This window comes from Sphingomonas montana (assembly GCF_001956315.1).
Classification (GTDB): Bacteria; Pseudomonadota; Alphaproteobacteria; order Sphingomonadales; family Sphingomonadaceae; genus Sphingomonas_R; species Sphingomonas_R montana.
In genome coordinates this window covers 229001-342829 of record NZ_MOLY01000045.1, presented here as the reverse complement: position 1 = coordinate 342829, position 113829 = coordinate 229001, and the positions used below count along the sequence as shown (strand labels likewise).

The following is a 113829-nucleotide window of genomic DNA, read 5'->3' as shown; positions in this document are numbered from 1 at the left end:
CAGGTGGCGGCCGAAGCTTTCGAACCCGGCCGCGATCTGCGACACCAGTTCGCGTGTGGGCGCGAGGACCAGGATGCGGGCACCGCCGCCGGGTGCCGGGCGGGGATCGGCCGCGAGGCGGTGGAGGAGGGGCAGCGCGAAGGCGGCGGTCTTGCCGGTGCCGGTCTGCGCCATGCCGAGCATGTCGCGACCCTGCAGCAGCAGCGGGATCGACTGCGTCTGGATCGGCGTGGGGGTAACATAGCCCTGTTCGGTCAATGCGCGCAGCAGGGGGGGCGCCAGAGCGAGATCGGCGAAAGTCATGGTCATCGTCACGCGGCGCCTCCAGCGCTGAGCAAAGCTGCGCCTGATCGGGCTTAGCGTATTGAGACCGCGCCTTTAGGTTTCATGCTGCACTGCGTCAAACGAGAAGCCGCTATATGGCGGTGGGCAGCGCGATGGTGAAGCGGGTGTGACCTTGCTGTTCGCCGAGCGTGATGCTGCCGCCATGCGCGTGGAGGAGGGATCGGGTGATCGACAGGCCGAGGCCGGTGCCGCCGGCGGTGCGGCGGGTGGTGAAGAACGGTTCGAAGATGCGGTCGCGGTTCCCGGCGGGGATGCCCGGGCCGTCGTCCTGGACGGTCAGTACGACATGGTCCGCGGCGGGACGGGCCGCCACGCCGACGGTCGTGGCACCTGCCTGGCGGCTGTTGTCGAACAGGCTGGCCAGGACAGCTTCCACCATACCTCCCGGCACGCCGACCCGGGGGGAGGGAACGGGCAAATCGACCGTCACCGCGAAGGTCGGGCCGCGATGGGCGTCGGCCACGCGGCGAACAACATCGGCCAGATCGGTCGCGACCCCGGCGCCGGCGCGGGTCATGTCGGCGCGGGCAAGATCGAGCAGGCGGGTGACGAGCAGCGTGAGGCGTTCGGCATCGCAGCCCATGTTGGACAGGAAGCGTTCGCGATCGGCCGGGGCCATGTCCGGATGGTCGTGCAGCAGTTCGATCGCGCCGGCGATACCCGCCAGCGGCGTCTTGAATTCGTGGCTGACGGCATGGGCGAAGTCGCGCAGGTAGCGCGAGCGGCGTTCGATCGCGTCTGCCATGACCGCAAAGTCGCGGTACAGATCCTGGATCTCGATCGCCGCCGTCGTGGGTGACAGGGGGACCGTGCCGCCGCCGGACGCGACCGCGCGCGTTGCGCGGCGCAGTGCCTCGACCGGGCGGACGATGCCGCGCGACAGGAGGCCGCTGAGGATGACGAGCGTCGCGAAGATCGCCGCGACGCCGAACGCGATCTTGCCGCGGTCGGCGTCGATCCCGACGAACAGCGAGCGTGGCGCGCGCGACAGCAGCAGGACGCCGACCACCCGGCCGTCCGCGACGATGGGGCGTGCGTGGTGGATCAGGAGATTTGCGGCGCGGCTCAACCCTTCGAGCGGATAGCCAGGCCGGTAGGCCGCGTTGCGGCGAAGCGTGGTGGCCGGCGATCCGGCCAGCGCCGTCCGGACCTCGGGCAGTGCGGCGTAGCTGCGGCCGTAATGCCGGCCGGCAAGGACGCGACCCTGTCGGTCGATCAGCAGGATCGTGGCCAGCGTGGTGAATGAGGTCAGGTTCAGGACCGGGGCAAGCCGCCGGCCCCAGGCGCGCGATCCGCCGTCGGCCGGACCGCGCGGGACGCCGGGGGCGGGGCGGGGCGGCAGGACGGGGGTCAGGCGCAGGTCGATCGTCGGCGGTTCGGGGACGATGCCGGGCGGCACGGGCAGGATCCCCGCGCCGGGCCAGTCCGCGGCGGCGGCCGCCGCGAGCGCCGCCCCTTGTGCGATCAGTTCGGCCTCGGTCTGACGGACGAGGGTGTTCTCGTACACGCGCAGGAACAGTGCACCGACGCCGGGTAGGGCGGCGACGAAGACGAAGGTGAGCAGCAGGATCGTGCGCAGCCGCAGGCGCGGCCAGTGGCGGCGGACGACCCGTTTGACGGCTTCGATCATCCGCCGCCGCAGGTCCCGAGGCGGTAGCCGATGCCGGCCCGCGTCTCGATCACGTCGTCGGCCCCCACGCCGGCGAACTTGGCGCGCAGGTTGCGGACATGGCTGTCGATCGTGCGGTCGGTAACCGCGAAGCCGGGGCCGTGCAGCCGATCGATGATCGCATCGCGGCTGAACACGCGCGACGGCATCGTCGCCAGGGTGCGCAGGATGCCGAATTCGGTGGCGGTGAGCGGGACCGGCGTGCCCGCCCAGTCGGCCTGCCAGCCATCGGGATCGAGCGTCAGCCGGCCGTGCGACAGGGTGGGAGCGACACTGGCCACGTCGGGCGGGCGGCCCGCGGTGCGGCGCAGGATCGCCATGACGCGCGCCACGACCTCCCGCGGGGAGAAGGGCTTGGTGACATAGTCGTCGGCGCCCAGTTCGATGCCGAGGATGCGGTCGATCTCGTCGTCGCGGCTCGACAGGAACAGGATCGGCACGTCGCCGGTGGCGCGCAGCCGCCGGCAGGTCTCGATCCCGTCCATGCGCGGCATGTTGATGTCAAGCACGGCGAGGTCCGGCGCTTGGGTGTCCGCGAGTATCAGTGCCGCCTCGCCATCCTCCGCCTCGATCGTGTCGAGCCCGGCCTTGGCGAGCGCGAACACCAGCAGCTGGCGGATATGGGGGTCGTCGTCGACGACCAGGATGGTGCGCGGCATGGGGCAGAGGATCGGCGGTACGGGCAGCAGGGTCAAGGCGTGCCGGCCCGGTCGGTGACTTCGATGATGCCGCCGCAGTTGCGCCAGCGGCCGGGCGGCACTGGACGCGGGCGCGGGGGGGTGGGGCCGATTCGGGCACAGGCCAGCGCGAGCCGGCGGGCACCGTGCAGGGTCCAGTTCGTCCAGTCCGACTGCTGTTCCGTCAGATTGGTCATGAGGGTGCCGCGGACGAGCCGGACGACGTCGCGCGTCGCCGGGTCCATCGGGCGGTGTTCGAGCGCGATCAGCGGCAGGAGTGCGCCGTCGCCGACCCGCTCGAGATAGCAGAGGTCGACCCTGTCGGGCCGCCCGGCGCGCACGTTCCAGGCGGCGGCGACCGCGCCGAGATCGACGAAGGCGCAGGTGCCGAGCATGATGGTCGCGGCCAGCGCGTTCCGGTTGATGAGCCAGCGGGCGCTGCGCCCGGTCAGGATGCGCCAGCTGATCAGGACCAGCCCGAGGGCCACCAGCGCCATCCAGGCAAGCGCCGCGATCCGCCATTCGGTGAGCATCGAGGTGCGGACATAGTCGATCGTGCGCAGCACGCTGGAAGCGACGAGGATGAGGTTCTGGGCGACCCAGAGCGTCACCAGCCGGCGGGCGAGCGGATGTGCCGCGCTCGCGCTGCCGGGGCGGAGCATGGCGAGCGCCATGACGCCGGCGATGAGCGCGGTAGCGATCAGCGGATAGGCGCCGCGGTGGACATAGTCGGTCTGCGACATGCCCGCCGGCAATGCGCCGCCAACCCAGAGGAAGGCGATGTCGAGGATGTTCTGGACTGCGAAGATCGCGTTGAAGAGCGCGAGCGCGATCAGCACCGAGGGCAGCGACGTGCCGGGCAGCCGCGGTTCCGGATCGGGCAGCCGGGCGGCCAGTCGCAGCGTGGCGGCATGGGGGCGCAGGCTGGGCCAGACACAGGCGGCGATGAACACCCAGAGCAGGATCCGCCAGAGCGCGGGGAGGCGGATCGCGGACAGGGCCTGCGCGATCAGCGGGTTGGCGCTGGCGAACAGGATGACGAAGAGCAGGCCGCCGATCAGCGGCAGTGCCAGCATGGCTGCGATGGCGCGCGGACCGGTGCGCGCGGTGTGGCGCGTCCCGAGGAGCAGGCGGAGATCGCGGAGCGGCGCCAGGATGCTGGTCGGGGCATGAAACAGGAGGCGTGCGGCCCAGTGCCAGGCGTCGTCGAACCGCGCGACCTTCGGCAGCAGCGCGGCCATCGACACTGCACACCAGAAGAAGGCCCAGGGCAGCGGCCCCGGATCGTAGGCGAGGGCCGCGGCGAACAGCATCGCGGCGGCGATCGCTGTCCGGGCCGTTCGGTTTCGGCGGACGTCGGGGCGGCCGATCAGTACGCCGGCGATCCAGGCGGCGGCGAAAGCGCCGACGACCGCGCCGGAAAATTCACGGGGGAAGAGCCCGTCGAACAGGGCGACCAACAGGACGACGATCGCGCCCTTGCACAGAAAACCGAACCGCATGCCGCTTCACCTCCATCGGGAGCGGCTTGCCTAGAGGGCTGGCGTCGAGGGCGGATGCGGCGGCGATCTTCTTACCGTGCAGGCATCGTGCAGTTTTGGTGCAGGTGCCGGCGGGGCCAACCGTCAGAACAGCCGGTTGAGCAGTTTCGGCTCGCTGCCCTTCAGGCGGTCGAGCATCGCGTTGACGTAGAACATGTCCGGGCTGGCGACCGCGGGCAGGACGACGACGTTGTAGTCCGGCAGGTCCATGTCGAGCGTGAAGACGACCAGGCCGACGCCGTGGATGCTGCACAGCGATTGCAGGCGGTTCATGTCGTCGCTGGTCGTGGTGCGGGGCACGACGATGTAGCTCTTGTGCGAAAACAGGCGGTAGGCGACGGCCTGGCCGAACGCGACGACGGGCTGGTCGGGGGTCGCCTTGATCTCCGCGGTCACGATCTGCGGTTCGAACTTGAAGATGTCCTGCGCGCGCGGTTTCAGCACGCCGATGACGTCGGGCGTGCCCCACTTGCCGCCCAGGCTGCCGCCGCCGAGCGCGCCGGCGACGGTGACCTCGTCATTCTCCATCAGCCAACGGGCGAAGCTGGCGTAGAAATCCTGTTCGGATACCGATCCGGCGTAGAGATCGTCGGTGTCGATCGCCACGGGCGTCGCGGCGACCGCGTCGTCCTGCGCCACGGCGTCGGCGGCGTCGGCCTCCGCATATTTGGCGAGCTGATAGGTGCCGCGGGCGATCTTGACAATGTCGTCGGCCCCCTGGAACAACAGATGCGTGGCACCCCGGATGCTGTTCGACGGCGTTTCCGGGTGGGCGGCGATGACCGGCCGGAGCACGTCGGCCCAGCGCAGGCCGCCGGGGTGCTGGTCGAGAAGGGCGCGGACCTCGTCGTGGATCTGCCTGCGGTTCAGTTTTGCCAAGGTCGGGGCCTTCGGGTCAGGGGGTATGCGTGCCGTTGGCGATGCCTGATCCGACAGGGCGGGGGAAGTGCCGGCGCAGGGCGAAAGCCATGGCGGCGAACAGGATGAAGGCGGCTTCGGCCGGATTGCGGAGGCGGCCCTGCGCCTCGTTCACGATCTGCGCGCTGACGAACACGTTGATGAGCCAGGCGGACGCGACGATGGTGAGGAACGTGCATTCGGGCGAGAGCGCCACGGTTCCGCGGACGAGCGCCACGCCGATCCGGGCCGCCTGCCACGCGCAGAAGGCGAAGAACAGCGCGGTCAGGAGCGAGGCCAGCCCCTCGATCACATAGACCGGGTTCAGCGTGTTGGACCCGCGGCTCGCCTTCGCGTCGCGAGCGTAGAGCAGTTTCTGGCGCCAGCCGGTCGGATCGCGATCGATGCCGAGATAGTCGACGCTGATCTTGGTCGAGTTGCCGCGCCCGAACACCGTCACCGCATCGAGCAGGAACGCCCTGGCGAAGGCCGGCTTGTGCAGCGCCACCTCCTGGAAGAAGCGGCCGGCGGAGATGCCGCCATCGTCCGGCAGCAGGTCGGCCGGTGGCGCGATGCCGTTCGCGCGTTCGGTAATGAGCGCCTTGCTGCGCAGGTTCCAGCCGAAATTGGCGCTGCCCTTGTTATAGCCGAACTGCCCGGTCTGGGCGGTGAAGATCGCGGTCCACAGCAACAGCGGCGCAAGCCCGATCGTGGCCATGACATAGAGGCCCGGCCCGCGGAGCTGCGCACGCGCGGCAGGCACGAGCAGGGTGAGCACGTACGCGATGGGCAGCATGGCGACGATCACCGGCCGGATCAGGATCGCGATGCCGATGCACAGTCCCGCCGCGGCGAACGCGAGGATCCGCCCGCTGCGCACGGGACCACTCACGGCGGCCAGCAGCAGCGCCAGCCAGGCGACGCAGAAGGGCGTCGCGATCGCCTCGGTCACCAGCTGATGCGGGAAGGCGATATTCTGCGGCAGCAGCGCATAGACGAGGCCGCAGCCGAGCGCCGCGCGGGGCCACGGCACGACCCGCCCCGCGATGCGCGCGACCAGCCAGGCCGCGATGGTCGCCAGCAAAATCTGGACCAGGATGACGCCGATCGGCCCGGCCAGCGCCCATGGCCCCCACGCGAACAGGTATTCGCCCGGCACGACCGGCGCGTCGGTCATCCAGGCCACCGCCGACCCGCGCGCGTGCGCGAAGCCATCGACCATGCGCAGCCGTTCGATGCCGCGGTCGCCCCAGGTGAAGGCGCGAAAACCGGTGGCGATATCGTAGGGCAGGATCGACAGGTGGAGCAGCAGCGTGGCGAGCGCGACGAGCCGCGCCTGCGCCGCCGCACCGGGCGATCCATGTCCGTTCGCCGTGCCGATGATCGCGTTCATGCCCACCCCCTGGCCGGACCGCATGGCCGCCGATTCATTCGCTATCCAGCCTGCGCGTAGATAAATGCTTAAACCCTGACGGGCAAAGCGGGCCTGCGACGACGGAGCATGCGATGCGAGCCAATTCCCTGCTGCTGATCCTGCTCAGCGTATCGATGTCCGCGGTGGCGCAGCTGCTGCTGAAGCTGGGCGTGCAGGGCGTGCGCGCGACCGGTGCGTTCGATGCGGGGCGGGCGTTCGTCACGTCGCCGCTCGTGATCGCGGGGTTCGCGCTGTACGGGCTTGGGGCGTTCGTCTGGCTGTTCGTGCTGTCGCGCCTGCCGCTGAGCATGGCGTATCCGTTCGTCGGCATCGGGTTCGTCCTGACGATGCTGTTCGGGGTGCTGGCGCTGGGCGAGCAGCTAAATGTCGCGCGGGTGTTCGGGACGCTGCTGATCGCGGTGGGGTGCGTCTGCGTCGCGCGGAGTGCGGCATGATTTCCAGCGCGGACGGCGTGCCGCTGGTCGTCGACCTGGACAATACGCTGATCCGCGGGGACGTGGCGGTCGAGGCCCTGGTGAAGGCGGTGCGGCAGGGCGCGCCGGGCGGGCTTGTCCGCTGCCTGGCACGCGGGGCCGCGGCGACCAAGACCTGGCTGGCCCGCCGCGTGCCGCCGGATGCGTCCACGCTCGCCTATCGCGACGAGGTGATCGCACTGATCGCGGACGCGCGGGCGGCGGGGCGGCCGGTGATCCTGGCGACCGCCGCGCACTGGCGCACGGCGCGGCGCGTGGCGGCGGCGGTGGGGTCGTTCGACGCGGTGCTGGCGAGCAGCCGGCGACGCAACCTGAAGGGCGGCGCGAAGCTGGCCGCGATCCGGGCGCATCTGGGCGGGGCGCCGTTCGACTATGTCGGCGATGCGCCGGCCGACCGTCCGCTGTGGCAGGCGGCACGCGTCGCCTATACCGTCGGGGTCGACACCGGCGTGGCGGGGGAGGTGCGGCTCGCGACGCCGGCCGGGCGGTGGCGCGCGTTGGCCAAGGCGGCGCGGCCGCACCAGTGGGCGAAGAACGCGCTGGTGTTCGTGCCGCTCGTCACGTCCGGCCGGCTGACGCAGGTGGCGGAGATCGCGAACGCGCTGATCGCCTTTGCCTGTCTGTCGCTGATCGCGTCGAGCATCTACCTGGTCAACGACGTGCTCGATATCGATGCGGACCGCGCCCACGCGCGCAAGCGGCACCGGCCGATCGCGGCGGGGACGCTGACCGTGCCGGCGGCACTGGTCGCGGCGGTGATCGGCACGGTGGCCGGGCTGGGCGCCGGCGCGGCGCTGCTGGGTCCGGCGGGGTTCGCGGCGCTGGCCGGCTATTGCGGGCTGACGCTGGCCTATAGTTTCCGGTTGAAGGCGGCGATGATCGCCGACGTGCTGACGCTGGCGTGCCTCTACACGATCCGGATCATCGCGGGGGCCGCGGCGATCGCGGTGCCGGTATCGGTCTGGCTGCTGCTGTTCTCTATCTTCCTGTTCCTGAGTCTCGGGTATCTGAAGCGCTATGTCGAGCTCCGCGGCAGTACGCGCGACAGCCACGAACTGTTGAGCGGGCGCGGCTATGTGCCCGGGGACGAGGGGATCGTGGCGATGAACGGGGTGGGGGCGGGGATGGTGTCCGTCCTGGTCCTGGCGCTGTTCGCGGAAGCGATGGGGCGCGGGCACAGCTATGCCAGCCCGGTCCTGCTCTGGCTGCTGCCGTTGCCGCTGCTGTACTGGCTCAACCGGATCTGGATGATGGGGCGGCGCGGCGAGGTGGACAGCGATCCGGTCGCCTTCGCGCTGACCGACCGCAAGAGCCTGGTCGTGGCCGGGCTGGTGGCGGCGATCCTGCTGGCGGCGAAGTTCCTGCCGATCCTGGCGGATGCCCTGCCGCTGGCCTGACATCCGTCCGCCATTTCGCGGATTGAGCCGGCGTTCGACCTGTCATACGATCGTCATCTGACCGCAACGACGGGAGGATGAGGATGTCGAACCGAAACGAACCGCGGACCGGGCGTGGCCCCTGTCCGGCGTGCGACAATATGGGCATGGTCTGTTCGCCCGGGTCGCACGACATGATGTACATGCAGGCCTGCCGCTGCGGATGTCCGGTCCGGAACGATCCGTTCCTCGCGATGCTGGCGACCGGGATCGTGCTGGGCGCGGTTGCGGTGGCGGGCTTGCTGACGCTGGTGCCCTGATCAGGACGTGATGTGCGCGGGCGGGCGGCGTCAGCGCAGGTGGCGCAGCGTGTGCAGATCGGCATGCGCATAATCGACCGTCCGGCGCGCGAACCGGACGACCAGGTTGACGAGCGGCGCGGTGCCGATGCCGCCGACCAGATCGGTGACGATCCCGGCCGTGCCGCGCGGGATGCGGGTGGCGTGATCGTCGTCGACGGTTTCGATCACGTCGCCGAGCGCCGGCGCACGTTCGGACAGCAGCGGGCGGTGCAGCAGGCGGGCGGCGACGAGCGCGCGGATGGCGTCGTGGTTGCGCGCCACGGTCGTGTTGCTGTCGCCGGGATCGACCTGCACCGCGATATCGTCGAACAGCATGATCGCCGCTTCGCCGGTCTCGTCCGCCACGGTGACCGCCAGCGCGATGGCGGTTTCGAAGCTGCGGGCGGTGACGGCGCGGGTGGTGGGGATCATGATGCCGCGATAGCGCGGACGGGGCAGGTCTGACCAGCCCGGCCGGCGCGGTGGATCAATCGCCGGTCCTGCCGTCGAGGAACCGGATCATGGAGGAAAAGTCCCGCCCGCCGTCGCCGGCGTTGGCGAGCGCCTGGTACAGCGCGCCGGCGGTGGCGGCCATCGGCACGCTGGCGTCGGCGGCCTGTGCGGCCTCCAGCGCCAGTTTCAGGTCCTTCAGCATCAGCGCGCTGGCGAAACCGCCCTGATAGTCGCGGTCGGCGGGGGTTTCCGGGCCGACGCCGGGGACCGGACAATAGGTGGTCATGGACCAGCTCTGCCCCGATGCCTTGGACGAAATGGCGTAGAAGGTGGCGAGGTCGAGACCGAGCTTTTCGGCAAGCAGGAACGCCTCGCACGTCGCGACCATCGTGGCGCCGAGCAGCATGTTGTTGCAGATCTTGGCCGCCTGGCCCGCACCGGCGGCACCGGCGTGGATCACCGTCTTGCCCATCGCGGACAAAATAGGTTCGGCGGCGGCAAAGGCGGCCGGATCGCCGCCGACCATGAAGGTGAGCGTGCCGGCGCCGGCCGCCGCGATCCCGCCCGACACGGGCGCGTCGACCATGCGGTAGCCCCGTTCCGCGGCCAGCGTGGCGACCGCGACCGCAGTCGCGCCGTCGATGGTGGAACAGTCGATCAGCAACGCGCCGGCCGGCACCGCGCCGAACACGTCGTCTTCATACACGGCGCGGACATGGCGACCGGCGGGCAGCATGGTGACGACCACGTCCGCATCGGCAACCGCCGCGCGGGCGGAGGCAGCGGGCAGGCAACCGGCGTCCCGCGCCCGTGCCAGCGCCGCGCCGGACAGGTCGAACGCGTGGACGGCGTGGCCCGTGTTCACCAGGTTCGCGGCCATGCCGCCGCCCATATTGCCAAGGCCGATGAAGCCGATCGTCGCCATGTCGCTCTCCTGTTTATCGTTGCCGCCGATGTCGGCCCGCGCGGGGAGCATGGCAAGGGCATCGCGTCGTCGGGGCGACAGGTTGGTTGCAAAAGCGCGGAACAGATCGGTCCGCGGCATGTCGGATACTACGGCTGACGACAGTCGCGCACCGCGAGCCGCCGTACGTTCCGGGACAAATTCTGCCGAAGGTTCCCACCTGGCCGCGTTTGCCGGTCGATATTGCCTGGAATGGATTGACGGCGCTGAACCGCCAACGCGAACGCCCTCGGGACATTCCGAATCTGTATCGACGTTCTCGACCAAGGTTCGCTCGGCGGGCGGAAGCAGTCGATCGCAGCGCACGGCAAGCATCATCCTTGGCGCGGATCGCTCCGTTGACTATTTCTCTATATAGGTAGATATAAAGTTCATGTCGCGTGAAAGAGCCCTTTCCCCGTCTGCCCGAACGCTGTTGGCCCTCATGGCGGAAGCCGGCAGCCGGTGGTGTCACGGATATGATTTGTGTCGGCAGACCGGCATCAAATCGGGGACTCTCTATCCCTTACTGATCCGGCTCGAGAGGCAAGGCTATCTCGAAGCCGAGTGGCAGGCGCCGGTAGAGCCCGGACGGCCGCTTCGCCATGCCTACAGGCTGACCGACAGCGGTATGCATCTGGCTCGTAGCAATCCGCCATTCTGCAGCAGCAGCCCAAACCCTCGCTCAACGCTGGGGCTGGCATGAAGACTATGCGTAGCCTCGTAGCAACCGGCCTGATGAACTGCGCAGGCGCGATCCTGCCTTCTGCGATGCGGGGGTGGGGTTATGCGATGCAGTGTGAGGCGCTGGGGGTGAGCGGAGTTGCTGATTGCGACCGCACTGACCTTCTGGACAATCTTCGCGCGGTTCACGGGCCGATTCTACGGTTTTGCGCAGATCGGCCGTCCTGCTTAAACGGGGCCTGTAGCACCAGTGAGCGCGACCGGATGACAACGATTGCGTGCCTTCAGGCGGAGCGCAGTCCGTTTACGGCGTCTCGCGGACGCCGAAGAGGCGGGCGAGGGCCAGGTTGGGGTGGTCGGTGCCGCAGCCGGGCAGGGCGCGGACGGTGCCCGCGGCCGCACGTTCGCTGAGATACTCGGAGCCGTCGGGGCAGGGGGTCGCGGGGCCGCCGGTGGTGATCGCGGTCGCGATGCGGCCGGACATATAGTCGAAGGTTTCCGGGGCCAGTCGCTTCGCCTCGCGCGTGTCGACGGACCATGCCCCGTCGCGGAACGACAGGGTCACGATCGTGCGCTGCGACGCCGCCCCGGTGCGGCGGGCGTCGAAGATGGTGGCGACCGTACCGCCGGGCGCAATGTCGGTGAAGCGGAACGCATCGCCGTCGAGCGCGGGCAGACCGGAGGCGGCGACGATGCGTGTCAGGTCGCGCGTGGCGGCCGTGGCGGCGGAGAAGGCCGGGGCGTCGGGTGCCGGCGTCGACGAGGGTGGCGCGGCGACCGGTTGCAGCAGGAGCATGAAACCGGTCACCGCTGCGAACATCAGAAAGCCTCCACCGGCAACGCCATGATCGCGTCCGCGCCGCCTTCGATCTTGCGCCGCAGGCTCCCCGTATCAGGCAGGACGCGCTCCGCATAGAAGCGGGCGGTGACGAGCTTGGCCTCATGGAAGGTCCGATCCCCGTCGCCCGCCGCGATCGCCGCAGTGGAGGCGCGCACCATCTTCAGCCACATCCAGCCGAGCGTCACGACGCCCATCATGGTCATGTAGGGGTAGGCGGCGGCCCCGGCGTTGTTGGGGTTCGCCATGCCGTTCTGCATCAGCCACATCGACGCGGTCTGCAGGTCGCCCGCCGCCTTTTCCAGCCGGCCGGCATAGTCGGCGGTGGCGGGATCGGCCTTGGCCGCCGCGATGTCGGCACCGATGGCCTGGGCCAGCGCCATCAGCGCACGACCGCCATTCTGGCCGATCTTGCGGCCGACGAGGTCCATCGCCTGCACCCCGTTGGTGCCTTCGTAGATCTGCGCGATGCGGGCGTCGCGGACATATTGCTCCATCCCCCATTCGCGGATGTAGCCGTGGCCGCCGTAAACCTGCTGCGCGTTCGTCGCGATCTCATAGCCCAGGTCGGTCACATAGCCCTTGATGACCGGGGTGAGCAGGGAGATCAGGTCGTTGGCGGCGGTGCGGTCCTCCTCGGTCGCGGCGCGGTGCGCCAGATCGACCTGGAGCGCGCCCCAGAGGCAGAGCGCGCGCGCGCCCTCGAGCTTGGACTTGGCGTCCATCAGCATGCGGCGCACGTCCGGGTGGACGAACAGCGTGTCGGCCTTCTGGTCGAGGTCGGCGGGGCCGGTGAGCGCGCGGCCCTGGCGGCGGTCCTTGGCGTAGGCGACGGCGTTCTGATATGCGACCTCGCCGATCGACAGACCCTGGAGGCCGACACCGAGCCGTGCGGCGTTCATCATGATGAACATCGCGGCGAGGCCCTTATTCTCGTCGCCCACCAGATAGCCGGTCGCCCCGTCATAGTTCATGACGCAGGTCGAGTTGCCGTGGATGCCCATCTTCTCCTCGATCGAGCCGCAGACGACGCCGTTGCGGGCGCCGGCGTTGCCGTCCGCATCGAGCAGGAACTTGGGCACGATGAAGAGCGAGATGCCCTTCACATTGTCCGGCGCACCCTCGATCTTGGCGAGGACGAGGTGGATGATGTTCGACGTCAGGTCATGTTCGCCCGACGAGATGAAGATTTTCGTACCGGTCAACGAGAAGCTGCCGTCCGCGTTGCGCGCGGCCTTGGTGCGGATGAGGCCAAGGTCGGTGCCGCAATGCGGTTCGGTCAGGTTCATGGTGCCGCCCCATTCGCCCGAGATCATCTTGGGCGCATAGGTGGCCTGCTGCTCGTCCGAACCCTTGGCCAGGATGGCGGCGGTGGCGCCCATGGTGAGCCCGTTATACATGCCGAATGCCATGTTGGCGGAGATCAGATATTCCTCGAACGCGGTCGACACGACGTGGGGCAGGCCCTGTCCGCCGAACCGTTCGATGCCGCCCAGCGTCGCCCAGCCGCCTTCGACGAACTTGGCATAGGCTTCCTTGAAGCCCTTGGGCGTGGTCACGCTGCCGTCGGCGTGGCGGGTGCACCCTTCATGGTCGCCGGACTGGTTGAGCGGGAACAGGACTTCCTCGCAGAACCGCGCGCCTTCGGTCAGGACAGCTTCGACCATGTCGGGGGTGGCATTTTCGAACCCCGGCAGGTTGCCGTAATGTTCGAGACCGAGGATCGCATCGAGGACGTAGCGGGTGTCGCGCACCGGCGCGGTATAGGTCGGCATCGGTCTCTCCCAAGACGTTATTTGTGGGCGGCTTCGTCCGCAGCGGTCACCACGGCGACGAAATTTTCGAGTTCGAGAATGGCCGCGTCGATATCCTCGCGCTGGCGGTGCAGCAGCGTCATCCGCGCGGTGCATTTCTCGATCGTGACGTGGCGCTGCGTCTCGCGTCCGTCGCCGATATCGTAGAGGTCGATCATCTCGCGAATGTCGGACAGGCTGAACCCGACGCGCTTGCCGCGCAGGATCCAGGCGAGCCGGGCGCGGTCGCGCTTCGAATAGACGCGGGTCAGGCCGATCCGCTGCGGCGCGATCAGGCCTTCGTCCTCGTAGAACCGCAGTGCGCGGGCGGTGACGCCGAATTCGTCCGACAGGTCGGAGATGGTGAAGCTGTCCCGGTCGTGGACGTCGGGCGTGTGGATTGCGGCATGCAGGGGCATGCGCGGCCTTTATGACAGGGTGACGTTCACGTCAACGTCAAAGGGTTCCGTAAGGGGAGGGCCTTTTTTGCTCCCTCTCCTTTCCGGGGAGAGGGTTGGGGAGAGAGGCTTTGCTTGGGGTGAGTTGGTTGCGGGTGGGGCCCGGTGGCTGGGCGTTTCGCGAACCTTGCTGTTGTTGTTGCGGCTTGGTTGTCGCAAGCCACTCCCCCTCTCCCAACCCTCTCCCCGTTGGGGAGAGGGCTTTTTGGTCACTCTTGGACTGCGACTAACCGCTCGCCTTCGACCCGGCGGTAGAAGCAGGTCCTGGCCCCCATGTGGCACGCCGGCCCGGCCGGCTCGCAGCGGAGCCAGAGGGCGTCCTGGTCGCAGTCGATGCGGATTTCGACGACCTTGAGGACGTTCCCCGACTCCTCGCCCTTGCGCCACAGGCGCGCGCGGGAACGGGACCAGAAGACGGCTTCGCCACCGGCGATGGTGGCGGCCAGCGCATCGGCGTTCATGTGGGCCAGCATCAGCGGTTCGCCGGTCGCGGCATCGGTGACGAAGGCGGTGACGAGGCCGTTCGCGTCGTAGCGTGGTGCCAAGCGGTCGGTGGTTTCGATAGTCATGCGCAGTGCGGTAGCGTGCGCCGCGACCAAGTTCGATGACAAACAGGCGACAAAGCCGACAAGCCGGACTATGGGACCGGCATCCGCCGCCACCACGGATCGCCCCATGATCATCACGAACCCATTCGACTCCGACCTGAACGGAGACAAGCTCCGTGAGGAATGCGGCATCTTCGGCATATGGGGGGCCGACGGGACCGCCGCCGCGATGGTCGCGCTCGGCCTGCACGCGTTGCAGCACCGCGGCCAGGAAGCCGCCGGCATCACCAGCTGGGACGGCGCCATGTTCCACACGCATCGCGCGATGGGCCATGTCGCCGGGAATTTCGACCGCGACGACGTGATCCGCGCGCTGCCGGGCGACGCCGCCTGCGGGCATGTGCGTTATTCCACGACGGGTGAGACCGCGCTGCGCAACGTCCAGCCGCTGTTCGCCGAACTGTACAGCGGCGGGTTCGCGGTCAGCCACAACGGCAATATCTCCAACGCCGCCAAGCTGCGCCACGACCTCGTTCGGCGCGGGTCGATCTTCCAGTCGACCAGCGATACCGAGACGATCATCCACCTCGTCGCGATGTCGTCGTACCGGACGCTGCTCGACCGGTTCATCGATGCGCTGAAGCAGCTGGAAGGTGCCTATTCGCTGGTGTGCATGACGCCGGAGGGGATGCTGATCTGTCGCGATCCGCTCGGCATCCGGCCGCTGGTGATGGGGCGGCTGGGCGAAAGCTATATCTTCGCGTCGGAGACCGTGGCGCTCGACGTGTGCGGCGCGGAGTTCATCCGCCACATCGATCCGGGCGAGCTGGTGATCGTGTCCGACAAGGGGCTGCGGTCGATCCGGCCGTTCGCCGACGTGGCGCCGCGGCCCTGCGTGTTCGAGCATGTGTATTTCTCGCGCCCCGATTCGATCGTGGACGGATCTTCGGTCTATTCGGTGCGCAAGGCGATCGGCGCGCAGCTGGCGATCGAGGACCCGGTCGAGGCCGACATCGTGATCCCGGTGCCCGATTCGGGCGTGCCGGCGGCGATCGGCTACGCGCAGCAGTCCGGCATTCCTTTCGAGCTGGGGATCATCCGGTCGCATTATGTCGGCCGGACGTTCATCCAGCCGGGCGACAAGGTGCGGCACCTTGGCGTAAAGCTGAAGCACAATGCCAACCGCGCGCTGATCAAGGGCAAGCGGATCATCCTGATCGACGATTCGATCGTGCGCGGGACCACGTCGGTCAAGATCGTGCAGATGATGCGCGATGCGGGCGCGACCGAGGTGCATATGCGGATCGCATCGCCGCCGACCCGGCACAGCTGCTACTACGGAGTCGATACGCCGGAGCGTGCCAAGCTGCTCGCCGCACAAATGACGGTGGCCGAGATGGCGCGCCATATCGACGCGGACAGCCTGGCGTTCGTATCGGTCGACGGCATGTACAAGGCGCTGGGCGAGAGCGGGCGCAAGGAAAGCTGCCCGCAATATTGCGACGCGTGCTTCACCGGGGACTATCCGACGCGGTTGACCGACCAGGAGGATGTGGCGCCGGCGGACCAGCTGTCGCTGCTGGCGGAGCGGGTTCCGGCGTAACCGACGGACATCGGTACGAACCCACGCCATCGTCATCCCAGCGGACGCTGGGATCCATAATTACTCCGGTTGTGAGTGACCCTGACCGTAGTGATAATGGATCCTGACGTCGGTCAGGATGACGGTGAACGAGGCTGTGTTTAATTTTCTTGAACCGGATGGACCCAGCATGACCGACCTTCCCCTTCACGACCGGCTCGCCCTCGTCACCGGTGCGTCGCGCGGGATCGGCGCGGCGACAGCGGAGGCGCTGGCGGCGGCGGGGGCGCATGTGATCCTGACCGCGCGGACCGCGGGCGGGCTGGAAGAGGTGGAGGAGCGGATCTTCGCGGCGGGCGGGAATGCGACGATCGCGCCGCTCGACATCGGCGAGAGCGGCGGCGTGGCGAAGCTGGCGTCGGCGATCGGCGGGCGCTGGGGTGCGCTCGATATCCTCGTGTTGAACGCCGCCACGCTGGGCACGCTGACGCCGGTGTCGGCGATCGACCCAAAGGAACTGGCGAACCTGCTGACGCTCAACATCTCCGCGCAACAGGCGCTGATCGCGGCGTTCGACCCGATGCTGCGGATGAGCGCGCAGGCGCGGCTGGTGATGCTGACATCGTCGGTGGCGACGCGGCCGCGCGCCTATTGGGGGGGCTATGCCGCCACCAAGGCGGCGCTGGAGACGCTGGTGCTGACCTATGCCGACGAAATGACGGGAATCAGCTCGCTGCGCTGCGCGATCGTTGATCCGGGTGCCACCGCGACGAAGATGCGCGCGCGGGCTTTTCCGGGCGAGGATCCCGCAACGCTGAAGCCGCCCGCGGTAGTGGGAGCGGCAATCGCGCGGCTCCTGGTGGATGATTTCGAGAATGGGGCTCGGGTTCGGGTTGGGGGTTAGGGTTCGCTCGTATTGCGATCGGGCCATCGGTGGTTCGTCGCCCCGGACTTGATCCGGGGCCCCGCTTCCTTCCGGCCGTACTGAAGAAGCGGGATCCCGAAGCAAGTCCGGGATGACGGTTTGGGGTGGGTGAGTGGCTTAGTAGACAAAGAAACTAGCGCCCCGTCCATTCCGCTGCGCGCTTTGCGACGAAGGCGGCCATGCCTTCCTTCTGGTCCTGCGTGCCGAACAGGGCATGGAAGAGGCGGCGTTCGAAGGCGATGCCCTGTCCGAGCGGCAGGTCGAACGCGGCGTTCACCATTTCCTTGTTCGCGATCGCGGCGAGCGGGGCCATGGCGGCGATGGCGGCGGCGGTCTTTAGCGCTTCGGCGATCAGGTCCGTCATCGGTACGACGCGGGCGACGAGGCCGGCGCGTTCGGCTTCGTCGGCGCCCATCATGCGGCCGGTGAGGCACATCTCCATCGCCTTCGCCTTGCCGATCGCGTGGGCGAGGCGTTGCGACCCGCCCATGCCGGGGGTGACGCCGAGCTTGATTTCGGGCTGACCGAATTTCGCGCTGTCGGCGGCGATGATGAAGTCGGCCATCATCGCGACCTCGCATCCGCCGCCGAGCGCGAAGCCGGAGACGGCGGCGATCCAGGGCTTGCGCGTGCGGGTGACCTGTTCCCAGCCGGCGAAGAAGTTGGCGACGTACATTTCGGCAAAGCCCTGCGCCTCCATCTCCTTGATGTCCGCGCCGGCCGCGAACGCCTTGTCGCTGCCGGTCAGGACCAGACAGCGCTGGTCGGGATCGGCGTCGTAGGCGGCGAACGCGGCGATCAGGTCGGTCAGGGTCTGCGTGTTGAGCGCGTTCAGCGCCTGCGGACGGTTGAGCCGGACCAGGGTCACCGCGTCGTGGCGTTCGATCAGAAGCGTTTCGTAGTCGGACATGGGGGTTCCTTCTGGACAGGCTTCCAGTTCCGTTTGGTTCGAACCTGTCGAGAACCCTGCGCAGAGTTCTCGACAGGCTCGAACCAAACGGAACCGGGCGAGGGGCTGGTGGATGTTACAGCCGGACCGGTTCCCATTCCTCTGCCGCAGGTAGCGGGGCGAAGATGGTGTCGAGCATGTGGTCGGTTACGCCCTCGGGCGTTGCCGGGTCCCAGCGGGGTGCGTTGTCCTTGTCGATCAGCAAAGCGCGGACGCCTTCGGCGAAGTCGGGACGCTGGCAGATGTGGACGGCGACGGCATATTCCATGCGCATCTCGTCGGCGAAGCTCTGCATGCCGGCGCCGTCGGCGAGCAGGCGGAGCGAGACCTTGCAGCTGAGCGGGGACTTGGTGGCGAGCAGCGCACGTTGTGCGGCGGCCCATTCGCCGGGGTCGGCTTCGAGCGCGGTCAGGACCTCCTCATAATCATCCGAGGCGAACAGCCGGTCGATCTCGGGCTGGCGGTCGAGAATCGCGGCGGGCGGGGGCGGCACGGTGGCGGCGTCGAGGATCGTTTCGATCGCCTGCGGATCTTGCGCGATGGCGGCCTTCACGCCGTCCAGCGCATCGAACGGGATGTAGTGGGTGGCAAGGCCGAGCGTGCAGGCCTCCGCGCCGTCGATCCGCGCGCCGGTGAGGGCCAGATAGTGGCCGATGCGGCCGGGCAGGCGGGACAGATACCAGCCGCCGCCAACGTCGGGGAACAGGCCGATCGTGGTCTCCGGCATGGCCAGCACGGTGCGTTCGGTCGCGATCCGGTAGCGGGTGGGCAGCGCGATGCCGACGCCGCCGCCCATCACGATGCCGTCCATGAACGCGACGGTGGGCTTGGCGTAGGTGAACAGCAGGTGGTTGAGCTGATATTCGGTGCGGAAGAAGTCGCGTGCCGCTTGCCCGTCACCGGCCGCGCTCGATGCGATGCCGCGCACGTCGCCACCGGCGCAGAAACCGCGGCCCTCGGCATGGTCGATCAGCACCGCCTCGATCTCCGGGTGCTCGCGCCAGTCCGTGAGCGCTGCGATCATCGCGGTGCACATCATCTGGTCGAGCGCGTGGATCGGTTTGGGGCGGTTGAGCCGGAGGCGGGCGATGCGGCCTTCGGCGGCGGCGATAATGGTTTCGGTCATGATGTTCCTTTTATGCGATCGGAACGAATGCAATGGTCGGGCGGATATCAGCCCCTCCTTTGAAGGGGAGGGGCTTAGAGGGGGTGCTAAGCCCGCAGCAGCTCGCGCGCGACGATGCTGCGCATGATCTCGTTGGTGCCTTCGAGGATGCGGTGGACGCGCAGATCGCGCCAGAAGCGTTCGATGGGATAGTCCTGGAGATAGCCGTAGCCGCCGAACATCTGGAGCGCGCGGTCCACGACGGACGACCCCGTGTCGGTGGACAGGCGTTTGGCCATGGCGGCGAACTTGGTGGCGTCGGGCGACTTGGCGGAGACCTTGCCGGCGGCGGCGTAGAGTAGCATGCGCGCGGCCTGGAGGTCGGTTTCCATATCGGCCAGCACGAACTGGGTGTTCTGGAATTCGACGATCGCCTTGCCGAACTGGCGGCGGTCGCGCGTGTAGCCGATCGCTTCGTCGAGGCAGCGTTGCGCGCCGCCGAGCGAACAGGCGCCGATGTTGAGCCGGCCGCCGTCGAGGCCGGACATCGCGATGCGGAAGCCCTGGCCCTCGACGCCGACAAGGTTGGCGGCGGGTACGCGGACGCCGTCGAAATTGACCTGCGCGGTGGGTTGCGAATGCCAGCCGAGCTTCTTTTCGTTCGCGCCGAAGCTGACGCCCGGCATGTCACGTTCGATCACGAGCGCGGAGATGCCCTTGGCGCCGTCCTCGCCGGTGCGGACCATGGTAACGTAGATCTCGTTCTGACCGCCGCCGGAGATGAACGCCTTCGACCCGGTGACGACATAATGGTCGCCGTCGCGGACCGCACGGGTCTTGAGCGCGGCCGCGTCCGAGCCGGAGCCGGGCTCGGTCAGGCAGTAGCTGCCGATCCGGTCGCAGGTCACCATCGAGGGCAGATAGCGTGCCTTCAGTTCGGGCGAGCCGTAGCTGTCGATCATCCACGCGGCCATGTTGTGGATCGAGATAAATGCGGAGGTGGAGGGGCAGCCGTAAGCCATTGCCTCCATGATGAGCGCCGCCTCCATCCGGCCGAGGCCGATGCCGCCCGATTCCTCCGACACGTAGATCGCGCCGAAACCGAGATCGGCGGCGGCTTTGATCGTGTCGCGCGGAAAGATGTGGTGTTCGTCCCATTCCGCCGCGTGCGGCGTGATCGCATCGGCGGTGAAGCGGCGCGCAAGCTCCTGGATCTCGCGCTGGTCGTCGGTGAGGTCGAACTGGGTCATAAAGGTACCTTCCGTCATGCCGGACTTGATCCGGCATCCAGGGTCGCGAATGCTGCGGCTTGCGAGTCTGGATGCCGGGTTCGGCAAAATATCTGTGGGAATGGGTATGGAACGGCAGCCAGCGGTCTACATCCTGGCAAGCGGTCGCAACGGGACATTATATGTCGGCGTGACATCGGACCTGATGCGTCGGGTGTATGAACATCGGGCGAAGGTACGGGATGGGTTCGCCGCCCGTCATGCGGTTTCGACGCTGGTCTGGTTCGAAATGCATGACGGGATGGACGGGGCGATCGATCGCGAGAAGAAGCTGAAAAACTGGCGGCGTTCGTGGAAGCTGGCGTTGATCGAAGCGGCCAACCCGCTTTGGCATGATCTCGCCGTGGATCTCGGGTTCGAACCGCAGGCCGATCCAACCGTGCCCAACGAACGGCAGCGCGGTGGCCCTGGATCCTGACTTTCGTCAGGATGACGGCAGCGTGAGGCGCGTTTTGCGATACCGGTTGGTCGTTCCGCACCGATCACCCCATCGTCGGGATGACGAAGGCGTTGGTCCCATCGGCCGAACCATCGGGCCAGCGTTGGGTGATGGTCTTGACCTTGGTCCAGAACTTCACCCCTTCTATGCCGTGCTGGTTGGTGTCGCCGAATGCGGAGCGTTTCCAGCCGCCGAAGCTGTGATAGGCGACGGGGACCGGGATGGGCACGTTGATGCCCACCATGCCGACGTTGACGCGCGACGCGAATTCGCGGGCGGCGTGGCCGTTGCGGGTGAAGATGGCGACGCCGTTGCCATACTGATGCGCTGAGGGGAGAGCGACGGCCTCCTCGAAATCCTTCGCACGGACGATCTGGAGAACGGGGCCGAAGATTTCCTCCTTGTAGGTCACCATGTCTGTCGTCACGCGGTCGAACAGGGTCGGTCCGACGAAGAAGCCGCCTTCGTGGCCCTGGAGCGTGAAGCCGCGGCCGTCGACGACCAGTTCGGCGCCCTCGTCGACGCCCTGCTGGATGTAGCCTTCGATCTTGGCCTTGTGCGCGGCGGTGACGACGGGGCCGTAATGCGCGTCCGCATCGGTCGACACGCCGATGCGCAGCGCGGCGATGGCGGGGATCAGCTTGGCGCGGAGCCGCTCGGCGGTGTCCTCGCCCACCGGCACGACGACCGGCAGCGCCATGCAGCGTTCGCCCGCGGAACCGAAGGCCGCGCCGGTCAGGTCGTTCACGACCTGATCGAGATCGGCGTCGGGCATGACGATGCCGTGGTTCTTCGCGCCGCCCATCGCCTGCACGCGCTTGCCCGCCGCGACGCCGCGGGAATAGACATAATGCGCGATGTCGGACGATCCGACGAAGCTGACCGCGGCGATATCCGGATGGTCGAGGATCGCGTCGACCATTTCCTTGTCGCCGTGGACGACGTTCAGGATGCCGGCGGGAGCGCCCGCCTCCAGCATCAGTTCCGCCAGGCGCACGGGGAGCGAGGGATCACGTTCCGACGGTTTCAGGATGAACGCGTTGCCGGTCGCGATCGCGACGCCGAACATCCACATCGGGATCATGCCGGGGAAATTGAACGGCGTGATGCCCGCGCCGATGCCGAGCGGCTGGCGCATCGAATAGACGTCGATGCCGGGGCCGGCGCCCTGGGTATATTCGCCCTTCAGGATGTGCGGGATGCCGCAGCAGAATTCGATCACTTCGAGGCCGCGCTGGATGTCGCCCTTCGAATCCGCGATCACCTTGCCATGTTCGGACGACAGGAGGCGGGCAAGCTCCTCCATGTTCGCTTCGACCAACGCCTTGAACGCGAACATCACGCGGGCGCGGCGTTGTGGGTTGGTGGCGGCCCAGCCGGGCTGCGCGGCCTTTGCGGCGGCGACCGCGGCGTCGAGTTCGGCCTGCCCGCCGAGCCGGACCCGGGCCTGTACCTGGCCAGAATTGGGGTCGAACACGTCGGCAGTGCGGGCGCCGCCGGACGTGCTGCCGCCGCCGATGACATGGTCGATGGTTCGCATGGCTCTCTCCGCTTGTCGTTTTGCGGCGTAATCGGCCTTTGCAGTAAGGCTTGCAAGGGGGGGCTGAGGCTGGGGCGGCGGGTGTCGGGTCGTGGAGGGATGACTCACCGACCGTCATTCCAGCGGACGCTGGGATGACGGGGGAGGGGTTGGGTAGTCGCCTTACTGGCCGGGTTCATGCGGCGAGCGTTCGGCCAGGATGCGTTCCGCCAGTGCGTGATCCGCGGGTTTGTCGACGTCGATCGCGGCTTCCGCTTGCGGCAGGGCGACGAGGCGGGCGTCGAGGCCGAGGCGGCGGCCGGCGGTGCGCAGGGCGGACGGGCCGGATATGGTGCGGGTGATCGCACGCAGGGCGAGCAGCGGCCCAAAATGCCAGAACAGCTTCAGCGCGCGCTTGCGGTCCTGTTCGGCCTGGGCCCAGAGCGCGAGTGCGGGCTGCGCGCGGGGAGTGCGGAGTGCGAACAGGTTGGCGCCGCTATAGGCACCGCCGCGGAAGCGCAGCCAGGTCCGTTTCGTGCCGGGGTAGGCGGCCAGCATCGTGCGGCGTTCGACCATGCCCACCGCGACGTCGGCATCGCTCGCGCCGTGGAGGAAGGTCGCGACCATGGCGGGCGTCAGCAGCGGATGGTCCGCGGTGGTGACCAGCACCGGCCACGGCGCGGTGGGGGTGCCCGCGACCGCGGCGATGCTGCGCGAGATGCCGCCCTGGCTCTGCGTGAAGGACAGCCGCGGTTCCGCCGCGCGCCAGCCCTGCGCCAGCACGTCGGGGGCCTGCCCCGCGACGACGATGCGGCCGATCTGCGGGCAGGCGAGCAGCGTGCGCAGGACGCGGTCCACCATGGGCACGCCGCCGACCGGGATCAGCGCCTTCCATTCCACGCCGAACGCGTCGGCCAGCGGGTCGATTCCGGGACGTTGCCCGGCCAGGACAAGTGCCGTCCACCGCACCGTGGAATCATCCCCGCCGCTCGTCCCGCCTGTCGCCACATCGTCTCCCTCTGCCACTCGTTTCCGATAGCGGCCTGCGGATGGCCCAGATGTTTGTCGAAAATGCGGTGATGTCCAGCGCGGTGGGCGGCCGCGCTGCGGATTAACCCGTTCCGGGCGGTGTCGTCGCCGTTCCACGTATCCAGTCTTAGCGCCTGTGGCACTGTCCTTTCGGACCGTCTCCGCGCGCGACCTTCTCCCGGCGGGAAGAGAGCTTCAGGACCTAGCCGTCGAGCCAGGATCGGATCGGCCGGCCACGCAGCCTGGATATCGCGGCCTGCGCCATCTGCGAAAGGTGGACGACCAGCGAGATCGCGGTCCACCAGGCGACCGCGACGATGCTGAGGTCGGGGCGGCCGACGGCCAGGAAGCCCGCCAGAATGACGACGTTCGGGTTGCGTCGCGCGGTGACGAGCCGGAAATCGCTGTCGATCTTGCGCCAGACATGGATGTGCATGCCGAACAGCGCGATGAACGCGCCTTCGATCAGGCGCTGCGCGATGTAGCCGCCGATGATGACCGCCATCGTGGCGGTGAAGACGGGCGGGCTCAGTTCCAGCCCCCAGGCGTAGAGGCCGAGGGCCCAGGCGACATACCAGAAGGGCGGGTGGATCAGGTCGACCCCGTGATCGAGCAGGTGGCCCCATTTGGACGCGGTGATCGTGCAGCGCGCCAGTTTGCCGTCGACGGTGTCGAGCACCATGAACAGCAGCCCGAGCGCGAGGCCGAGCCAATATTGGCCGTAGGCGAACAGGATGGTCGTGGCGACGCACAGCAGCGCGCCGACCGTGGATACCATGTTCGGGGAAATGCCCGACGCGGCACAGCGCCGCGTCAGGAACAGCGCCCATTCGGGCCATAGATATTTGGTCAGCACGTCGGTGACGCCCTTGTACGCACCGACATAGCTGGCGCGTTCGACGGCCGCGACGGTGGCCGGGGTCAGCGGCGTCGCGAACGGCACTTCGCGCTTGCGCAGTTCGTCGTTCACCATCGCGCCGCCCCGTTCGTGCGGCATGACGGTCAGGCCGGCGGGGATGCGGCCCGATGCGATATCGGCGGCGGCATGGGCATGGGCGGCGTCGGCGTCGGCGTCGGCGACATGCGCGATCACCGGCTTTCCCGCGACGGTCAGGACATGGCCGGGACGTGCGGCCAGCGTGCGCAGCCAGGCGGGATCGAACGCGTAGCCGGCATCGACCAGCAGGCGCGGCCCGCCGTCCGCCGCTTCCGATGGCGCGAAGGCAAGCCCCGCCGCAGCAGCGATGCGCCGGGTGCGCTCGGCCGTGTCCATGCCCCACAGCAGGACGGGGTTGTGGCCGACCATCTGGACGGTCGGGCGGTCGGGCGCGCGTGTGTCGGACATGCCGCTTTCCATAGGATATGCGGCGCGATGCGCAACATCTTGCGGCGGCGCCCGCCCATTGGACCGGACCATACCGGTTTTGCTCAACATTGCGCTGAGCCCGCTTCAATAGGCGCGGCGCGTCGCCGGGCGTTGGGCCTCTGTCAGGAGATCATCATGAAAATCACCCGCAACGCATCCGTCCCGTCCATGACGGGGAAGGTACCCGACAATTTCACGGGTCTCGTCCGCGTCGACACCATGGCGACGCCCAACGCACCGGGGCGAGCCTCCGCCGCGCTGGTGACGTTCGCGCCGGGCGCCCGTACCGTGTGGCACACGCATCCGGCCGGCCAGACGATCATCGTCACCACGGGCAAGGGCTGGGTCCAGCGCGCGGGCGGACCGCGCGAAGAGGTCGGCCCCGGCGATACGGTGTTTTTCGACGCGGGCGAACGCCACTGGCACGGTGCCACCGCGACGACCGGAATGAGTCACATCGCGATCACCGAAACGGTCGGCGACACGAGTGTCGACTGGCTCGATCCGGTCAGCGACGCGGACTATGCCGGCTGAACCGTGCGTGCCGATCGGCGCTGAATGATGCCGGCGGCGTTGGCCGGATGTTTCGTCGGTGGCGGCAAAGCGCGGTCCGGACGCCTGCCTCGCCGGCCGGGTTGCGACCGGCAGGACCAGCGAAGTGGCGGGCGGCCAGGACGTGAACCGCCCGGCACCTGCCACCGATGCGCAATTCGGAAGACCGCCGCGCCGAACCGGATATAGGATGCCCGACGACCGGGCGGGGGACCGAGCCATGATGCCGAGCAGAGCGGATCTCGCGGACTTCGCCTATTTCCTCGCCATCGCGCGGCATCGCAATTTCCGGATCGCCGGGCTGGAGATGGGGGTGAGCGCATCGGCGCTCAGCCATGCGCTGAAGGCGCTCGAAAAGCGGCTGGGCGTGCGGTTGTTCAATCGCACGAACCGGTCGGTAACGCTGACCGCGGCGGGCGACGAGCTGCTGTCCGCGATCAACGGGCCGTACGCGGCGATCGGGCAGGCGGTGGCGCAGCTCGACCGGTTTCGCGACGCGCCGGCCGGGCATATCCGGCTGAACGTGGTGGCGGACGCCGCCACGCTGATTCTGGGGCCGGTCATGCCGGTCTTCACCGATCGCTATCCCGACATCGCGGTGGATATCGTGGCGAGCAACCGGATGGTCGACGTCGTCGGCGAGGGGTTCGACGCAGGGATCCGCTATGGCGGTACGGTGCCGGAGGACATGATCGCGCAGCGACTGTCCCCCGACCTGCGCTGGGTGGTGGCGGCGTCGCCCGCCTATCTCGAACGCTTCGGCACGCCGGCCCGGCCGCAGGACCTGCTGCAGCATCGCTGCGTGGGTATCCGGCTGGGCGACGCGCGCCTCTATCGATGGGAATTCGAAGGGCCGGACGGCGAGTTCGCCATCGCCGTGCCAGGCCAGGTGACCGTCGACGATGGCCTCACGATGCAGGCGATCGCGATCAACGGGGGCGGTCTGACATATGGGATCGAGCCGGCCTTCGCGCATGCCGTCGCGCAGGGCACCCTGCGGCTGGTGCTGGAGGACTGGGCGACGACCGGACCGGGTTTCCACCTCTATTATTCGAGCCGGCATCAGGTGCCGACCCCGCTTCGCCTGCTCATCGACCTGATCCGGGAGCTGCGACCGTTTTCGCCGGCCTAGCCGGCGGGGGTCGGACGGCGCCGCGCGGGCTGGCCCGGAAGCCTGGCTTCAGACTGCGGATGATCGCATCCAACCCCGGTCAGGCGTCCGATCGACATCGCGACGGTGAGGTGTCGATCTTTTACGCGACGGTATCCAGTTCGGCCAGGAACATGTCGTGCGTCATCGGTCGGGAAAACATCGGGAAATTCTTCGTAACCGCCGCATCCTGTTCGGCCGGGCTGAGCGTCGCGGTGCAATCAGTTAGAGTGACGACGCCGAACCCGCGTTCATAGGCGGAACGCATGGTCGATTCGACGCAGCAATTGGTCAGGAAGCCGGCGATGGCTAGATCCGTGATGCCGCGCTGGCGCAGGATGAAGTCGATATTGGTACTGGCGAAGCAGTCCAGGCCGCGCTTGCCCTCAATCACGATATCGTCTTCGGCCGGCGTCATGGAATCGGCGAACGCGACGCCCCAGCTGCCCTTGCGGAAGGCCTGCGCCTGCCTGATGCCGGCGAGGATGCCGTACGCATCGACCGGGATCTCGGGATATCCGTCGGCAAAACTGATGGCGGCATGCATCACGGTCACGCCGCGGGCACGCGCCTGTTCCACCAGGGTGCGGCTGTGCGCCAGCATGTCGGTGTCGGCCATGACCGCCTTCACCGCATCATGCTGGACGCCGCCTTCGCTCACAAAGTCGTTCTGATACTCGATCAGCAACAGGGCGGTTTTGTCGGCAATCATCGTGCAGTCTCCCATTCGCCCCGTTCCGGCGTGGCTCACGCCACCGCTGGCAACCGGTCGAGATATTTGTCGAGGGTCAACGGATAGTCCCGGATGCGAACGCCGGTAGCGTTATAGACCGCGTTCGCGACCGCGCCGCCGACGCCGCACAGGCCGAGTTCGCCGACGCCCTTCGCCTTCATCGGATTGGCCTTGTCGTCGGCCTCGTCAAGGAAGATCACGTCCTGATGCGGAATGTCGGCGTGAACCGGCACTTCGTAACTGGCCAGATCGTGATTGACGAAGAAGCCGAAGCGCTTGTCGACGGCCAGTTCCTCCATCAGCGCGCTGCCGACGCCCATCGTCATCGCGCCGATCACCTGGCTGCGCGCCGTCGTCGGGTTGATGATCCGCCCGGCGGCGCAGACCGCCAGCATCCGGCGCAGTCGGATCGCACCGGTATAGGCATTGACGCCGACTTCGACGAAATGCGCGCCGAAGGTCGAAAGCTGCCACGTCTTGTCGAGGTCGCCGAACTCGACCTTGTCCTCGGCCACCAGTTCGCCGGCCGATGCCGCCTGGCGCAGCGTGGCGGAACGGTTGCCGCTGGTGACCTTGCCACCGTCGAATACCGCGTCGGCCGAATTGTAGCCAAGGCGCTGGGCGACGGCGTCGCGCAGTTTGACGCAGGCCGCATAGACGCCGGCGGTCGCGTTGGCCGCACCGAACTGACCACCTGAACCGGCCGAAACCGGATAGCTGGAATCGCCGAGCTTCACGACGACCGTTTCGAGTGGGACGCCCATCATTTCGGCCGCGGTCTGCGCGATGATCGTGTAGCTGCCGGTGCCGATGTCGGTCATGTCGGTTTCGACCGTCACGACGCCGTCGCGGCCCAGCCGCACGCGTGCGCCCGACGGCATGTTCATGTGGTTGCGGAAGGCGGACGCCACGCCCATGCCGACCAGCCAGCGTCCGTCGCGGACCTGACCCGGCGTGGCGTTGCGCCGCGACCAGCCGAACTGCTGTGCGCCTTCGGTAAGGCAGCGGACCAGCTGGCGCTGCGAAAATTTCCGCTTGGGGTCCTTCGGATCGACCTGCGTATCGTTCTTCACGCGAAAGGCGATCGGATCCATGCGGAGCTTTTCGGCCATCTCGTCCATGGCAACCTCCAGCGCCATCAGGCCCGGTGCCTCGCCCGGCGCGCGCATCGCATTGCCTTCCGGCAGGTCGAGCACGGCCAGCCGCATCGACGTCAGGCGGTTGGCGCCGGCATAGAGCAGGTTGGTCTGGAGAACCGCGGCCTCCGGACCGCCGTCGGGCTGGTCGCCCGAACCGCTTTCATGCGCGATCGCGGTGATCGTACCGTCCTGCGTCGCGCCGATCCGGATGCGCTGGCGCGTGGCGGGGCGGTGCGTGGCGTTGTTGGCCATGAACGGCCGGCTCATCGCGACCTTGACCGGGCGGCCGGCCGCGCGCGCGCCAAGGGCCGCCATGACCGCATCGCTGCGCAGGAACAGCTTGCCCCCGAAACCACCGCCCACATAGGGCGACAGGAAGGTGATCTTTTCCTTCGGCATGTTCAGCGTGATCGCCAGGTCGGTACGACCCCAGTCGATCATCTGGTTCGACGTCCAGACGGTCAGCGCGTCGCCGTTCCATGTGGCGATCGACGCGAACGGTTCCATCATCGCATGGCTGTGGTCCGGCGTCGTATATTCGGCGTCGAGCTTGACCGGGGCCGAGGCGAAGGCAGATTCGAACTTGCCGACCCGGTCCTCGCCCTTGTCGTCCTTTTCGGCACCGGTCAGCGGTGCGGTCTTCAACGCGGCGTCGAGATCGAACCGCCCATTGCCCCGCGCATAGTCGATGCGGACCAGACCCGCGGCGGCACGTGCCTGTTCGAACGTGTTGGCGACGACGACGGCGAGCGCCTGATGATAATGATCGACCTCGGGGCCGCCCATCAGCTTGACGGTGTTGAACTTCCCCTTGCCGAGCTTGCCCGCATCCGCCGCGGTCACGACCGCGAGGACGCCGGGGGCCGCCTTGGCCGCCGTGGTGTCGATCATCGTGACGCGGCCCTTGGCGACCGCCGCCCCGACGACATAGCCATAGGCGACGTTTTCCAGATCGCGCTGATGCTCGTAGGCATAGGGTGCCAAGCCCGTGGTCTTGAGCGGCCCGTCGGTGCGGGTGTGGGCACGCCCGACAACCTTCATCCGGTCGATCGGGTTGGTGCCGGCTGCTGTTTCGAACTTCATGGGATCTATGCTTTCGCTTCGGCGAGGACGGAGGCCAGCGCACGCGTGGCGAGCGGCAGCTTGAAGGCGTTGTCCTTGGTCGGGGTCGCGCCCTGGAACGCACGCGCAGTCACCGCAGCGGCGCCGCGCGGCAACAGCGCGTCGGCCGCCTCCACGCGCCAAGGCTTCGGTGCCACGCCACCGAACGCGACGCGGCCGGTGCCGTCCGGCTGGATCACCGCCGCGACCGAGACGAGCGCATAGGCGTAAGAGGCACGGTCGCGCACCTTTTCGTAAAAGTGCTTGCCGCCCAATGGTTTGGGCAGGGTGACCGCCGTGATGAGTTCACCCTGTTTCAGCACCGTATCCTGATCGGGACGATCGCCCCACAGGCGATGGAAATCGGCCATCGGGATCGACCGGCGCGCACCGGTGCCATCGACGGTTTCGACGGCCGCATCCAGCACGCGCATCGCCACCGCCATGTCACCGGGGAAGGTGGCGATGCAGGCGTCGCTGACGCCGATCACGCCCAACTGGCGCGAATACCCACCGATCGCGGCGCAACCCGAACCAGGCCTGCGCTTGTTGCAGGCCATGTTGGTGTCGTAGAAATAGGGGCAGCGGGTACGCTGGAGCAGGTTGCCGGCGGTCGATGCCTTGTTGCGCAACTGGCCCGAGGCGCCGGCAACGATCGCGCGGGTCAGCACGCCATAGTCGCGCCGGACGCGTGCGTCCGCGGCCAGATTGGTGTTGGTGACCAGCGCGCCAATGCGCAGCCCGCCGTCACGCGTGGCCTCGATCTTGTCGAAGCCGAGGTCCTGCACGTCGACGAGGTGCGTCGGCACCTCGACCTCGATCTTCATCAGATCCAGCAGGTTGGTGCCGCCGGCGATGAACTTCGCCGACGGATTGGCGGCAACGGCACGCGCGGCCGCACCGGCATCCCGGGCCCGCTCGTAGGTGAAAGCTCTCATGCTTTGGCTCCCGCGACTTCGGCCATGGCCTCCGCGATATTGGAATAGGCACCGCAGCGGCAGATATTGCCGCTCATCCGCTCGCGCAGTTCGACATTCGTCGCGGTTGGCTTGGCGTTCAGGTCATCCTGCGCATGGCTGGGGACGCCGCGCTTGATCTCGTCGAGGACGGCGACGGCGGAGCAGATCTGGCCGGGCGTGCAATAACCGCACTGATAGCCGTCATACTTCACGAAGGCGGCCTGCATAGGGTGGAGCTTGTCCGGCGTGCCGAGGCCTTCGATCGTCGTGATCTCATCGCCTTCGTGCATCACCGCCAGGCTGAGACAGGAATTGATCCGAACACCGTCGACCATGACGGTGCAGGCCCCGCACTGCCCATGGTCGCACCCCTTCTTGGTACCGGTCAGGTGCAGATGTTCACGCAGCGCGTCGAGCAGCGTGGTACGCGGATCGAGGCTGAGTTCGCGGCGCTCGCCGTTCACCTTGAAACGTACGGGCAGGGTCGGCGCGGCAGTCGCCTGGCGCGGCGTCGCGGGTGCGGCACCGACCGGTGCAGCCACGATCGCCGCCGTGGCGGCGCTGCCGGCCAGAAGCCCACGTCGTGAAAGTTCCAGTTCAGTTGTAGTGGGCATGGGCTTCGTCTTCCTGTGTGCCGCCACGCGTCCGCGGCGGCGGTCTGATCTACATCAATAATCGTTACAGGTCGTAACGCAGCATCGTGCCAACTGGATCCTGCACACTGCTCAATGAAGGCATGATGACCGCTCATGATGGAACAAGCGGACTACTGTTTGCGGGCTGGCCTTATGGCTTCATGGGCCTGGACGATCCGGGCCATGATCGGACAGAACCCGCTGCATCTCCGCAATCACTACGGCCCGTGTCATGCGGTCGCGGCCGACCGGTTCGGTGTGGCAGGGGCGGGCATCCGGCCGACCGCATAGGCGGCGACCGCGGCAAGGCCCAGGATCGCGGCGCTGGCCAGGAATTCGGCGTTGGCGCCGGCCGTGTCGAAGACGATGCCGCCGACCGTCGCGCCCAGCGTGATCGCAAGCTGCACGATCGCCACCATAAGCCCGCCGCCGGCCTCCGCTTCCTCCGGAACGGTGCGCGCGAGCCATGTCCACCAGGCGACCGGCGCGGACGTGCCGGCAAATCCCCAGACGGCGAGCAGCAGCGCGACCGCGACTGGGGAGGTGCCGAAGATCGTAAGCGCAACGGCGGTCGCCGCCATCAGGGCCGGCAGGACGGCAAGGATCAGGTGCAGCCCGTCGTTCAGGACCCGACCGATCAGGACGGTGCCGACGAAACCGGAGACGCCGAGGATCAGCAGCATGACCGACAGCATCGCCGGGCCGACATGCGTGACCTGTTCAAGGAACGGCCGCAGATAGGTGAACAGCGCAAACTGCCCGGCGAACAGCAGCGCGACCGTCACCAGTCCGAACAGCAGCGGGGGGCGGCGGAGCAGCGCGACCATGCCCCTGGCGGACTGTCGTTCGGCAACGGGCAACGGGGGCAGGGTCATCGCCTGCCACAGGATCGCGCCGACCGCGACCGGCACCACGCAGAAGAACGCACCGCGCCAGCCGATCAGGCTGCCCAGGAAACTGCCGAGCGGGGCCGCGACCACGGTGGCGAGCGCATTGCCGCCATTCACGATGGAAAGCGCCTTGGGCACCGCTGCGTTCGGCACGAGGCGCATGGCGATCGCGGTGGACATGGACCAGAATCCGCCGATCGCGACGCCGAGCAGTGCGCGGCCCATCATGAAGATCAGATAGGTCGGCGCGAGCGCGACGATCCCACCCGAAACGACGAGCAGGCCGGTCAGCGCGAGCAGAACGGTACGGCGATCAAGCCGGCCCAGGACGGCGCCGAGCGACAGGCTGGTCACCACCGCGAAGACGCCGGAGATCGCGATCGCCTGCCCGGCCTGACCCTCGGTGAGGTGCAGCGTCCTGGCGATCGGGCTCAACAGGCTGACCGGCATGAATTCGGACGCCACGAGGACGAAGCTGCACAGCGCCATCGCATAGACCGCGCTCCAGCGTGCGGATATGTCATCGACGCCCGTCGCGCCATTCTCCGCACGCGGAACCGTGAAGCTTGCCATACCGGCTCTCCTACCTGTCTGTAACGGTGCCCGGACCCGCCGGTGGGGAGGGACATGCCCGATCCGGCCATCGCGCGCCGCCGGTCGGCCAGACGCGTGACGGGCGGCGATGCACCATGATTAAAGAGGACGGCGTCGACCGGCAATGCGCTGCCGCCTTGACGCCCCGATGAGCGCAACTCATGTTCTGCCGGCTCCGGGGGACGTGGTGGCGGAGCCGGACGAGCCCGCCATGCCATCGATCGCCTGGACCAGCATGGGGCCGATTACCGGCGACGACCCCGGCGCGGACGGGCTCCCGTTCGGATGGTCGCCCTCTTCGAGCCACAGCCGGTCCGAGTTCCGCGTCAGGCACCATGATGGCGGCGTGAAGGTCGTGGGCGTTGTCGCCCGCAAGAATCTGGCCGACACCGTCCGCGCGCACGAACGGCGGCCTGGTCCATTCAGCGCCGTGCGACGCGGGTCGATCGCGCGTGGAGCCACTTGCCCGGCGTTCGAGCCGCCCCTATCCGCCCTCCATGAGACAACAGCCAGAAAGACCGCGCATCGCGTGCGTCGGGACGAACGATACCCTTTTGTGGGGCCTGACGATGGCGGAGCGCACCCGTCGGCTCGGAACGGAAGCGGGCCTCGACGGCGAGGGCGGCTCGCTGGTGCTGGTGAATGCGGACTTCGCGGCGGATGTGGCGTGGATCAGGCATGTCGCCGCCCATCCGGGCCTGGTGATCACGCTCGACGGCGTGCCTGCGCTCTGTCATCCGCGCACCGCCGCGGAAGCCGAGCCGTTGCGGACGGCCATGCTGCAGGGCCGCGCGCTGATCGGAAGCGAAGCCGCAGGGTTCGATATTCTGGCATATGAGGACGGTCCGACCGTCGAGAACAAGACGCTCCGCAAGCGCGAGACGCCGTTCCTGATGCGGTTGCGACCGGAAACGCGCCAGGCCGTGGAGCGGGCGAGCTACTTCGGGGCCTATAAGGGCGTGACCGACCTGCTGACGAAATATCTCTGGCCGGAATGGGCGTTGTGGCTCACGCGGCTCTGCGCACGCCTGGGCGTCACGCCGAACATGGTGACCATCGTCGGGGCGATCTTCTGCATCGCGGCGCCCTTCGCCTTTGCCGACGGCCGGTACTGGCTGGGCATGGCGCTGGGGCTGGTCTTCATGGTGCTCGATACGGTCGACGGGAAGCTCGCACGCTGCACGCTCACCTCGAGCGTGATCGGCAACATGGCCGACCACGGCCTGGACCTGGTCCATCCGCCCTTCTGGTTCTGGTTCTGGGGGACCGGTCTGGCGAGCTGGGGACTTGCCCTGCCGGAAAAGGCGTTCGCCTGGACGATGGCGGCGATCCTATGCGGCTATGTGGCGCAACGCGTCATCGAAGGCGTTTTCATGCGGCAGAACGGGATGATGCACATCCACGTCTGGACGCGGTTCGACAGCGCGTTCCGGCTCGTCACCGCGCGTCGCAATCCCAACATGGTGATCCTGTTTGTCTCGATGCTGTTCTCCCGCCCCGACCTGGGACTGAAGGGCGTCGCGTGGTGGACAGTGGCCAGCTGCCTTGTCCATCTGGTTCGGCTCGTGCAGGCTAGACTATTGGTCGGCCGGGGTGGAACGGTCACCTCCTGGTTGGCGGAGCCCTGAAATGAACGCGACGATCCTGAAGTTCGGCTGGCCGGCCACCCTGCTGCGCGAGTGGGATCATTGGGTGCTGCTCGTGCGGCCGGCGCAACCGACCCTCGGCAGCCTGGTACTGGCGGCAAAGTCGGACGCCACCGCCTTCTCCGAACTCGCGCCCGCCGCGCATGCCGAACTCGCGGTCGCGACCGCGGCCATCGAGCAGGCCCTGCGCGACGCCGTGGGCTATGAAAAGCTCAACTATCTGATGTTGATGATGGCGGACAAGGAGGTCCATTTCCACGTCATCCCGCGGTATGACGGTTCGCGGGCGTGGAACGGCCGACAGTTCGCGGATGCCGGGTGGCCGAAGATGCCCGATCTCGGTCAGGCCCAGACGGTGGAGGGGGACGAGCTGGAGCTGCTGGCAGGCTGGCTGAAGCGCTTTCTCGCCTGACCGGGGAGGGCATCCGGGGGCGACACCGACAGCTCGAACCGCCGATCGTCGGCCTCAGCCTGCAGCTGCCCATGAGTCGGTCAGTGCACGGGCGACCTCGATATCCGTCAGGAAGTCGACCTCTGCCCATTCGAGACCCGCGATCTCGACCGTGCCCACCTTGCCGGTGGTGGCGAGCTGATCGATGACCTTGAGATACCAGTGCTGCACGCCCTCGGGCGTACGCATCGCCGCGCGTACCGCTTCACGGAACATCGCCGAGCCCTCGCCGCGGAAGGCGAGGAAGCCGATCGATTCGGCGTTGGCCTGCTCGGCGGTCAGCGTCTTGCCGATCCGGACCAGCCTGTCGTCTTGCCGGGCGACCTTCATGTCGTCGCTGTCATATTCGGGCTTCACGTCGATCGTGACCGCGATCGGCCAGTCGGTCCCGGCCAGCACCCGCTTCACGATCGCCTCCGACACGAGCGTGTCGCCGTTCAGGATCAGGAAGTCCCCGGCCATCGCTTCGCGGGCGATCCAGCAGGAGCCGAGATTGTCGGCGATCTTGAAGAACGGGTTGAAGTGTGTGGTGATCGTCACGCGCGGATCGTCGATCCGGGCAAGCACCGCCTCGACCATATGCTCCTTGAAACCGGTCACGACGTCGATGCGCTTGACGCCGCCGCGGGCCAGCATCTCGATCTGCCATTCGATCAGCGTCCGGCCCGAGAAGTCGATCAGGCACTTAGGCTGCTCCGCCGTGAGCGGCAGCATCCGAGATCCCTGTCCGGCACTCAGCAATATCGCGTGTTCGATCATCTTCGTCTCTGCAAATCGGAAAAGCGCTCGAGCGCTGCCGCGGTCACCCGTCTCGGAGCCCTGCATCGGCATCGCCCTGCCTGCGTCTAGGCCCATCTCCCGCGTTTCCGCAAGGTGCGGCCGGACGGGTCGTTCCGCCGGTGCGAGGGCGGAAATGCCGACAGCTGTCCCGTCGACTGTCCGTCGGGACGGCCGCCGGTTCCGTCGATGACGGATCGACCGGGACTATTGGCGCTAATCGAGCAGCGCCCCGATCGATGCGACATGGCTCGCCGCACCCTTCTCTATCGAATATCGCCCGGCGACCGAGGCCAGGGTCGATGGCGGGTGCTGGAACCAGGCGCTCTCCATCGCTCGCGCGAACGCCGAGGGTATCGGATCCGGGACGACGGCGCAGCCTTCGGCATCGCCGACGAGCGAACGGGCCGAGAGGAAGCAGTCCGTCGTGACCACCGGACAGTTGGCCGCCATCGCCTCCAACACCACGGCGGGCAGTCCCTCGTAGCGAGACGAGAGCGCGAAGACCCGGGCGCGGCGCAGCCAGGGTTCGACCTGCGGTTGGTAGCCGGGCAGCGATACGCGCTCGGCCAGATCCAGTTCGCGCACCAGCGCCTGCAGGGCACCGCGGTCGGGACCTTCGCCCAGGATGACCAGCCGTGCGCCGGGGATGCGGGCCTCGCCGAATGCGCGGATCAGCAGGTCGTACCGCTTCTGCGCCGCGAGACGGCCTATCGACAGGATCAGATCGCGTTCGCCGGACCCGCGGTCCGATGCGCTCAGCATCGACGGGGTGACGTAGGGGTTGATCACGGTCTGGATCCGGCCCGCCGAACCGGGGAACGTACGGCGAAGCAGAGCCGTCTCGGCGTCGCTCAGGGTCAGTATCGCCGCGGCCTTGTCGAACGCCCGCCGGTATCGCATGTGCCGGTAGAGGCGTCGGACGGGTCCGTCCTTGGGTCTGAGCACCGGGTTGGTGATCTTGAGAACCAGTCGCGACCGGTCGACCCGCGCGAGCCGGAAGGCCAGCGCGGTCACCCAGTTCATGTTGTTGCCGGTGGACACGACAACATCGGGAGCGACAGCCCGCAGCCGGGCGACGAACCGGCGCAGCACGTACAGGCGCCCGACGTGCCGCGACCCGCGACCTTGGTTCAACACCCGTACCGTGACGTCCGGACCGACCAGGGCCAGCATGTCCGCGGCGGCTGGGGCGCGGCCGAACAGGACCAGCAGTTCCACGGCGTATCCGGCATCGACGCATCCGCGCGCCAGATGGGTGCAGACCCGATCGGTGCCGCCCTGTCCGAATTCGTGCATCGCAAAGACCATGCGCGGCGGGCGGCCATTTTTCGCGACGAACCTTTCGACGAGAGGATCGACGAAGCTCAAGTCCGGATCCCCATGTTCGCGGCGTGGGCAGCCATGGTCGGTTGGGTCATAGGTTGCGCTCGCATGTTTGACGATCGGTGACGTCGGACCTGTGGTTTCGATTCGATAGAGCGCGATGACAGGATGTCCACCTTGATGTCCGCGCCACGGCGACGCGCCGCTTTTCTCACGGAATGGCCTACCATCGCCCGGAGACGGGATAGCCGCCCGTAACGCGGCCGCATGGAGTGACCGCTGGTTGACGAGACCATCCGGTCGGATGCCGCGGCTTCCATATCTGCCATGCGGCGCGATCGAGCAACGGCCGCGCGCGGGCTCGTCGCCTTCGCCGCGGCACCGCGCGGGCCGCAGTCGATTCAGGCCGTCCAAGTGCGCAAGGCCGTGTCCGACCGCAGCGCCGACATCCGGATACTGCGTCCGTGACGCGAGCCGAGGAAGACGCCCGCAACCCGCGACATTACGCACTCGGCCGGAACCGAGCCGGCGTCAGACGTCCAGATTGGCGACCGACAGGGCGTTGTCCTGGATGAATTCGCGGCGAGGTTCGACGACGTCGCCCATCAGGCGGGTGAAGATTTCGTCGGCGATGTCGGCCTGTTCGACCTGGACCTGGAGCATGGCGCGGTTGCTGGGGTCGAGCGTGGTTTCCCACAGCTGTTCCGCGTTCATTTCGCCAAGGCCCTTGTAGCGCGCGATGGCGAGGCCCTTGCGGCCCGCCGCCAGCACTGCGTCGAGTAGTTCGGACGGGCGCGAGATGGGCTTGCCGCGGGTGTCGACGATCGGTTCGTCGTCATCAACGGCATCGGTTTCGATCGGTTTCGCAGCCGCCTTCTGCGCGACAAGGCGCGAGGTCTGCGCATAGGCATCGGCCTGTTCGGTGGCGAGCATGTGCATCTTGCGTGCCTCCGCCGATGCGACGAACGCCGCGTCGACGATATGATGGTCGGTCACCCCGCGCCAGTGCCGCTGGAAATGGTAGCCGCCATCCTCCGACACGACGACCGTCCAGCGCGCTTCGGGATCGGCGCGGCCCTGCCATTTCGCGGCCGCATCGGCGGCGGCGGACCGATCGGGGATGTTGGGATCGAACCCGCCAAGCAGCGCAAGCGCCTCGATCACCGCCGCGTCGTAGCGCCGCGGGACATAGGTCATCAGCGTACGCATCCGGCGGGCGTGGTCGAGCAGGCCCTTCAGGTCCGCGCCCGAACGTGGGCCCTCCGCGGTTTCGAGTGCCATACCGGACAGGCCGCCATCGACGAGATAGTCGTCGAGCTGGGCATTGTCCTTCAGGTAGACCTCGGACTTGCCGCGGTTCACCTTGTAGAGCGGCGGTTGCGCGATGTAGAGATAGCCACCCTCGATGATCGGCCGCATGTGGCGGTAGAAGAAGGTCAGCAGCAGCGTGCGGATATGTGCGCCGTCAACGTCTGCGTCGGTCATGATGACGATCTTGTGGTAGCGCAGCTTCTCGATGTTGAATTCATCGAGGATGCCGGTGCCCATCGCCTGGATCAGCGTGCCGACTTCCTTAGACGAGATCATCCGGTCGAACCGCGCGCGCTCGACGTTCAGGATCTTGCCCTTGAGCGGCAGGATCGCCTGATATTGCCGGTTGCGGCCCTGTTTCGCCGAACCGCCGGCCGAGTCACCCTCGACCAGGAACAGTTCCGACTTTGCGGGATCGCGTTCCTGGCAGTCGGCGAGCTTGCCCGGCAGCGAGGCGATGTCCATCACGCCCTTGCGGCGGGTCAGTTCGCGCGCCTTCTTGGCGGCTTCGCGCGCGGCGGCGGCGTCGATCACCTTCTGGACGATCGCCTTGCCGTGCGCGGGGTTCTCCTGGAGCCATTCGGCCAGTTTGTCGGCCATCAGCGATTCGAGGGGCTGGCGTACCTCGGACGAGACGAGCTTGTCCTTGGTCTGGCTGCTGAACTTCGGATCGGGGAGCTTCACCGAGACGATCGCGGTCAGCCCCTCGCGCATGTCGTCGCCGGTCAGCGTCACCTTCTCCTTCTTCAGGAGACCGGACTTTTCGGCATAGTTGTTCAGCGTGCGGGTGAGCGCCGCGCGGAATGCGGCCATGTGCGTGCCACCGTCGCGCTGCGGGATGTTGTTGGTGAACGCCAGCACCTGTTCATAATAGCTGTCGTTCCATTCCAGCGCGACGTCGATGCCGACATCGTCGCGCTGGCCGTGGATGGCGACCGGCTCGGGCATCAGCGGCGTCTTGGTGCGATCGAGATATTTCACGAACGCGGCGATCCCGCCTTCGTAGAAAAGTTCGACCGTGCGCGCCTCCGCGTGGCGCGCGTCGGACAGGAACAGCCGGACGCCGGAGTTGAGGAACGCCAGCTCGCGAAAACGATGTTCCAGCTTGTCGAAGTCGAACTCGACGATCTTGAACGTGTCGGGCGAGGGCAGGAAGGTGACGCGCGTGCCCTTCTTTTCGCCCGCATCGCCGACCACCTTGAGCGGGGCGACGGCATCGCCGTGGGCGAAGCGCATGTAATGCTCCTGCCCGTCGCGCCAGATGGTGAGATCGAGGAAAGTGGACAGCGCGTTCACGACCGACACGCCGACGCCGTGCAGGCCGCCGGACACCTTGTAGGCATTGTCGTCGTTCGCATTGTCGAACTTACCGCCGGCGTGGAGTTGGGTCATGATGACCTCGGCCGCCGAGACGCCTTCCTCGGTATGGATGCCGGTCGGGATGCCGCGGCCATTGTCCTCGACCGACACGGAGCCGTCCGGGTTGAGCGTGATGAGGATCCGGTCGCAATGGCCGGCGAGCGCCTCGTCGATCGCGTTGTCGCTCACCTCGAACACCATGTGGTGGAGGCCGGAGCCGTCGTCGGTATCGCCGATATACATGCCGGGGCGCTTCCGGACCGCGTCGAGCCCCTTGAGGACCTTGATGGAATCTGCGCCGTACGCGTTCGGTTGGGGTGTCGTTGCCATCATGACAATATAGGGACTCGGGGCTCGAATCGGAAGCGAAATGGTCGCGCGCGGAGGCTTGCTAGTCGGGTGACGGCAGGATCCGCCCCTCGGCCACCGTCAACCGCGTAGCGCCCGCGCCCAGTCCGTCGAACAAGGCGGGTTCGGTGCCGGTCATCCAGCTCTGCCCGCCGGTCGCATCGAGGCGGGCGAAGAGGGCGGCGCGGCGGGAGGGGTCGAGGTGGGCGGCGACTTCGTCCAGGAGCAGGATGGGGCGGGCGCCGTGGTCCTCCGCAACGATGTCGGCATGGGCGAGCACGATCGCGAGCAGCAGCGCCTTCTGTTCGCCGGTGGAACAGCGGTCGGCCGGCTGTTGCTTGTCCAGATGGCGGACGACGAGATCGGTGCGGTGCGGCCCGCTGAGCGTGCGCCCGGCGGCGGCGTCGCGCCCACGGCCGTGGCGCAGGTCGTCGGCGAAGCGCGGTGCGTCGGCGGGCGTCCAGCGATCGAGCGCGAGGTGGGCGCGGGCGAACGGGCCGGGCGGCTGTTCGGCGAGGCGGAGCGTAAGTGCGGCGACTGTGCGTGCGCGTGCGTCGGCGAGCGCCAGGCCATGGTCGACCATGCCTGCCTCCAGCGCGGCGAGCCAGGCGGCGTCGGCGCCGGCTTCCTCCGACAGCAGGCGGTTGCGGGCGCGCATCGCGGCTTCGTAGCGCGCGGCGTGGACGCCGTGGCCGGGTTCGCGCGCGATGGTCAGCCGATCGAGGAAGCGGCGGCGGGCGACGGCACCTTCGACGAAGATCCGGTCCATCGCGGGGGTGAGCCAGAGGATGGCGAGCCGTTCGGACAGCGCGGCGGCCGAACTGCCCGCCCCGTTGATCCGAACCTGCCGCCGTTCGGGAGCGGTGGCGAGCGTGCCGGTGCCGATGTCGATCTCACCCGACAGGTGTGCTGCGACCGCGAAGCCGCCGGGGCCGGCGTCGCATGCCATTTCGGACAGCGTGGCCTGGCGCAGACCGCGACCGGGGCTGAGGAGGGAGATCGCCTCCAGGATGTTGGTCTTGCCCGCGCCATTGTCGCCGCTGAGCACCACGGCGCCCGGACCGCAGGCGAGGGTGGCCTGGCGGTATGAGCGAAAGTCGGTGAGCGTAAGGCGGGTGACGGGCATTTTGTACTTCTTCCCCCTCTCCCCTTGGGGGAGAGGGTCGGGGAGAGGGGGTGCGGCTTGGGGTGACGGTCGGGCCAAGTCGCGAGCGTTGCTCCCCTCTCCCAACCCTCTCCCCGGAGGGGAGAGGGTCTTCGGCAGCCCTTAGGTCAACGCCTTGTCGATCAGCGCTTTCGCGTCCGCGCCGGTCCAGTCCATGCCGCCGACGACGCGCCAGCGTTCCTTGCCGTCCGCGCCGTAGAGGATGGTGACGGGCAGCGTGTCGGCCTTCACCGCGTCCATCAGGACGTTCTGCTTGTCGAGATAAGGCTGCAGCGCGGTAAATTTGTGGGTGGCGAAGTACGGGTCGACCTCGCGCTTGCCGGCCAGATCCTGACTGACGACCATCAGATGCAGCCGGTCCTTCTCGCGGCCGGCCAGCGCGTCGAGCGTCGGCATTTCGGCGAGGCAGGGCGCACACCAGGTGGCCCACAGGTTGACGATCAGCGGCTTGCCGGCATGCGCAGCGAGCGTGGCGGGCGCGCCGTCCGGGCCGGTGAAGGCGGCGGTGGGCAGGGCCTCGCCCGCGTGGCTCGTGTCCAGCTTGCTGCCCTTGGGCATTTCGGGCGTCGCCGCGTTGGCGGGAACGGACGTGGCAACCGTGTCCGCCGCGGGTTGCGGGGTTTCGGGCTTGCCTCTATCGCAGCCGGCGACTGCCAGCGCGAGGAGCAGGACGATCAGCGGCCGCAAGGAAGACTCCAATCAGATGTGGGGAGGGCGCTTTTCAGAAGGGCCCGCCGCGGTGATGCGTGAGATTAACGCATCCATCCCGTTCGACAAGCGATTGTGGCGCGAAGACATTGCCGGATCGCGCGCGCATGCCGCGATGCTGGGTGCCGCGGGGATCGTTTCGCCGGACGATGCCGCCGCGATCGACGCCGGACTGGCGACGGTCGAGGGCGAATATGCGGCGGACGGGGTGACCGTCGATTTGGCGCTCGAAGACATCCACATGGCGACCGAGCAGCGGCTGGCGCAGCTGATCGGCCCGGCGGCCGGCCGGCTGCATACCGCGCGGTCGCGCAACGACCAGGTCGCGACCGATTTCAAGCTGTGGGTGCGCAGCGCGATCGATGCGGTTCTGGCCGGGCTGGCCGGGTTGCAGCGTGCGCTGGTGACGCGGGCGGAGGAACATGCCGACAGCGTGATGCCGGGGTTCACCCATCTGCAGGTCGCGCAGCCGGTGACGCTGGGGCATCATCTGATGGCCTATTACGAGATGGTCGGGCGGGACCGGTCCCGCTTCGCCGATGCAAAGGCGCGGGCAAATCTGTCGCCGCTGGGGTCCGCGGCGCTGGCGGGAACGGGGTTCCCGATCGACCGGGATGCGACCGCGGCGGCGCTGGGGTTCGACGGGCCGACCGCCAATTCGCTGGACAGCGTGTCCGACCGCGATTTTGCGATGGATTATCTGATGGCCGCCACGACATGTGCGGTCCACCTGTCGCGGCTGGCGGAGGAGTTCGTGATCTGGGCATCGCAGCCGTTCGGGTTCGTCGCGCTGTCCGACGCCTGGTCGACCGGATCGTCGATCATGCCGCAGAAGCGCAATCCGGACGCGGCAGAGCTGGTGCGCGGCCATGCGGGGCGGATCGCGGGGTGCATGATGGCGCTGACCATGACGATGAAGGGGCTGCCGCTGGCCTATTCCAAGGACATGCAGGACGACAAGCCACCGGTGTTCGAGGCGCACGACCTGCTCGCGCTGTCGATCGCGGCGATGACCGGCATGGTCGAAAGCGTGACGTTCCGGACGGAGCGGATGCGCGCGGCGGCGGAGGCCGGGTTTTCGACCGCGACCGATCTGGCCGACTGGCTGGTGCGGGTGGCGGACGTGCCGTTCCGCGAGGCGCATCATATCACGGGGCAGGCAGTGCGGCTTGCCGAGACGCGGGGGTGCGCGCTGGACCAGATCCCGATCGAGGCGCTGAAGGCGATCGATCCGCGGATCGACGCGCGGGTCTATGACGCCTTGTCGGTCGATGCGTCGGTGGCGGCGCGGACCAGCCATGGCGGCACCGCACCGGTGCGGGTGCGCGAGGCGGTGGCCCGCGCGAAGGAGGCGTTGGCATGATGAAACGCATGATGCTGGGCCTCATGGTCTGCGCCGCATTGTCCGCATGCGGACGGCGCGAGGCGTTGCAGCCCGCACAGGGTGCGTCGTTGCCCGTCGCCCCTGCACAGGCGCGCGTGCAGCCGACGGTGGACGAGCTGCTGACGCCCACCCCCAGCGCGCGGCCGGACCGCAGCGAGGAAGTGTTGCGTCGGTCGCAGGAACGGCAGGACGACCGTTTCGACCTGCCGCCGCAGCATTGAGGCAGGCATGAACCATTTCGAGATGCAGGGCGGCGTGATGCACGTCGAGGACGTGGCGTTGCCCGCGCTGGCGGCCGCGGTCGGCACGCCGGCCTATGTGTATTCCACCGCGACGATCCTGCGCCATATCGCGGTGTTCCGCGACGGGCTGGCCGGGGCCGACAGCGGGCCTGACGGGCCGTGGATCGCCTTTGCGGTGAAGGCGAACCCGAACCGTGCGGTGCTGGCGACGATGGCGCGGGCCGGCCTGGGCGCGGACGTGGTGTCGGCGGGCGAGATGCTGCGCGCGCTGGCGGCGGGCGTACCGGCGGAGCGGATCGTGTTTTCGGGCGTGGGCAAGACCGCAGACGAGATGGCGCTGGCGCTGGAACAGGGCGTCGGCCAGTTCAACCTGGAAAGCGAGCCGGAGGCGGCCACGCTGTCCGCGGTCGCGACGCGGCTGGGGCGGGTGGCGCGGGTGGCGTACCGGATCAACCCGGATGTCGATGCGGGCACGCATGCCAAGATTTCGACGGGCCGGTCGGACAACAAGTTCGGCATTCCCTACGATACCGCGGTCGCGGCCTATGCGCGTGCGGCGGCGTTGCCGGGCCTCCGCATACAGGGCGTGGCGGTGCATATCGGCAGTCAGCTGACCGATCTGGCGCCGCTGGAGGCGGCGTTCGTGCGGGTCGGTGGGCTGATCGCGGACCTGCGCGCGGACGGTCATGCGATCATGACCGCGGATCTGGGCGGCGGGCTGGGCGTGCCATATGATCCGTCGCGCCCGCCGCCGCCCAGCCCGGCCGACTATGGCGCGATGGTGGCGCGGGTGACGCGCGGCTGGAACGTACGGCTGATGTTCGAACCCGGGCGGTTGATCGTCGGCAATGCGGGCATCCTGCTGTCGACCGTGGTGCGGGTGAAGGAGGGGGCGACGAGCCCTTGGGTGATCCTGGACGCGGCGATGAACGACCTGCTGCGCCCCAGCCTGTACGATGCGTGGCACGATATCCGCGCGGTCGCGCCGGACGGGGAACGGTTCGTCGCCAACGTGGTCGGCCCGGTGTGCGAAAGCGGCGATACCTTCGCCACACACCGCCCGATGGACGTGGTGGCGGAGGGCGACCTGGTCGCGTTCATGACCGCCGGCGCCTATGGCGCGACGATGGCGAGCACGTATAACAGCCGCGCCCTGACCCCGGAAATTCTGGTCGATGGCGCATCGTGGGCGGTCGTCCGTGCGCGCCAGCCGATCGAAACCCTTATCGCCGCCGATACATTGCCCCCCTGGTTGGAGGAACAAGCATGACCCAAGTCCGCACCGCAGTCTTCCCCGTCGCCGGCCTCGGCACGCGGTTCCTGCCGGCGACCAAGGCGGTGCCCAAGGAGATGCTGCCCGTCGTCGACAAGCCGCTGATCCAATATGCGGTGGACGAGGCGCTGGCCGCCGGGATCGAGACGATGGTGTTCGTGACCGGCCGCGGCAAGAATGCGATCGAGGACTATTTCGACATCGCCTTCGAGCTTGAGACCACGCTGCACGCGCGCGCCAAGCATGCGATCCTCGAAACGCTGGAAGGTACGCGGCTGGCCCCCGGCAACGTGGCGTTCGTGCGGCAGCAGGAGCCGCTTGGGCTCGGCCACGCGGTGTGGTGCGCGCGGCATTTCATCGAAAACCAGCCGTTCGCCGTGCTGCTGGCCGACGAACTGCTGTGGAACCCGGGCAACCCCTGCCTGAAGCAGATGGCCGAGACGCAGGACGCCAGGGGCGGCAACGTGATCGCCGTGCTGGAGGTGCCGCAGGCCCATACGAGCCGCTACGGCATCGTGTCGCCCGGCACGGTCGAGGGCGACGTGACGCAAGTGCTGGGACTGGTCGAAAAGCCGAAGCCCGAGGACGCGCCGTCGCGGCTGGCGGCGATCGGGCGCTACATCCTGCAGCCCGAGATCATGGACCTGCTCGGCGCGCAGGAAGCGGGGGCCGGCGGCGAGATCCAGCTGACCGACGCGATGGCGAAACTGATCGGCGTCCAGCCGTTCCACGCCCAGACCTTCGTCGGCCAGCGCCACGACTGCGGCGACAAGGCAGGCTTCATCCAGGCCAACATCGCGCTGGCGCTGGAGAATGCGGAGATCGGCGATGCCGTGCGGGAGTATTTGCGGGGGGTGTAGACCTGGTCGGTGTTCGAACGTCTGCGACCGCTAACGCCCAATTGCGGACATTCGCCTGATGCTACCGATCAGCGTCCTTGTATTTCGCCGCTGCGGATGGCTTGACCGAATACCCGGCAGCCGTCCGCACCAAGTCTTCGGTTAGCGGGATTGCTCCACTGGGCATAATCGGGAGCGACGCCGTCGCTGGCCAAAGTTTCTTGATTTTAGGAACAAGTTTTTCCCGGAAACGAGCGGAACGTACCGGGTCTTGGCCAAGCGAGAATCCAATCCATACGCGTCCGATCCGATCTTTGAAGTCCATAGCTGAAGCCATCGACTCCTCGTCATCTCCTCGCCAGACCGACGCATTGAACGTCATCGGGGACACCTCAGACTGAATTAACAAGTCGTCTCGGGTGGCCGCATCAACATGAAAGCCTCGTGCCTTACCTTCCTCGCGCAGAAGCTGAATGAAGCGCGCCTTGTCTGCGTCTGTTGGTAGCGGCACTTCGTATGCAGCGACTGTTTCCGCCCACTTCGGCTGCTCGGCAACGCTACATGCAATGCAGATGACCAAGAGGCAAAGGATCAGGCGTCTCATCAGGAAAGCATCGGACACACCACGCCATGGGTCAATGTCCGCTAACCACCACGCTAGGACGTTCGCTCTCAGGACGACCGAAGCGAAGGCCAGAGGCGGGCGGTGTGGATGAGGACGAGGATCCAGACCGTGTCGTTCGCGACTTCATAGACGAGGCGGTAGCTGCGGTGCGGCGTCAGTTCGCGCGTGCCGGGAATTTCGCCTTCGTGTCCGAGCATCGGGAAGTCGGCCAGGCCGGCGGCGGCGTCGCTGAAGAGTTGATCGATACGGAGCGCCGCGTTGGGGGCACGGGCTTCGAAATATTCCCAGATTGCCAGGCGGTCCTGTTCGGCTTCCGGTGTCCAACGGACCTTCACGCCGGGTCGGTCGCCCGGGCGCGGCGTGCGGCGAAGTCGGCTTCCACCGCTTCGTCCGGTCGGCCAAGCTTCTGGTGAACCGATGCGCGCGCTGCTGCCACCTTGTCGTGCAAGAAAGCGCTATGGTCGCGGCGCTCCTGCTGGCGTTGGACGAATTCGCGCATCAATTCGCGTACGACCTGCGAGGCGGGCCGATGACATTCCTCAGCCGCGGCCATGAACTCGGCGCGTAGATCGGGTTCAAGCTTCATCGTGAATATGGCGGCTTTTGACATGATGGCCTCCTGCGGTACTGACCATGTATATACCGCCGACAGGGCGGGAGCAATGATGTGGGTTAGCCACCCCGATAGCTGTCCAGATCGATCCCATGTCGCGCGACCTTGTCGTAGAAGGTCTTGCGGGGGATGCCGAGGAGCGTGAGGGCGGTGCGGACGTCGCCGGCGGTCTGTTCGAGGGTGGTGCGGAGGATGGCGGCTTCGAAACGTTCGACGCGTTCGGGGAGGGTGGCGTCGGGTGTGGCGGCTTCGGGCGCGGGGGCGTCTACGCCGAGGACGACGCGTTGGGCGAAGTTGCGCAGTTCGCGGACATTGCCGGGCCAGTCGTGGTCGGCAAGCCGCGCCTGGACCGCGGCGTCGATGCGCGGCACGGCGCGGCCGAAGCGGGTGGCGGCGAGCGTCAGCAGGTGGCCGAACAGCAGCGGCACGTCGGCGCGGCGCTCGCGCAAGGGCGGCACGCGGAGCCGGACCGCGTCGAGCCGGTAGAGCAGGTCCGCGCGGAACCGGCCGTCGGCGACCGCGACCGCCAGATCCTCCTTGGCGGCCGCGACGATGCGCAGGTCGAGCGTGCGGGGGGCGTCCGCACCGATCGCCATGACCTCGCGTTCCTCGATCACGCGGAGCAGCTTGCCCTGCACGCCCGGTGTCATGCTTTCGATTTCGTCGAGGAAGAGCGTACCATGGTCGGACGCCTCGATCCGGCCGACGCGCGCCAGCCGCCCGCTGCCGCCATAGACGTTGCCGAACAGTTCGCCCTCCGCGATCCCGTCGGGCAGCGCGGCGCAGTTGACCGCGACGAACGGCCGGGCGCGGCGCGCGCTGCCCCGGTGGAGGAGGGTGGCGACCATTTCCTTGCCGGTGCCGGTCTCGCCCTCAATCAGGATGTCGACCTCCGCCTGTGCCACCTGGACGATGGTGTCGCGCAGCCGGACCATGACCGCGGTTTCGCCGATCAGCGCGTCGCCGCCGGCCGCCTGTTCCGCCGCGGCCCGGAGGGCGCGGTTGTCGAGCACGAGGCGGCGCGTGGCCATGGCGCGGCGTGCGCTGGCGATCAGGCGGTCGGCGGCGAACGGCTTGGTCACAAAATCATGCGCGCCGTCCTTGAGCGCCGCCACCGCCATCGCGACGTCGCCGTGGCCGGTCATGAGGATGACGGGGATCTCCGCATCGATCGCGGCGATCCGGCGGAACAGCTCGGTCCCCTCCATGCCCGGCATGCGCACGTCGCTGACCACGATGCCGGGGAAGGCGGGGTCGATGCGGGCGAGTGCGGCGGTCGGCCGCTGTTCGGCGATCACGTCGATGCCGGCCAGTTCGAACGCCTGCGCCAGCGCGCCGCGCAGGCCGTCGTCATCGTCGACCAGCAGAACCTGCATGCCATTCTCCATACGGTCGGCCTCCATCATGAGACGACCCGGACCAGCGTGGCGCGGAACGCCGCACCGCCGAGCGGGGAGGTTACGGGTTCGAGCGTGCCGCCGAATTCGATCATGATATCGCGCGCGATGCCGAGGCCGAGGCCGAGGCCGTCCGCGCGCCCGGTGATGAACGGTTCGAACAGCGTGTCGCGCAGGTCGGCCGCGATGCCGGGGCCATTGTCGGCGATCAGGATCGCGACGCAGTCCTGCTGCGCCACGATCGACAGGCGGACGCGCGCGTCGGGGCGGCCGGTAACCGCCTCCAGCGCGTTCTGGAGCAGGTTGACCAGCACCTGTTCCAGCCGGACGCGGCCGGCTAGCACGATCGGCAGGGGGGCGGCGGGCAGCGCGCGTTCGAGCAGGACGCCGGCGGCGCGGAACCGGTCCGCGATCAGCAGGTGCGTGCCGTCCAGCACGTCGGCAAGCGCGACGGGGCCGACGTCCCGCGTGCCGCGCCGGGCGTAGCGTCGCAGTTCGGCGGTGATCGTGCCGATCCGCGCGGTCAGATCGACGATCGCCGAAAGGTTGCCATGCGCGCGCACGGCGTCGCCCCGGTCGAGCAGCGTCGCGGCATTTTCGGCATAGGTGCGGATGGTGGCGACGGGTTGGTTGATCTCGTGCGCGACGCCGGCGGTGATGGTGCCGATCGAGCCGAGCCGGTTGGCCTGCGCCAGTTCCTCCCGCGCGGCGCGGAACCGGCGGTCGGCGCGTTCGCGTTCGGCGACCTCGATGCGAAGCTGGTCGTTGGCGTCGGACAGTTCGATCGTGCGGCGCGCGACCTCCGCCTTCAGCTGGTCGGCGGCGTCGCGGGCGCGGGCGGCGCGGGCGGCGCGCCAGGCGGCAGTGGCGGCAAGTGCGGCGAGCAGCACCGCCAGCGCGAAGGTGGCGGAGCGGACCCGCGCATCGGCGGCGCGGAATGCGGGGGCGAGTCCGACGACGTGGAGCAGCCGCCAGCCGGGCAAATCGACCGCGACGGTACCGACGACGATCGGCTGGCCGCTGCGATCATGTCCGCCCGTGCCGGCGATGGCGAACGGTGCGGGCGGCAGCGACTTGTCGCCGAACTGGAGCGAAGCACGGATCGCGGCGCGTTCGGCCGCGGACAGCGGGGCGGTGGTGGTGAAGCGCAACGCGGGGTCGCTGGCGATCAGCACGATGCCGCGGCGATCGACGACCAGAGTGGTGCCGCCGGCCGCCGCCCAGCTGCGTGCGATGCCCTGGAACTCCACCTTCACCACCACGACGCCGAGCACGCGCGGGCCGTCCATGATGCGGCGAGCGAGGAACAGCCCGGCGCGGCCGCTGACGTTGCCGAGTGCGAAATACTCGGCGTGGCCGCTGCGGATCGCCTGCACGAAATAGGGGCGGAAGCCGTAGGTGCGCGCGACGAAGCTGTCGGCGCGGCCGGCGTTGGAGGCGGCGACGGTGAAGCCCGCCGGATCGATCGCGTAGATCGCCGAGGCGCCGGTGCGCGCGGCGAGCAGCGCCAGCTTGCCGTCGAGCCGGCGGGCAGCGGGGGAGGCATCCGACCGTGTCTGGAGTGCGGCGCGGACGTCGGGATATTCGTCGAGCACCAGCGGGAGCAGGCGGAACTTCTGCAACTCGCTTTCGAGCAGGCGGGCGTGGGTGCGGGCGGCGCGCATCGATTCGGCGGCCTGCGCCGCGACCGCCGCGCGGCGGGCGACCGCGCCGAACCCGACCGCGAAGGCCAGCAGCACGAGCAGCAGCAGGACGGGGAGGATCAGTCGCCGGAATAGAGAGGCAAGGCGCGGCACGGGTGCCGAATACCGCACAAATCGCGCCTTGCCCATGCGTAACTCCGCACGGGCCAAGGCCATCGTGGAAACCAGAGCTGTCCTAACCTACTGTAAAATAACAGAACATCTGTGATGGCGATTTGATCTCGGCATCGTGCGGAAAAGGGGTCATTGTCGGCCCCAGGTCGAAGGACGCTCAATCGAGGCGTCCCTGCAGAGGATGATGAGGTCGATGATCGCACAGGATTATGCCGTTGCCGAAGCGCCGAAGCGCGGGCGGGTGTGGAACCAGTTATATTTCCAGGTGGTCGTGGCGATCGTGCTGGGCGCGCTGCTGGGGCATTTCTACCCGGCTCTGGGCGAGGCGCTGAAGCCGCTGGGCGACGGGTTCATCAAGCTGGTGAAGATGATCATTTCGCCGGTCATCTTCCTGACCGTCGTCACCGGGATCGCGGGCATGCGTGAACTGGGCTCGGTCGGCCGCGTGGCGGGCAAGGCGTTCGCCTACTTCCTGTTCTTCTCCACGCTGGCGCTGGTCGTAGGCCTGGTGGTCGCCAACGTGGTGCGGCCCGGCGCGGGGATGAACATCGACATCGCCACGCTCGATACCGGCGCGATCCAGGATTACGCGGTCAAGGCGCATGAGACGACGATCACCGGCTTTCTGCTGTCGATCATCCCGACCACGCTGGTCAGCGCGTTCGTGGACGGCAACATCCTGCAGATCCTGTTCATCGCGATCCTGTTCGGCATTGCCCTTTCGCTGGTTGGGGAGCCCGCCAAGCCGATCCAGACCGCGTTCGAGCGGCTCGGGCTGATCGTGTTCCGGCTGGTCGGCATCCTGATGCGCGCCGCCCCGATCGGTGCGTTCGGCGCGATCGCGTTCACCATCGGGAAATACGGGATCGAGAGCCTCAAGAATCTGGGGATGCTGGTCGCTACCTTCTACCTGACGTCTGCGCTGTTCGTGCTGGTGGTGCTGGGCGCGGTCTGCTGGCTGAACGGTTTTTCGATCCTGAAGCTGATCCGGTATCTGAAGGCCGAACTGCTGCTGGTGCTCGGCACGTCGTCGTCGGAAGCGGCGCTGCCCAACCTCATCACCAAGATGGAGGCTGCGGGTTGCGAGAAATCGGTCGTCGGGCTGGTCGTGCCGACCGGCTATTCGTTCAACCTGGACGGGACCAACATCTACATGACTCTGGCCGCGCTGTTCATCGCGCAGGCGTGCAACGTGGACCTGACGCTGGGGCAGGAACTGTCGCTGCTGGCCGTTGCGATGATCTCGTCCAAGGGCGCCGCGGGTGTCACCGGCGCTGGGTTCATAACGCTGGCCGCCACGCTGTCGATCGTGCCGACCGTGCCGCTGGCCGGCATGGCGCTGATCCTGGGGGTCGACCGGTTCATGTCGGAATGCCGGTCGCTGACCAACTTCATCGGCAATGCGGTGGCGACGGTCGTCGTCGCGCGCTGGGAGAATGCGCTGGACAAGGACGCGCTGCACGCCGCGCTCGACGGGCGGCCGCGTGCCGTGCCGATCGGCTCGCAGGCCGCCTGATAGGCTTTCGGGCGGCGCGCCGCGTCGCCCCCGTAACCGGAGTTTCGCCATGACCCGACCGCTTTGCCGGACGGCACTGTTCGCGCTCGTCCCCGCGATGACCGCAGCCACGCCCGCCACGGCGCAATATGCCGCGCGGTCCGTGCAGGCCCCGAAGGCACCGGCGACGCCGATCGCCGACAGCTATCCGGCCGGGGCCAATGGGGACGGGGCGACCACCAACGGCTACAACCTGTCGCGCTGGGCCGAGGACTGGCGCGGGAACAAGGACCCCAAGAAGCGCAAGGACATCTTCGACGAGCTGAAATATGTCGAGATCGCGCAGGACGGCGATGTGTACGCTACGTTCAGCGGTGAGTTGCGGCTGCGGCTGAACCTGACGACCAACCCCAATCTGCTGAAGGGGCAGGCGCAGCGCCAGGAGATCAACCGGGTCGTCGGCGGTGTCGACCTGCACCTCGGCCCCAATCTGCGCGTCTATGGCGAGCTGGCGCATGGCGGTATCGACGGGCAGAATCTGGGCGCGCCGGCATCGAACCTGCGCAACGACCTGGCGGTGCAGCAGCTGTTCGTGGAGGCGCGCGGCGAGATCGCCGACGGGATCGAGGGCGGCGTGCGCGTCGGGCGGCAGGAGTTCACCGACGGATCGAACCTGCTGACGTCGGCGCGCGACAACAACACGCTGCGGTTCGTGCTGAACGGCGTGCGGGCCTTTGCGCGCGGCAAGCGGGTGCGGGCGGATGTGTTCGATTTCACCTATACGCGGTACGGCCCGCAGGGGCTGGGCGACGATCCGCGCGACCGGGACCGGCGCTTTACCGGCGGCGTGGTCGGCTATGCACTGCCGACCGACCTGTTCGGCAAGTCCAAGCTGTATCTCGATCCGTTCCTGTACCGGCTGCGCACGCGGTCGCAGCTGTGGGGCACGACGACGGCGCGCGAGGAACGGCTGTACGCCGGCGTGCGCGCTTGGGGCGATGTCGGACCGGTGACGATCGACTGGACCGTCAACCACCAGTTCGGCAAGTATGACGGGCGCGACGTCGACGCGTGGCAGGTGTTCGCCGCGCAGACGTACAAGCTGGGCACGGCGACGACGACCCCGCGGGTCGGCGTCCATCTGGACTATGCGTCCGGCGGCGGCGCATTCGGTACGGGCAAGTTGCAGACGGCGAGCGGGCTGTTCGGCAACAACATCTATTTCAGCTACGGACTGTTCCTGACCCCGCAGAACTTCATGGGGGTGGCGCCCAACTTCACGTTCAACCCGGTGAAGGCGCTGCGGATCACCACGGAATATCAGTTCGCGTGGCGGCCGAGCGAGACCGACGCGGTGTACCGCGCAAGCGGTGCCGCCTTTGCCCGCACGCAGACTGTGCGCGGGCAGGAGATCGGCCAGGTCGCGCGGTTGCAGGCGGTGTGGACGATCACGCCGCGGCTGGCGGTGACGGGGCGGCTGGAACATCTGAACGCGGGCGACGCCTTCACGCGGGCGGGATATCGCGACAGCATGTTCGGCGCGGCCTGGGTGAGTTTCCGGTTCTGACGGACGGCGGACGCCGGGCCTAGCGGCGCGAACTGCGTGCGAGGCCGTCATCCCAGCGGAGGCTGGGATCCATTGTCACTAGAGCTCGGATTTTACCGGAGGCGGAGTGATAATGGATCCTGACTTTCGTCAGGATGACGAGGAAGGGGGAAGCGCCCGCCCGCCCGTCCGCCCGCCGAGCGCGTGCGGGCTTTGCGCCGCGGCACCGATGCGGCAGAAGATCGAGTACAGGGAGAATGACATGACGGCCACCGACATGGGCCATGCGCCCCCCAGTCGCGGGATGCGATTGAAGTCGATCATCGGCGGATCGACCGGCAATCTGGTCGAATGGTATGACTGGTACGTCTATTCGGCGTTCACGCTATATTTCGCGCCGCATTTCTTTCCGGACACGGACAAGACGGCGGAGCTGTTGGGCGCGGCCGCGGTCTTTGCGGTCGGGTTCCTGATGCGGCCGATCGGTGCGTGGATCATGGGCGTCTATGCAGACCGCAAGGGGCGCAAGGCGGGCCTGACGCTGTCGGTCACGCTGATGTGCGCCGGGTCGCTGCTGATCGCGGTGACGCCGGGTTATGAGACGATCGGGGTCATGGCGCCGACGCTGCTGGTGATCGCGCGGCTGATGCAGGGCCTGTCGGTGGGCGGCGAATATGGGGCGAGCGCGACCTACCTGTCCGAGATGGCGGGCAAGGACCGGCGCGGCTTCTTTTCCAGCTTTCAGTATGTGACGCTGATTTCCGGGCAGCTGCTCGCGATCTGCGTGCTGCTGATCCTGCAGTCGACGATGGCGGAAGCGGAGCTGGACGCCTGGGGCTGGCGCATTCCGTTCGCGATCGGTGGCGTGCTGGCGGTCGTGGTGTTCTATCTGCGCCGCGGGCTTGCCGAGACGCAGAGTTTCACAAAGGCGAAGGCGGAGGGTGCGCCCAAGTCCGGGTTCATGGAACTCATCACTAAGCATCCGCGCGAGACCGCGACGGTGATGCTGCTGACCGCCGGGGGCACGCTCGCCTTCTATGCCTATTCGATCTACATGCAGAAGTTCCTGGTCAACACGTCGGGGTTCAGCCGCGAGATCGCGTCGCAGATCAATGCCGCGACGCTGTTCGTGTTCATGCTGATCCAGCCTCTGGCGGGCGCGCTGTCGGACAGGATCGGGCGCAAGCCGTTGATGGTCGGGTTCGGCGTGCTGGGCGTGCTGGCAACCTATCCCATCTTCACCGCGCTGGAGACCACGAAGAGCCCGGTGGTGGCCGGGCTGCTGGTGATGGGTGCGCTGATCATCGTCACGGGCTACACGTCGATCAACGCGGTGGTGAAGGCGGAGCTGTTCCCCGCGCATATCCGCGCGCTGGGCGTCGCATTGCCTTATGCGCTGGCCAACACGATCTTCGGCGGGACGGCGGAATATGTCGCGCTGTCGTTCAAGGACTTTGGCTGGGAGCGTGGCTTCTACTGGTACGTGACCGCAATGATCGCGATCTCGCTGGTGGTGTATATCCGCATGCGCGACACGTCGAAAAACAGCCAGATCATGGAGGATTGATCGGTATCAAGCGGGGGCGTTTTGGACCCCGCGGCCGTCCCGAGGTGTTGACCGACCGAACCAACAGCAAAAGGACGGCCGAGCTATGGCGATCTTCAACAAGGACATGATCGAACTGGCGAGCAAGAACACGCTGTACCAGAAGGAAGTGTATCTGGACGACAACATCCAGATCGTGATGATGAACATCGAGCCAGGCGACGAGATCGGCGCGGAAACGCACGAGGCCGACCAGACGACGTTCTTCGTCAGCGGCGAGGGGCAGGCCGTGCTGGACGGCAGCAAGACCAAGGTGACCGCGAACCACGTCGTGGTGATCCCGCAGGGTGTCGAGCACAACATCATCAACAAGGGCGACGAGCCGCTGAAGCTGTTCACGGTCTATGCCCCGCCGGCCGAAGAGCCGGGGATCAGCCACAAGACCAAGGCCGAGGCGGACGCCGCCGAAGAAGCCGAGGAGGGCGAGGATTGATTTTGGGGGGTTGAAGGTCTGAGCGGGCGGCTGTCTGGGCTACGGCAGCTGACCCGCTTAGTACCGCCCGAAGAGATATCGATCAGCTCTGAACCAATCGTCACCCCGGACTTGATCCGAACCAAGCGGCGACAGTGTTCCCGGTCAGCGGCGCAATGCCGCGACAGCGCTGGCCAGGTCAGCCTGCCGGAACGGCTTGGCCAGGCGGGGCAGGTCGGAGTCGAGGCTTTCGACGTCGGCATAGCCCGAGACGATAAGCACGGGCAGGTCCGGCCAGCGCACGCGCACCGTGCGGGCAAGCGCCACGCCGGTCATGCCGGGCATCAGATGGTCGGTGACGACAAGGTCGATCGACCGGCCGGTGTCGAGCAGCGCCAGACCCTCCTCGGCCGATGCGGCCTCGGTTACGTCATAGCCCAGGTCGGACAGCATGTCGGCGGTGCTGAGCCGAACATAATCCTCGTCGTCGATCACCAGCGCGGTGCCGGTCGTGGTCGTGTGCAGCATGGCCTGCGGGGTAGCGGCCGTGGGCAGGGCGGATCCGCTGATCGGCAACCAGAGTTCGATCCGCGTGCCCAGCCCGCGGCGGCTGGCAATGGTGAGCGCGCCGCCGAGCTGCGCGGCCAGACCGTGGACCATCGACAGGCCAAGACCAGTGCCCTTGCCGATCCCCTTCGTCGAAAAGAAGGGTTCGATCGCGCGGGCGATCGTCGCGTCGTCCATGCCGGTGCCGGTGTCGGACACCGACAGCCGGACATAGTCGGCCGGGGGCAGGCCGGAGCGGTGGCCCGACCGGACCGTTTCTGCGGCCGCCGCGATGGTCAGCGTGCCGCCGTCCGGCATGGCGTCGCGTGCGTTCACCGCCAGGTTCAGGATCGCCATTTCGACCTGGTTCGCGTCCGCGGTGGCGGTCGGGATGTCGCCCGCGACATCGACGAGGACGCGGACCTGCGGGCCGGACGTGCTGGCGATCAGATCGACCATCCCATCGACCAGGGCACCAATGTCGATCGCCGCGGTCTGGAGCGGTTGCCGGCGCGCGAAGGCGAGCAGCCGCTGGACCAGCATCTGCGCGCGTTCCGCGGACTGCATAGCGCCGCCGATCAACCGTTGCTGGCGCGGCGTGCCGAAGCCGTGACGCTGCAGCATGTCCAGCCCGCCGATGATCGGGGTGAGCAGATTGTTGAAATCATGCGCGACGCCGCCGGTCAGCTGACCCATCGCCTCCAGCTTCTGCGATTGGCGAAGCGCGTCCTGGGCCTGTTCCAGTTCGGCCTGGCGCGCCTTGTCGCGCGTGACGTCGCGCGCGATGCAATAATAACGGCCGTCCTCCGGTACGACCGTCCAGGACAACCAGCGATAGCCGCCGTCACGGTGCCGCTGGCGGTTCTCGTAACCGGCCAGCGGCCTGTCGTCCTTCATCGTGGCCAATATGGCGCGCGAGCCGTCCACGTCGTCGGGATGGACCAGATCGAACGCGTTGCGGCCGACCAGATCGGCCTCCTTCCAGCCGAGCAGCAGCGTCCAGGCGGGGTTGACCGCTTCGAACAGCCCCTGCGCATCGACCACCGACAACAGGTCCGGCGTGACCGCCCAAGTGCGGCCGCGTTGCTGCGCGCGGTCGATCACGCGCCGTTCCAGATCGGTGTTGAGCGCGCGCAGGTTCGCCTCGCTCTCGCGCAGCGCGGCTTCGGCCGCACGCCGTGCGGTCACGTCGGCGAAGGTGCAGACCGCGCCTTCGACCCGGCCGTCGCGCACGATCGGATGGGCTCGATATTCGACCGGCAGGGCGGTCCCGTCGCACCGGAAGAAGACCTCGTCCAGCACCTGCGCGGCATGCCCTTCGCGGGCGCAGCGCGAGATGGGGCAGTCCGCGACCGGATAGGGGCGTCCGTCGGCATGATGATGGTGGATGATGTCGTGCAGCCGTTCACCGATGACCGCCGATTCCGAATCGAACCCCAGCATCGAGAGGAAGGCGGGATTGCAGAGCGTCGTGCGGCCTTCGGTATCGACCGCGTAGAACCCCTCCGCCGTCGAATCGAGCAGAAGCCGGACATAGGCCTCGCTGTCGCGCAACGCCTGTTCGGCCTCGCGCCGCTCGTCGATATCGATGACCGACCCGACATAGCCCAGCCAGACGCCGTCCGCGTCGAAGCGCGGGGCGGCGGCGTCGATCGCCCAGCGATATTGGCCATCGGCACGACGCAGGCGGTAATCGACGCGAAACGGCACGCGCGCGCCGTTCGCATCGAGAAAGGTCCGTTCCGCGATGGCGCGGTCATCGGGATGGGTCGCGTCCAGCCACCCGAAGCCCAGCGACTCCTCGACCGTCTGCCCGGTATGATCGTACCAGCGCCGGTTGAGATAGGTGCAGCGCCCATCGGCATCGGTCACCCACATCATCACCGGGGCATGATCGGCCATATTGCGGAACCGGACGTCCGCCTCGGTCTGCGTCCGGAGCGTCCGGCGCAGATCGATGAGCCGCATCACCTGCCGCGCCAGCCGTTCCAGCGCGCGGACCTGTACTGGATCCAGCGTGCGGGGGCGGCGGTCCAGGACGCAGATCGTGCCGACGACATGGCCGTCGGCGGTGCGCAGCGGCATGCCGGCGTAGAAGCGCAGGCCGACTTGCGTCACCAAGGGGTTGCCCACGAACCGCGGATCGGCCGCGGTATCGGGGATCATCAAAAAATCGTCGGCGGCGATGGCGTGGATGCAGAAGGAGCCGCCCGCCGCGGTCTCGCGCACGTCGACGCCGATGGTCGCCTTGAACCATTGCCGTTCGTTCTCGACGAAGCTGACCAGCGCGATCGGCGTGTCGCAGATATCGGCCGCCAGCGCCGCCAGATCGTCAAAGTCGCGTTCGGGGGGCGTATCGAGGATCCCGCAGGCGGCAAGCGCGGCGACCCGGCCCGCGTCGTCGGGGCGGGGGGCGTGCCACCAGCCGTCCTTCGTTCCGGCGTCGATCTGGCCACCGTCCGTCATCGCGACCCAATTCCTGCGTCCTGGCGCCGCCGGCGCATATCGATCCTCTGCCGATTGATCGGGATTAAGTCCAGTCCGCCGATCACGCCGTTGAAACCTCTGGCGCAGGCGGTACGTTCCCGCCGGGACGATCCCTTTCGGGGTCATGTGGAGGAGAGTGCGATGCCGGCCGTCCGTCTGGAAACGAAGCGCGTGGAAAAGCCATGGGGACGCGAGACATTGTGGCCGGGGTTCGACCCGGTGGCGCCGGGGGGTGCCCCGGTCGGTGAAATCTGGTTCCAGCATCCGGACGGGCGCGATACCGACCTGCTCGTCAAATATCTGTTCACCAGCCAGAAGCTGTCGATCCAGGTCCACCCCGACGATGCGCAGGCGCAGGCGCGGGGCTACCCCCGGGGCAAGAGCGAGGCCTGGGTGATCCTGGCGGCCGAACCGGATGCGACGATCGCGATCGGCACCAAGGAACCCATGACGGCGGACGAACTGCGCGCCGCGTCGCTGGACGGGTCGATCAACGAGAAGATGGTGTGGCATCCGATCAAGAAGGACGAATTCTATTATTCCGCGGCGGGCACCGTCCACGCGATCGGGCCCGGCCTGACGCTGGTCGAGGTGCAGCAGAATGTCGACCTGACCTACCGGCTGTATGATTATGGCAGTGATCGCGAACTGCATCTGGACGACGGCGTGGCCGTGTCGGACGCGGTCCCCTATGTGCCGCCCTACACCCCGAAGCCGATCGCGGACGGGCGGACGATGCTGGCCGACAGTCCCAAGTTCGTGCTGGAACGCTGGTCCTGCACGGGCGAGGGGACGTTGCGCAGCGATGGCCGGCCGATCTGGCTGGTGCCGCTGGCCGGCGACGGGACGATCGACGGCGAAACCTTCACCGCGGGCGGTGTGTGGCTGGCGGATGGCGACACGGCGTTGACGCTGGGGGCGGGGACGGACCTGCTGGTCGCCTATACCGGGCCGGGCGCGAACGGCGAAATCTGGCGCTGAAACGGCGGGGAGGCGGCCTTGCCAGTGCCGCGCCCCCGCCGCTACTGGCGGAATGACCGGCGAAGCCGCCTGAAATATCGAACACAGGGAGCATGACATGGCATCGGGACTGGTAGCCCTGCTGGACGATATTGCGGGAATCACGAAGCTGGCGGCGGCGTCGCTGGACGATATCGGTGCAGCCGCGGGCAAGGCGGGCACCAAGGCGGCGGGCGTGGTGGTGGACGATGCCGCCGTGACGCCGAATTACGTCGTGGGGTTCAGCCCGGACCGCGAACTGCCGATCATCGCGCGGATCGCCAAGGGATCGCTGCGCAACAAGCTGTTGTTCATCCTGCCGGTCGCGCTGGCGTTGAGCGCGTTCGCGCCGTGGGGGCTGAACCCGCTCCTGATGATCGGCGGCGCATATCTGTGTTTCGAGGGCGCCGAGAAGCTGTTGGAGGCGTTCGGCGGCGGTCACGACGTTGCCGACGAGGCGGCGGCGACGCTGGATAGCAAGGCGCTGGAGGAACAGAAGGTCGGCGGCGCGATCCGCACCGATTTCATCCTGTCCGCCGAAATCATGGTCATCGCGCTGAACGAAGTCGCATCCGGCACGATCCTCAATCAGGCGATCGTGCTGGCGCTGGTCGGCGTGCTCATCACCGTCGCCGTTTACGGCGCGGTCGCGCTGATCGTGAAGATGGACGATATCGGGCTGTATCTGGCACGCAAGCCGTCGTCCGGCGTGGCGATGTTCGGCCGCGGGCTGGTGAAGGGCATGCCGATCCTGATGCGCGCGCTGGGCATCATCGGTACCGCAGCGATGCTGTGGGTCGGCGGCCAGATACTGGTGCACGGACTGGAAGTGTTCGGCATCACGGGGCCTGCGCACTTGATCCACGACTGGGCGGCGGCTGCGGCTGCGGCCGTGCCCGCGATCGGCGGCGCGCTGTCATGGGCGGTAACCGCTGCGTGTGACGGCTTGGTCGGTGTCGTAGTGGGTGCGATCATCGTGGCGGTGGTGCACCGGTTCAAGCACTGAGTTGATGTCTTCGCGGTCATCCCGGATCAAGTCCGGGACGACTGTAGGTTGGCGCGCGATCCTGTTCCGGTCACGCGCGATCCAAGACGTTGCGGACCTTGCCGATCGCGCGGTAGGCAAGCGACTTTGCGTGGTTCTGGGCTGGATAGCGGGCGGGCATGGCGGGGTCGACGCCAGCCCGGCGGAGCAGCGCGTTCATGCCGTGGGCGCTTGCCTCGCGGTAACTCCATTCCGAACGCCAGGTGATGGAGAAGGAAATCGACGTGGCCGGGCCGTTGCGGACGAAATGGGGCGCCTTGACGGGCACATGCACAGCCTGACCGGGTTCCAGGTCGACCGCGATACCCTTTGCCAGAAAGGCGTCCTGCCAGGGCAGGTTGCGGTGGCCGCCCATGTGGAAGGTTTCGTGCTGGACCGGGCCGGCGATGGTAGGATCGTCGGCCGGGAAGACGGTCATGGTCTTGGTCCCGCGCATCTGCAGCAACAGATTATGTTCGGGATCGAAATGGAACGGGGTCATCGCGTTCGGTGACGACACGAAAATGAACCCTTCCATCTTCAGCATCGGCCCGGTGGTCGGGTCCACCACGCCGCGCAGTTCGTGCAGTGTTTCTTCGAGCAGCGCGCGGTAGAGCGGATCGCGTTCCACGAATTTCAGGACCATCCACGACCCATTGTTCTCGATCGACCGGATCGTCGCGGCGATATCCAGCCCGTTGGCGACGTCCGCTTCCGGATCGACCCCGACGGGCAGGTCGCCGCGATTATATTCGACCTGGCGCGGGTCGAGCCGGCTGGCGAGATCGACCAGCGCGTCGAGCGCGAAGGCGGGGTGATCGGCCAGCTTATGCCCGATCCGTCCGGCGCGTTCCGGATACATCGCCCGGAAATCCGACAGGTCGGCTGGGCCGAATACGGGATCATGCGGCATCGGCGGGCTCCGGCTGGAGATGGGGGCGGGGGGTGCGGATGCGGGCGGAAAGCCGTTCGGCCAGCCTGCACGTCGCGAATGTCAGCCGGCGGCGCGGGCCGGACAGCGGAACGGAGAGCCGCACCAGCGCGCGGCGTTCGCCCCACAGGCTGTTTATCATCGCGTGGTTTTCGACGGCGCAACTGTCCATCCAGAGGATCTCGGGGCGGTCGAGGATAGCGTAGTTCGCGATCTGGATCAGGACGCCGGGCGAGAAGCGGGCATAGCCCTCGTCGAAGGCGATCTTGAACGAGAAGGCGCCGGGCTGCGTCAGGAAATTGACCAGCATCGCGACCGGCGCCCCGTCGACATCGATGCGCAGCAGGTCGAGCCGGCCCGCGGCCTGCGCACCGGCAAGGGCGGCGCGGAAGAAGGCGGTGGTTTCCGGGCCGCTGCCAAGCGCGGAGCCTGCCGCCCCTTTCCACCCGGATGCCTCCAGCGCCAGGAACGCGTCGGTCCAGGCCGTCAGATCGTCACCGGGGGCGAAGTGACGCGTGGTGACGGTGCCGCATTCGGCCAGCCGCTGTTCGAGCCGCCTGATTTCCTTGCGCTTCTTCTTGCGGACGGTGCGTTCGTAATAGGCACCGGGGCCGAGCGTGGACTGGAGCAGCGCGCGTTCGTGGCGGTGGACGACATCGCAGGGCCGACCGCGCGCGGTGGCGGCGGCCGCCAGCCCGCGGTGGACCGGGCCGTCTTCCGTGATCGCAGTCAGGTGGAGGAGGCCGCAGGCCCAGCGCGCCGTATCGAGCAGGTCGAGGATCGCGGACCAGAAGAGCCGTTCCTGCCCCGCGCGGATCAATGGCGTGCCAAGAAAGCTGTGATAATGGAGGTGGTTCTGGATGTGCGCGACGTGCAGCCGGCCATAATGCCGGGCGACCACGACCGGCAGCAGGCCGACGAGCACGTCCCCCTGCCGCACGACGAGCAGCCGGACGTCGCCGGCCCCGGCCAGGTGGGTGGACGCCGTCGCGAACCAGGGTTCGGCAAAGGCATTGGGCTCGGCCGCGTGGGCGACCAGCGCGGCCCAGTCCGCCATCAGGCCGGGCACCTGGGCCGCATCGGCCGCGCGGACGCACAGCGTGGTCGTGGCGGATGGCGCGGCATGGATGCGGTCCAGATGCATGGGGACTTTCATAGGGTGGCGAATCGCCGCGATCCTAGTGCGGAAGCGTTACCGAGCCCTTTGCGATCCGTGCAGTCATAGGACCGGACAGCCGGACGCGACGTTCGGGTGCGTCTTCATTCTTCGTGCACCCGAACCGGGCACAATCGCGCTATGAGCGAGATGGTGCGGGACGAGGGAATCACGGACGCTGGCGGCGAGCCGGGAGGCTTTGCCAGACGGGTGATGACAGCCGTGCTGTGGCGGTCGGGCAGCCAGTTCGCGGCGCAGATGGTGATGTGGTCGGCGACGTTCTTCGTCATCCGCCTGTTGCAGCCGGCCGATTACGGGCTGTTCGCGATGACGCAGAGCATCTTGGTGCTGCTGAACCTGCTTTGCGGATATGGTTTTGCGAGCGCGCTGATCCAGGCGAAGGAAATCGACGACCGGCAGGTGCGGCAGGTGTTCGGCCTGCTGATCGTGCTGAACGGATCGATCGCGCTGGCGCAGGTGCTGCTGGCGCCGCTGGCAGCCGCCTATTTCCGGCAGCCGATCGTCACGCACATGCTGCGCGTGCAGGCGCTGATCTATCTTTCCACGCCGTTCATCGCGTTGCCGTCGGCTTTGCTGGCGCGGCGGATGGATTTCCGGCGGGAGGCGCAGGTGAATTTCGCCGGTGCGATCGCCGGCGCGCTGACCGCGCTGACCTGTGCGCTGGCCGGTGCGGGGGTCTGGACGCTGGTGGCCGCGCCGATCGCGCTGTTCTGGACCCGGGCGATCGGCATGACGATCGCGGCGCGCGCGCTGGTGCGGCCGAGTTTCCGGTTCGCGGGGATGGGCGGCACCTGGGCGTTCGGCGGTGCGATGATCCTGAGCCAGTTCCTGTGGTTCGTGCAGACGCAGGCGGACGTGGCGATCGGCGGGCGTGCCCTCGCGCCGCACGACCTGGGGCTGTATACGACCGCGCTGTTCCTGTCGCAGATCGTGACGTCCAAGTTCATCCCGCCGCTGAACGACGTCGCGTTTTCCGCCTATGCGCGGATCCAGAACGACCGGGCGGCGGTGGCGTACGGATTCGAGAAAGCCGCGCGGATCGTGATGCTGATCGCAGCGCCCTTCTGCCTGGGGCTGGCGGCGACCGCGGAACCGCTGATCCTCACGGTGCTGGGCGCGAAATGGGCGGAGGCGGTGCCGCTGGTGCGGATCGTGGCGCTGGCGATGCCGGCGCTGGCGATGCAGATCCTGTTTTCCCCTGCGGCGACCGCGCTGGGGCAGCCCGGCATCCAGGTGAAGGTCAGCGCATGTGGCGCGGTCATCATGCCGGCGGCGTTCCTGGTCGGCATCTTCGCGATCGGCGGCGGGATCGGGCTGGCCAGCGCATGGGCGTGGGGAACGCCGCTGCTCATGCTGGCGACCGCCCGGCTGGCGATGCCGGTGATCGGCGTGACCGCGCGGGCGATGCTGCGCGCGGTGGCGCCCGGACTGGGTGCTGCGATCATGATGGCGCTGGCGGTGGTGGCGGTGGATCGGATGGTCGATCTGCCCGGCGTGGGGTGGCGGCTCGTGCTGCTGATCGCGGTCGGCGGGGCGGTCTATGTCGGGCTGGTGCTCGCGTTTGCGCGGGCGACCGTGATGGAGGCGCTGCGGCTGCTGCTGCGGCGGTAAAAGGCGGTGTTTTGGTTGCGCTATTGCAAAACCCATTCATGCCGAGCGAAGTCGGGGCACATTTCCCGAGCGTAGTCGAAGGGCGCTGTTGGCCGTCTCGGCTACGCTCGACGGGTCCCTCGACTGCGCTCGTGATAGGCGGTTCTTGGTAAAAACCATTCTGCTCTGGCCAGCATCTGTTTAATTTCAGACGAAGCTAATGGGTAACCGCCGCCGCCAGGATCTCGCTGGCCCGGGCCGGCAGGACGCCGCGGGCGGCGAAGCGGTCGAACACCCTGTCCCACCACGTCCAGAATGCCGTCAGGTCGGCCTGGTCGCGGACATAGGGCGTATGGCCCGGCACGACGGAGGGCGTGTGGAAGGAAAGGCTGAACAGCGTCACGCCTTCGTCGAGCAGCCGGTCGATCACGGCCAGCGCCTCGGCCAGCGGCATGCCCTCCGGGGTCAGCGCGACGCGGCTGAGCAGGCCCAGGCGGGCGAGCGGGCCGCGGAGCGCGACATGGCGGTGTAGCGCACGGTGGCGGTGGAGGACGCCCGTATAGCCGGCGGTCAGCGGCACTTCGAGCAGGGTCGGCGTGATCCACCACGGCCAGACGGGATGCCCGCGAAAATCGGGGCCGGACTGTTCGCTATAGTCGAACAACGCGCGGACTGACACGTCGAGCCGGTAGCCCGCCTCCGCCAGCAGTTCGGCGGTGTTCGGGCCGATGCCATAGCGGCCGGCGCGGTAGATGACCGGGCGGATGCCGGTCGCGGCCTGGATGCGATCGGTCAGCGCGTGGAGCTTCGCGCGTTCCAGCGCGCGCGGCAGGTTGCCGACGAAGCTGTTGGGTTGCGACACCGGTTCGTCGTGCGGCGGGTTGACCCAGGGGTGGAGCTGCGTCCCGACCTCGCATTCGCCCGCGTCGATCATGGTGCGGACCGCGTCCGCACTGGCGGGCGTATCGACGACCGGATAATCGACCAGATAGGTCGGCACGATGCCACGATCGACGAAGCGCCGGTTAGCGGCAGGCAGCGCCAGCATCGCGGTGGTCGCCTGCGCCTCGCGCCGGACCGGTCGGGTCCAGTCGAACTCCTCCTCCGCATCGCCGAAGATCGCGAAGCGGCGGCCGAAATCGGGGGCGAAGGCGGCGCGGGCGGTCGGGGCGGGGGGGTAATCGAGTCGCGCGGGGATCACGGCCGCGCGGTCCGCGTCCGCGCTGGCGACAAGCGCGTCGTGGTCGCTGTCATGGCGTGATGCCGACTGGTAGCGGTCAATGTCCGTTCCGGTATCCATTCCTCGGTCCTGCACGACGACCGGTTTACAATCCGATACCGGATTGCCGCAATCTTGCCCAGCCGGCCGGCACGGGACGGCACGGCATCAGAGCACCGGCGTGTTGTAATGTGCCCAGGCGAAGATGGCCGCCGCGCCACGGTGCGGACGCCACGGTTCCGCAAGCGTGCGGGTTTCGCGTTCGGTGGGTCGCGCGGGCAAACCGAGCAGCCGCCCGACCTCGATCTGGATCGCCAGATCGCCGGCGGGCCAGACGTCGGGCCGCCCTTCCGCGAACAGCAGGTAGATTTCGGCGGACCAGCGCCCGATGCCCTTGACCGCGACCAGTGCCGCGATCGCCGCCTCGTCGTCGGCGGGCAGTGCGGACAGGTCGAGCCGGCCGGTCAGCACTTCGTCCGCCAGGCTGCGGGCGTAGCCGGATTTCTGGCGCGACAGCCCGGCGGTGCGCAGGGTCTCGTCCGACATCGTCGCCAGCACGTCGAGCGGCAGGCCGGGGCCGACGAGCGTTTCGAGTCGCGTCCAGACCGCGGCGGCGGACGCGACGCTGACCTGCTGCCCAACGATCGTGCGCAGCAGCGTGGCATGACCGCGTTCGTAGATGCGCGGCGCGGGCATCCCGATCCGTCCGATCCCGGCGGCAAAGGCCGGTTCGATTACGGCCAGCGCGGCGAGGCCGGCGTTCAGATCGTCGGCGTTCAGTCCCATCGTTCCGACTCGTGTCCTGCTGCCCTTGCGTTCGGTCCGACGCGCGGACATAGCGCGATCCGAACGCTTCGTCGGAAGGATGCCCTAATGCCCAAGTTGATTGTCGTCACGCGCGACGGCACCGAACGGACGATCGAAGGCGAAACCGGCCTGTCGGTGATGGAAGTCGTGCGCGATGCGGGCATCGACGAACTGCTCGCGCTGTGCGGCGGATGCTGTTCGTGCGCGACGTGCCACGTCGTGGTCGATCCGGCCTTTGCCGATCTGTTGCCGCCGATCGATCCGGACGAGGACGAGCTGCTCGACAGTTCGGACGCGCGCGTGGCCCTGTCGCGCCTGTCGTGCCAGATCCCGTTCGACGATTCGCTCGACGGGCTGAAGATCACCATTCCTGCGGAGGATTGAGGGGCGGGGTGACGCGGTTGCGCGTTGCCCCTTGCCACGTGTTCGATGATCGTTCCCCGGCCTGCGCCGGGGTACCGACGTTTCGGGTTGCGCGTGGATCAGGCCGATTTGCGCGTTGCCGCGGCATAGAGCGCGATCGCGGTCGCGTTGGACACGTTCAGGCTTTCGACCGCGTCGCTGATCGGCAGGCGGGCGAGCGTGTCGCAATGCGTCTGGGTGTTGGCGCGCAGGCCTTCGCCTTCCGAACCCATCACCAGCGCAAGCTTCGCGGTGCCCAGTGCATCGTCCAGCGTGCGGGGAGCGTCGCCGGTCAGGCCGATGCGCCAGTAGCCGGCCTCCGCAATCTCATCGAGCGCGCGGGCAAGGTTCACGACGCGGATCCAGGGCAGAACCTCCAGCGCGCCGGATGCCGCGCGGGCGAGCGCGCCGGATTCGGGCGGCGAATGGCGATCCTGCGTGATGAGGCCGAGCGCACCGAAGGCGAGCGCGGATCGCATGATCGCACCGACATTGTGCGGATCGGTGACCTGATCGAGCATCACGAGCGGGCGTTCATTGTCCTGCCCGAGTTCGAGCAAGTCGCCCAGCCAGATGTCGGGAAGCGGTTCGACCTCGATCACCAGGCCCTGATGGGGGGCGTCGCTGGGCACGAGCCGGCCGAGGTCGGGCCCCTGGGCGAAGACGACCGGGATCGACTTGTCGATATCCAGCCCGGCTAGCGCCTCCTGCGTGCCCCAGACGCGGCGTATGTCGCGATTGGGGTTGGCGAGGGCGGCGAGTACCGGATGCTTGCCCCAGATACGGGGGCGGCCGGGGGCGGCGGATGAGGGGCGATGACCTTTGCGCATGGCGGCCCTTAGCCCGGCTGTGGCGCAGATGCCATGATGGTCGCACCGAAACTTCCGCCGGTGGCGTGGCGGAGGTGACAGGAGCCGTTGACAGCCCGCATCCCGTCCGCCATTGAGCCGCCTCCCGCAGGGACGCCCATGGACAGGTGGCCGAGTGGTTAAAGGCAGCAGACTGTAAATCTGCCGGAGTTTCTCCTACGTAGGTTCGAACCCTACCCTGTCCACCAGGCCCCTGCGGGGGCGACCCCTTCAGACAAGGCCGTCGCCCTTCACTCCGGACCTACCGTTTGGTTATGGTGCGCCGCATCGCTTTGTGGATGCAGGCGGTGCTCCGGGCGACAGTGCGCCGCCGTCTTCCTTTTGCATGCGGACCCGTCGTCGCGCGGCGCGAACGTCCGGGCGATGGATTGACGGGAGCGGGCGGGCGCTTCATCCCGGGCGCCTGTCCGTTTCCGCCGGAGATCCGCTGCCGATGTCGTTCCGTCCCGTCCGCCCCGTTCGCCTTGCCGTGCAGGCCGTCCTGCTGCTGTCCACCGGGCTGACCGCCTTTGCCGCCGGCGCGCAGCCGCGGCAGACGATGGCAGCGGTGCTGCCGGTGCCGGACGACGTGCCCGCGGCGCGCGACGTGGCGTATCCGGGAACGCTGAACCTGGTGGTGGACGCGACCGACATCCGGCGCGGCATCTTCGCAGTGCGCGAGACGATCCCGGTGGCGCAGGCGGGGCGCATGACGTTGCTCTACCCCAAATGGTTGCCCGGCAACCATGCGCCGCGCGGCAGCATCGACGACGTGGCGGGGCTGAAGATCAGCGCCGGCGGGCAGGTGCTGCCGTGGAAGCGCGACCCGGTCGAGGTGTATGCCGTGCATGTCGACGTGCCGCAGGGTGCGACCGAACTTACGGTCGAGTTCCAATATGTATCGCCGGTGGCGGGCGCGCAGGGCCGGGTGGTGATGACGCCCGAAATGCTGAACCTGCAGTGGAACCTGACCGCCTTCTACCCCGCCGGCTATTATGTGCGGCAGATCCCGGTGGCGGCAACCGCCATCCTGCCCGCCGGCTGGAAATACGGTGTGGCGCTGGAACCTGTCGATCCGGCGGCGACGGGTACGGTGGCGTTCAAGCCGGTGTCGTTCGAGACGCTGGTCGACAGTCCGATGTTCGCCGGCATCAATTTCCGCCAGGAAACGCTGGCGCCGGGGGTGCGGCTGAACATCGTCGCCGATACGCCGGAGGAACTGGCCGCGACGCCAGACCAGATCCAGAAGCATCGCAACCTGGTGACGCAGGCGACCCGGCTGTTCGGCGCGCAGCACTACGACCATTATGATTTCCTGCTGGCGATCACCGACAAGATGGGCGGGATCGGGCTGGAACATCACCGTTCGTCCGAAAACGGCGTGACGCCGGGTTACTTCACCAAATGGGACGACGGGGCGGGCCGCCGCAATCTGTTGCCGCACGAATATACCCACAGCTGGGACGGCAAGTATCGCCGCGGCGCGGACCTCTATACTGCCGAATATTCGGAGCCGATGCGCAATTCGCTGCTCTGGGTGTATGAGGGACAGACCCAATATTGGGGCTATGTCCTGCAGGCACGGTCGGGTCTGGTGTCCAAGGAGGATACGCTGGCTGCCTATGCGTCCATCGCCGCCACGCTGGACAAGCGGCCGGGCCGGTCGTGGCGGCCGCTGGTCGACACGACCAACGATCCTATCCTGTCAGCGCGTCGGCCGCAGCCGTGGGTCAGCTGGCAGCGGTCCGAGGATTACTACAATGAAGGCCTGCTGATCTGGCTGGATGCCGATATGCAGATCCGCGAGCTGACCGGCGGCCGGAAGTCGCTGGACGATTTCGCCAAGCTGTTCTTCGGCGTGAACGACCGCGACTGGGGCGTGCTGACCTATGATTTCGCGGAGGTGGCAGCGACGCTGAACCGGGTCGTGCCCTATGACTGGAACGGATTCCTTGATACGCGCGTCAACCGGATCGCGCCGCGTGCGCCGCTCGGCTGGCTGGAAAAGGGCGGTTACCGGCTGGTCTATGCCGCGGAGCCGACGACGTGGTGGACGAACAACGAGAAGAGCGCGAAAAACAGCGACCTTACCTACTCGCTGGGGTTCACGGCCGGGGCGGACGGTGCGCTGGGCCAGGTGATCTGGGACAGCCCGGCGTTCAAGGCGGGGCTGACCAACGGCGCCGTCATCACCGCGGTTGCCGGCCAGGCGTATAGCGGCGATGCGCTGAAGGCGGCGGTGAAGAACGCGCAGACGCGCCGGACTCCGATCGAGCTGCTGGTCAAGGACGGCGACCGGTTCCGCACGGTGGCGATCCCTTATTATGACGGGCCGAAATATCCGCGGCTGGAGAAGATGGGCAAGGGCACCGGTCGTCTCGACACGCTGCTGACCGCGCGCTGAGCGCCGCGCGATGAAGGAAGTGGGTGCGGACATGATGTGGCGGTTCTGGGTCGATCGCGGGGGTACGTTCACCGACATCGTGGCGCGTGCGCCGGACGGGACGATTCGCACCGCCAAGCTGCTGTCGGCGGACCCGGAACGCTACGACGACGCGGCCGTGGCGGGCATCCGGCGGCTGACCGGCAGGGCGGAAGGGCCGTTGCCGCCGCTGGAACTGCGGATGGGGACGACGGTGGCGACCAACGCCCTGCTGGAACGCAAGGGCGCGCGCACGCTGCTGGCGATCACCGCAGGGTTCGGCGACGCGCTGCGGATCGGCAACCAGAACCGACCGGACATCTTCGCGCGCGACATCCGGTTGCCGGAGCCGCTCTACGACGGTGTCGTTGAGATCGGCGAGCGGGTGACGGGCGATGGCGTGGTGTTGCAGGCGCCGGATGCGGCAGCGGTGCGGGCGGACCTGGCGGCGGCGCATGACGCGGGGTTCCGGGCAATCGCGATCGTGCTGATGCACGGGCACCGGCATCGGGCGCATGAGGTGCTGGTGGCGGACATCGCGCGTGACGTCGGGTTCACGCAGATATCGGTCAGCCATGTCGTGGGACCGCTGGTCAAGCTGATCGGGCGCGGCGATACGACGGTGGCGGATGCGTATTTGTCGCCGGGGCTGGCGGCCTATGTCGATCATGTCCGCGCCGCGCTGGGTGCGGACGCGCAGACCTTGTTCATGCGGTCGAGCGGCGGGCTGGTCGACGGTGCGCTGTTCCATGGGCGCGACGCCATCCTGTCAGGGCCGGCGGGCGGGATCGTCGGAATGGCGCATACGGCGCAGGCGGCGGGCGTTCCGCACGTGATCGGGTTCGACATGGGCGGCACGTCGACCGACGTCTCGCATTATGCCGGTCGGTATGAGCGGACGAACGAGGCGGTGGTGGCCGGTGTCCGCATCCGCGCGCCGATGATGCGGATCCACACGGTCGCGGCGGGCGGCGGATCGATCTGTTCGGTCGAACGGGGTCGGTTCCGGGTCGGGCCGGAATCGGCAGGCGCGGTGCCGGGGCCGGCCTGTTACCGCCGCGGCGGGCCGTTGACGGTGACCGACTGCAACCTGTTGCTCGGGCGGATCCGTGCGGAGCATTTCCCCAGCCTGTTCGGGCCGGCGGGCGACCAGCCGCTGGACCGCGACGCGGTGGTCGAACGGCTCGCCGCGCTGGGGCTCGACATGCCGGCCAGCCAAGCGGCGGAGGGGTTCCTGGCCATCGCGGTCGCCAGCATGGCCAATGCGATCAAGACGATATCGACCGCCCGGGGGCATGACGTGACGCGCTACACGCTCGCCTGTTTCGGCGGGGCGGGCGGGCAGCATGCGTGCCTGGTGGCGGACGCGCTGGGCATGACCCGCGTGATGGTTCACCGTCATGCCAGCCTGCTGTCCGCCTATGGCATGGGGCTGGCGCGGCAATCGGCGGTGCGGGAACGGACGCTGGGCATCGCGCTGGATGCCGGGGCGGAGCCGGCGATCGCGGAGGCGGTGGCGGCGCTGGCGGACGCGGCACGCGCGGAACTGGCCGAGCAGGGCATTGCGAATGCCGTGATCGAGGGGAGCGCGCACCTGCGCCAGCCGGGCAGCGAGAGCGCGATCGAGGTGCCGCTGGGCGCCGTGGACATGATGGCGGCAGCCTATGCCGCGGCGTACCGAGCGCGGTTCGGCTATGCCAGCGACGCGATACCGGTGCTGGACATGCTGCGGATCGAGGCGATCGAGCCGGGTGACGGCGGGGACGATGCCGACTGGGTGACGGACGGCGTGGACGTTGCGGAGACCGCGACCGCCTGGCTGGACGGGGCGGCGCGCGACGTGGCGGTGCGACGCCGCGCGGCGCTGCCGGTGGGCACGGTGGTGGCCGGGCCGGCGCTGATCGTCGATGCGACCTCGACCGTGGTCGTCGATCCGGGCTGGGCGGCGCGGGTGGACGCGCTTGGCAACCTGATGCTGGACCGGGTGGACCGGGTGGCGGGCACGACGGTCGGGCCGGAACTGGACCCGGTGCGGCTGGAGATCTTCGACGGGCAGTATATGGCGATCGCCGAGGAGATGGGCGCGGCGTTGCAGCACAGCGCATCGTCGGTGAACATCCGCGAACGGCTCGATTTTTCCTGCGCGCTGTTCGATGCGGGCGGCAACCTGATCGCCAATGCGCCGCATATTCCGGTGCATCTGGGGTCGATGGGCGACAGCATCCGGACGATCATCGCCAACCGCGGGGCCGCCGTGGACGGGCGCGGGATCCGGCGGGGCGACGTCTATGCGCTGAACGCGCCCTATGCCGGCGGCACGCACCTGCCCGACCTGACCGTGGTGATGCCGGTGTTCGCCGATGGGTCCGATGCGCCGGACTTCTTCGTCGCGGCGCGCGGCCACCATGCCGATATCGGCGGGTCAAGCCCCGGATCGATGCCGCCGCGCAGCACGTCGGTGCTGGAGGAAGGCGTGCTGTTCGACGACGTGCTGGTGGTGGACGAAGGCATGTTCCGCGAGGCGGCGGTGCGGGCATTGCTGGGCGGGGGCGCGTATCCGGCGCGCGATCCGGACCGCAACATCGCGGACCTGCGGGCGCAGATCGCCGCCTGCGCGCGGGGGCAGGCGGGGCTGGATGCGCTGGTCGCGGCGTATGGGCTGGCGACGGTCGCGGCGTATATGGAGCATGTCCAGGCGAATGCCGATGCGGCGGTGAAGGCGCTGATCGCCGACCTGCCGGACGGGACGTTCGCCTATGAACTGGACGGTGGTGCGGTGGTGCGGGTGGCGGTAACGATCGACCGGGCGGCGCGGACCGCGACGGTGGATTTCACCGGCACGAGCGATCAGTTGCCGACCAATTTCAACGCGCCGCGATCGATCACGCGGGCGGCGGTGATGTATGTGTTCCGCACGCTGGTGGGCGGTACGATGCCGATGAACGACGGTTGCCTGCGCAGCGTGGACGTCATCATCCCGGACGGGTCGATGCTCAGCCCGCGCTATCCCGCCGCCGTGGTGGCGGGCAATGTCGAGACGAGTCAGGTGGTGACCGACGCGCTGTACGGGGCGCTGGGGCTGCTGGCGGCATCGCAGGGGACGATGAACAATTTCACGTTCGGCAACGCTACGCATCAATATTATGAGACGATCGCGGGCGGGGCGGGGGCGAGTGCCGCGGCCGGCGGAGCGAGTGCTGTGCAGACCCACATGACCAACAGCCGGCTGACCGACCCGGAAGTGTTCGAGGACCGGTTCCCGGTGCTGATCGAACGCTTCGCGATCCGGCGGGGATCGGGCGGCGCGGGCGCTAAGCGTGGCGGGGACGGCGTGGTGCGCCATGTCCGGTTCCGCGAGGGCATGACGGCGGGCATCCTGTCCAACCGTCGCCGCGTGCCGCCGTTCGGACTGGCCGGCGGGGCGGACGGGGCGGCGGGGATCAATCGGGTGCGGCGCACGGACGGTTCGGTCGAGACGCTGGGGTCGACCGCGCTGGTGGAAATGGCGGCGGGGGACGCGTTCCTTATCGAAACGCCGGGCGGCGGCGGGTTCGGGGTGGCCGAATGATGGGGTGGTGCGGACCGAGCGGCCGTTCCGCCCTGCTGCAACGAAGTTCGTTGCGCGCCTGTGATACCGACGCGGCCCGCCGGGGTACTGTCGTCGGTTCGGTTCGCGGCGTTGGGTGTGGCGTGTCGTGCTAGTCCTGTCGGGCATCGCGGTCGTCGCGCTGGGGTTCCTGCTGCGGTTCAATCCGTTGCTCGTGGTGGCGGTGGCCGCGCTGGTGACCGGACTGGCGGCGGGGCTGGAGCCGGTGGCGGTGCTGGCGGCGTTCGGCAAGGCTTTCAACGACACCCGCTACGTCACGATCATCTATGTCGTGCTGCCGGTGGTCGGCCTTCTGGAACGGTACGGGTTGCAGGAACGAGCGCGGGGGCTGGTGGCCGACATGCGCGGCGCGACCGTGGGACGGTTGCTGCTCGGCTACATGCTGTTCCGGCAGGGGACCGCCGCGCTGGGACTGACGTCGATCGCGGGACATCCGCAGACGGTGCGGCCGTTGGTCGCGCCGATGGCGGTCGCGGCGGCGGAGCGTCAGGGTTTCGACGTGGGCAGGCAGGAACGGGTGAAGGCGCTGGCCGCAGGCACCGACAATATCGGGCTGTTCTTCGGCGAGGATATCTTCATCGCGATCGGATCGATCCTGCTCATCAAGGGGACGATGGCGCAATATGGCTACGACCTCGCGCCGATCCAGCTGTCGCTCTGGGCGATCCCGACCGCAGTGGCCGCGTTGCTGGTGCATGGCGGGCGGTTGCTGTGGCTGGACCGCCGGGCGTGAGGGGCGGGGTTCTGAGGGACTTGGTGGCTGAATGCACACAGCTCCACCGTCATTCTGGCATTTGCCGGAATGATCGTCGTAACAGTGACGGCGTTGCCGGTGCGTGGTGCCCAGCTTTCGTACTTAATTTAGCGGGGGGCGGAAGCCTCAGCCTTCACCGTCATCCTGACCGACGTCAGGATCCATTATCACTTCGCCAAGGGCCAGCCGAGGCCGTAGGGATAATGGATCCCAGCGTCCGCTGGGATGACGGCCATTTGGTTGGTTTTTCTGGTAATGCCGGACAGTGTCGATCGGGCAGCTTCGCGTGATCGGGCTCGACTTCGTCTATGCGGTCGCGGGCGCGACGTTCGCGGCGTTTGCCTGGTTGTCGCTGGTGGATCGGAGCAATCCGCGGCGGTTCGGGACGGGGGCGTTCTACGGACTGATCGCGGTCAGTTTCTTCGGCGGCGACCGGTTGGGCGACATCGGCAACGGAGTGCTGGTGCTGGCCCTCGTCGCGCTGGGCGGGACCGGGGCGGTGGGGCGCGGGGCGACGGTGGCCGGGGGCGCGGACGGCGGGGCCGGGGCGGCGCGTCACGGCAACCGGTTGTTCCTGCCCGCGCTGATCGTGCCGGTGGTGGCGCTGGCGGGCACGCTGCTGAAACCCGCATGGATCGATCCGAAACAGGTCACTCTCGTCTCGCTGACCATCGGCGTGCTGATCGCGCTGGCGGCTTGTTATGCGTGGTTCCGGCCAGCCCCGCGTGCGCCGTTCGACGAAGGGCGGCGGTTGATGGACGGCGTCGGCTGGGCCGCGGTACTGCCGCAGATGCTGGCGGCGCTGGGCGCGGTATTCGCACTGGCGGGCGTCGGCGACGTGGTGGGCGGGCTGGCGGCCCGCGCGATTCCGGACGGCAACCTGTTCGTGGCGGTGCTGGTGTATGGGCTGGGCATGGCCGGGTTCACGATCGTGATGGGCAATGCGTTCGCGGCGTTCCCGGTGATGACGGCGGGGGTGGGCGTGCCGGTGCTGGTGCGGGGCATGGGCGGTGACCCGGCGCTGATCGCCGCGATAGGCATGCTGGCGGGCTTTTGCGGCACGTTGCTGACCCCGATGGCGGCGAATTTCAACCTGGTGCCGGCAGTGCTGCTCGACCTCGACCGGACCGCGGTGATCCGGGCGCAGGCGCCGACGGCGGTCGTGCTGCTGGCAGTCAATATCCTGCTAATCTATTTTCTGGGGTTCCGGACATGACGCTACTGACACCCGACCTTGCCGCGCGGTTCGCGGGCCTGACGCTGGGCCATGTCGGGCGACCGTGGCCGTACAAGCTGGACCAGGTGCTGACCGGGCCGGAGGACGTGGCGCTGCCGTCCGTGCTGCACCCGGCATTCCACGGCAGTTTTGACTGGCACAGCTGCGTCCATGGGTGGTGGCAGCTTATGCGGATCGCGCGGCTGTTCCATGACCTGCCCGAAACCGCCGCGATCCTGTCCCGCGCGGACGTGACATTGACCGCCGAGAAGCTGGGCGGTGAGCGGGCCTATCTCGACCGGCCGGGGACGAGCGGGTTCGAGCGGCCTTATGGCTGGGGCTGGGCGCTGGCGCTGCACCATGAGCTGGAGCGGCACGGTGAGCGGGGGGGCGAGCGACGCTGGGCGGAGGCGATGCGCCCGCTGGCCGAGGCGTTCGCGGCGTGGTTCATGGCGTATCTGCCCAAGCTGACCTATCCGGTGCGGACCGGGACGCATGGCAGCACGGCGTTCGCGCTGGTGCTGGCGCTGGAGTGGGCGGACGCGCGCGATCCGGCGCTTGCGGCGCTGATCCGGGCGCGGGCGATCGACTGGTTCGCGGGCGACCGGGGCGCACAGGCGTGGGAGCCGGGCGGCGACGATTTCCTGTCCGCGACGCTGGTGGAGGCGGTGCTGATGGCGCGCGTGCTGGGCGACGGATTCGGGCCGTGGTTCGCGGGGTTCCTGCCCGATGTGGACGCGGGGGCGCCGGCAACCTTGTTCCGGCCCGCGACCGTATCCGACCGCACCGATGGCAAGATCGCGCATCTCGACGGGCTGAACCTCAGCCGCGCCTGGTGCTGGTCCGTGCTGGCCGACGCCGCCGGGATGCCGGCGTTGCGTGACGTGGCGCAGGTGCATCTGGACGCTGCGCTTCCGCATGTCGCGGGCGATTATATGGGCGAGCACTGGCTGGCGACGTTCGCGCTGCTCGCGTTGGAGGCGGATACCGCGGCGTCCTAGCCGCGGGCGTAGGGCGCGGGAAGTTGCGGCTGGTCGTGAGGGGTTCGGCGACGATGAGCGGAGGCGGCATCTTAGAACAAGGGCAACGGACCGCGCAGGCGATATCCTTGAGGCCATCGACGAACCGGACATATCGTTCGATCACGCGGCTGCTCACGATGATCCATGAGTTGCACAAGGTGGGGTATCAGCGGATCCGCTTCTGTTCGGGCATGGCGCCGAGTGGACTGTACTGGCGCTGTTCCATCACGCATGTCGACGCGATGCTGTCCGACGGCATGGGGTTGGCGGAAGCGTGTCGGCCCGGTGAAGTGGCGCAATATTCGACGGGCGGGCTGGACCTCTATTCCGGCTGGACCGACGCGCCCGGGCGTTCCGCGCGTGAACTGGGCGTCATGTTCCTCGACCGGTTTCCGATCATCGCGGAGAAGGGACAGGGTCGCGATTGGGCGTATGCCGGGTGGCTGACCGAAGTTCTGGGATGGGCCGAACAAGATGATCGGCGCGGTTTTCCGGTCTGGTTTGCGGATTATCCTGTAGAAATCGCCGAGGCCGACCGGCCGCCGCCGATAGTGTCGTCGCTTGCGTAAAGCAGCTGTTGATCGATCAAGAACGGAGAATTCTGATGCGCTACATCGGTCTTGCGACTTTGCTTGTGCTGGGCGGGTGTGCCGCGGTCGTCGATCAGGGGTCGCTGTTTCCGCAAATGGCGCCGACCGGGCAGCCGCCGGCGCTGGTGCCGCCGCCGGGCTATACGCTGGACGAACGGATGCTGGAGCTGCCGGGGTTGGGGCAGGTGCATGCGGTGCGGATGACGCGGCCGGGATCGGTCGGTACGCTGCTCTACAGCGGCGGCAACGGATCGTTCGTGCGCAGTTCGGGCGCGCGGTTTGTGCGGCTGGCGGCGATCACAGGGGCCGATATCGTCGCCTACGACTATCCCGGACGCGGGGGGACGACGGTGCCGGCGACGGTCGATGCGCTGATCGCGATGGGGCCGGCGCTGCGTGCCGCGTTCGGGGCGGCGGGGTGGGTGAAACCGGGGCCGGTCTGGGCCTATGGTTTCTCGTTGGGCGGCGCGCCGGCGTCGAACATCGCGGCGGCGGGCGGGGTCACCGGGCTGGTGCTGGAGGCGACCGCGGCGGACATTCCCGCGGTGGGACGCAACATGGTGCCGGGCATGCTGCGGCCGTTCGTGCGGATCGAGGTGGCGGACGACCTGAAACGCTATGATTATCAGGGCTACGTCGTACGGGCGCGCGTGCCGGTGCTGCTGCTGGTCGGGCGCGACGACCGGACGGTGGATGCGAAGACCGTCACGCGGTTCCGCGATACGCTGACGGCAGCCGGAGTGGATGCGACGCTGGTGACGGTCCCGGGCGGGCATGGCGACGTGATCGCCGGGGAGGCCGGCGTGGCGGCGGTGCGTGGGTTCCTGGCGCGGACAGGGGGTTGAGTCGGGTGATTTGACCTGGAGCCGTTTGCGCGCCTTGGGACGGCTTGGAGCGTGATGGCGCAACGTTGATCTGCGACCGTGATCTGCTTCCCGATCCACCATCTACGCTCTGACCCGTTTGGTTCGAGCTTGTCGAGATCGTTGCGCGGAGTTCTCGACAGGCTCGAACCAAATGGGGTGGGGGGAGCGGTCCAGCCTGAACCGTTTTTTTCGTTGGGATGTGTTGGCTTCTGGCTTCGCTCGGGACGGGCGGTTCTTGGGTTGGGGACTCCAAGGGTGACGCTGTTGTGTCCAGGCCCCGGCCTGCGCCGGGGTACTTGCAGGGTTATTTGCGCAGGAACACCCGCTTGCCACCGATCCAGGTTTCCTGAACCTTCGTGGCGCGGATCTGCATCGGGGTGGCGGCGAAGGGGTCGGTGTCGACCAGGATGAAGTCCGCGAGGTGGCCGGGGGCAAGGCTGCCGAGCATGTTTTCGGTGAAGCTGGCATAGGCGGCACCGCTGGTGAAGGCTGCGAGCGCAGTGGGCAGGTCGACCTTCTGTTCGGGGTGCCAGCCGCCGGGGGGCTGGCCGGACGGGTCCTCGCGGCTGATCGCGGCGGCGATGCCGGCGAACGGATCGGGCGATTCGACCGGATAGTCGGAGCCGAACGCCAGTTTCGCGCCCGCATCGACCATCGATTTCCACGCATAGGCACCGGCCAGCCGCGCCTCGCCCAGCCGTGCCTCCGCCATGGTGCGGTCGCTCGTCTGGTGGACGGGTTGCATTGACGCGACGATGCCGTTCCGACCGAAGCGTTTCAGGTCGGCCGGATCGACGATCTGCGCATGTTCGATCCGCCAGCGGCGATCGCCCTTGTAGGTGAGCGCGACCTCCTCGATCGCATCGAGCGCCTGCGCGTTGGCGGCGTCGCCGATCGCGTGGATCGCGACCTGGAACCCGTCCATCGCGGCGCGGCTCATCAGGTTGCGCAGGCGGGTGTCGTCGAGGAACGGCAGGCCGCGCTGATTGGCCGCATCGGCATAGGGCCGTTTCAGCCAGGCCCCGCGGGAGCCGAGCGCCCCGTCGTCGTACAGCTTCACCCCGACCATCTTGAGATGCGTGTCGTACAGCCACGGCGTGGGCGCGGTGCCCGCGATCGACAACATGGGTTCGATCCCGCCGGCATAGGAGATCAGCCGGATGCGCAGCCGCCCGGCATCGCCCGCGCGGCGATAGGTGTTCCAGTCGTCCGGCGTGGTACCCATGTCGGCGGTGGCGACGATGCCGAACGCCAGCAGCTGGTCCTGCGCGCTGGCCAGCGCCACGTCGCGTTCGCGCGGCAGGGGTTGCGGGATCGCGCGTTCGAGCAGCGCCTGCGCCGCGTCGACCAGCACGCCGGTGGGGTTGCCCTTGGCATCGCGTTCGATCCGGCCGCCGGCGGGGTCCGGCGTCTTGGCGGTGATGCCGGCCGCGGCGAGCGCGGCGCTGTTGGCGAGCATTGCGTGGCCGTCGACGCGGGCAAGCGCCACCGGCCGGTCGCGGACGACGCCGTCGATGTCCGCCGCGGTCGGGAAGCGGCCAAGGCCCCAGCGTTCCTGGTTCCAGCCGCCGCCGCGGATCCAGATGGGCGTGGTGCGTTCACGGGCATAGTCCGCCAGTTTCGCCTTCGCATCGGCAAGCGACGTGGAGCCGGCAAGGTCGAGTTCGGTCGCGCGGAAGCCGAGTTCCATGACATGGCCGTGCGCGTCGATCAGGCCGGGGAGGAGCGTACGGCCCTTCGCGTCGAGCTTGAAATCAAGCCATTTTTCGCGCGTGTCGCCTGACTGGTAGAGTTTGGCGACACGGCCTGCCTTGTCGATCAGCATGCCGGTGAAGCGCTGGACCCGGCCGGTCTGGTCGATGGTGTAGCCGTTGATGTTGTCGATCAGCCCGCCGGCATTGGGCGGCGCGGGCAGGACGACCGCCTTGCGCCGCGCCTGCGCCGGGGCGGTGGCGAGGAGGATCGCCGCGGCGGCGAGGAGGGCGGTGCGGGTGGCGTGCATCGTGTGGTCTTAGAGTGCGGGGACGGGGTTTGCGAGTGGGCGCGACGCGGGGAAGTATTCTTAAGCGCGCCCCCTTGAAGGCGATGGGCTTTCTATTGTGCGTGGGTCTGGCATGGCGCGCGGGGTTCTCTATCGGGTCGCAGTCCGATACGGAGCCGGCATGACTACCGCCCCCGCATCCGCCGACCTTCCGGTCTCGATCGACGATATCCGCACAGCGCATGCCCGCATCAAGGATGCGATCGTGCGGACGCCGACGCTGCTCAGCCGGACATTGTCCGAACTGACCGGCACGACGGTGTATCTGAAGTTCGAGAATCTGCAGTTCACGGCGGCGTACAAGGAACGCGGAGCGCTCAACACGCTGTTGCAGATGACGGAGGTGCAGCGGCGCTGCGGCGTGATCGCAGCGTCGGCCGGCAACCATGCGCAGGGGCTGGCCTATCATGCGCGGCGGCTGGGCATTCCCGCCACGATCGTGATGCCGACCACGACGCCGATCGTGAAGGTGCAGCAGACCGAGAGCCATCACGCGCGGATCATCCTGTTCGGCGAGAATGTCGACGAGTCGCTGGCCCATGCGCGGGCGGTGGCGGCGACCGAGGGGCAGACGATCGTCCACCCGTTCGACGATGCCAAGATCATCGCGGGGCAGGGCACGACCGCGATCGAGATGCTGGAGGACGTGCCCGCGATCGACATGTTCGCGGTGCCGATCGGCGGCGGCGGGCTCATTTCCGGCATTGCCACGGTCGCCAAGGCGCAGGGTCGGCCGATCGAGGTCGTCGGGGTCGAGGCGGAACTCTATCCGTCGATGTACAACCGAATCAACGGCAAGCATCTGGAATGCGGCGGCGATACGCTGGCCGAGGGAATCGCGGTGAAGGAGCCCGGCGGGATCACCGCGCGGATCATCGCGGAACTGGTCGACGATATCGTGCTGGTGTCCGAACGCGACCTGGAACGCGCCGTGTCGCTGCTGTTGCAGATCGAGAAGACCGTGGTCGAGGGTGCGGGGGCGGCCGGGCTGGCGGCGCTGCTTGCCTATCCGGAGCGGTTCCGCGGGCGGACGGTGGGCATCGTGCTGTGCGGCGGCAACATCGACACGCGGCTGCTGGCCAACGTGCTGCTGCGCGATCTGGCGCGGTCGGGGCGGCTGGCGCGGCTGCGCATCCGGTTGAAGGACCGGCCGGGGCAGCTTTTCAACGTAGCGCGCGTGTTCGACGAACAGCAGGTCAACATCATCGAGGTGTATCACCAGCGCGTGTTCACGACGTTGCCGGCCAAGGGCCTCATCACCGACATCGAATGCGAGACGCGCGACCGGGCGCATCTCGAACGGTTGATGGCCGCGCTGCATCTCGCGGGGTATGAGGTGACGCCGGTGGAACTGGCCTGACCGGCGTTTCGGCGGGCAAATCGTCCCGACGTGGAACGGCGCCGCAGTGAACACTCTTTTCAGATGTGTGCCCTAACCCCATAGTCGAAGAAACCCGTCGAGAGGCTCCACCGCCGGTGAGTGCGCAATTCCGTTTTCCCCGGTTCTTCGTGACCACCCCGGCGCCGTGCCCGTACATACCGGGCCGGATCGAGCGGAAGGTGTTCACCGAGCTGTCGGGCGACCATGCGACCGAGATGAACGATGCGCTGGGCCGGATCGGGTTCCGCCGCAGCCAGGGGGTCGCATACCGGCCGTCCTGCGCCGACTGCACCGCGTGCATCTCCGTGCGGGTGGTGGCGAAGGAGTTTCGCCCGAACGCCAGCCAGCGCAAGCTGATCCGGCGGCATGCGGACCTGGACATCACGGCGTGCAAACCGTGGACGACGGAGGAACAGTTCGCGCTGCTGCGCCGCTACCTCGCCGCGCGGCACCCCGGCGGCGGGATGGCCGAGATGGACGAGCTGGATTTCGCCGACATGGTAGAGCAGACGCCGGTCGATACGCTGGTGGTGGAATATCGCGAGCCGGCGGTGGACGGGCGACCCGGGCGGCTGGTGGGCGCGTGCCTGACCGATCACCAGGCGGACGGGCTGTCGATGGTCTACAGCTTCTTCGAACCGGACGAGGACGTGCGGCAGGGGTTGGGGACGTTCATCATTCTGGACCACATCCTGCGCGCCGCGCGGTCCGACATGGACTATGTCTATCTCGGCTACTGGGTCGAGCAGAGCCCGCGGATGCAGTATAAGACCCGCTATCAACCGCTGGAACGGCTGGGGCCGGGCGGCTGGACGCGGATGGCGACGCCTGCGGCAGGCGTGGTCGGCGCAGCACCGGCGCGGGCCGATATGGTGGTTGCCGCGGAATAGGTGCGGCCGCTGGCTAGCTGGATGGGCTGTGGTTTGCGCGAGAGTGTTGCTGGCTACTTCCCGGGTGATTGATCGGGTGTCTCGTCGTGTCGATTGTCGTCCCGGCGCAGGCCGAGATCGCCCTGGGCTGGCGGTAAGTTCCATACCGGAGGGAGATCCCGGCGTCCGCCGGGATGATGGTTTGGAAGGAAGAGCCGACCGATATTGCCGTCATCCTGACGGACGTCAGGATCCATTATCATTCCGGTCGTGGGTATCCGTGACCGTAGTGATAATGGATCCCAGCGTCCGCTGGGATGACGGGGGAGGTGGGGTGCTGCGCCTTGTCTGCCTTTCCGGCGGAGGCCGGGATCGCCCCTGGGCTGGTGGTACGTTCTTGATTGCAGGAAGATCCGGGCCTGTGCCGGGATGACGGTTTGGGGCGGGAGTTGGTTTGGCACGCGTGCGCGCGCGGACGCTGCCGGTGCCCGCCCGTCCCTTACTTGTCGCGCTTCTTGCGGTGCTGTTCCATGTCCAGAACGGTCGTGTCGGCGCCTTCGGGGAGCAGGCCCAGGCGGCGGGCGATTTCCTGATAGGCTTCGACTTCGCCACCGAGGTCCTGGCGGAAACGGTCCTTGTCGAGCTTCTCGCCGGTGGCGATGTCCCACAGGCGGCAGCCGTCGGGGCTGATCTCGTCCGCCAGCAGGATGCGGGCGAAGTCGTTGTCCCAGATGCGGCCGAATTCCAGCTTGAAGTCGACCAGCCGGATGCCGATCCCGGCGAACAGGCCGCACAGAAAATCATTCACGCGGATCGCCATGTCGGCGATGTCGTGCATCTCCTCCTGGCTGGCCCAGCCGAAGCACGCGATATGTTCGTCCGCGACCATCGGATCGCCGAGTGCATCGTCCTTGTAGTAATATTCGATGATCGTGCGAGGGAGCTGCAGCCCTTCCTCGATCCCGAGGCGCTTGACGATCGAACCGGCCGCGACGTTGCGGACCACAACCTCGATCGGGATGATCTCGACCTGGCGGATCAGCTGTTCGCGCATGTTGAGGCGGCGGATGAAGTGGGTCGGCACGCCGATATTGCCGAGCATCGTGAAGATATGTTCGGAGATGCGGTTGTTCAGCACGCCCTTGCCGCTGATCGTGCCCTTCTTCTGCGCGTTGAAGGCGGTGGCGTCGTCCTTGAAATACTGGATCAACGTGCCCGGCTCGGGACCCTCGTACAGGATCTTGGCCTTGCCTTCGTAGATCTGGCGGCGGCGGGTCATCGGCGGCTCCGGCAGTTCGGACGGGTGTCCGTAGAAAGAGGACCGCCCCGGATGCGACATCGGTGGGATGCGCATCCGGGGCGGACGAGTCTCGGTCTTAGCGGAGGCGGGCGGGGGACGCAATTCGCGTGGCACCGCCCGTCGGGGTTATTCCGACTCCTCGAACACCGAAATCGCGACCGCGGCATTGGCGGACAGGCGCACGGTGTCGCCTTCGACTTCGGCCACCAGGCCGGTCGCGATATAGTGATGCTTGCCGTCGCCGCTGTCGTTCTTGGTCAGCTTGATACGATCGCCGTCGAGATGATCGACCGTCCCGACATGGACGCCGTCCGCGCCGATGACGTTCATATGTTCCTTGATCTGACTGGTGTCGGCCATGGAAGAAACTCCTTCGTTGAGGGTACGGCGCTTGGAACGCGCCTTCGCTGAGAAGGGTGCATCCATATGGTGGCCAGTGTCAGAAGCAGGGCCAGCAGAGACAGGAACATCCCGGTACGGACGACCGCGGGCTGGCCACGCGACAGGATGCAGGCGCCGGCCGCGGGATGCCGGACGAGACCGGTGGCGGGATCGGGACGCGACGGCACGACGATACCGTCGCACCGTACGACGAGGTCGGGGAACCAGAAGCGGCGGCGGGTGGACCAGCCATCGCGGTCGACGCGGTCCGGGCGTGACCGGGCCAGCGCGACGGCTGCCGCGCTCGACCGGATCGTGGCGTTGGCCGGCAGATATTCGGGCACCTCCGGCCGGTCGCGATCAAGCGCAGCCCGGCCGGCGGTTCCGGCGAAGAGCGGCGTCAGGATCGTCGCGGTGACCAGCGTGACGGCCGGCAGCAGCGACCACAGGAGGATGCGTCGCCGATGCGGATCGGCAACGACCCCGGCAAGGGCCGTCGCCAGCGCGAATTCCGCGATCGCCAGCGCGCGCCACGGAAACTGGACCTTGGCGAGGAACGGGATGGACCAGAAGCCGGGGACGAGATTGCCCGCGACCAGGCAGGCGAACAGCGCGACCGCCGGCCAGAAGCGGGTGCGCCGCCAGTACAGGGCGGCCACGGCCAGGCCCGGGATCGCGACCGCCGCGATCAGCGTCGCGAATTCCAGGCCGGCTTCGCGCGAGACCCACCGGCCCGGGTCCGCCATGTTCCAGGCGGCCGGGCTCAGCGTCACGGCGGCCCACAGGCTGCTCATGTTGGTGAACCGCTGCAACGTCAGTGCCGGCAGTAGGTAGATCGCCGCCATGCCCAGCCCGAGCGCGAGCGCCGCCGCCGTGACCGGGAGCCGCGGCCGGTTGTCGCGGTGGAGCGCCAGTGGCGGCACGAGCAGGACGCTGGCCAGCAGCGCGGTCGGCAGATGCGTCATGGCCAGTGCGGCATATGCGAAGGCGAGCGCCGCCGGCCCGCGGCCCCGGCCGATCCGGGCGATGCCGTGCGCGACCAGCGGCAGGACGGCGAACGCCGCGAATTCCGCCAGCGCCCCGCGACGATGGAAATCGACGAGATGATAGGGCAGCAGCATGTAGAGCAGCGCGCCGAACAACGCGGGCCGGCCATGCCCGCCCAGCCAGCGGTGCATCGTGACGCCGCTGAGCATATGGAACGCGATGAACGTGGCGAACAAGGCCGGGAACGTCTGAAGCCCGAGCGCCATCGCACCGGCCACCACGTAGAAGGCGATCGGCGCGTAGAAATAGAAGACGGGTGCGCCGAGCCCGTCGAACGAACCATCCAGCCAGCGGGGGTAGGGCGTGCCCTGCGCCAGCGCCGCATGGAAGCGGTCGGCCCAGACATAGTCGATCCAGAAACTGTCGTGCGTCAGCGTGCCGGCGACCAGGACCGGGATCGCGACGACCAGTGCGACGGCCAGGAACAGGGCGGCAGGCCGCGGGAACAGGGTCGCAGGCCACCGGCGCGCGGCGAACGAAGCAGGCACGGGGGCGGCGGACGACATGGCCCCTGTCTGGCCCCGGCAGGGTTAACGAATCGGACCCCGTAGTACTCGCTTCGTTCCGTTTGCTTTGCTATTCGTGGCGCATGGCAGACCCGACCGAGATCATCGACACCCCGTTCGACGCGGCGCTGGAGCAGCGCTATCTGGTCTATGCGATGTCGACGATCACGGCGCGGTCGCTGCCCGACGTGCGCGATGGGCTGAAGCCGGTGCATCGCCGGTTGCTGTGGGGCATGCGGCTGCTGCGGCTGGACCCGACCGCGGCTTATCAGAAATGCGCCCGCGTCGTCGGCGAGGTGATGGGTAAATATCACCCGCACGGCGACCAGTCGATCTACGACGCGATGGTGCGGTTGGCGCAGACATTCTCGCTGCGCTACCCGCTGGTCGACGGGCAGGGCAATTTCGGGAATGTCGACGGCGATAATGCCGCGGCGATGCGCTACACCGAAGCGCGCATGACCGCGGCAGCGGCCGAGCTGATGGCCGGGCTGGACGAGGGCACCGTCGACTTCAAGCCGAGCTACAACGGCGCGGAGATCGAGCCGGAGGTGTTCCCCGGGCTGTTCCCCAACCTGCTGGCGAACGGCGCGTCGGGGATCGCGGTCGGCATGGCGACATCGATCCCGCCGCACAACGTGGCCGAGTTGATCGATGCCGCGCTGATCCTGATCGACGCGCCGGAGACGGAGGCCGTGGCGCTGGTCGATCCGGTCGACGGGCCGGTGCGCGGGCCGGATTTCCCGACGGGCGGCGTGCTGGTCGACAGTGCGGCGGCGATCCGCGAGGCCTATGCCACCGGGCGCGGCGGGTTCCGGATCCGGGCGCGGTGGGAGCTGGTGGAGCCGGCGGACAAGCGCACGGCCTATGCCATCATCGTCCACGAGATCCCGTATCAGGTGCAGAAATCGCGGCTGATCGAGCAGATCGCCGACCTGATCAACGAGAAGAAGCTGCCGATCCTGGAGGATGTTCGCGACGAGAGCGACGAGACGATCCGCCTCGTGCTGGCGCCGCGCGACCGGAAGGTCGACCCGCAGATGCTGATGGACAGCCTGTTCCGCATGACGGACCTGGAGGTGCGGATACCGCTCAACCTCAACGTGCTGGACGCGGACCGCACGCCGGGGGTGATGAACCTGGCGCAGGCGCTGAATGCGTGGCTGGCGCACCAGTTCGTCGTGCTGCGCCGCCGGTCGGAACACCGGTTGCAGAAGATCGACGACCGGATCGAGCTGCTCGAAGGCTATCTGATCGCGTATCTCAATCTGGACCGGGTGATCCAGATAATCCGGACCGAGGACGAGCCGAAACCGGTGATGCTGGCCGAGTTCGAGGGGCTGACCGACCGGCAGGCCGAGGCGATCCTGAACATGCGGCTGCGCTCGCTGCGCCGGCTGGAGGAGATGGAGATCGTGCGCGAGCGCGACGGGCTGGCCAAGGAACGCGCCGGGCTGGTCGCGCTGATGGACGATCCCAAGAAGCAGCGCGCGCGGATGAAGAAGGATCTGGGCAAGCTGCGCGATCGCTACGGGCCGGAAACGGTGCTGGGCGCGCGACGGACGACATTGGTCGAATCGGGACCGGCGCGCGAGATCCCGCTGGAGGCGATGATCGAGCGCGAGCCGATCACGGTGATCCTGTCCGAACGCGGGTGGATCCGGGGCATGAGCGGGCACCGCGACCTTGCCGCGGCCGATACGCTGAAGTTCAAAGAAGGCGACGGGCCGGCGTTCGCGTTCCATGCGCACACCACCGACCGGCTGCTGCTGGTGGCCGACAATGGGCGGTTCTACACGCTGGCGGCGGACAAGCTGCCCGGCGGGCGCGGGTTCGGGGAGCCGGTGCGGCTGCTGATCGACGTCGAGGGAGATGCCGCGCTGCTCGCGATGTTCCCGGCCCGGCCGGAAGCGCGGCTGCTGCTGGCCAGTGGCGACGGGCGCGGGTTCCTGGCGCGGATGGCGGACGTGGTGGCGGAGACGCGCAAGGGGCGGCAGGTGGTGAACGTAAGGCCGGGATCGAAGCTGCGCGTGGTGCGCGCGGTGGAGGCAGGCGACGACTATGTCGCGGTGATCGGCGACAACCGCAAGCTGGTGGTATTTCCGATCGCCGAGATGCCCGAACTGGCGCGCGGTGCCGGCGTGCAGTTGCAGCGCTATCGCGACGGCGGGCTGTCCGATGCGATCACGCTGGCGTTCGACCGGGGGTTGAGCTGGACGATGGGCGGCGACAGCGGACGAACGCGGACGGAGGCCGACCTGAGTGCGTGGCGCACCGCGCGGGGGGCCGGCGGGCGGATGCCGCCCAACGGATTTCCGCGTGACAATCGGTTCGAGGACCGGCGGACCGACGATCGGCGCGTCGTGCCTACGGAACGGGACAGCGCAGTACGGCCAGTAAAAAATTAACCGATCCCGGGCTAACCGGGGTCGACCATGCCAGGCCCCGACATCCTTTTCGACGTTCCCCCAACGGACAAGTCGGCATTTCTAGGCGGTGATCCGCTCGTGACGATCGGTGCCGCGCGCCAGTCCTTCCTGGAAGCGCTGCCCATCCCGACCGCGATCGTCGAGGTCTGCGCAGGCGTCATGACGCTGCGCCATTACAACACGCACTATGCGACCGGCGTCGACACCGCGGCCGAGGGGTTGCTCGAGCGGCCTGCGCTGGTCGAGGCGGTATGCCGGTTCGCCGCCGGCGATGCCGGCACGAACGAGTTCGACTGGATCGACGGGAACGCGATCGACGGACAGCATTACCGCATCCGCCTGGCCCGGCTGTTCCGCGTGAAGCCCGATATCGAACGCCTGATGGTGTCCGCGCTGAACCGGACGGCAGAGGTGGAGAGCCGCCGGTCGTTGCAGGCCGAAATGACGCATGACAGCCTGACCGGGCTGCCCAACCGCACGGCCTTCGTCGATGCGCTGGCCGATGCGGTCGAGGATGCGGCACCGGGCAGGGGAGAGATAGAAGGCGCGGCCGAAACCGGGAACGATGGCGGGCGCGTGGACATGGACGGCCGCGGCGTGGCGGGGTTCGCCGTGCTGATCGTCGATCTGGCGCGGTTCAGCCGCGTCAACGAATGCCTGGGATCGATGGTCGGCGACGAACTCATCATCACGGTCGCGCGGCGACTGGTGGGGACGGTGCGCAGCGGCGACATGCTGGCGCGGATCGGAGGCGATGAATTCGCGATCCTGTTGCGGCTGGGGCACGATGTCGAAGATGCAATGCTGGCGGCGCACCGCATCCAGGCCGCGCTGGCCGCGCCGTTCCGCCTGTCGGAAATGGAAATCCGGGTCGATTGCGCGATCGGCTGCGCGGTGCCGGACGGGCAGGCCCCGCAGGCGGGCGACCTGTTCCGCAACGCACAGTTCGCGGTGAAGCGCGCAAAGCTGTCCGGCCGGATCGAACTGTTCCAGCCGGGCGAGGTCAACGCGGTCCGCCGCCAGTTCCGGCTGGAAACCGAATTGCGCCGCGCGATCGAAAACGACCGGCTGACGCTCGCCTTTCAGCCGCTGATCGACCTGCGCACCGGCGCGATCAGCGGGTTCGAGGCGCTGGCGCGCTGGCACGACCCGCAACGCGGACCGATCGAGCCGTCCGAATTCATCCCCGTCGCCGAGGAGTCCGGCCTGATCCTGCCGCTGGGCCGCTGGGCGATCGCGGCGGCGGCCCGGACGCTGGCCGGGTGGGACCGGACCGCCGGGCACAGGATGCCGGTCAATGTATGCGTCAACATATCGGCCGTGCAGATCCAGCGCGACGATGTGTCGGCGACGGTGGCCGCGGTGCTGGGCGCGCACGACGTGGCGGGCCGGTTGAAACTGGAACTGACCGAAAGCTGCATCGTGGCGGACCCGGAACGCGCGATGCGGGTGCTGCACGCGTTGAAGGAACAGGATGTCCGCATCGCGATGGACGATTTCGGAACGGGCTATTCCTCGCTCGCCTATCTCCAGAAACTGCCGATCGACGAACTGAAGATCGACCGCAGTTTCGTGACGCCGATGCTGCGCGACCGTGATTCGCTGGCGATCGTGCGCGCGGTACTGAGTCTGGCGGCGGCGCTGGGCATGAGCACCACGGCCGAAGGGGTCGAGACGATGGAACTGGCGCAGACGCTGAGTGCGCTGGGCTGTACGCTGGGCCAGGGATGGTATTATGGCCGTCCGCTGACGGCGGAGGCGGCCTATGCCTATTGGGCGGCGCGTTGCTAGAACCAAACGGGCGGGTAGCCCTGGCACCGGCCGGTTTCGCCACTGTCAGCCCCGCGCGAGAACCCGCTCGACCGCCGCCCGCGCGATCGGGGCCACGCCGTCCGGCGGGAAGCCGGCGTCGGACCAGGCGCGTTCGACCTGTTGCAGCGTCTGCGCCACCAGCGGCCCCGGCGACAGGCCCATCGCGATCAGGTCGCCCCCCCCGATGCCCAATACCGGCCGTTCCCAGCCGGCCAGCGCGCGCGGATCGCCGCCGGTCAGCAGCAGCCGGTCGATCGCGGGTTCGAGCCGGATGCGATAGGCGAGCGCCGCCGGTGTCTCATCCGGGTCGCGCGTGGCGGCGAGCCGGACGCGCAGCACCTGTTGCTTCGAAAGTTTCAGCCGCTGGGCGATCGCCTCCGCCCGCGCGGGGTCGACCGGCAGCAGGGCGGCGAGCCTGCGCAGGCCGTCCGGTGGAATGTCCGCCGCCGCCTCCGCCGCGATCAGCGCCGCGAGCCGGGGGAGGGCGGCGGCGTCGATTTCCGGCAGGACCGGCGCGAACAGCCCTCCGTCGACCATGATCGCGATCGTGGCGGTCGGATCGGGCAAGGCGAGCAATTTGAGCAGTTCGGTGGCGATCCGTTCGCGCGACAGGGCCATCAGGTCGTTCGCGCGCGCGGCGCAGGCGGCATAGGACGCAGCATCGGGCGCGCCGCGGCCGAACCGCGCGTGGAACCGGAAGAAGCGCAGGATCCGCAGATGATCCTCCGCGATCCGGACGAGCGGATCGCCGATGAAGCGGACGAGGCCCGCGGCGAGATCGGCAAGCCCGCCGAAATGATCGTGGACGACGCCCGAGCGAGGGTTGGCCGACAGCGCGTTGATCGTGAAGTCGCGCCGCGCGGCATCGGCCCGCCAGTCATCGGTGAAGGTGACCTGCGCATGGCGGCCGTCGGTCGCGACGTCGCGCCGGAGCGTGGTGATCTCCAGCGGGTGGCCCGCGAGCATCGCGGTCACGGTGCCGTGTGCGAGACCGGACGGCGTCGTCCAGTAGCGGATGCCGGCGGCCTCGAGCCGCGCGGTCACGTCGGACGGCGCATGGACGGTCGCCAGGTCGACATCCTGCGACGCCAGCCCCAGCAGCGTGTCGCGCACCCAGCCACCGACATAGCGCGCGCCGTCCACCCCGGTGTCGGTGGCGAGCGCCGCGAACAGTGCCCTGACCGACGCCGGATCGTGGCCCGCGGGGGGCAGCAGGACGCGGTCCGCTATCATGCCGGCCGGGATCATGCGCCCAGCCGGCGCGCGAGATTGACGATCATGGCCGCGGTCGCGCCCCAGATGCGGTTGCCGTCCCAGGTCATTTCGTAGATCGTCCGTTCGCGGCCCCGCCACGTCATGGTGCGCGGGGCATGGTTTTCGGGGTCCAGTAGGAACGCCAGCGGCACTTCGAACAGCGCGGCGACCTCCGCCTCCTGCGGCACCAGCGCCAGATCGGGCGGCACCACCGCGACGACGGGGGTGACGTCATACCCGGTGACGGTGCGGTAGCGATCGGCGATGCCGACGACGTCGGGCAGGTGGCGGGGCAGGCCGATCTCCTCCTCCGCCTCGCGCAGGGCGGCGGCGACGGGGCCGTCGTCGCCCGGATCGATCCGCCCGCCCGGCAACGCGACCTGGCCGGCATGGGCACGCAGCGTTTCCGTCCGCCGGGTGAGCAGCACGCCGGGTTTCGGCCGATCGGTGATCGCGAACAGGACCGCCGCCGCCGTGCCGCCACCGTTCGCCGGACCATCCGCCAGAGCGGCCGAAACACCGTCGATCAGCCCGTCGACATCGTCGCCGGCCAGGAAGCGCGTGCCGCGTGCGTCGCCCGCCGCCATCCGCACGCGCAACCGCGCGGCCAGTGTCATGCCGCCGCCACGGCCGAAAGCGGAAAGAAACAGCCGGCGCTCCACAGGCCGGGGGGGGCGGCATCGTCCGCCGTCGCGATCTCCGCCAGTTCGTAATAGACCGGGCGCGCGACCAGCGCATCGAGCCCGCGCCGCACGGTGAGATAGGGATGCGGACCATCGGCCCGGTCGACGAGCCGCAGCGGGTGATCCGCGTCCGCGATCACCACGTCGCCGGTGTTCAGCCGGAACGCCAGCGTGGCATCGCGGCCGATGCCGTCGACCTTGACCTCAACCGCGACGAAGGGGGCGTCCTCCACCGCGATATCCAGCTTCTCCGCCGGGGTGACCAGCACATAGCCGCCATCCGGTTCGCGCCGCAGGATGCCCGCGAACAGCCGGACCATCGCCGGGCGGCCGATCGGCGATCCTTCATGATACCAGGTGCCGTCGCGCGCGATCCGCATCGCGCTGTCGCCGCAGCGTTCGGGGTGCCAGCCGTCCACCGGCGGCAGCTTGCGGTCGGCGACCAGCGCCGCGATGTCGGCGATCGACAGGCGGCTGAGATCGGACGGGGGAACGGGGGCGGGCATCGCCCCGATCTAGGCGATCCGCGCGCGCGACGCAAAGTCCCGCGCGCGCGACAGCGCGTTCCGCGCGTGCGATCCAACGTCCGGCCCGATCATGCCGGTGGCGGGCAACGGCATGTCGGGCAGCGGCAGGACGAGCAGCCGGTGCCGTTCGAACGGGCCGGGCAGGTCCCACCCCGCCGTCGGCAGCGCCGTGAAGCCGAACCGGCCATAATAGCCCGGATCGCCGATCAGCATCGGGGGCGGGGCGTGCGCCTCGATCACCGCATGGATCGCCGCGCGGGTCAGCCGCTTGCCCAGCCCGCCCGCCTGATGCGCCGGATCGACCGCGACCGGGCCGAGAAGGGTCAGCGGCGTGACGGTGGCGTCCGTCGTGCCGTCCGGCGTGTCCCCGGTGGAGTAGAGCGCGACCGGCCAGCATTGGACGCTACCCAGCAGGCCGCCGTCCCGCACCGCGGCGAAGGACAGCGCGGCGATCCAGTCCACCCCGGCACGCAGCCGATAGGCGGTCCGCTTGTGCCGGTCCGGCCCGAACGCGACATCGAGCAGCGCCTCGACCGCGGCGCGATCGACCAGCGCGAGCGGCAGGATGGCGGGGCCAGGAGCGGGGGGCAGGACGGCGGGCACGGCGGCGAACCTTGGGACAGGACGGGGGATGCGCGCCTATAGGAGTGTGTCCGTTGCGAAGGAAGGTGGCCCACGGTTTTCATTGCGCGCGGGACGCGATGTCTGCGATGCATCGCGGCAATCAAGGGGGAGATGCGGACATGACGGAACCGGACGGGACCGCGGAGTTCGGCACGCCGCGGACGGCGATCGTGACGGGCGGCGCGCGGCGGATCGGCGCGGCGCTGGTCCGCGCGCTGCATGCCGACGGCTGGCACGTGCTGCTCCACTGCAATGCATCGCGGGATGCCGGGCGCGCGCTGGCAGTCGAACTGGGGAGCCGGGTGGAGGTAGTGGCGGCCGATCTGGCGGCGGCGGATGTCGGCACGCGCGTGATGGCGGCGCTGGACGGGATGCCGCCGCCTGCGCTGCTGGTGAACAACGCGTCGCGATTCGCTTATGATCGGCTGGTCGATTTCACGGTCGACGACTGGGACTTGCACCTGAACGTGAACCTGCGCGGGCCGGCCCTGCTGATCCAGGCCTTCGCCGCGGCCGTGGCGGCGGTGCCGGGGGGCGGGGGGCTGATCGTCAATATCCTCGATGCCAAGCTGGCCCAGCCGAACCCGGACTTCTTCTCCTACACCGTGTCGAAGATGGGTCTGGCGGGGCTGACCGAACTGGCGGCGCGTGCGCTGGCGGAACAGCGTATCCGGGTGTGCGGGATCGCCCCGTCGATCACGCTGGTCTCGGGCGCCCAGACGCGCGACAATTTCGATGCCGTCCACCGCATGAATGCGCTCGGCCGCGGCGTGGTGGTGGGGGACATCGTCGCCGCACTCCGCTATCTGGTGGCGACGCCGGTGCTGACCGGCCAGACGATCACGCTCGACGCGGGCCAGCGTTTCCTGGCACTGCCGCGCGACGTGCAATATATGGACGCACCATGACCGACAGCCTGTTGCAGACCCCATCGATCGACGGCCTGGTGCCGGCTGCACTTGCGCCGCGCACGCACCGTATCTTCCTGACCGACTATGACGTGCCGGTCGATATCGGGTTTCACGATTTCGAGATCGGGACGCCGCAGCGGATCCTGGTATCTGTGGAAGTCTGGGTGACGGCCGCGGCATTCGCGCTGGACGATCTGGCCGAATCGGCGTGGAATTATGATTTCCTGCGGACCGAGATCGGCCGGCTGGCGCGCAGCCGGCGGTTCAACCTTCAGGAAACCCTGGTGACCGCGATCTACGACCTCATTGCGGCGCGGGCCGGCGTGACCGCGCTGCGCGTGTCGGCGCGCAAGCCAGACATCTATCCCGACTGTGCCGGCGTGGGGGTGGAGGTCGCGTCCTTCTGACCGTTCAGCGCCAAGCCCCTACCGGCACCGGCCGAGGCCGGCCTGCACGACGGCATAGTCGGCGCGGGCGGCGGCGTTCTCCTCCGGCGACAGCGCGGCGGTGGCGGCCTCCGGCAGTGTGGCGGGCAGGCCGCAGGCGAGACGGTACCACAACAGCGTGTCGCGCACCGGAGTGGCGGCGGTCTCGTCGACGATGTCGGACAGCGACACCGCCCAGCGCGGCTCCTGTCCCGGGCGGCGCAGGATGCTGAGCGAGACCGGTCTGGCACTGGCGGTAGTCAGGAAGATCTGCGTCTCGCTTTCGCCCGGCAGCGACCCCGGTACGTGGAACGCGCCGGAGACGCCGGTGATGGTGGGCGGTGCGTCGGGCGCGACCAGCGCGGTCGCCAGCATGCGGAGCCGTTGTTCGTTGACGGGGGTCCAGTCGATCTGCGCGTCGCGGCCGACCAGCTGTAGCTCGCCCGGGCGACCGGCGACCGGCGTCGCAAGCAACAGGACGCGCATCCCCTTCAACCGGGGCGGACGGCCGCGCGCATCGGGGGCCTGATCGACCAGGTAGCTGACCCGCGCCGGCAGGCCGCCCTTGCCGCGCAGCAGCGTAACCAGGTCCGCCTCGACGAAGAACCGTGTCTCGCCGGCGGCCACGCCGATCGCCTCTGCCGGCTTCAGACGGACGGCGCGGCGAATCTCAACGCCGGCGACGATCGGCGCGCGCACCGCAAGATCGGCCAGGTCGGCGAACCCGGACGAGGCCGCCGCGACGGGATCGGGTGCCTGCTGCACCTGCGAAGCGGCCGGCGCCGCCGCCGCGACCAAGGCCGCGCTCATCAGCAAAATCGATGAAAAACGGGGCTTTTGCACGATAAGGGGGCCTTCACGATGGGTTCTTCGAAGCGGGCATAGTGCCCGCCGCGGCCCGGTTTGTCGAACTCGGACAAATGGTTTGACGCCACGACAAGTGTCGCGATACAAAGTCTTAATACGTCAACAAACGCCGCATAAGTGTGGCCGATGTAGGGCGGTCGGGTGGCCTTCTGGCGACCCGTATCGCATGGGAGTTCCAGGGGCACCGAGCGTGTCGGTCGAAGGAGAGACCTTGGTTAATGGCATACGCTGATTCCCAAACTATGAGCACGCGGAAGCTGGTTTCGATCGGCTTCGTCATCGCGTTGCACATCTTGCTCGGGTACGCCTTCATGAACGGCCTCAGCTTGAGCGTCATCAAGGCGAAGGTCGAGGATCTGAAGACGTTCAACGTCGAGGAGCCGCCGCCCCCGCCCGAGCCGCCGCCCCCACCGCCGCCGCCACCCGAAACGCCGCAGGTGGTTCCGCCGCCGCAGGTCGTCTCGCCGCCGCCGATCGTCCGGACTCCGGTGGTGACGCCGCCGCCGGTGTCGACGGTCCGGGTTGCGCCGCCGCCCACGCTGACGACGGTCGCACCGACCATCCAGGCACCGGTCGCTCCTGCGCCGGCACCCGCGGTTGCGCCGGTCGCATCGAAGGCAGCTTCGGCACGGGGTAACCCGGCGACGTGGGTGACGACGGACGATTACCCGCCAAGCTCGATCCGCAATGCGGAGCAGGGCACGTCGGGTCTGACATTCGACATCAACGCGGCCGGCCGGATCGAGAATTGTCGCGTGACATCGTCCAGCGGGTCCAGCACCCTCGACGATACGGCATGCCGACTGGTCACCCGTCGCGGGCGGTATTCGCCGGCACTGGATCAGGCCGGCAATCCGATCCGTGGCGGAACCAAGACGCTGCGGTTCACCTGGCGCCTGCCGGACGAGTGATCCGACTATCTTTCGGACGGCGCGACGATCGCGCCGTCCGGGCCTCTCAACAGCCTTAGTCTATTCGTGAAGGACCACCCCATCATGGCAACTCCGACCGCCGCAGCTGCGGAAAACCAATTTGGCCTGATGGCCGCGCTTGAACAGGGCGGCGTCATCGCTTGGACCGTGTTCATCATTCTGGTGATCATGTCCGCCGCCAGCTGGTACATCCTGTTCACCAAGCTTTTCGAACAGCAGAAGATCCTGAATCAGGCGAAGCGCATGCGCACGTCCTTCTGGGGCACGCCTTCGCTCCGTGACGGTGCCAGCAAGCTGGAGAAGAACTCGGCTTACCGCCAGATCGCCGATGACGGCCTGCGCGCCCAGGACGAGCACACCAAGCTGACCGACCCGGTCGACCAGCACGAGTGGCTGGGCTCGTCGCTCGGCCGCAGCCAGGCTGCGATCAACTCGAAGCTGGGCAACGGTTTGGCCGTGCTCGCCACCGTCGGTTCGACGTCGCCCTTCATCGGCCTGTTCGGTACCGTGATCGGCATCTACCGCGCACTGATCAAGATTGGTGCATCGGGTCAGGCATCGATTGACGCCGTTGCCGGCCCGGTGGGTGAGGCACTCATCATGACCGCCCTCGGCCTGGCCGTCGCGGTTCCGGCGGTGCTCGCCTACAACTGGCTGATCCGTCGCAACAAGGTCATCGCCGAACAGCTCGGTTCGTTCTCGACCGATCTGCACGGCTACATGGTGTCCAACGGCGCACTGAAGCCGGCGCTGGCTTCGGCCCGCACCGCCCCTGTCGCACCGGTCAAGACCGGCCCGGCTACCATCACCAAGTCCTGATCCCAGGGGATGCGACGCCGTTCCGCCCACTCGTGCCGTCCGGCACTTGGGCGGGGCGGTACCCCTCGGGCGGCGATGTGCCGGCCACGACCCAGCTGATAGGATAATAGCCGATGGCCATGAGTGCAGGCCCAACCGAAGACGGCGCACCGCTGTCGGACATCAACACCACCCCGCTCGTGGACGTGATGCTGGTGCTCCTCATCATCTTTCTGATCACCGTTCCCGCGGCGATCCAGAGCATTCCGGTACAGTTGCCGAAGGTCGTGTTCGAACCGACCGTGACGAAGCCGGAGAACGTGTCGCTGTCGATCCGCGGAAGCGGCGACAATTGCGAGATCTACTGGGGCAAGACCCAGGTTGGTTCGAAGGAACTGATCGATCGTGCGGTCGTCAAGCTCCGCGAGGAAATCGACAAGCAGGGTGGCCCGAACGCTGCAGGACTCGAACTTCCCGAGGCGCATATCCGCGGCGACAGCAACACGCCCTACCGTTGTATCGGCGGCGCGATCTATCAGATGCAGCGTGCGGGTTTCGCCCGTGTCGGCTTCATCTCCGAACCGGCACCCGGCACGGCACGCCCGCCGCGCCTGTAACCAAGCCGTTGAACGAACCAGTCCAGGAGTAAATTCGATGGCAATGGCCGCAGGCACCGCCGAAGGCGAGCCCATGATGGACGTCAACACCACGCCGCTGATCGACGTGATGCTGGTGTTGCTCATCATGTTCATCATCACCATCCCGGTCCAGACGCATGCCGTGAAACTGGATCTGCCGCAGGACTCGAACGATTCGACCCCGCCGCCGATCAATCCGGTGAAGAACAAGATCGTCATCACGCCGACCGGGCAGACGCTCTGGAACGGCGCGCCGCTCGATCTCGTCACGCTGCGCCAGTATCTGGACCAGACCCAGACCATGTCGCCCATCCCGGAGCTCCATCTCCAGCCCGATCCACAGGCGCGGTATGAACTGGTGGACGAGGTTCTGGCCGTTACGAAGCGTGCGAAAGTCGAGAAAATGGGTTTTGTCGGCAACGAAGCCTACTCCAACTTCTGATCTTGTTGGTCGGGGGACAATGAAGGCGGGCCGCAAGGCTCGCCTTTTTTTTGGAGCGCCGATCGGAGTTCAGTCCGACAAGCACTCGCGGATCGATCCGGCGACACACAGGACGCCTGCAGTACCGCGGGGCTCGGCCGGTTTCGGCCACCGGGCTTCGGACGCGACACCGGACAGCAGATGAGTTGCCGGCACTCGCCCAGCGGTAGCCGTGCGCGGGGACGCTCCTAGCCGCGTACTGCCGAACTGGCGACGGTTTGGCTCATGTCTGGCCACTATCCGCCTTCTTTCAGCCCCGTGGGCTGTCTCCAAGATCGCATTAACGGCACGCCCGACATCGGATCGGATCGGATCGGAACAAAACCTGTAACGGCTTCGATGATTATGAAGGCTGCTCTACCTAAATTCCGGTGCGGTCTTCGGCGGGACCATACCGGTGTCAACGTCCTGTAGGCGAGCGCTCCGTGACAGAGTGCTTTGGCCCGTGCAAGCGTCGCTCGCTTGGTTCGCTACGTTGGCGTTGCTTTGCCTCCGGCATTGCCAAGCGAAATCCATCCGGTGCCGAACATCTTGTCAAATCGGAAACGGCTGGGGTGCTGTTGTCTCGGATGGGATGTGGTGATCGGGCCCTTGACAGCGACAGCGACAGCGGATGTGTTGAGTTGGAAGAGGCTGAGATGATGTTCGGCGCTATGGTAATCGCAATCTAGCGTATTCAGCGCCTAGTTGATTTGCTGGGTGGAGTTTTAATCCACAGAAGAACCAATCGTTTACGTGGGCTTGCGACGGAAAACTCATTGCCCGTTGAACCTGCGCGCATGTTGGTTCGTGAGACTGGTAAGCAAATGACGTAGATCACAGATGTTCTGACCCATCACGATTGCGGACGGCGCCCCAGGCTTGCCCAGCCCAATGCTTCGGCCGGGGGGCGGACTTGAGACCGTAGAGTCGGTCCATCTTTCATCTGCGACTATCTCTTTGCCCGCGCGGAGGCAGGATCAGACACTAGATTCATATCATTCGTGGTCCTTTACCCCGTGGAGTACGGGCATCTGGGGATCATCAACCGGTCCGCGTCGGACTTTTCAATCTGAGGGCTCGGTGCCGATCCGCTTGGAAGTCGGTGAGTTTCCACGCGCTGGGCGTCCGGGCGTTGGTAGCTGAACGTCCATGCTGCGGGGACGGCAGGGCGGCCGCCGCAGCATGGGTGGCAGAGTAAGTTTAGGCGGCGGCGATCGCACGTTCGATCGCGGCGCTGTCGTGGCCCGTCAGGTCCTTGGAGATCTCGCCGAGCAGGACCGCCGAAAGCGTCTTGTGATAATGCTTGCGAAGCTCACCCAAGGTGCGGGGCGCCGCGATGACGATCAGCTTCTGAACCTTGTGATCGAGCACCTGGCGGTTGAGGAGCGCGGCGATGCCGGCGGCGAACGCGTCCTCATTCTGCTGGCTGTCCGACGGGTTTGCGGAGCTGCTCTGGTGGCGGCCGCCCGATCCCATATTGTCGTCGTCGACCTTGGGCTTCGGCAGGCCGGTCAGGCTGGGGCTTCCGGCGTCGCCGTCATTGCGGAACAGGCGCAGCGTCTCGCCGTCTGCAACCGCGACCATCGTGCCCTTGGGAATATCCACGCTATTATCCTGTCGTTCGTTGTCGAGGGGTCCCTAACGACCGGCCGGCGGATTTGGGTTCGTCCGACGATCCGATTGCAGCGGATCCATATGCTGTCATGCTTCTGCGCAGGCCGACGGGCGCATCGATACGGTCAGGATGCGACCTTGCGGTGGCGGCGTCGCCTTGTGGTCTTGACCGATCCTTGGAACGGATGATCCATGGACCGGCGTCGTCGCTTTCATGAGGGCGAAGAGCGCGTCGCGAGTCCCGCTCGAACGCCAGACATTCGCCGCTGTAGGCCCCACACCGAACCGGCCGAAGCGATCCGCGGGGTCGGGTTGGACGAAGGTATCGGAACAGCGGATGGCATCGCGGCCGGCCCGGACGGACGGCCGCGATGCCAGGGGATCACATGCTGTTGTCGACTGCCTCGGCACCATTGGCGAGTGCGGCACCCGTGCGGTCCATTTCGGCGCCGGCGGCATCGACGGCGTTATCCGTGGCGCTGCCAACGGCGGCGGCACCGTTTTCGATGCTGGACCCGGCGGCGTCAAGCGCGTTGGACGTGTCTGCTGCGGCTTCGGAGGCGGTGGCGTTGATATCGGCGGAGATCGCGTCGGCGGCCTGCCCGGCCTCATTCTGCGCGGTCGGGCTGCAGGCCGCGACGGCGAGCGCGGTGAACAGGATGGCCGGTGCGAAAATCATCTTCTTCATGGTGGGTCCTTTCCGTGGTGATCCGTTCGAAAACATGGACGGGCTAGATCGGGTTCCGTGCGCCGGCGTCGGGCGTCATCGGCACGGCCGGCGCGCCCGGTACGTTCCCGTTGTCCGGTATGTCCGAGGGGGCCGGCGCGGTGTCGGACCCCGTCGCGGACGGCGCGTCGGGGATCGGGCCTGCCCCGGGTGCGGTGATGCCGGTCATCGGGCTGGCGGCGTTCGAATTGGTCGCGTCGGTTTCGACCGCCGGGGCCGTTTCCTGATTGGCGATGGCCGCGGCGCGGCGTTGACGGAAGGCGGAGCGCGCGGCGGCATAGGGATCGAGGCTTGCCTGCAGGAACCCGTCCGCGCCGCTTTCCGTCAGGCCGGCCCGCGCGTTGACCAGCGACAGCGCGGCGACGCCGCGCTTCGTCCAGACCGACAGATTGCTCTGGTTCAACGCGATCTGGTACGGATCGGCAACAAAGGCCACGCCGGTCCCGACCCCGTCGCGCACCGTGGACGGCCCAAAGAGCGGCAGCACGACATAGGCGCTGCTCTTGACCCCCCACACCGCCAGCGTCTGGCCAAAATCCTCCGGTCGGGCGGCAATGCCGATCTTGGTCGCGTGATCGGCCAGGCCGCCGACGCCGATCGTGGTGTTCACGACGAAGCGCTTCAGATTGTTCAACGCGCGCTTCGGCTTCGCCTGAAGCAGGTTGTTCACGAACGACCAGGGTTCGCCAAGATTGCTGAAGACCCGCGTGATGCCGCGGCGGGCGACGCGGGGAATGACGGTCCGATAGCCGGTCGACACGGGTTTCAGGATGATCCGGTCGACCAGTTGGTTGAAACCCCAGATGCCGCGATTCAGCTTTTCATAGCGATCGCGCGGTTCGGGTGGGGCATCGGCGAGACCGTCGGTCACGAAACCGGGGTCGACGGTTGCCGGGTCCGCCATGAACGGATCGGCCGGAACGTCGGCCGGCGGCGCGGCGGGTGCCGGCGCGGTGGCGGTCGGAACCGGGGCGGTCGGGACCGGGGCAGTCGTCACGGGGGCTGCGCTGGTGCGGGGCGGCGGAGCGGATTGCGCCAGTGCCGCGGTCGACGCGCCCCCCAGGAGAATGGCGACCGAACAGGCCGCAACCACATTACGCATGACTAGATCCGATCCTGGCGTGCCGTCGCCCCATCGGGCGGGTGCCACAGCCGTTGTGGACGCACAAGGCGCTTGCGCTGATATAAAGATATCTTTATGTCCTTATATCGACATGACGCCGCTTCTCGACATCTTCCGCGCGCTGGCGGACCCGACCCGGTTGCGGATCGTGGCGCTGCTGCGCGCGATGGAGTTGTCGGTCGGCGAACTGGCACAGGTGCTGGGGCAGAGCCAGCCACGCGTGTCGCGCCACGTCAAGATCCTGACCGATGCGGGTCTGGCCGATCGCCGCAAGGAAGGGGCCTGGGTGTTCGTGGCGCTGGGCGACCGGCGTGTCGTGGAGCCGCTGCTGGCGGCAGCCGACGCCTGGACGGATCGTGACGATCATGAGGCGACGGCGGACCTGGACCGGCTGGCGGCGGTTCGCGCGGATCGGGCCGTGGCGGCTGAGGCGTGGTTCGCCGAACATGCCGTGGAATGGGACGCGATCCGGTCGCTGCACGTCGCGGAAAGCGAGGTCGAGGCGGCGACCGTGGCGATGCTGGCCGAACGCGGCGTCGGCCGGCTGGTCGATATTGGAACGGGCACGGGCCGCATGATCGAATTGCTGGCCCCGTTGGCACAGCGCGCGATCGGCGTGGACCGCAGCCCGGAAATGTTGCGGATGGCGCGGTCCAAGCTGTCGGAGGCCGGGCTGAGCGGTGTCGAGTTGCGGCAGGGGGACATGTACGCACTGCCACTGGCGCCCGGATCGGCCGATACTGCGATCCTGCATCAGGTGCTGCATTATGCGCAGCAGCCGGCGGCGGCGATTGCGGAGGCGGCGCGCCTGCTGAGCCGCGGCGGCCGCCTGCTGATCGTGGATTTCGCGCGGCATGAGCGCGAGGAACTGCGCCAGCGTGCCGCGCATGTCCGGCTGGGGTTCGACGACGCGCAACTGGCGACGTGGTTCGCCGCCGCCGGGCTGGTGCCGGACGGCGTGCAGGAACTGGCCGGTGGTGCATTGACCGTGAAATTGTGGCTGGGGCGCAAGTCGTCCGATGCCGTGCCCGAAAGGATCGCCGCATGACATTGTCCGTGACCGAACTGGAAGAGGCGCGGTGCGCGCTGGATGCACCGCTGTTCGCGGATCTGGCGGGCGACGCGCGGGTGTCGTTCGAATTTTTCCCGCCCAAGACCGAGAAGATGGAAGCGGCGTTGTGGAGCGCGATCTCTGCGCTGCTGCCGCTGGAGCCGGACTTTGTCTCGGTGACCTATGGAGCCGGCGGATCGACGCGCGAGCGGACGCACGCCACCGTCGCGCGGATCGCGGCGGAAACAACCGTGCCGGCTGCGGCGCACCTGACCTGCGTTGATGCGTCGAAGGACGAGATCGCGGAGGTGGCGCGGGCATATTGGGACGCGGGCGTGCGGCATATCGTGGCGCTGCGCGGCGATCCGCCACGCGAGGGCGAGCAGTTCGTGCCGCATCCGCAGGGCTATCAGTCCGCCGCCGACCTGGTGGCGGGGCTGAGCCGGATCGCGCCGTTCGAGATTTCGGTCGCGGCCTATCCGGAGATGCATCCGGAGGCGACGTGCGCCGATACCGATATCGACAATCTGAAGCGCAAGATCGATGCCGGCGCGACGCGGGCGATCACGCAGTTCTTCTTTTCGCCTGACGCCTATTTCCGGTTCCGCGATAGGGCGGTCGCCGCCGGGATCACCGCCGACTTGCTGCCCGGCATCCTGCCCGTGTCGAACGTGGCGCAGACGCGCAAGTTCGCCGCGATGTGCGGCGCGGCGATCCCGCCTTGGATGGACCGACTGTTCGACGGGCTGGACGATCATCCGGGGACCCGCCAGCTGGTCGCGGCGACGGTGGCGGCGGAGATGTGCCGCAAGCTGTATGCCGGCGGGGTGCGGGACCTGCATTTCTATACGCTCAACCGGGCGGAGCTGGCCTATGCGATCTGTCATCTGCTGGGCAAACGACCGGTGGTGGGCGAGCGGACGCTGGAACTGGCGGCTTAGGCCCCATTTCACAATGTCCGTCCATCCCGAGCGAAGCCGAGGGGGTGACCTTGGACGTCTCGGCTGCGCTCGACGGGTCCCTCGACTTCGCTCGGGATGGACGGATACTTTGAATTTCGGGATTGCGACATCATGACCCTGACCCCCTCCACCGCCGCCATCCGGTTCCGTGAACAGGCGGCAGACCGCGTGCTCATCACCGACGGGGCGTTCGGGACGATGATCCAGGGTTACGGCCTGCAGGAAGCCGATTATCGCGGTGACTACGAACTGTCGCTCGATCAGAAGGGCAATAACGATTTGCTCGTGCTGACGCGCGCGGACGTGATCGATGCGATCACGCGGGCGTATCTGGATGCCGGGTCGGACATCGTGTCGACCAACACGTTCAACGCGAACACGATCAGCCAGGAGGATTATGGCGCGGTCCATCTTGTGCGCGACATGAACCTGGCGGCGGCGGGCATCGCGCGAAAGGCCGCCGACGACTATCAGGCGCGCGACGGGCGTCCGCGCTTTGTGGCCGGTGCGATCGGGCCGACGAACAAGACGCTGTCGCTGTCGCCCGACGTCAACGATCCGGGTTTCCGCGCGGTCGATTTCGACACGATGAAGGACGTCTATGCCAACCAGGCGGAGGCGTTGCTCGACGGCGGGTGCGACTTCATCCTGATCGAGACGATCTTCGACACGCTGAACGCCAAGGCGGCGATCATGGCGGTGATCGAGGTGTCCGAGCGGCGCGGCGTCGAGGTGCCGGTGATGATCTCGATGACGATCACCGACATGTCGGGGCGCAACCTGTCGGGCCATTCGGTCGAGGCGTTCTGGTACACGGTGCGCCATGCGCGGCCACTGACGATCGGGCTGAACTGCGCATTCGGGGCGGACCTGCTGCGGTCGCATGTGCAGGTGATCTCCGGCATCGCCGATGCGCTGGTGATGGTCTACCCGAACGCCGGGCTGCCCAACGACCTGGGCGAATATGACGAGCAGCCGGCGACGACGGGCCAGTTCATCCGCGAATGGGCGGAGGGGCAGCTGGTCAACGTGGTCGGTGGGTGCTGCGGTTCGACGCCGGGGCATATCGCGGCGATGGCGGCGGCGGTGAAGGGCCACCCTCCGCGGCAGGTGCCGAACCTGAAGGTACGCACGACGCTGGCGGGTCTCGATCCGATGATCCTGGCGGCGTGAAGCGTCGTGCCCCGGCGCAGGCCGGGGCCTAGGCGAGACGGCTGCGTCCAGGCCCCGGCCTGCGCCGGGGCACGATACGGTTTTCAATTGAGGTAATATCGACGTGGCGACCGCACCCCTGATCCCCGAGGACGACGAGACCCCGGTCGTGGTGTCGGCCAACTTCGTCAATATCGGCGAACGCACCAACGTGACCGGGTCCGCGCGGTTCAAGAAGCTCGTGATGGCGGGGGACTATACCGCGGCGGTCGAGGTCGCGCGGCAGCAGGTCGAGTCCGGCGCGCAGGTCGTCGACGTCAACATGGACGAGGGGCTGCTCGACGCGGAGGTGGCGATGACCACCTTCCTGAAGCTGATCGCCGCCGAACCCGACATAGCCCGCGTGCCGGTGATGGTCGACAGTTCCAAATGGAGCGTGATCGAGGCAGGGCTGAAATGCGTGTCCGGCAAGCCGATCGTGAATTCGATCAGCATGAAGGAGGGCGAGGAAGAGTTCCTGAAATATGCCCGCAAGGTCATGGCGTACGGCGCGGCCGTGGTCGTGATGGCGTTCGACGAGGTGGGGCAGGCCGACACGCGCGCGCGCAAGGTCGAGATCTGCGCGCGCGCCTATGACCTGCTGGTCGGCATCGGGTTCGATCCGCAGGACATCATCTTCGACCCGAACATCTTTGCCGTGGCGACCGGGATCGATGAGCATCGCCGCTATGCGATCGATTTCATCGAGGCGTGCCGCGATATCCGCGTGCGCTGCCCGCATGCCCATATCTCGGGCGGCGTGTCGAACCTGAGCTTCTCGTTCCGAGGGAACGAGCCGGTGCGGCGCGCGATGCACAGCGTGTTCCTGTACCACGCCATCCAGGCGGGGATGGACATGGGCATCGTCAACGCCGGCCAGCTCGACGTGTACGACGCGATCGACCCGGAGCTGCGCGAGGCGTGCGAGGACGTCATCTGGGACCGGCGCGAGGATTCGACCGAGCGGATGATCGCGCTGGCCGAAAAGTTCCGCGGGACCGACGCGGTGGCGGAAAAGGCGGCGGCGGACTGGCGCGGCTGGGACGTGGTCAAGCGGCTGGAACATGCGCTGGTCAAGGGCATCGACGCGCATGTCGTGGACGATACCGAAGAGGCGCGGCAGCTGTACGCGCGGCCGATCGAGGTGATCGAGGGGCCGTTGATGGACGGCATGAACGTGGTCGGCGACCTGTTCGGGTCGGGCAAGATGTTCCTGCCGCAGGTCGTGAAATCCGCCCGCGTCATGAAGAAGGCGGTTGCCCATCTGCTGCCCTATATCGAGGCGCAGAAGGAGCCCGGCGCGCGCGCCAAGGGCCGCATCATCATGGCGACCGTGAAGGGCGACGTCCACGATATCGGCAAGAACATCGTCGGCGTGGTGTTGCAGTGCAACGGCTATGAAGTGATCGACATGGGCGTGATGGTGCCGTGGGTCGACATATTGAAATGCGCCGCGGACAATGATGTCGACATGATCGGTCTGTCCGGCCTCATCACGCCGTCGCTGGACGAGATGGTGACAGTGGCGGTCGAGATGGCGCGCAAGGGCATGACGATGCCGCTGCTGATCGGTGGTGCCACGACGTCGAAGGTCCACACCGCGCTGCGCATCGCGCCGGTCTATGACGGGCCGGTGGTGCATGTGCTGGACGCAAGCCGCGCGGTGGGCGTGGCGTCCACGTTGATGTCCGATACGCAGCGCGACGGGTTCGTCGAGCGGACCGCGGCGGAATATGAGGCGGTGCGCGTCGCGCGGGCGAGCAAGGGGCAGAATGCGCTGACCCCGATCGCCGAGGCGCGGGCCAACGGGTTCGTGCCGGACTTTGCGCAGAAGCCGCCGGCGCCGCGCCAGCCCGGTACGCATGTCTTCCCCGACTGGTCGCTGGCAGACCTGCGCGACTATATCGACTGGACGCCGTTCTTCCGCGCGTGGGAGCTGGCCGGGAATTTTCCGGCGATCCTGCAGGACCCGATCGTGGGCGAAAGCGCGCGCGGCCTGTGGGAAGACGCACAGGCGATGCTCGACCGGATCATCGACGAGAAGTGGCTGACCGCCAAGGGGGTGGCCGCATTGTGGCCCTGCCGGCGGGAGGGCGACGATATCGTGGTGGAAACGCCGGAAGGCGACGTGCCGTTCGCGATGCTGCGCCAGCAGATCGCCAAGCGCAGCGGGCGGCCGAACATGTGCCTGGCCGACTTCATCGACCCGGCGGGTGACTGGATCGGCGGGTTCGCGGTGACCGCGGGGCACGGGATCGACGCGCATCTCGCCGGGTTCAAGGCGACGCACGACGACTATCAGGACATCCTGCTGAAGGCACTCGCCGACCGCCTGGCGGAGGCGTTCGCTGAACGGCTGCACAAGCATGTCCGGACCGACCTGTGGGGCTATGCGCCGGCGGAGCAGCTGACCAACGAAGCGCTGGTGAAGGAGCAGTATCGCGGGATCCGGCCGGCGCCGGGCTATCCCGCCTGCCCGGATCACAGCCTGAAGCCGACGCTGTTCGACTTGCTGAAGGCGACCGATGCAACGGGCATCACGCTGACCGAGAGTTTCGCGATGCTGCCGACCGCGGCGGTGTCGGGTTTCTACTTCGGCCATCCGGACAGCGAATATTTCGGCGTCGCGCGCATCGGGCGGGACCAGCTGGAGGATTACGCCGCGCGGCGCGGGGTGGATATCGAGACGGCGGAACGCTGGGTGCGGCCGAACCTGGACTGAGGTTTCTGTCGGGTCGCCGCCCGCTGCTCGTCCATGCCGAGCGAAGTCGAGGCACGCTTCCCCGAGCGGAGTCGAGGGGTGATGTTGGCGTCTCGGCTGCGCTCGACGGGTCCCCCGACTTCGCTCGGGATAAACGGATAGTTGTGCCGGATCGGGCCGCTTCGTACCGAAAGCGGCTCGACTTCCGCGCGGCCGGCAGCATAGTCCGGCCCATGAAAAAGCTGATCCTCGCCGCCGCCCTGCTGTCCGCTTCCGCGTATGCGCAGGGCTCCGGACCGTTCACCGTGGCCGAGACCGGGCGCGGGTTCTTCCGGTTGCAGGATGCCGTGAACGCGATCGGCGGGGGCGACGGGACGATCCGGATCGCGCCGGGCACGTACAAGGACTGCGCGATCGTGAGCGGCGGGCGCGTGGCGTTCGCGGCCGTTACGGCGGGAACCGCGATCTTCGACGGCGGCACGTGCGAGGGCAAGGCGACGCTGGTGCTGCGCGGACGCGACGCGGCGGTCGACGGCCTGGTGTTCCGCAACATCGCGGTGCCCGATCGCAACGGCGCGGGCATCCGGCTTGAAAAGGGCAACCTGACCGTGACGGGCACGGCGTTCCGCGACAGCGAGCAGGGCATCCTGACCGTGGACGATCCGGCGCAGGTACTGACCGTGCGGCGATCGACCTTTTCCGGGCTGGGCACCTGCGAAGGGGCAGGCGGTTGCGCGCACGGGCTGTATACCGGCACGGGTGGCACGCTGGAGCTGACCAACAACCGGTTCGAGCGCGGGCGCGGGGGGCATTATGCCAAGGCGCGCGCGCGGCAGGTGACGATCGTCGACAACAGCTTCGACGATACGCAGGGCAAGGCCACGAACTACATGATCGACCTGTCCAGCGGGGCGGCCGGGCGGATCGCGGGCAACGAATTCGTGATGGGCAAGGACAAGGAAAACCACAGCGCGTTCATTACCGTGGCACCAGAAGCGCGCACGAACCCGTCCGCGGGGCTGGTGATCACGGGCAACCGCGCGTCGCTGGCGCCGGGCGTGACATGGCCGAGCAATTTCGTGGCGGACTGGAGCCATGAGCCGCTGAAGATCTCAGGCAACCAGTTGGGCAAGGGAATCACCTTGCTGGATGTGCGGAACTGAGGGTTTCGAGTGAGGTGGTCTGGGTTTGAACCGGTCCAGTTACCGAGCCCCAACCCCCGTCCATGCCGAGCGCAGTCGAGGCACGCTTTTCCCCGAGCGTAGCCGAGGGGTGCTGTTGGCTTCTCGGCTTCGCTCGAAGAGTCCCTCGACTTAGCTCGGGATGGGCGGGGGTTGGCAGGTTACGTGCCCCACCCGTTCGGTTCGAGCCTGTCGAGAACATTGCGCAGCGTTCTCGACAGGCTCGAACCGAACGGGAGTGGAGAATTGAGCGACCTCACATGACGAAGACCGTCGTGCTTGCGACCAGCATCCGGATCAAGTCCGGGATGCTGGTCGGTTGGGGGTGCTGCTTGTTCGGGGCCTCGTCCCGTCGTGAGGTCGCCGCTACCTCGCGCAGGTGTCGGCGGGACCCGGATCCAGATCCAGACAACGCCCGTCAATCTCCGCCTTCGGCACCGGCAGCGCGATGAGTGAAGCCAGCGTCGGCAAGATGTCGACCGTCTCCACGGACAGCGGCTGTTCGAAGCCGGTCATGCCGGGGCGGTAGAACAGCATGGGCACGCGGCGATCGTAGGACCAGGGCGAGCCGTGCGTGGCCACTGCGCCCTTTGGATCGGCGATCGGGGTGACGTGGGGCTTGAGCGCCACCAGCAGGTCGCCCGAGCGTTCGGGGTCGAAGCTGGCGCGGAAGCGATCGGCGAGCGACCATTCCTCGACCGGGGTGGTCGTCGGGCTTGGCATGCGGCGCAGCTCGTCCGCGGTGAAGACAGCGGCGACCTGTGGGCTGGACTGGTAGCGCGCCTTGGCGGCGGCCAGCACGCGCGAACGCAGCTCGGCGGGAATGTCGCGCGACAGGTAGATGTCGCCGAACGGACCGTCGCCGTAGAGGACGCGGCCGGTGAACTTGAACTCGGCGGCGAGCGCAGCGCTCATCGCATCGGGGAGCAGAGCCTTGTCGACGCGGACCGCATCCGGCACGCCGCGTGCATGGCTGCGTTCGGGCAGGTCGGTGCCGCCATGGTCGGCGGTCAGCACGACCGCGTAGGGCACCTTGCGCGCATCGAGTGCCGCCAGGATGCGGCCGACCGCGGTGTCGACGCCGAGCAGCTGCGTGCACATTTCCGCACCCTCCGTGCCGTAGCCGTGGCCGACATAGTCGGTGGCGGACAGGCCGATCGAGATCACGTCGGGGGCGGGGCCGCTGCCGAGTTTCAGTTCGCCGATCAGGCCGATGGCGAGGTCGGCGACTTCGCGGTCGAAATCGAGCGCGGTGCGGAAGCGGGCGAAATCCTCCGCCTTGCGGTCGACCAGCACGCCGACGTCGCGCGTGCCGACATGGACCGCGGCCGAATGCGAGGCGCAGGCGGCGGGCAGGGCCGCGCGGCCGGGGCGGGCGAGCGTGGCCAGCACGTCCGCATTGATCCGGTTGACGGTGGCGGGCACCGCGCCGGTGCGGCCGGGCAGCGTGACGAACGACTTGCCGCCCCAGTACCAGGCCTGGTCGATCGCGTGGCCACCCATCATGACGGCGGCGCGATCCTTGCCCGCGACCGAGACGACGCGGCTGGCCGGGTTGGCGGCCTTCATCCGGTCGCCGAGCGTCGGGACCTTCAGATATTGCGGGGAGACGGTGTAGTTGTCCGAGCTGGAGCCGGCGACGGTCGGGTCTTCGGTGCAGTAGACCTTCTTGTCCGCGCGGGCGAGCGACAGGTCGTACCAGTTGTTCGCGATGATGCCGGTGCGGGCGGGGTGCGCGCCGGTCAGGATCGTGCTGTGGCCGGGGCAGGTTTCGGTGGCGGCGTGGCTCTGATAGCCGGACGGGAAGACCGCGCCGGTCGACAGGCGTTTGAGGCCGGCGGTGTAGAGCGGGCGATATTCGGCGAAGAGATCCGCGGAGAACTGGTCGATCGAAATCGCGACGAGCAGTTTCGGCGCGGGCGGCTGCGCCGCAGCGGGCGTTACGGCGGCGGCAAGCGCCGTCGCGAGGATCAGAGGCGACAAGGACACAGGACCATTCTCCACAGCGCGGACGGCATGCTATAGCGCGGCCGCAGCATGTTGGGAGTGGCGATGCGCATATCCTGTTTCCGATTCATGACATGGCTGATCGTGCTGATCGCGGCACCGGCATTCGCACAAGCCGTAAGCGCGCAACCGGGGCGCCCACCGCATATCGCGGCCAGCCTGATTGCGGAGAGCGTCACGCCGCGCAGCGGGGCGACCACCACGCTGGCTTTCGTGATGACGCCGGCGGCCGGGTGGCATGGATATTGGAAAAATCCCGGCGATGCGGGGGTGGAGACGCAGGCGACCTGGACGCTGCCGCGCGGCGTCTCGGCCGGGCCGATCGCCTATCCGGTGCCGCAGACGCTGATCGTCGCGGGGCTGATGAACTATGTCTACGAAGGGCGCTATGCGCAGCCCGTCATGCTGTCCGTGCCCGCCGGGCTGGCGCGCGGTACGCGGCTGCCGATCCGGGTGCGGCTGGATTATCTGGCCTGCACGCGCGAGATCTGCGTGCCGGAAAAGGCCGAGCTGGCGACCGTCCTGACGGTAGGCGACGGGGCGGTGACGCCAGCGGCGCGTGCGGCGTTCGACCGATATCGCGCAGGCTTGCCCAGGCCGCTGGGTGGTCGGGCACGGTTCGCGGTGGCGGGCGGGCGGTTCCGGATGGCGGTGCCGATGCCGGCGAGCGTGGCGGTGGCCGAGCCCTATTTCTTCCCGCTGACCGACGGGGTGATCGATTATGCGGCGCCTCAGCGCGTGTCGCGACGCGGCGACGCGCTGATCGTCGAGACGACGGCGAAGGGCGCGGCCCCGCGCCGGGTTGCGGGCGTGCTGCGGATCGGGCGGGGCAGAGGGCTGGTGCTGGATGCGGTGCCGGGAACGGTGCCGGCGGCGGGGGTGGCGATCGGTGCGGCGGGAGCGGACGATGCGCCTGCCGGTTCGGGCGGGGCGGGCACGTTGCTGGCGGCGCTGGGCGGCGCGTTGCTGGGCGGGCTGCTGCTGAACATCATGCCCTGCGTATTCCCGATCTTGAGCCTGAAGGCGCTGAGCCTCGCAAAGGCTGGCGGCGACGAGCGGACAGTGCGGCGCGAGGCGCTGGCCTATGCCGCCGGGGTCATCCTGGTGTGCGTGGCGCTGGGTGCGATCCTGCTGGGGTTGCGCGCGGGCGGCAGTGCGGCTGGCTGGGCGTTCCAGTTGCAGGATCCGCGCGTCATCGTGGTGCTGATGCTGCTGACGGCCGCGATCGGATTCAACCTGGCCGGGCTGTTCGAACTGCCGGCGATATCGGGCGGCGGGGCGCTGGCGGGCAAGGGCGGCACGGGCGGCGCGTTCTGGACGGGGGCGCTGGCCGCGTTCATCGCCACGCCGTGCACCGGGCCGTTCATGGGGGCGGCGCTGGGGGCGGCGCTGGTGTTGCCGACCGTCGCCGCGCTGGCAGTGTTCGCTGGGCTGGGGCTCGGCATGGCGATCCCGTTCCTGCTGCTGGGTTATGTGCCGCGGATGCGCGCGATGCTGCCGCGGCCGGGGGCGTGGATGAACGTGATGCGGCGCGTGCTGGCTTTGCCGATGTTCGCGACCGCGCTGGGGCTGGCGTGGATCCTGGGGCGGCAGGCGGGCGTCGACGGGATGATGCTGGGGCTGATCGCGGCGGTGATCGTGACGCTGGGCCTGTGGTGGGTCGGCGGGCGGCAGGCGGCGGGTGGCACGCGGGCATGGTGGCCGCTGGCCCCGACGGTGGCGGTTGCCTGCATGCTGGTCGCGATCGTACCGCGGGCGCCGGTGAGCGCAGGGGTGGGGGCGGTCGGCCCGGCCGTGGCAGGGGTGGTGTCGATCTCGGTGCCGTTCGATCGGGCGAAGCTGGCGGCCTATCAGGCGGCGGGCACGCCGGTATTCGTGTACTTCACCGCCGACTGGTGCCTGACCTGCAAGGTGAACGAGAAGGCGGCGATCGAGCGCGATGCAGTGCGGACCGCCTTTGCCAGGGCAGGCATCGTGACGATGGTCGGCGACTGGACCGACGGGAATGCGGACATCTCCCGTTTCCTGGCCGAACATGGCCGGTCGGGCGTTCCGCTGTACCTGTTCGCGGGCAAGGGCGGCGCGCCGTTGCGGGTGTTGCCACAGGTGCTGACGCCGGGAACGCTGACCGCGCTGACGGTTTAGCATGCGGACGGCAAGGAACGGCCTTGCAGGACTGGGGAATGATGATGGGCAGGACGGCATTGGTGACGGGCGCGACGTCCGGGTTCGGGCTGGAAATAGCGCGGCGACTGGTGGCGGCGGGGCACCGCGTGATCGCGGCCGGGCGGCGGACCGAGCGGCTTGACGCGTTGCGCGACGAGCAAGGTAAGGCGGCAATCCTGCCGCTGACGCTGGACGTGACCGATGCCGGTGCGGTGGCCGCGTTGCCCGACGCACTGCCCGACGGGTGGCGGGACGTAGACATATTGGTGAACAATGCCGGGCTGGCGCTGGGCACCACCGCGGCGCAGGACAGCGACCTGAAGCAGTGGGAGCAGATGGTGGCGACCAACGTGCTGGGCCTGATGCGCCTGACCCACGCAATCCTGCCCGGGATGGTGGCGCGCGGGCGCGGGGACATCGTCAACCTGGGCAGCGTGGCGGCGAACTACCCCTATCCCGGCGGCAATGTGTACGGCGCGACCAAGGCGTTCGTGCAGCAGTTCACGCTGGGGCTGAAGACCGACCTGGCCGGCACCGGCGTGCGGGTGAGCGACGTGCAGCCCGGGCTCGTCGGCGGGACGGAGTTCAGCCATGTCCGGTTCGGCGGCGACGATGCGAAGGCCGCCGCCCCCTATGCCGACACCACGCCGATGACCGCGGCGGACGTGGCGGAGGCAGTGCTGTGGATCGTCGGCCTGCCGCCCCATGTGAACGTCAACCGGATCGAACTGATGCCGGTGGTACAGGGGGCCGGCCCGTTCGTGGTGAAGCGGCAGGGATGATGCCGGGCGATCCGTTCGACGCGACCGGCACGCTGGTCCGCGATGGCGGTGGTTTCGCGTTGCGGCGCGACGGCGGCGGGCTGATCCGGCTGGACCTGCACCGCATGCCGGTGGACCAGGTGGAGAAACGCGTCAGGCTGGTCGGCATCGTGCTGGCCGACGGGGTGGTCGAGGCGGACGGGGTGGCGCCGGCATGAAGACGATCGGTCTGATCGGCGGCATGAGCTGGGAAAGCTCGGCTCAGTATTACCGGATCGTTAACCAGACGGCGCGCGCGCGGCTGGGCGGGACGCATTCGGCGCGATGCCTGATGACGTCGGTCGACTTTGCGCCGATCGCGGCGATGCAGGCGGCGGGCGAGTGGGACGTGCTGGGTGCGGCGATGGCCGATGCGGCGCGCGTGCTGGAACGCGGCGGGGCGGATGTGATCGTTCTGTGTACCAACACGATGCACCGGGTGGCCGATGCGATCGCGGATGCGGTGGCAATCCCGCTGCTGCACATCGCCGACCCGACGGCGGTGGCGGTCCGGGCGGCGGGGTATGCCCGCGTCGGCCTGATCGGCACGGCGTTCACGATGGAACAGAATTTCTACCGCGCGCGGCTGGGCGAGCATGGGCTGACGGTGCTGGTGCCGGATGCGGCGGACCGGGTGGTGGTCCATGACGTGATCTACCGCGAGCTGGTGAAGGGCGACGTGCGGGCAGCGTCGCGCGATGCGTATCGCGGCGTGATCGCACGGCTGGTCGCGGCCGGGGCGGAGGCGATCATCCTGGGCTGTACCGAGATCATGCTGCTGATCGGTCCGGAGGACAGCGCGGTGCCGCTGTTCGACACGACCGAACTGCATGCGCTGGCCGCGGTGGAGATGGCGCTGGGGTAGGCTGTGGGGTTGGACCAACCTGCTGTGGGCGTCGTCCCGGGGGAGGCCTGGATCTCCCTTCGGTGGAGAGGGTGCCGCAAGTCAGGACAAGGTCCCAGCTTTCGCCGGGATGATGGTGGTGGGACTCGTCGAACGGCCGGTTGTGCCACTTATCGAAAATCTTTGCGCCGAGTGACGTTACGTCGGTGCGGCTTCCTACGGGACGGGGTTCTTCCGGGGGGCTGGCGCGGGCGGGCGGGGCGGCATAGCCTTGGCTGCAAAAGCATGAGAGGAACCTGA

General features: G+C 68.0%; 101 protein-coding genes and 1 tRNA gene (1 of these 102 running past the window's edge). 50 read left to right on the top strand and 52 right to left on the bottom strand.

Going from position 1 to position 113829, the window contains the following annotated elements:
* The 6 genes from BKY59_RS15060 to BKY59_RS15035 form a co-directional block, all read right to left on the bottom strand.
* On the bottom strand, window positions 1–309 hold the 5' portion of the coding sequence (locus BKY59_RS15060) for a DEAD/DEAH box helicase (RefSeq protein WP_076073003.1). It extends 975 nt beyond the left edge of the window; 309 of the gene's 1284 nt are visible here — the first part of the coding sequence; it begins with the start codon at window positions 307–309; its stop codon lies beyond the left edge, outside the window.
* Window positions 310–415: 106 nt separating this feature from the next.
* The gene (locus BKY59_RS15055) at window positions 416–1975 is read right to left on the bottom strand and encodes a HAMP domain-containing sensor histidine kinase (RefSeq protein ID WP_076072940.1); all 1560 of its coding nucleotides are present in this window, start codon (window positions 1973–1975) and stop codon (window positions 416–418) included.
* Window positions 1972–2673, bottom strand: coding sequence for a response regulator transcription factor (locus BKY59_RS15050; RefSeq protein ID WP_076072939.1), 702 nt, complete (start codon window positions 2671–2673; stop codon window positions 1972–1974). Before BKY59_RS15050 ends, BKY59_RS15055 begins: the two co-directional genes overlap by 4 nt.
* Before the next feature lie 32 nt (window positions 2674–2705).
* Window positions 2706–4193 carry a DUF4153 domain-containing protein gene (locus BKY59_RS15045; RefSeq protein ID WP_076072938.1) on the bottom strand — a complete coding sequence of 496 codons (1488 nt, stop codon included), beginning with the start codon at window positions 4191–4193 and terminating at the stop codon, window positions 2706–2708.
* A gap of 123 nt (window positions 4194–4316) precedes the next feature.
* Window positions 4317–5111 (bottom strand): hypothetical protein, encoded by a 795-nt coding sequence (locus BKY59_RS15040; protein ID WP_076072937.1) that lies wholly within the window; start codon window positions 5109–5111, stop codon window positions 4317–4319.
* 16 nt (window positions 5112–5127) lie between these two features.
* Window positions 5128–6522, bottom strand: a complete 1395-nt coding sequence (locus BKY59_RS15035) for an ArnT family glycosyltransferase (RefSeq protein WP_165374866.1) — start codon at window positions 6520–6522, stop codon at window positions 5128–5130.
* A 113-nt stretch (window positions 6523–6635) separates the two neighbouring features.
* Here BKY59_RS15035 and BKY59_RS15030 point away from each other — a divergent pair, with 113 nt between their 5' ends.
* From BKY59_RS15030 to BKY59_RS15020, 3 genes are all read left to right on the top strand, one after another.
* A complete protein-coding gene (locus tag BKY59_RS15030; protein ID WP_076072935.1) occupies window positions 6636–6998 on the top strand; it encodes a DMT family transporter in 363 nt (120 codons plus the stop codon).
* Window positions 6995–8434 carry a UbiA family prenyltransferase gene (locus BKY59_RS15025; RefSeq protein WP_076073002.1) on the top strand — a complete coding sequence of 480 codons (1440 nt, stop codon included), beginning with the start codon at window positions 6995–6997 and terminating at the stop codon, window positions 8432–8434. The genes BKY59_RS15030 and BKY59_RS15025 overlap by 4 nt, the downstream gene beginning before the upstream one ends.
* 83 nt (window positions 8435–8517) lie before the next feature.
* On the top strand, window positions 8518–8733 hold the full coding sequence (locus BKY59_RS15020) for a hypothetical protein (protein ID WP_076072934.1): 216 nt from the start codon (window positions 8518–8520) through the stop codon (window positions 8731–8733).
* A gap of 30 nt (window positions 8734–8763) precedes the next feature.
* Here BKY59_RS15020 and BKY59_RS15015 read toward each other — a convergent pair whose 3' ends face one another.
* Both BKY59_RS15015 and mmsB read right to left on the bottom strand, forming a co-directional pair.
* On the bottom strand, window positions 8764–9186 hold the full coding sequence (locus BKY59_RS15015) for a hypothetical protein (protein WP_076072933.1): 423 nt from the start codon (window positions 9184–9186) through the stop codon (window positions 8764–8766).
* A 55-nt stretch (window positions 9187–9241) separates the two neighbouring features.
* Window positions 9242–10132, bottom strand: a complete 891-nt coding sequence (mmsB, locus tag BKY59_RS15010; protein WP_076073001.1) for a 3-hydroxyisobutyrate dehydrogenase — start codon at window positions 10130–10132, stop codon at window positions 9242–9244.
* A 412-nt stretch (window positions 10133–10544) separates the two neighbouring features.
* Here mmsB and BKY59_RS15005 point away from each other — a divergent pair, with 412 nt between their 5' ends.
* A complete protein-coding gene (locus tag BKY59_RS15005; protein ID WP_076072932.1) occupies window positions 10545–10856 on the top strand; it encodes a helix-turn-helix transcriptional regulator in 312 nt (103 codons plus the stop codon).
* 282 nt (window positions 10857–11138) lie between these two features.
* Here the strand turns inward: BKY59_RS15005 and BKY59_RS15000 are convergent, their stop codons facing one another.
* The 4 genes from BKY59_RS15000 to hisI form a co-directional block, all read right to left on the bottom strand.
* Entirely contained in the window at window positions 11139–11654 is a 516-nt protein-coding gene (locus BKY59_RS15000) for a hypothetical protein (RefSeq protein WP_076072931.1), read from the bottom strand.
* Window positions 11654–13447: an acyl-CoA dehydrogenase C-terminal domain-containing protein gene (locus tag BKY59_RS14995; RefSeq protein WP_076072930.1), complete on the bottom strand. Its 1794-nt coding sequence runs from the start codon at window positions 13445–13447 to the stop codon at window positions 11654–11656. Before BKY59_RS14995 ends, BKY59_RS15000 begins: the two co-directional genes overlap by 1 nt.
* A 17-nt stretch (window positions 13448–13464) precedes the next feature.
* Complete coding sequence (locus BKY59_RS14990) at window positions 13465–13884, bottom strand: MerR family transcriptional regulator (RefSeq protein WP_076072929.1); 420 nt, start codon at window positions 13882–13884, stop codon at window positions 13465–13467.
* A 248-nt stretch (window positions 13885–14132) separates the two neighbouring features.
* Complete coding sequence (gene hisI / locus BKY59_RS14985) at window positions 14133–14492, bottom strand: phosphoribosyl-AMP cyclohydrolase (RefSeq protein ID WP_076073000.1); 360 nt, start codon at window positions 14490–14492, stop codon at window positions 14133–14135.
* A 106-nt stretch (window positions 14493–14598) separates the two neighbouring features.
* On the opposite strand from hisI, the gene purF reads away from it, so the two are divergent.
* Both purF and BKY59_RS14975 read left to right on the top strand, forming a co-directional pair.
* A complete protein-coding gene (gene purF, locus BKY59_RS14980; protein WP_076072999.1) occupies window positions 14599–16074 on the top strand; it encodes an amidophosphoribosyltransferase in 1476 nt (491 codons plus the stop codon).
* 169 nt (window positions 16075–16243) lie between these two features.
* Window positions 16244–16957 (top strand): SDR family NAD(P)-dependent oxidoreductase, encoded by a 714-nt coding sequence (locus BKY59_RS14975; RefSeq protein ID WP_076072928.1) that lies wholly within the window; start codon window positions 16244–16246, stop codon window positions 16955–16957.
* Window positions 16958–17111: 154 nt separating this feature from the next.
* Here the strand turns inward: BKY59_RS14975 and BKY59_RS14970 are convergent, their stop codons facing one another.
* From BKY59_RS14970 to BKY59_RS14960, 3 genes are all read right to left on the bottom strand, one after another.
* A complete protein-coding gene (locus BKY59_RS14970; RefSeq protein ID WP_076072927.1) occupies window positions 17112–17888 on the bottom strand; it encodes an enoyl-CoA hydratase-related protein in 777 nt (258 codons plus the stop codon).
* A 115-nt stretch (window positions 17889–18003) separates the two neighbouring features.
* Window positions 18004–19053: an enoyl-CoA hydratase/isomerase family protein gene (locus tag BKY59_RS14965; RefSeq protein WP_076072925.1), complete on the bottom strand. Its 1050-nt coding sequence runs from the start codon at window positions 19051–19053 to the stop codon at window positions 18004–18006.
* An 86-nt stretch (window positions 19054–19139) separates the two neighbouring features.
* The gene (locus BKY59_RS14960; RefSeq protein WP_076072998.1) at window positions 19140–20282 is read right to left on the bottom strand and encodes an acyl-CoA dehydrogenase family protein; all 1143 of its coding nucleotides are present in this window, start codon (window positions 20280–20282) and stop codon (window positions 19140–19142) included.
* 106 nt (window positions 20283–20388) lie between these two features.
* Here BKY59_RS14960 and BKY59_RS14955 point away from each other — a divergent pair, with 106 nt between their 5' ends.
* Complete coding sequence (locus tag BKY59_RS14955; protein WP_076072997.1) at window positions 20389–20739, top strand: GIY-YIG nuclease family protein; 351 nt, start codon at window positions 20389–20391, stop codon at window positions 20737–20739.
* 64 nt (window positions 20740–20803) lie between these two features.
* Here the strand turns inward: BKY59_RS14955 and BKY59_RS14950 are convergent, their stop codons facing one another.
* From BKY59_RS14950 to BKY59_RS14940, 3 genes are all read right to left on the bottom strand, one after another.
* The gene (locus BKY59_RS14950; protein WP_076072924.1) at window positions 20804–22300 is read right to left on the bottom strand and encodes a CoA-acylating methylmalonate-semialdehyde dehydrogenase; all 1497 of its coding nucleotides are present in this window, start codon (window positions 22298–22300) and stop codon (window positions 20804–20806) included.
* 162 nt (window positions 22301–22462) lie between these two features.
* Complete coding sequence (locus BKY59_RS14945) at window positions 22463–23305, bottom strand: nucleotidyltransferase family protein (protein WP_240500126.1); 843 nt, start codon at window positions 23303–23305, stop codon at window positions 22463–22465.
* Window positions 23306–23510: 205 nt separating this feature from the next.
* The gene (locus BKY59_RS14940) at window positions 23511–24653 is read right to left on the bottom strand and encodes a CDP-alcohol phosphatidyltransferase family protein (protein ID WP_076072996.1); all 1143 of its coding nucleotides are present in this window, start codon (window positions 24651–24653) and stop codon (window positions 23511–23513) included.
* 156 nt (window positions 24654–24809) lie between these two features.
* Between BKY59_RS14940 and BKY59_RS14935 the strand changes: the two genes are divergently transcribed.
* A complete protein-coding gene (locus tag BKY59_RS14935) occupies window positions 24810–25208 on the top strand; it encodes a (R)-mandelonitrile lyase (protein ID WP_076072921.1) in 399 nt (132 codons plus the stop codon).
* A 238-nt stretch (window positions 25209–25446) separates the two neighbouring features.
* The gene (locus BKY59_RS14930) at window positions 25447–26358 is read left to right on the top strand and encodes a LysR family transcriptional regulator (protein ID WP_076072919.1); all 912 of its coding nucleotides are present in this window, start codon (window positions 25447–25449) and stop codon (window positions 26356–26358) included.
* Between the two features lie 121 nt (window positions 26359–26479).
* Here the strand turns inward: BKY59_RS14930 and BKY59_RS14925 are convergent, their stop codons facing one another.
* The 5 genes from BKY59_RS14925 to BKY59_RS14905 all read right to left on the bottom strand — a co-directional run bounded on the left by BKY59_RS14925 (window position 26480) and on the right by BKY59_RS14905 (window position 32406).
* On the bottom strand, window positions 26480–27088 hold the full coding sequence (locus tag BKY59_RS14925) for a cysteine hydrolase family protein (RefSeq protein WP_076072918.1): 609 nt from the start codon (window positions 27086–27088) through the stop codon (window positions 26480–26482).
* A 35-nt stretch (window positions 27089–27123) separates the two neighbouring features.
* Window positions 27124–29331 (bottom strand): aldehyde oxidoreductase molybdenum-binding subunit PaoC, encoded by a 2208-nt coding sequence (gene paoC, locus BKY59_RS14920; protein ID WP_076072916.1) that lies wholly within the window; start codon window positions 29329–29331, stop codon window positions 27124–27126.
* A 5-nt stretch (window positions 29332–29336) separates the two neighbouring features.
* Window positions 29337–30287, bottom strand: a complete 951-nt coding sequence (locus BKY59_RS14915; protein ID WP_076072914.1) for an FAD binding domain-containing protein — start codon at window positions 30285–30287, stop codon at window positions 29337–29339.
* A complete protein-coding gene (paoA, locus tag BKY59_RS14910) occupies window positions 30284–30922 on the bottom strand; it encodes an aldehyde dehydrogenase iron-sulfur subunit PaoA (protein ID WP_076072912.1) in 639 nt (212 codons plus the stop codon). Before paoA ends, BKY59_RS14915 begins: the two co-directional genes overlap by 4 nt.
* Before the next feature lie 251 nt (window positions 30923–31173).
* On the bottom strand, window positions 31174–32406 hold the full coding sequence (locus BKY59_RS14905; RefSeq protein ID WP_076072911.1) for an MFS transporter: 1233 nt from the start codon (window positions 32404–32406) through the stop codon (window positions 31174–31176).
* Between the two features lie 518 nt (window positions 32407–32924).
* Between BKY59_RS14905 and BKY59_RS14900 the strand changes: the two genes are divergently transcribed.
* Together BKY59_RS14900 and BKY59_RS14895 are read left to right on the top strand one after the other, a co-directional pair.
* Window positions 32925–34055, top strand: a complete 1131-nt coding sequence (locus BKY59_RS14900) for a CDP-alcohol phosphatidyltransferase family protein (RefSeq protein ID WP_076072909.1) — start codon at window positions 32925–32927, stop codon at window positions 34053–34055.
* 1 nt (window position 34056) lies between these two features.
* On the top strand, window positions 34057–34485 hold the full coding sequence (locus BKY59_RS14895; RefSeq protein ID WP_076072908.1) for an HIT family protein: 429 nt from the start codon (window positions 34057–34059) through the stop codon (window positions 34483–34485).
* 54 nt (window positions 34486–34539) lie between these two features.
* On the opposite strand, the gene BKY59_RS14890 is transcribed toward BKY59_RS14895, so the two are convergent.
* The 5 genes from BKY59_RS14890 to BKY59_RS14870 all read right to left on the bottom strand — a co-directional run bounded on the left by BKY59_RS14890 (window position 34540) and on the right by BKY59_RS14870 (window position 41497).
* Window positions 34540–35283 (bottom strand): phosphocholine cytidylyltransferase family protein, encoded by a 744-nt coding sequence (locus BKY59_RS14890; RefSeq protein WP_076072906.1) that lies wholly within the window; start codon window positions 35281–35283, stop codon window positions 34540–34542.
* A 234-nt stretch (window positions 35284–35517) separates the two neighbouring features.
* Window positions 35518–36600, bottom strand: coding sequence for a glycosyltransferase (locus BKY59_RS14885; RefSeq protein WP_165374865.1), 1083 nt, complete (start codon window positions 36598–36600; stop codon window positions 35518–35520).
* A gap of 558 nt (window positions 36601–37158) precedes the next feature.
* Window positions 37159–39627 carry a DNA topoisomerase (ATP-hydrolyzing) subunit B gene (gene gyrB, locus BKY59_RS14880; RefSeq protein WP_076072995.1) on the bottom strand — a complete coding sequence of 823 codons (2469 nt, stop codon included), beginning with the start codon at window positions 39625–39627 and terminating at the stop codon, window positions 37159–37161.
* Between the two features lie 61 nt (window positions 39628–39688).
* Window positions 39689–40771: a DNA replication/repair protein RecF gene (gene recF / locus BKY59_RS14875; protein ID WP_076072903.1), complete on the bottom strand. Its 1083-nt coding sequence runs from the start codon at window positions 40769–40771 to the stop codon at window positions 39689–39691.
* Between the two features lie 141 nt (window positions 40772–40912).
* On the bottom strand, window positions 40913–41497 hold the full coding sequence (locus BKY59_RS14870) for a TlpA family protein disulfide reductase (RefSeq protein ID WP_240500124.1): 585 nt from the start codon (window positions 41495–41497) through the stop codon (window positions 40913–40915).
* 16 nt (window positions 41498–41513) lie between these two features.
* Between BKY59_RS14870 and argH the strand changes: the two genes are divergently transcribed.
* Genes argH through galU form a run of 4 tightly spaced genes read left to right on the top strand, consistent with a single transcriptional unit; the run spans window position 41514 to window position 45277 of the window.
* Complete coding sequence (gene argH / locus BKY59_RS14865; RefSeq protein ID WP_076072899.1) at window positions 41514–42881, top strand: argininosuccinate lyase; 1368 nt, start codon at window positions 41514–41516, stop codon at window positions 42879–42881.
* Entirely contained in the window at window positions 42878–43123 is a 246-nt protein-coding gene (locus BKY59_RS14860) for a hypothetical protein (RefSeq protein ID WP_083672170.1), read from the top strand. Before argH ends, BKY59_RS14860 begins: the two co-directional genes overlap by 4 nt.
* A 7-nt stretch (window positions 43124–43130) precedes the next feature.
* Window positions 43131–44414 (top strand): diaminopimelate decarboxylase, encoded by a 1284-nt coding sequence (gene lysA, locus BKY59_RS14855; RefSeq protein ID WP_076072896.1) that lies wholly within the window; start codon window positions 43131–43133, stop codon window positions 44412–44414.
* Window positions 44411–45277: a UTP--glucose-1-phosphate uridylyltransferase GalU gene (galU, locus tag BKY59_RS14850; protein ID WP_076072895.1), complete on the top strand. Its 867-nt coding sequence runs from the start codon at window positions 44411–44413 to the stop codon at window positions 45275–45277. The genes lysA and galU overlap by 4 nt, the downstream gene beginning before the upstream one ends.
* A 61-nt stretch (window positions 45278–45338) precedes the next feature.
* Here the strand turns inward: galU and BKY59_RS17475 are convergent, their stop codons facing one another.
* From BKY59_RS17475 to BKY59_RS14830, 5 genes are all read right to left on the bottom strand, one after another.
* The gene (locus BKY59_RS17475) at window positions 45339–45860 is read right to left on the bottom strand and encodes a hypothetical protein (protein ID WP_129586410.1); all 522 of its coding nucleotides are present in this window, start codon (window positions 45858–45860) and stop codon (window positions 45339–45341) included.
* A gap of 68 nt (window positions 45861–45928) precedes the next feature.
* The gene (locus BKY59_RS14845; protein WP_076072893.1) at window positions 45929–46216 is read right to left on the bottom strand and encodes a type II toxin-antitoxin system RelE/ParE family toxin; all 288 of its coding nucleotides are present in this window, start codon (window positions 46214–46216) and stop codon (window positions 45929–45931) included.
* On the bottom strand, window positions 46213–46491 hold the full coding sequence (locus BKY59_RS14840) for an antitoxin of toxin-antitoxin stability system (RefSeq protein WP_076072891.1): 279 nt from the start codon (window positions 46489–46491) through the stop codon (window positions 46213–46215). Before BKY59_RS14840 ends, BKY59_RS14845 begins: the two co-directional genes overlap by 4 nt.
* A gap of 62 nt (window positions 46492–46553) precedes the next feature.
* Window positions 46554–47870 carry a sigma-54-dependent transcriptional regulator gene (locus BKY59_RS14835; RefSeq protein ID WP_240500123.1) on the bottom strand — a complete coding sequence of 439 codons (1317 nt, stop codon included), beginning with the start codon at window positions 47868–47870 and terminating at the stop codon, window positions 46554–46556.
* A gap of 26 nt (window positions 47871–47896) precedes the next feature.
* Entirely contained in the window at window positions 47897–49723 is a 1827-nt protein-coding gene (locus BKY59_RS14830; protein WP_083672169.1) for a sensor histidine kinase, read from the bottom strand.
* A 178-nt stretch (window positions 49724–49901) separates the two neighbouring features.
* Between BKY59_RS14830 and BKY59_RS14825 the strand changes: the two genes are divergently transcribed.
* The 4 genes from BKY59_RS14825 to BKY59_RS14810 all read left to right on the top strand — a co-directional run bounded on the left by BKY59_RS14825 (window position 49902) and on the right by BKY59_RS14810 (window position 54788).
* Complete coding sequence (locus BKY59_RS14825) at window positions 49902–51224, top strand: dicarboxylate/amino acid:cation symporter (RefSeq protein WP_129586409.1); 1323 nt, start codon at window positions 49902–49904, stop codon at window positions 51222–51224.
* Window positions 51225–51273: 49 nt separating this feature from the next.
* Window positions 51274–52770, top strand: a complete 1497-nt coding sequence (locus BKY59_RS14820) for an alginate export family protein (protein ID WP_076072888.1) — start codon at window positions 51274–51276, stop codon at window positions 52768–52770.
* A gap of 241 nt (window positions 52771–53011) precedes the next feature.
* Window positions 53012–54316, top strand: coding sequence for an MFS transporter (locus tag BKY59_RS14815; RefSeq protein WP_076072886.1), 1305 nt, complete (start codon window positions 53012–53014; stop codon window positions 54314–54316).
* Between the two features lie 85 nt (window positions 54317–54401).
* Window positions 54402–54788: a cupin domain-containing protein gene (locus BKY59_RS14810; RefSeq protein WP_076072885.1), complete on the top strand. Its 387-nt coding sequence runs from the start codon at window positions 54402–54404 to the stop codon at window positions 54786–54788.
* A 144-nt stretch (window positions 54789–54932) separates the two neighbouring features.
* On the opposite strand, the gene BKY59_RS14805 is transcribed toward BKY59_RS14810, so the two are convergent.
* Window positions 54933–57779: a PAS domain S-box protein gene (locus BKY59_RS14805; RefSeq protein ID WP_076072883.1), complete on the bottom strand. Its 2847-nt coding sequence runs from the start codon at window positions 57777–57779 to the stop codon at window positions 54933–54935.
* 162 nt (window positions 57780–57941) lie between these two features.
* On the opposite strand from BKY59_RS14805, the gene BKY59_RS14800 reads away from it, so the two are divergent.
* Both BKY59_RS14800 and BKY59_RS14795 read left to right on the top strand, forming a co-directional pair.
* Window positions 57942–58781: a class I mannose-6-phosphate isomerase gene (locus BKY59_RS14800; RefSeq protein WP_076072882.1), complete on the top strand. Its 840-nt coding sequence runs from the start codon at window positions 57942–57944 to the stop codon at window positions 58779–58781.
* A 97-nt stretch (window positions 58782–58878) separates the two neighbouring features.
* Window positions 58879–59805 (top strand): DUF808 domain-containing protein, encoded by a 927-nt coding sequence (locus tag BKY59_RS14795; RefSeq protein ID WP_076072880.1) that lies wholly within the window; start codon window positions 58879–58881, stop codon window positions 59803–59805.
* 70 nt (window positions 59806–59875) lie between these two features.
* On the opposite strand, the gene BKY59_RS14790 is transcribed toward BKY59_RS14795, so the two are convergent.
* Entirely contained in the window at window positions 59876–60736 is an 861-nt protein-coding gene (locus tag BKY59_RS14790; RefSeq protein WP_076072879.1) for a cupin domain-containing protein, read from the bottom strand.
* Window positions 60726–61910 (bottom strand): GNAT family N-acetyltransferase, encoded by a 1185-nt coding sequence (locus tag BKY59_RS14785; RefSeq protein WP_240500122.1) that lies wholly within the window; start codon window positions 61908–61910, stop codon window positions 60726–60728. The genes BKY59_RS14790 and BKY59_RS14785 overlap by 11 nt, the downstream gene beginning before the upstream one ends.
* 213 nt (window positions 61911–62123) lie before the next feature.
* Between BKY59_RS14785 and BKY59_RS14780 the strand changes: the two genes are divergently transcribed.
* Window positions 62124–63542, top strand: coding sequence for a lipopolysaccharide biosynthesis protein (locus BKY59_RS14780; RefSeq protein WP_240500121.1), 1419 nt, complete (start codon window positions 62124–62126; stop codon window positions 63540–63542).
* 196 nt (window positions 63543–63738) lie between these two features.
* On the opposite strand, the gene BKY59_RS14775 is transcribed toward BKY59_RS14780, so the two are convergent.
* Complete coding sequence (locus BKY59_RS14775) at window positions 63739–64821, bottom strand: polysaccharide deacetylase family protein (protein WP_129586408.1); 1083 nt, start codon at window positions 64819–64821, stop codon at window positions 63739–63741.
* Between the two features lie 87 nt (window positions 64822–64908).
* Window positions 64909–65526, bottom strand: coding sequence for a DNA-3-methyladenine glycosylase family protein (locus BKY59_RS14770; protein ID WP_076072875.1), 618 nt, complete (start codon window positions 65524–65526; stop codon window positions 64909–64911).
* Window positions 65527–65613: 87 nt separating this feature from the next.
* Here BKY59_RS14770 and BKY59_RS14765 point away from each other — a divergent pair, with 87 nt between their 5' ends.
* Complete coding sequence (locus tag BKY59_RS14765) at window positions 65614–65931, top strand: 2Fe-2S iron-sulfur cluster-binding protein (protein WP_076072874.1); 318 nt, start codon at window positions 65614–65616, stop codon at window positions 65929–65931.
* 98 nt (window positions 65932–66029) lie between these two features.
* Here the strand turns inward: BKY59_RS14765 and rlmB are convergent, their stop codons facing one another.
* The gene (gene rlmB / locus BKY59_RS14760; protein ID WP_076072872.1) at window positions 66030–66779 is read right to left on the bottom strand and encodes a 23S rRNA (guanosine(2251)-2'-O)-methyltransferase RlmB; all 750 of its coding nucleotides are present in this window, start codon (window positions 66777–66779) and stop codon (window positions 66030–66032) included.
* A gap of 140 nt (window positions 66780–66919) precedes the next feature.
* Here rlmB and BKY59_RS14755 point away from each other — a divergent pair.
* The 8 genes from BKY59_RS14755 to BKY59_RS14720 all read left to right on the top strand — a co-directional run bounded on the left by BKY59_RS14755 (window position 66920) and on the right by BKY59_RS14720 (window position 77253).
* A tRNA-Tyr gene (locus BKY59_RS14755) sits at window positions 66920–67006 on the top strand.
* A gap of 245 nt (window positions 67007–67251) precedes the next feature.
* A complete protein-coding gene (locus tag BKY59_RS14750) occupies window positions 67252–69201 on the top strand; it encodes a M61 family metallopeptidase (RefSeq protein WP_076072870.1) in 1950 nt (649 codons plus the stop codon).
* 31 nt (window positions 69202–69232) lie between these two features.
* Window positions 69233–72787, top strand: a complete 3555-nt coding sequence (locus BKY59_RS14745) for a hydantoinase B/oxoprolinase family protein (protein ID WP_076072869.1) — start codon at window positions 69233–69235, stop codon at window positions 72785–72787.
* 127 nt (window positions 72788–72914) lie between these two features.
* Window positions 72915–73559 carry a DUF969 domain-containing protein gene (locus BKY59_RS14740; RefSeq protein ID WP_076072990.1) on the top strand — a complete coding sequence of 215 codons (645 nt, stop codon included), beginning with the start codon at window positions 72915–72917 and terminating at the stop codon, window positions 73557–73559.
* 307 nt (window positions 73560–73866) lie between these two features.
* A complete protein-coding gene (locus tag BKY59_RS14735) occupies window positions 73867–74796 on the top strand; it encodes a DUF979 domain-containing protein (RefSeq protein ID WP_076072989.1) in 930 nt (309 codons plus the stop codon).
* Window positions 74793–75797 (top strand): DUF2891 domain-containing protein, encoded by a 1005-nt coding sequence (locus BKY59_RS14730; RefSeq protein ID WP_076072867.1) that lies wholly within the window; start codon window positions 74793–74795, stop codon window positions 75795–75797. Before BKY59_RS14735 ends, BKY59_RS14730 begins: the two co-directional genes overlap by 4 nt.
* A 107-nt stretch (window positions 75798–75904) precedes the next feature.
* Window positions 75905–76387, top strand: coding sequence for a hypothetical protein (locus tag BKY59_RS14725; RefSeq protein WP_076072865.1), 483 nt, complete (start codon window positions 75905–75907; stop codon window positions 76385–76387).
* A gap of 35 nt (window positions 76388–76422) precedes the next feature.
* The gene (locus BKY59_RS14720; RefSeq protein WP_076072863.1) at window positions 76423–77253 is read left to right on the top strand and encodes an alpha/beta fold hydrolase; all 831 of its coding nucleotides are present in this window, start codon (window positions 76423–76425) and stop codon (window positions 77251–77253) included.
* A gap of 325 nt (window positions 77254–77578) precedes the next feature.
* Here the strand turns inward: BKY59_RS14720 and BKY59_RS14715 are convergent, their stop codons facing one another.
* Window positions 77579–79276: an amidohydrolase gene (locus BKY59_RS14715; RefSeq protein ID WP_076072861.1), complete on the bottom strand. Its 1698-nt coding sequence runs from the start codon at window positions 79274–79276 to the stop codon at window positions 77579–77581.
* 160 nt (window positions 79277–79436) lie between these two features.
* On the opposite strand from BKY59_RS14715, the gene BKY59_RS14710 reads away from it, so the two are divergent.
* Window positions 79437–80675 carry a threonine ammonia-lyase gene (locus BKY59_RS14710; protein WP_076072860.1) on the top strand — a complete coding sequence of 413 codons (1239 nt, stop codon included), beginning with the start codon at window positions 79437–79439 and terminating at the stop codon, window positions 80673–80675.
* 116 nt (window positions 80676–80791) lie between these two features.
* Window positions 80792–81586: an arginyltransferase gene (locus BKY59_RS14705; RefSeq protein WP_076072858.1), complete on the top strand. Its 795-nt coding sequence runs from the start codon at window positions 80792–80794 to the stop codon at window positions 81584–81586.
* Between the two features lie 478 nt (window positions 81587–82064).
* On the opposite strand, the gene purC is transcribed toward BKY59_RS14705, so the two are convergent.
* From purC to BKY59_RS14690, 3 genes are all read right to left on the bottom strand, one after another.
* A complete protein-coding gene (gene purC, locus BKY59_RS14700) occupies window positions 82065–82844 on the bottom strand; it encodes a phosphoribosylaminoimidazolesuccinocarboxamide synthase (RefSeq protein ID WP_076072988.1) in 780 nt (259 codons plus the stop codon).
* 147 nt (window positions 82845–82991) lie between these two features.
* Window positions 82992–83225, bottom strand: a complete 234-nt coding sequence (locus tag BKY59_RS14695; RefSeq protein WP_076072856.1) for a DUF2171 domain-containing protein — start codon at window positions 83223–83225, stop codon at window positions 82992–82994.
* Window positions 83192–84799 carry a glycosyltransferase family protein gene (locus BKY59_RS14690; protein ID WP_076072855.1) on the bottom strand — a complete coding sequence of 536 codons (1608 nt, stop codon included), beginning with the start codon at window positions 84797–84799 and terminating at the stop codon, window positions 83192–83194. The genes BKY59_RS14695 and BKY59_RS14690 overlap by 34 nt, the downstream gene beginning before the upstream one ends.
* An 83-nt stretch (window positions 84800–84882) precedes the next feature.
* Between BKY59_RS14690 and parC the strand changes: the two genes are divergently transcribed.
* Together parC and BKY59_RS14680 are read left to right on the top strand one after the other, a co-directional pair.
* A complete protein-coding gene (gene parC, locus BKY59_RS14685; RefSeq protein ID WP_083672167.1) occupies window positions 84883–87207 on the top strand; it encodes a DNA topoisomerase IV subunit A in 2325 nt (774 codons plus the stop codon).
* Between the two features lie 99 nt (window positions 87208–87306).
* Window positions 87307–89019, top strand: coding sequence for a putative bifunctional diguanylate cyclase/phosphodiesterase (locus BKY59_RS14680; protein WP_240500120.1), 1713 nt, complete (start codon window positions 87307–87309; stop codon window positions 89017–89019).
* A gap of 45 nt (window positions 89020–89064) precedes the next feature.
* Here BKY59_RS14680 and BKY59_RS14675 read toward each other — a convergent pair whose 3' ends face one another.
* From BKY59_RS14675 to BKY59_RS14660, 4 genes are read right to left on the bottom strand one after another with little or no spacing between them, the layout of a single operon-like run.
* Window positions 89065–90273: a CCA tRNA nucleotidyltransferase gene (locus tag BKY59_RS14675; RefSeq protein WP_076072987.1), complete on the bottom strand. Its 1209-nt coding sequence runs from the start codon at window positions 90271–90273 to the stop codon at window positions 89065–89067.
* 11 nt (window positions 90274–90284) lie between these two features.
* A complete protein-coding gene (locus BKY59_RS14670) occupies window positions 90285–90911 on the bottom strand; it encodes a CoA pyrophosphatase (protein WP_076072986.1) in 627 nt (208 codons plus the stop codon).
* Window positions 90908–91483, bottom strand: coding sequence for a DUF1285 domain-containing protein (locus BKY59_RS14665; protein ID WP_076072851.1), 576 nt, complete (start codon window positions 91481–91483; stop codon window positions 90908–90910). The genes BKY59_RS14670 and BKY59_RS14665 overlap by 4 nt, the downstream gene beginning before the upstream one ends.
* Window positions 91484–91492: 9 nt before the next feature.
* Window positions 91493–92107 carry a GNAT family N-acetyltransferase gene (locus tag BKY59_RS14660; RefSeq protein ID WP_076072850.1) on the bottom strand — a complete coding sequence of 205 codons (615 nt, stop codon included), beginning with the start codon at window positions 92105–92107 and terminating at the stop codon, window positions 91493–91495.
* A gap of 140 nt (window positions 92108–92247) precedes the next feature.
* On the opposite strand from BKY59_RS14660, the gene BKY59_RS14655 reads away from it, so the two are divergent.
* Entirely contained in the window at window positions 92248–93036 is a 789-nt protein-coding gene (locus BKY59_RS14655; protein WP_076072848.1) for an SDR family NAD(P)-dependent oxidoreductase, read from the top strand.
* A complete protein-coding gene (locus tag BKY59_RS14650; protein WP_076072846.1) occupies window positions 93033–93446 on the top strand; it encodes a dihydroneopterin aldolase in 414 nt (137 codons plus the stop codon). The genes BKY59_RS14655 and BKY59_RS14650 overlap by 4 nt, the downstream gene beginning before the upstream one ends.
* Window positions 93447–93464: 18 nt before the next feature.
* On the opposite strand, the gene BKY59_RS14645 is transcribed toward BKY59_RS14650, so the two are convergent.
* Complete coding sequence (locus BKY59_RS14645) at window positions 93465–94274, bottom strand: hypothetical protein (protein WP_076072845.1); 810 nt, start codon at window positions 94272–94274, stop codon at window positions 93465–93467.
* Window positions 94275–94573: 299 nt separating this feature from the next.
* On the opposite strand from BKY59_RS14645, the gene BKY59_RS14640 reads away from it, so the two are divergent.
* From BKY59_RS14640 to BKY59_RS14625, 4 genes are all read left to right on the top strand, one after another.
* Entirely contained in the window at window positions 94574–95242 is a 669-nt protein-coding gene (locus BKY59_RS14640) for an energy transducer TonB (protein ID WP_240500119.1), read from the top strand.
* Between the two features lie 84 nt (window positions 95243–95326).
* On the top strand, window positions 95327–96082 hold the full coding sequence (locus tag BKY59_RS14635; RefSeq protein ID WP_076072842.1) for a MotA/TolQ/ExbB proton channel family protein: 756 nt from the start codon (window positions 95327–95329) through the stop codon (window positions 96080–96082).
* Between the two features lie 113 nt (window positions 96083–96195).
* Window positions 96196–96678, top strand: a complete 483-nt coding sequence (locus BKY59_RS14630; RefSeq protein ID WP_076072840.1) for an ExbD/TolR family protein — start codon at window positions 96196–96198, stop codon at window positions 96676–96678.
* A 37-nt stretch (window positions 96679–96715) separates the two neighbouring features.
* Complete coding sequence (locus BKY59_RS14625; protein WP_076072838.1) at window positions 96716–97141, top strand: ExbD/TolR family protein; 426 nt, start codon at window positions 96716–96718, stop codon at window positions 97139–97141.
* Between the two features lie 1221 nt (window positions 97142–98362).
* Here the strand turns inward: BKY59_RS14625 and BKY59_RS14620 are convergent.
* From BKY59_RS14620 to BKY59_RS14610, 3 genes are all read right to left on the bottom strand, one after another.
* Window positions 98363–98767 (bottom strand): host attachment family protein, encoded by a 405-nt coding sequence (locus BKY59_RS14620; RefSeq protein WP_076072837.1) that lies wholly within the window; start codon window positions 98765–98767, stop codon window positions 98363–98365.
* 391 nt (window positions 98768–99158) lie between these two features.
* Window positions 99159–99464, bottom strand: coding sequence for a hypothetical protein (locus BKY59_RS14615; RefSeq protein ID WP_076072835.1), 306 nt, complete (start codon window positions 99462–99464; stop codon window positions 99159–99161).
* Window positions 99465–99507: 43 nt separating this feature from the next.
* On the bottom strand, window positions 99508–100605 hold the full coding sequence (locus tag BKY59_RS14610; protein WP_076072834.1) for an MlaA family lipoprotein: 1098 nt from the start codon (window positions 100603–100605) through the stop codon (window positions 99508–99510).
* Between the two features lie 112 nt (window positions 100606–100717).
* Between BKY59_RS14610 and BKY59_RS14605 the strand changes: the two genes are divergently transcribed.
* The 5 genes from BKY59_RS14605 to BKY59_RS14585 all read left to right on the top strand — a co-directional run bounded on the left by BKY59_RS14605 (window position 100718) and on the right by BKY59_RS14585 (window position 107694).
* Window positions 100718–101674 (top strand): ArsR/SmtB family transcription factor, encoded by a 957-nt coding sequence (locus tag BKY59_RS14605; protein WP_076072832.1) that lies wholly within the window; start codon window positions 100718–100720, stop codon window positions 101672–101674.
* The gene (gene metF, locus BKY59_RS14600) at window positions 101671–102618 is read left to right on the top strand and encodes a methylenetetrahydrofolate reductase (protein WP_076072831.1); all 948 of its coding nucleotides are present in this window, start codon (window positions 101671–101673) and stop codon (window positions 102616–102618) included. The genes BKY59_RS14605 and metF overlap by 4 nt, the downstream gene beginning before the upstream one ends.
* A gap of 132 nt (window positions 102619–102750) precedes the next feature.
* Window positions 102751–103812: a homocysteine S-methyltransferase family protein gene (locus BKY59_RS14595; protein ID WP_076072829.1), complete on the top strand. Its 1062-nt coding sequence runs from the start codon at window positions 102751–102753 to the stop codon at window positions 103810–103812.
* 103 nt (window positions 103813–103915) lie between these two features.
* Complete coding sequence (gene metH, locus BKY59_RS14590) at window positions 103916–106552, top strand: methionine synthase (protein ID WP_206362080.1); 2637 nt, start codon at window positions 103916–103918, stop codon at window positions 106550–106552.
* A 212-nt stretch (window positions 106553–106764) separates the two neighbouring features.
* Window positions 106765–107694: a right-handed parallel beta-helix repeat-containing protein gene (locus BKY59_RS14585; protein ID WP_076072827.1), complete on the top strand. Its 930-nt coding sequence runs from the start codon at window positions 106765–106767 to the stop codon at window positions 107692–107694.
* A 384-nt stretch (window positions 107695–108078) separates the two neighbouring features.
* Here BKY59_RS14585 and BKY59_RS14580 read toward each other — a convergent pair whose 3' ends face one another.
* Entirely contained in the window at window positions 108079–109701 is a 1623-nt protein-coding gene (locus BKY59_RS14580) for an alkaline phosphatase family protein (RefSeq protein ID WP_076072826.1), read from the bottom strand.
* Between the two features lie 63 nt (window positions 109702–109764).
* Here BKY59_RS14580 and BKY59_RS14575 point away from each other — a divergent pair, with 63 nt between their 5' ends.
* Genes BKY59_RS14575 through BKY59_RS14560 form a run of 4 tightly spaced genes read left to right on the top strand, consistent with a single transcriptional unit; the run spans window position 109765 to window position 113550 of the window.
* A complete protein-coding gene (locus tag BKY59_RS14575; RefSeq protein WP_076072824.1) occupies window positions 109765–111864 on the top strand; it encodes a protein-disulfide reductase DsbD family protein in 2100 nt (699 codons plus the stop codon).
* A 44-nt stretch (window positions 111865–111908) separates the two neighbouring features.
* Window positions 111909–112667: an SDR family NAD(P)-dependent oxidoreductase gene (locus tag BKY59_RS14570; protein ID WP_076072984.1), complete on the top strand. Its 759-nt coding sequence runs from the start codon at window positions 111909–111911 to the stop codon at window positions 112665–112667.
* Window positions 112664–112864, top strand: coding sequence for a DUF5818 domain-containing protein (locus BKY59_RS14565; RefSeq protein ID WP_076072822.1), 201 nt, complete (start codon window positions 112664–112666; stop codon window positions 112862–112864). The genes BKY59_RS14570 and BKY59_RS14565 overlap by 4 nt, the downstream gene beginning before the upstream one ends.
* Window positions 112861–113550 (top strand): aspartate/glutamate racemase family protein, encoded by a 690-nt coding sequence (locus tag BKY59_RS14560; RefSeq protein ID WP_076072821.1) that lies wholly within the window; start codon window positions 112861–112863, stop codon window positions 113548–113550. Before BKY59_RS14565 ends, BKY59_RS14560 begins: the two co-directional genes overlap by 4 nt.
* The last annotated feature ends 279 nt before the right edge of the window (window positions 113551–113829 follow it).

What these genes read in the sequence shown, in the direction of transcription:
- purF (WP_076072999.1), top strand. Translation starts at nt 14,599, where the DNA reads ATGATCATCACGAACCCATTCGACTCCGACCTGAACGGAGACAAGCTC.
- BKY59_RS14570 (WP_076072984.1), top strand. Translation starts at nt 111,909, where the DNA reads ATGGGCAGGACGGCATTGGTGACGGGCGCGACGTCCGGGTTCGGGCTG.
- metF (WP_076072831.1), top strand. Translation starts at nt 101,671, where the DNA reads ATGACATTGTCCGTGACCGAACTGGAAGAGGCGCGGTGCGCGCTGGAT.
- BKY59_RS14575 (WP_076072824.1), top strand. Translation starts at nt 109,765, where the DNA reads ATGCGCATATCCTGTTTCCGATTCATGACATGGCTGATCGTGCTGATC.
- BKY59_RS15015 (WP_076072933.1), bottom strand. Translation starts at nt 9,186, where the DNA reads ATGATCCCCACCACCCGCGCCGTCACCGCCCGCAGCTTCGAAACCGCC.
- BKY59_RS14915 (WP_076072914.1), bottom strand. Translation starts at nt 30,287, where the DNA reads ATGAGAGCTTTCACCTACGAGCGGGCCCGGGATGCCGGTGCGGCCGCG.
- BKY59_RS14655 (WP_076072848.1), top strand. Translation starts at nt 92,248, where the DNA reads ATGACGGAACCGGACGGGACCGCGGAGTTCGGCACGCCGCGGACGGCG.
- recF (WP_076072903.1), bottom strand. Translation starts at nt 40,771, where the DNA reads ATGCCCGTCACCCGCCTTACGCTCACCGACTTTCGCTCATACCGCCAG.
- BKY59_RS14895 (WP_076072908.1), top strand. Translation starts at nt 34,057, where the DNA reads ATGAACGCGACGATCCTGAAGTTCGGCTGGCCGGCCACCCTGCTGCGC.
- BKY59_RS14695 (WP_076072856.1), bottom strand. Translation starts at nt 83,225, where the DNA reads ATGGCCGACACCAGTCAGATCAAGGAACATATGAACGTCATCGGCGCG.
- hisI (WP_076073000.1), bottom strand. Translation starts at nt 14,492, where the DNA reads ATGACTATCGAAACCACCGACCGCTTGGCACCACGCTACGACGCGAAC.
- BKY59_RS15035 (WP_165374866.1), bottom strand. Translation starts at nt 6,522, where the DNA reads ATGAACGCGATCATCGGCACGGCGAACGGACATGGATCGCCCGGTGCG.
- BKY59_RS14630 (WP_076072840.1), top strand. Translation starts at nt 96,196, where the DNA reads ATGGCCATGAGTGCAGGCCCAACCGAAGACGGCGCACCGCTGTCGGAC.
- rlmB (WP_076072872.1), bottom strand. Translation starts at nt 66,779, where the DNA reads ATGCGCAAAGGTCATCGCCCCTCATCCGCCGCCCCCGGCCGCCCCCGT.
- BKY59_RS14565 (WP_076072822.1), top strand. Translation starts at nt 112,664, where the DNA reads ATGATGCCGGGCGATCCGTTCGACGCGACCGGCACGCTGGTCCGCGAT.
- BKY59_RS14905 (WP_076072911.1), bottom strand. Translation starts at nt 32,406, where the DNA reads ATGGCAAGCTTCACGGTTCCGCGTGCGGAGAATGGCGCGACGGGCGTC.
- BKY59_RS14585 (WP_076072827.1), top strand. Translation starts at nt 106,765, where the DNA reads ATGAAAAAGCTGATCCTCGCCGCCGCCCTGCTGTCCGCTTCCGCGTAT.
- BKY59_RS14745 (WP_076072869.1), top strand. Translation starts at nt 69,233, where the DNA reads ATGATGTGGCGGTTCTGGGTCGATCGCGGGGGTACGTTCACCGACATC.
- BKY59_RS14970 (WP_076072927.1), bottom strand. Translation starts at nt 17,888, where the DNA reads ATGTCCGACTACGAAACGCTTCTGATCGAACGCCACGACGCGGTGACC.
- BKY59_RS14890 (WP_076072906.1), bottom strand. Translation starts at nt 35,283, where the DNA reads ATGATCGAACACGCGATATTGCTGAGTGCCGGACAGGGATCTCGGATG.
- BKY59_RS14560 (WP_076072821.1), top strand. Translation starts at nt 112,861, where the DNA reads ATGAAGACGATCGGTCTGATCGGCGGCATGAGCTGGGAAAGCTCGGCT.
- BKY59_RS14840 (WP_076072891.1), bottom strand. Translation starts at nt 46,491, where the DNA reads ATGTCAAAAGCCGCCATATTCACGATGAAGCTTGAACCCGATCTACGC.
- lysA (WP_076072896.1), top strand. Translation starts at nt 43,131, where the DNA reads ATGAACCATTTCGAGATGCAGGGCGGCGTGATGCACGTCGAGGACGTG.
- BKY59_RS14815 (WP_076072886.1), top strand. Translation starts at nt 53,012, where the DNA reads ATGACGGCCACCGACATGGGCCATGCGCCCCCCAGTCGCGGGATGCGA.
- mmsB (WP_076073001.1), bottom strand. Translation starts at nt 10,132, where the DNA reads ATGGCGACGATCGGCTTCATCGGCCTTGGCAATATGGGCGGCGGCATG.
- BKY59_RS14610 (WP_076072834.1), bottom strand. Translation starts at nt 100,605, where the DNA reads ATGCGTAATGTGGTTGCGGCCTGTTCGGTCGCCATTCTCCTGGGGGGC.
- BKY59_RS14830 (WP_083672169.1), bottom strand. Translation starts at nt 49,723, where the DNA reads ATGGGCAAGGCGCGATTTGTGCGGTATTCGGCACCCGTGCCGCGCCTT.
- BKY59_RS17475 (WP_129586410.1), bottom strand. Translation starts at nt 45,860, where the DNA reads ATGAGACGCCTGATCCTTTGCCTCTTGGTCATCTGCATTGCATGTAGC.
- BKY59_RS15005 (WP_076072932.1), top strand. Translation starts at nt 10,545, where the DNA reads ATGTCGCGTGAAAGAGCCCTTTCCCCGTCTGCCCGAACGCTGTTGGCC.
- BKY59_RS14940 (WP_076072996.1), bottom strand. Translation starts at nt 24,653, where the DNA reads ATGTCCGACACACGCGCGCCCGACCGCCCGACCGTCCAGATGGTCGGC.
- BKY59_RS14625 (WP_076072838.1), top strand. Translation starts at nt 96,716, where the DNA reads ATGGCAATGGCCGCAGGCACCGCCGAAGGCGAGCCCATGATGGACGTC.
- BKY59_RS14860 (WP_083672170.1), top strand. Translation starts at nt 42,878, where the DNA reads ATGATGAAACGCATGATGCTGGGCCTCATGGTCTGCGCCGCATTGTCC.
- BKY59_RS14665 (WP_076072851.1), bottom strand. Translation starts at nt 91,483, where the DNA reads ATGCCCGCCCCCGTTCCCCCGTCCGATCTCAGCCGCCTGTCGATCGCC.
- BKY59_RS14645 (WP_076072845.1), bottom strand. Translation starts at nt 94,274, where the DNA reads ATGAGCGCGGCCTTGGTCGCGGCGGCGGCGCCGGCCGCTTCGCAGGTG.
- BKY59_RS14730 (WP_076072867.1), top strand. Translation starts at nt 74,793, where the DNA reads ATGACGCTACTGACACCCGACCTTGCCGCGCGGTTCGCGGGCCTGACG.
- BKY59_RS15030 (WP_076072935.1), top strand. Translation starts at nt 6,636, where the DNA reads ATGCGAGCCAATTCCCTGCTGCTGATCCTGCTCAGCGTATCGATGTCC.
- BKY59_RS15055 (WP_076072940.1), bottom strand. Translation starts at nt 1,975, where the DNA reads ATGATCGAAGCCGTCAAACGGGTCGTCCGCCGCCACTGGCCGCGCCTG.
- BKY59_RS14715 (WP_076072861.1), bottom strand. Translation starts at nt 79,276, where the DNA reads ATGCACGCCACCCGCACCGCCCTCCTCGCCGCCGCGGCGATCCTCCTC.
- BKY59_RS14810 (WP_076072885.1), top strand. Translation starts at nt 54,402, where the DNA reads ATGGCGATCTTCAACAAGGACATGATCGAACTGGCGAGCAAGAACACG.
- BKY59_RS14995 (WP_076072930.1), bottom strand. Translation starts at nt 13,447, where the DNA reads ATGCCGACCTATACCGCGCCGGTGCGCGACACCCGCTACGTCCTCGAT.
- BKY59_RS14805 (WP_076072883.1), bottom strand. Translation starts at nt 57,779, where the DNA reads ATGACGGACGGTGGCCAGATCGACGCCGGAACGAAGGACGGCTGGTGG.
- BKY59_RS14595 (WP_076072829.1), top strand. Translation starts at nt 102,751, where the DNA reads ATGACCCTGACCCCCTCCACCGCCGCCATCCGGTTCCGTGAACAGGCG.
- BKY59_RS15050 (WP_076072939.1), bottom strand. Translation starts at nt 2,673, where the DNA reads ATGCCGCGCACCATCCTGGTCGTCGACGACGACCCCCATATCCGCCAG.
- BKY59_RS15020 (WP_076072934.1), top strand. Translation starts at nt 8,518, where the DNA reads ATGTCGAACCGAAACGAACCGCGGACCGGGCGTGGCCCCTGTCCGGCG.
- BKY59_RS14820 (WP_076072888.1), top strand. Translation starts at nt 51,274, where the DNA reads ATGACCCGACCGCTTTGCCGGACGGCACTGTTCGCGCTCGTCCCCGCG.
- BKY59_RS14975 (WP_076072928.1), top strand. Translation starts at nt 16,244, where the DNA reads ATGACCGACCTTCCCCTTCACGACCGGCTCGCCCTCGTCACCGGTGCG.
- BKY59_RS15045 (WP_076072938.1), bottom strand. Translation starts at nt 4,193, where the DNA reads ATGCGGTTCGGTTTTCTGTGCAAGGGCGCGATCGTCGTCCTGTTGGTC.
- BKY59_RS14925 (WP_076072918.1), bottom strand. Translation starts at nt 27,088, where the DNA reads ATGATTGCCGACAAAACCGCCCTGTTGCTGATCGAGTATCAGAACGAC.
- BKY59_RS14710 (WP_076072860.1), top strand. Translation starts at nt 79,437, where the DNA reads ATGACTACCGCCCCCGCATCCGCCGACCTTCCGGTCTCGATCGACGAT.
- galU (WP_076072895.1), top strand. Translation starts at nt 44,411, where the DNA reads ATGACCCAAGTCCGCACCGCAGTCTTCCCCGTCGCCGGCCTCGGCACG.
- BKY59_RS14900 (WP_076072909.1), top strand. Translation starts at nt 32,925, where the DNA reads ATGAGACAACAGCCAGAAAGACCGCGCATCGCGTGCGTCGGGACGAAC.
- BKY59_RS14720 (WP_076072863.1), top strand. Translation starts at nt 76,423, where the DNA reads ATGCGCTACATCGGTCTTGCGACTTTGCTTGTGCTGGGCGGGTGTGCC.
- BKY59_RS14790 (WP_076072879.1), bottom strand. Translation starts at nt 60,736, where the DNA reads ATGCCGCATGATCCCGTATTCGGCCCAGCCGACCTGTCGGATTTCCGG.
- BKY59_RS14765 (WP_076072874.1), top strand. Translation starts at nt 65,614, where the DNA reads ATGCCCAAGTTGATTGTCGTCACGCGCGACGGCACCGAACGGACGATC.
- BKY59_RS14605 (WP_076072832.1), top strand. Translation starts at nt 100,718, where the DNA reads ATGACGCCGCTTCTCGACATCTTCCGCGCGCTGGCGGACCCGACCCGG.
- BKY59_RS14990 (WP_076072929.1), bottom strand. Translation starts at nt 13,884, where the DNA reads ATGCCCCTGCATGCCGCAATCCACACGCCCGACGTCCACGACCGGGAC.
- BKY59_RS14770 (WP_076072875.1), bottom strand. Translation starts at nt 65,526, where the DNA reads ATGGGACTGAACGCCGACGATCTGAACGCCGGCCTCGCCGCGCTGGCC.
- BKY59_RS14615 (WP_076072835.1), bottom strand. Translation starts at nt 99,464, where the DNA reads ATGAAGAAGATGATTTTCGCACCGGCCATCCTGTTCACCGCGCTCGCC.
- gyrB (WP_076072995.1), bottom strand. Translation starts at nt 39,627, where the DNA reads ATGGCAACGACACCCCAACCGAACGCGTACGGCGCAGATTCCATCAAG.
- BKY59_RS14800 (WP_076072882.1), top strand. Translation starts at nt 57,942, where the DNA reads ATGCCGGCCGTCCGTCTGGAAACGAAGCGCGTGGAAAAGCCATGGGGA.
- BKY59_RS14690 (WP_076072855.1), bottom strand. Translation starts at nt 84,799, where the DNA reads ATGTCGTCCGCCGCCCCCGTGCCTGCTTCGTTCGCCGCGCGCCGGTGG.
- BKY59_RS14670 (WP_076072986.1), bottom strand. Translation starts at nt 90,911, where the DNA reads ATGACACTGGCCGCGCGGTTGCGCGTGCGGATGGCGGCGGGCGACGCA.
- BKY59_RS14965 (WP_076072925.1), bottom strand. Translation starts at nt 19,053, where the DNA reads ATGACCGAAACCATTATCGCCGCCGCCGAAGGCCGCATCGCCCGCCTC.
- parC (WP_083672167.1), top strand. Translation starts at nt 84,883, where the DNA reads ATGGCAGACCCGACCGAGATCATCGACACCCCGTTCGACGCGGCGCTG.
- BKY59_RS14785 (WP_240500122.1), bottom strand. Translation starts at nt 61,910, where the DNA reads ATGAAAGTCCCCATGCATCTGGACCGCATCCATGCCGCGCCATCCGCC.
- BKY59_RS14675 (WP_076072987.1), bottom strand. Translation starts at nt 90,273, where the DNA reads ATGATAGCGGACCGCGTCCTGCTGCCCCCCGCGGGCCACGATCCGGCG.
- BKY59_RS14955 (WP_076072997.1), top strand. Translation starts at nt 20,389, where the DNA reads ATGGAACGGCAGCCAGCGGTCTACATCCTGGCAAGCGGTCGCAACGGG.
- BKY59_RS14935 (WP_076072921.1), top strand. Translation starts at nt 24,810, where the DNA reads ATGAAAATCACCCGCAACGCATCCGTCCCGTCCATGACGGGGAAGGTA.
- BKY59_RS15000 (WP_076072931.1), bottom strand. Translation starts at nt 11,654, where the DNA reads ATGTTCGCAGCGGTGACCGGTTTCATGCTCCTGCTGCAACCGGTCGCC.
- paoA (WP_076072912.1), bottom strand. Translation starts at nt 30,922, where the DNA reads ATGCCCACTACAACTGAACTGGAACTTTCACGACGTGGGCTTCTGGCC.
- BKY59_RS14885 (WP_165374865.1), bottom strand. Translation starts at nt 36,600, where the DNA reads ATGCACGAATTCGGACAGGGCGGCACCGATCGGGTCTGCACCCATCTG.
- BKY59_RS14950 (WP_076072924.1), bottom strand. Translation starts at nt 22,300, where the DNA reads ATGCGAACCATCGACCATGTCATCGGCGGCGGCAGCACGTCCGGCGGC.
- purC (WP_076072988.1), bottom strand. Translation starts at nt 82,844, where the DNA reads ATGACCCGCCGCCGCCAGATCTACGAAGGCAAGGCCAAGATCCTGTAC.
- BKY59_RS14835 (WP_240500123.1), bottom strand. Translation starts at nt 47,870, where the DNA reads ATGCAGGTTCTGCTGGTCGACGATGACGACGGCCTGCGCGGCGCGCTG.
- argH (WP_076072899.1), top strand. Translation starts at nt 41,514, where the DNA reads ATGTGGGGAGGGCGCTTTTCAGAAGGGCCCGCCGCGGTGATGCGTGAG.
- BKY59_RS14825 (WP_129586409.1), top strand. Translation starts at nt 49,902, where the DNA reads ATGATCGCACAGGATTATGCCGTTGCCGAAGCGCCGAAGCGCGGGCGG.
- BKY59_RS14750 (WP_076072870.1), top strand. Translation starts at nt 67,252, where the DNA reads ATGTCGTTCCGTCCCGTCCGCCCCGTTCGCCTTGCCGTGCAGGCCGTC.
- BKY59_RS15025 (WP_076073002.1), top strand. Translation starts at nt 6,995, where the DNA reads ATGATTTCCAGCGCGGACGGCGTGCCGCTGGTCGTCGACCTGGACAAT.
- BKY59_RS14795 (WP_076072880.1), top strand. Translation starts at nt 58,879, where the DNA reads ATGGCATCGGGACTGGTAGCCCTGCTGGACGATATTGCGGGAATCACG.
- BKY59_RS14930 (WP_076072919.1), top strand. Translation starts at nt 25,447, where the DNA reads ATGATGCCGAGCAGAGCGGATCTCGCGGACTTCGCCTATTTCCTCGCC.
- BKY59_RS14960 (WP_076072998.1), bottom strand. Translation starts at nt 20,282, where the DNA reads ATGACCCAGTTCGACCTCACCGACGACCAGCGCGAGATCCAGGAGCTT.
- paoC (WP_076072916.1), bottom strand. Translation starts at nt 29,331, where the DNA reads ATGAAGTTCGAAACAGCAGCCGGCACCAACCCGATCGACCGGATGAAG.
- BKY59_RS14640 (WP_240500119.1), top strand. Translation starts at nt 94,574, where the DNA reads ATGAGCACGCGGAAGCTGGTTTCGATCGGCTTCGTCATCGCGTTGCAC.
- BKY59_RS14635 (WP_076072842.1), top strand. Translation starts at nt 95,327, where the DNA reads ATGGCAACTCCGACCGCCGCAGCTGCGGAAAACCAATTTGGCCTGATG.
- BKY59_RS14780 (WP_240500121.1), top strand. Translation starts at nt 62,124, where the DNA reads ATGACAGCCGTGCTGTGGCGGTCGGGCAGCCAGTTCGCGGCGCAGATG.
- BKY59_RS14775 (WP_129586408.1), bottom strand. Translation starts at nt 64,821, where the DNA reads ATGGATACCGGAACGGACATTGACCGCTACCAGTCGGCATCACGCCAT.
- BKY59_RS14650 (WP_076072846.1), top strand. Translation starts at nt 93,033, where the DNA reads ATGACCGACAGCCTGTTGCAGACCCCATCGATCGACGGCCTGGTGCCG.